The organism is Citromicrobium bathyomarinum, from assembly GCF_021021475.1.
Taxonomy (GTDB): Bacteria; Pseudomonadota; Alphaproteobacteria; order Sphingomonadales; family Sphingomonadaceae; genus Alteriqipengyuania; species Alteriqipengyuania bathyomarina.
Genome location: NZ_JAINWL010000002.1, coordinates 671,793 through 787,135, shown reverse-complemented (window position 1 = coordinate 787,135; position 115,343 = coordinate 671,793). Strand labels below are relative to the sequence as shown.

Annotated in this window: 103 protein-coding genes, 1 tRNA gene, 1 pseudogene and 2 riboswitches (2 of these 107 cut by a window edge); of the genes and pseudogenes, 32 read left to right on the top strand and 73 right to left on the bottom strand. The window is 63.1% G+C overall.

The genetic code is table 11. The annotated features are described in order from the left end of the window. The 3 genes from K7H93_RS11615 to K7H93_RS11605 all read left to right on the top strand — a co-directional run. Positions 1–325 carry the 3' end of a lipopolysaccharide biosynthesis protein gene (locus K7H93_RS11615; protein WP_230783746.1) on the top strand. Its footprint begins 1,133 nt before the window's first position, so the window shows 325 of its 1,458 coding nt (coding positions 1,134–1,458); its start codon lies beyond the left edge, outside the window; it ends in the stop codon at positions 323–325. A gap of 219 nt (positions 326–544) precedes the next feature. Continuing rightward, entirely contained in the window at positions 545–697 is a 153-nt protein-coding gene (locus tag K7H93_RS11610) for a hypothetical protein (RefSeq protein ID WP_230783745.1), read from the top strand. A 45-nt stretch (positions 698–742) separates the two neighbouring features. Further along, complete coding sequence (locus K7H93_RS11605; protein ID WP_230783744.1) at positions 743–2,557, top strand: ABCB family ABC transporter ATP-binding protein/permease; 1,815 nt, start codon at positions 743–745, stop codon at positions 2,555–2,557. Positions 2,558–2,575: 18 nt separating this feature from the next. On the opposite strand, the gene K7H93_RS11600 is transcribed toward K7H93_RS11605, so the two are convergent. Continuing rightward, the gene (locus K7H93_RS11600) at positions 2,576–5,413 is read right to left on the bottom strand and encodes a M16 family metallopeptidase (protein ID WP_230783743.1); all 2,838 of its coding nucleotides are present in this window, start codon (positions 5,411–5,413) and stop codon (positions 2,576–2,578) included. Between the two features lie 184 nt (positions 5,414–5,597). On the opposite strand from K7H93_RS11600, the gene K7H93_RS11595 reads away from it, so the two are divergent. After that, positions 5,598–7,145 (top strand): SulP family inorganic anion transporter, encoded by a 1,548-nt coding sequence (locus K7H93_RS11595; RefSeq protein WP_230783742.1) that lies wholly within the window; start codon positions 5,598–5,600, stop codon positions 7,143–7,145. A gap of 9 nt (positions 7,146–7,154) precedes the next feature. Here the strand turns inward: K7H93_RS11595 and K7H93_RS11590 are convergent, their stop codons facing one another. The 5 genes from K7H93_RS11590 to K7H93_RS11570 form a co-directional block, all read right to left on the bottom strand. Beyond that, the gene (locus K7H93_RS11590; protein WP_230783741.1) at positions 7,155–8,357 is read right to left on the bottom strand and encodes an MFS transporter; all 1,203 of its coding nucleotides are present in this window, start codon (positions 8,355–8,357) and stop codon (positions 7,155–7,157) included. Positions 8,358–8,436: 79 nt separating this feature from the next. Then, positions 8,437–8,910 (bottom strand): hypothetical protein, encoded by a 474-nt coding sequence (locus K7H93_RS11585; protein ID WP_230783740.1) that lies wholly within the window; start codon positions 8,908–8,910, stop codon positions 8,437–8,439. A gap of 29 nt (positions 8,911–8,939) precedes the next feature. Further along, complete coding sequence (hslU, locus tag K7H93_RS11580) at positions 8,940–10,241, bottom strand: ATP-dependent protease ATPase subunit HslU (RefSeq protein ID WP_230783739.1); 1,302 nt, start codon at positions 10,239–10,241, stop codon at positions 8,940–8,942. Between the two features lie 29 nt (positions 10,242–10,270). After that, positions 10,271–10,828 (bottom strand): ATP-dependent protease subunit HslV, encoded by a 558-nt coding sequence (hslV, locus tag K7H93_RS11575; protein WP_010236579.1) that lies wholly within the window; start codon positions 10,826–10,828, stop codon positions 10,271–10,273. Positions 10,829–10,900: 72 nt separating this feature from the next. After that, on the bottom strand, positions 10,901–11,380 hold the full coding sequence (locus K7H93_RS11570; protein ID WP_029140398.1) for an outer membrane protein assembly factor BamE: 480 nt from the start codon (positions 11,378–11,380) through the stop codon (positions 10,901–10,903). A 184-nt stretch (positions 11,381–11,564) separates the two neighbouring features. On the opposite strand from K7H93_RS11570, the gene K7H93_RS11565 reads away from it, so the two are divergent. From K7H93_RS11565 to K7H93_RS11555, 3 genes are all read left to right on the top strand, one after another. Continuing rightward, a complete protein-coding gene (locus K7H93_RS11565) occupies positions 11,565–12,098 on the top strand; it encodes a ubiquinol-cytochrome C chaperone family protein (protein ID WP_230783738.1) in 534 nt (177 codons plus the stop codon). Beyond that, the gene (locus K7H93_RS11560) at positions 12,095–12,637 is read left to right on the top strand and encodes a YceD family protein (protein ID WP_054526815.1); all 543 of its coding nucleotides are present in this window, start codon (positions 12,095–12,097) and stop codon (positions 12,635–12,637) included. The genes K7H93_RS11565 and K7H93_RS11560 overlap by 4 nt, the downstream gene beginning before the upstream one ends. A 326-nt stretch (positions 12,638–12,963) precedes the next feature. After that, positions 12,964–13,524, top strand: a complete 561-nt coding sequence (locus K7H93_RS11555; protein ID WP_230783737.1) for a PAS domain-containing protein — start codon at positions 12,964–12,966, stop codon at positions 13,522–13,524. Between the two features lie 24 nt (positions 13,525–13,548). On the opposite strand, the gene K7H93_RS11550 is transcribed toward K7H93_RS11555, so the two are convergent. From K7H93_RS11550 to K7H93_RS11505, 10 genes are all read right to left on the bottom strand, one after another. Next, positions 13,549–14,208: a potassium channel family protein gene (locus tag K7H93_RS11550; RefSeq protein WP_029140397.1), complete on the bottom strand. Its 660-nt coding sequence runs from the start codon at positions 14,206–14,208 to the stop codon at positions 13,549–13,551. Further along, positions 14,198–15,580 (bottom strand): TrkH family potassium uptake protein, encoded by a 1,383-nt coding sequence (locus K7H93_RS11545; protein WP_230783736.1) that lies wholly within the window; start codon positions 15,578–15,580, stop codon positions 14,198–14,200. The genes K7H93_RS11550 and K7H93_RS11545 overlap by 11 nt, the downstream gene beginning before the upstream one ends. A gap of 22 nt (positions 15,581–15,602) precedes the next feature. Then, a complete protein-coding gene (locus K7H93_RS11540; protein WP_230783735.1) occupies positions 15,603–16,604 on the bottom strand; it encodes a DMT family transporter in 1,002 nt (333 codons plus the stop codon). After that, positions 16,601–18,172, bottom strand: coding sequence for an ABC-F family ATP-binding cassette domain-containing protein (locus K7H93_RS11535; RefSeq protein WP_230783734.1), 1,572 nt, complete (start codon positions 18,170–18,172; stop codon positions 16,601–16,603). The genes K7H93_RS11540 and K7H93_RS11535 overlap by 4 nt, the downstream gene beginning before the upstream one ends. 291 nt (positions 18,173–18,463) lie before the next feature. Then, positions 18,464–18,934 carry a hypothetical protein gene (locus tag K7H93_RS11530; RefSeq protein WP_230783733.1) on the bottom strand — a complete coding sequence of 157 codons (471 nt, stop codon included), beginning with the start codon at positions 18,932–18,934 and terminating at the stop codon, positions 18,464–18,466. 54 nt (positions 18,935–18,988) lie between these two features. Beyond that, positions 18,989–19,522 carry a single-stranded DNA-binding protein gene (gene ssb / locus K7H93_RS11525; RefSeq protein WP_230783732.1) on the bottom strand — a complete coding sequence of 178 codons (534 nt, stop codon included), beginning with the start codon at positions 19,520–19,522 and terminating at the stop codon, positions 18,989–18,991. 100 nt (positions 19,523–19,622) lie between these two features. Continuing rightward, on the bottom strand, positions 19,623–21,467 hold the full coding sequence (feoB, locus tag K7H93_RS11520; protein WP_230783731.1) for a ferrous iron transporter B: 1,845 nt from the start codon (positions 21,465–21,467) through the stop codon (positions 19,623–19,625). Between the two features lie 9 nt (positions 21,468–21,476). Continuing rightward, positions 21,477–21,716, bottom strand: coding sequence for a FeoA family protein (locus K7H93_RS11515; protein WP_230783730.1), 240 nt, complete (start codon positions 21,714–21,716; stop codon positions 21,477–21,479). A 60-nt stretch (positions 21,717–21,776) separates the two neighbouring features. After that, positions 21,777–22,451: a COQ9 family protein gene (locus K7H93_RS11510; RefSeq protein WP_230783729.1), complete on the bottom strand. Its 675-nt coding sequence runs from the start codon at positions 22,449–22,451 to the stop codon at positions 21,777–21,779. A 3-nt stretch (positions 22,452–22,454) separates the two neighbouring features. Then, complete coding sequence (locus K7H93_RS11505) at positions 22,455–23,075, bottom strand: ankyrin repeat domain-containing protein (protein WP_029140395.1); 621 nt, start codon at positions 23,073–23,075, stop codon at positions 22,455–22,457. Between the two features lie 83 nt (positions 23,076–23,158). Between K7H93_RS11505 and K7H93_RS11500 the strand changes: the two genes are divergently transcribed. Genes K7H93_RS11500 through K7H93_RS11465 form a run of 8 tightly spaced genes read left to right on the top strand, consistent with a single transcriptional unit; the run spans position 23,159 to position 27,999 of the window. Next, the gene (locus K7H93_RS11500) at positions 23,159–23,758 is read left to right on the top strand and encodes an SCO family protein (protein ID WP_230783728.1); all 600 of its coding nucleotides are present in this window, start codon (positions 23,159–23,161) and stop codon (positions 23,756–23,758) included. Next, the gene (locus K7H93_RS11495) at positions 23,746–24,186 is read left to right on the top strand and encodes a YcgN family cysteine cluster protein (protein ID WP_230783727.1); all 441 of its coding nucleotides are present in this window, start codon (positions 23,746–23,748) and stop codon (positions 24,184–24,186) included. Before K7H93_RS11500 ends, K7H93_RS11495 begins: the two co-directional genes overlap by 13 nt. Further along, positions 24,174–24,908, top strand: a complete 735-nt coding sequence (locus K7H93_RS11490; RefSeq protein WP_230783726.1) for a M48 family metallopeptidase — start codon at positions 24,174–24,176, stop codon at positions 24,906–24,908. The genes K7H93_RS11495 and K7H93_RS11490 overlap by 13 nt, the downstream gene beginning before the upstream one ends. A 53-nt stretch (positions 24,909–24,961) precedes the next feature. Then, positions 24,962–25,414 (top strand): hypothetical protein, encoded by a 453-nt coding sequence (locus K7H93_RS11485; RefSeq protein WP_010236546.1) that lies wholly within the window; start codon positions 24,962–24,964, stop codon positions 25,412–25,414. Further along, positions 25,392–26,363, top strand: coding sequence for a bifunctional diaminohydroxyphosphoribosylaminopyrimidine deaminase/5-amino-6-(5-phosphoribosylamino)uracil reductase RibD (gene ribD / locus K7H93_RS11480; RefSeq protein ID WP_230783725.1), 972 nt, complete (start codon positions 25,392–25,394; stop codon positions 26,361–26,363). The genes K7H93_RS11485 and ribD overlap by 23 nt, the downstream gene beginning before the upstream one ends. 10 nt (positions 26,364–26,373) lie before the next feature. Then, positions 26,374–26,991: a riboflavin synthase gene (locus K7H93_RS11475; RefSeq protein WP_230783724.1), complete on the top strand. Its 618-nt coding sequence runs from the start codon at positions 26,374–26,376 to the stop codon at positions 26,989–26,991. Between the two features lie 13 nt (positions 26,992–27,004). Next, positions 27,005–27,490: a hypothetical protein gene (locus K7H93_RS11470; protein ID WP_230783723.1), complete on the top strand. Its 486-nt coding sequence runs from the start codon at positions 27,005–27,007 to the stop codon at positions 27,488–27,490. Further along, positions 27,487–27,999 carry a GNAT family N-acetyltransferase gene (locus K7H93_RS11465; protein ID WP_230783722.1) on the top strand — a complete coding sequence of 171 codons (513 nt, stop codon included), beginning with the start codon at positions 27,487–27,489 and terminating at the stop codon, positions 27,997–27,999. The genes K7H93_RS11470 and K7H93_RS11465 overlap by 4 nt, the downstream gene beginning before the upstream one ends. A gap of 176 nt (positions 28,000–28,175) precedes the next feature. Here the strand turns inward: K7H93_RS11465 and map are convergent, their stop codons facing one another. From map to K7H93_RS11450, 3 genes are all read right to left on the bottom strand, one after another. Beyond that, positions 28,176–28,937 (bottom strand): type I methionyl aminopeptidase, encoded by a 762-nt coding sequence (map, locus tag K7H93_RS11460; protein WP_230783773.1) that lies wholly within the window; start codon positions 28,935–28,937, stop codon positions 28,176–28,178. A gap of 97 nt (positions 28,938–29,034) precedes the next feature. Beyond that, positions 29,035–30,213 carry an amino acid aminotransferase gene (locus K7H93_RS11455; protein WP_230783721.1) on the bottom strand — a complete coding sequence of 393 codons (1,179 nt, stop codon included), beginning with the start codon at positions 30,211–30,213 and terminating at the stop codon, positions 29,035–29,037. 71 nt (positions 30,214–30,284) lie between these two features. Beyond that, positions 30,285–31,127 carry a DUF1134 domain-containing protein gene (locus K7H93_RS11450; RefSeq protein ID WP_230783720.1) on the bottom strand — a complete coding sequence of 281 codons (843 nt, stop codon included), beginning with the start codon at positions 31,125–31,127 and terminating at the stop codon, positions 30,285–30,287. A 238-nt stretch (positions 31,128–31,365) separates the two neighbouring features. Here K7H93_RS11450 and K7H93_RS11445 point away from each other — a divergent pair. After that, a tRNA-Ser gene (locus K7H93_RS11445) sits at positions 31,366–31,457 on the top strand. A gap of 158 nt (positions 31,458–31,615) precedes the next feature. Further along, positions 31,616–32,929, top strand: a complete 1,314-nt coding sequence (locus K7H93_RS11440) for a tyrosine-type recombinase/integrase (protein ID WP_230783719.1) — start codon at positions 31,616–31,618, stop codon at positions 32,927–32,929. Here K7H93_RS11440 and K7H93_RS11435 read toward each other — a convergent pair. The 7 genes from K7H93_RS11435 to K7H93_RS11405 all read right to left on the bottom strand — a co-directional run bounded on the left by K7H93_RS11435 (position 32,926) and on the right by K7H93_RS11405 (position 40,023). Further along, entirely contained in the window at positions 32,926–33,705 is a 780-nt protein-coding gene (locus K7H93_RS11435) for a helix-turn-helix transcriptional regulator (protein WP_230783718.1), read from the bottom strand. The genes K7H93_RS11440 and K7H93_RS11435 overlap by 4 nt on opposite strands. Positions 33,706–33,874: 169 nt before the next feature. After that, entirely contained in the window at positions 33,875–34,576 is a 702-nt protein-coding gene (locus K7H93_RS11430; RefSeq protein ID WP_338080320.1) for an E2 domain-containing protein, read from the bottom strand. 74 nt (positions 34,577–34,650) lie between these two features. After that, the gene (locus K7H93_RS11425; protein WP_230783716.1) at positions 34,651–36,243 is read right to left on the bottom strand and encodes a nucleotidyl cyclase domain-containing protein; all 1,593 of its coding nucleotides are present in this window, start codon (positions 36,241–36,243) and stop codon (positions 34,651–34,653) included. 144 nt (positions 36,244–36,387) lie between these two features. Further along, positions 36,388–37,311, bottom strand: coding sequence for a TIR domain-containing protein (locus K7H93_RS11420; protein ID WP_230783715.1), 924 nt, complete (start codon positions 37,309–37,311; stop codon positions 36,388–36,390). A gap of 66 nt (positions 37,312–37,377) precedes the next feature. Then, complete coding sequence (locus tag K7H93_RS11415) at positions 37,378–38,091, bottom strand: adenylate/guanylate cyclase domain-containing protein (protein WP_230783714.1); 714 nt, start codon at positions 38,089–38,091, stop codon at positions 37,378–37,380. Positions 38,092–38,382: 291 nt separating this feature from the next. Next, positions 38,383–39,129, bottom strand: a complete 747-nt coding sequence (locus K7H93_RS11410; protein WP_230783713.1) for an SDR family oxidoreductase — start codon at positions 39,127–39,129, stop codon at positions 38,383–38,385. 30 nt (positions 39,130–39,159) lie between these two features. After that, positions 39,160–40,023, bottom strand: a complete 864-nt coding sequence (locus K7H93_RS11405) for an SDR family oxidoreductase (RefSeq protein WP_230783712.1) — start codon at positions 40,021–40,023, stop codon at positions 39,160–39,162. A 107-nt stretch (positions 40,024–40,130) separates the two neighbouring features. Here K7H93_RS11405 and K7H93_RS11400 point away from each other — a divergent pair, with 107 nt between their 5' ends. Then, on the top strand, positions 40,131–41,045 hold the full coding sequence (locus K7H93_RS11400) for a LysR family transcriptional regulator (protein ID WP_230783711.1): 915 nt from the start codon (positions 40,131–40,133) through the stop codon (positions 41,043–41,045). A gap of 375 nt (positions 41,046–41,420) precedes the next feature. Next, a complete protein-coding gene (locus K7H93_RS11395; protein ID WP_230783710.1) occupies positions 41,421–42,074 on the top strand; it encodes an HPP family protein in 654 nt (217 codons plus the stop codon). Positions 42,075–42,269: 195 nt separating this feature from the next. Here K7H93_RS11395 and K7H93_RS11390 read toward each other — a convergent pair whose 3' ends face one another. The 5 genes from K7H93_RS11390 to K7H93_RS11370 are packed head-to-tail and all read right to left on the bottom strand — an operon-like array spanning position 42,270 to position 44,606. Beyond that, entirely contained in the window at positions 42,270–42,737 is a 468-nt protein-coding gene (locus K7H93_RS11390; RefSeq protein ID WP_230783709.1) for a hypothetical protein, read from the bottom strand. Then, positions 42,730–43,212: a group III truncated hemoglobin gene (locus K7H93_RS11385; protein WP_230783708.1), complete on the bottom strand. Its 483-nt coding sequence runs from the start codon at positions 43,210–43,212 to the stop codon at positions 42,730–42,732. Before K7H93_RS11385 ends, K7H93_RS11390 begins: the two co-directional genes overlap by 8 nt. Then, positions 43,209–43,532 carry a TehB family protein gene (locus tag K7H93_RS11380; protein WP_230783707.1) on the bottom strand — a complete coding sequence of 108 codons (324 nt, stop codon included), beginning with the start codon at positions 43,530–43,532 and terminating at the stop codon, positions 43,209–43,211. Before K7H93_RS11380 ends, K7H93_RS11385 begins: the two co-directional genes overlap by 4 nt. Positions 43,533–43,548: 16 nt before the next feature. Then, positions 43,549–43,884, bottom strand: a complete 336-nt coding sequence (locus K7H93_RS11375; RefSeq protein WP_230783706.1) for a DNA-binding transcriptional response regulator — start codon at positions 43,882–43,884, stop codon at positions 43,549–43,551. Positions 43,885–43,916: 32 nt separating this feature from the next. Then, positions 43,917–44,606, bottom strand: coding sequence for an alternative oxidase (locus tag K7H93_RS11370; RefSeq protein WP_230783705.1), 690 nt, complete (start codon positions 44,604–44,606; stop codon positions 43,917–43,919). Positions 44,607–44,781: 175 nt separating this feature from the next. Between K7H93_RS11370 and K7H93_RS11365 the strand changes: the two genes are divergently transcribed. Both K7H93_RS11365 and fixJ read left to right on the top strand, forming a co-directional pair. After that, positions 44,782–46,236 carry a two-component system sensor histidine kinase NtrB gene (locus K7H93_RS11365; protein WP_230783704.1) on the top strand — a complete coding sequence of 485 codons (1,455 nt, stop codon included), beginning with the start codon at positions 44,782–44,784 and terminating at the stop codon, positions 46,234–46,236. After that, the gene (fixJ, locus tag K7H93_RS11360) at positions 46,226–46,849 is read left to right on the top strand and encodes a response regulator FixJ (RefSeq protein WP_230783703.1); all 624 of its coding nucleotides are present in this window, start codon (positions 46,226–46,228) and stop codon (positions 46,847–46,849) included. The genes K7H93_RS11365 and fixJ overlap by 11 nt, the downstream gene beginning before the upstream one ends. Before the next feature lie 179 nt (positions 46,850–47,028). Here the strand turns inward: fixJ and K7H93_RS11355 are convergent, their stop codons facing one another. From K7H93_RS11355 to K7H93_RS11300, 12 genes are all read right to left on the bottom strand, one after another. Next, positions 47,029–47,814, bottom strand: a complete 786-nt coding sequence (locus K7H93_RS11355; RefSeq protein ID WP_230783772.1) for an alpha/beta fold hydrolase — start codon at positions 47,812–47,814, stop codon at positions 47,029–47,031. Between the two features lie 97 nt (positions 47,815–47,911). Beyond that, positions 47,912–48,937 (bottom strand): hypothetical protein, encoded by a 1,026-nt coding sequence (locus K7H93_RS11350; protein WP_230783702.1) that lies wholly within the window; start codon positions 48,935–48,937, stop codon positions 47,912–47,914. 58 nt (positions 48,938–48,995) lie between these two features. Beyond that, positions 48,996–49,493, bottom strand: a complete 498-nt coding sequence (locus tag K7H93_RS11345; RefSeq protein WP_230783701.1) for a hypothetical protein — start codon at positions 49,491–49,493, stop codon at positions 48,996–48,998. Between the two features lie 389 nt (positions 49,494–49,882). Further along, entirely contained in the window at positions 49,883–50,470 is a 588-nt protein-coding gene (locus K7H93_RS11340; RefSeq protein WP_230783700.1) for a hypothetical protein, read from the bottom strand. Between the two features lie 92 nt (positions 50,471–50,562). Next, positions 50,563–51,357 carry a hypothetical protein gene (locus tag K7H93_RS11335; RefSeq protein WP_230783699.1) on the bottom strand — a complete coding sequence of 265 codons (795 nt, stop codon included), beginning with the start codon at positions 51,355–51,357 and terminating at the stop codon, positions 50,563–50,565. Between the two features lie 11 nt (positions 51,358–51,368). Then, positions 51,369–52,055, bottom strand: coding sequence for a hypothetical protein (locus K7H93_RS11330; protein WP_230783698.1), 687 nt, complete (start codon positions 52,053–52,055; stop codon positions 51,369–51,371). A gap of 152 nt (positions 52,056–52,207) precedes the next feature. Next, positions 52,208–53,110 carry a 3'-5' exonuclease family protein gene (locus tag K7H93_RS11325; protein ID WP_230783697.1) on the bottom strand — a complete coding sequence of 301 codons (903 nt, stop codon included), beginning with the start codon at positions 53,108–53,110 and terminating at the stop codon, positions 52,208–52,210. Between the two features lie 87 nt (positions 53,111–53,197). Further along, on the bottom strand, positions 53,198–54,088 hold the full coding sequence (locus K7H93_RS11320) for a 3'-5' exonuclease (protein ID WP_230783696.1): 891 nt from the start codon (positions 54,086–54,088) through the stop codon (positions 53,198–53,200). A gap of 220 nt (positions 54,089–54,308) precedes the next feature. Further along, positions 54,309–54,968: a hypothetical protein gene (locus tag K7H93_RS11315; protein ID WP_230783695.1), complete on the bottom strand. Its 660-nt coding sequence runs from the start codon at positions 54,966–54,968 to the stop codon at positions 54,309–54,311. A 315-nt stretch (positions 54,969–55,283) separates the two neighbouring features. Then, the gene (locus tag K7H93_RS16105; protein WP_230783694.1) at positions 55,284–58,016 is read right to left on the bottom strand and encodes an LPD7 domain-containing protein; all 2,733 of its coding nucleotides are present in this window, start codon (positions 58,014–58,016) and stop codon (positions 55,284–55,286) included. Continuing rightward, positions 58,013–58,498 carry a hypothetical protein gene (locus tag K7H93_RS11305; RefSeq protein WP_230783693.1) on the bottom strand — a complete coding sequence of 162 codons (486 nt, stop codon included), beginning with the start codon at positions 58,496–58,498 and terminating at the stop codon, positions 58,013–58,015. Before K7H93_RS11305 ends, K7H93_RS16105 begins: the two co-directional genes overlap by 4 nt. A gap of 139 nt (positions 58,499–58,637) precedes the next feature. Beyond that, complete coding sequence (locus tag K7H93_RS11300; protein WP_230783692.1) at positions 58,638–59,483, bottom strand: hypothetical protein; 846 nt, start codon at positions 59,481–59,483, stop codon at positions 58,638–58,640. 512 nt (positions 59,484–59,995) lie between these two features. Between K7H93_RS11300 and K7H93_RS11295 the strand changes: the two genes are divergently transcribed. After that, positions 59,996–61,339: an MvaI/BcnI family restriction endonuclease gene (locus tag K7H93_RS11295; protein WP_230783691.1), complete on the top strand. Its 1,344-nt coding sequence runs from the start codon at positions 59,996–59,998 to the stop codon at positions 61,337–61,339. Here the strand turns inward: K7H93_RS11295 and K7H93_RS11290 are convergent. From K7H93_RS11290 to K7H93_RS11265, 6 genes are all read right to left on the bottom strand, one after another. Further along, positions 61,309–61,776: a very short patch repair endonuclease gene (locus tag K7H93_RS11290; RefSeq protein ID WP_338080314.1), complete on the bottom strand. Its 468-nt coding sequence runs from the start codon at positions 61,774–61,776 to the stop codon at positions 61,309–61,311. The two genes, K7H93_RS11295 and K7H93_RS11290, sit on opposite strands and share 31 nt — an antisense overlap. Positions 61,777–61,780: 4 nt before the next feature. Next, a complete protein-coding gene (dcm, locus tag K7H93_RS11285; RefSeq protein ID WP_230783690.1) occupies positions 61,781–63,019 on the bottom strand; it encodes a DNA (cytosine-5-)-methyltransferase in 1,239 nt (412 codons plus the stop codon). A 429-nt stretch (positions 63,020–63,448) separates the two neighbouring features. Next, positions 63,449–65,098 carry an NERD domain-containing protein gene (locus K7H93_RS11280; protein WP_230783689.1) on the bottom strand — a complete coding sequence of 550 codons (1,650 nt, stop codon included), beginning with the start codon at positions 65,096–65,098 and terminating at the stop codon, positions 63,449–63,451. Position 65,099: 1 nt separating this feature from the next. After that, a complete protein-coding gene (gene drmB / locus K7H93_RS11275) occupies positions 65,100–66,914 on the bottom strand; it encodes a DUF1998 domain-containing protein (protein WP_230783688.1) in 1,815 nt (604 codons plus the stop codon). Continuing rightward, positions 66,911–70,072 (bottom strand): helicase C-terminal domain-containing protein, encoded by a 3,162-nt coding sequence (locus K7H93_RS11270; RefSeq protein WP_230783687.1) that lies wholly within the window; start codon positions 70,070–70,072, stop codon positions 66,911–66,913. The genes drmB and K7H93_RS11270 overlap by 4 nt, the downstream gene beginning before the upstream one ends. Positions 70,073–70,098: 26 nt before the next feature. Then, a complete protein-coding gene (locus K7H93_RS11265; protein WP_230783686.1) occupies positions 70,099–72,471 on the bottom strand; it encodes a UvrD-helicase domain-containing protein in 2,373 nt (790 codons plus the stop codon). Between the two features lie 127 nt (positions 72,472–72,598). On the opposite strand from K7H93_RS11265, the gene K7H93_RS11260 reads away from it, so the two are divergent. Together K7H93_RS11260 and K7H93_RS11255 are read left to right on the top strand one after the other, a co-directional pair. After that, positions 72,599–75,550 (top strand): hypothetical protein, encoded by a 2,952-nt coding sequence (locus tag K7H93_RS11260; RefSeq protein WP_230783685.1) that lies wholly within the window; start codon positions 72,599–72,601, stop codon positions 75,548–75,550. Beyond that, complete coding sequence (locus K7H93_RS11255; RefSeq protein ID WP_230783684.1) at positions 75,547–78,483, top strand: DEAD/DEAH box helicase; 2,937 nt, start codon at positions 75,547–75,549, stop codon at positions 78,481–78,483. The genes K7H93_RS11260 and K7H93_RS11255 overlap by 4 nt, the downstream gene beginning before the upstream one ends. Positions 78,484–78,896: 413 nt before the next feature. Here K7H93_RS11255 and K7H93_RS16100 read toward each other — a convergent pair whose 3' ends face one another. From K7H93_RS16100 to K7H93_RS11230, 6 genes and pseudogenes are all read right to left on the bottom strand, one after another. Then, the gene (locus K7H93_RS16100) at positions 78,897–79,535 is read right to left on the bottom strand and encodes an AAA-type ATPase lid domain-containing protein (protein ID WP_230783770.1); all 639 of its coding nucleotides are present in this window, start codon (positions 79,533–79,535) and stop codon (positions 78,897–78,899) included. A gap of 3 nt (positions 79,536–79,538) precedes the next feature. Further along, positions 79,539–80,395, bottom strand: a pseudogene (locus K7H93_RS11245) (sigma-54-dependent transcriptional regulator); the annotation flags it as partial. Then, the gene (locus K7H93_RS15995) at positions 80,395–80,568 is read right to left on the bottom strand and encodes a heme NO-binding domain-containing protein (protein WP_269060239.1); all 174 of its coding nucleotides are present in this window, start codon (positions 80,566–80,568) and stop codon (positions 80,395–80,397) included. The pseudogene K7H93_RS11245 and the gene K7H93_RS15995, both read right to left, overlap by 1 nt. A 38-nt stretch (positions 80,569–80,606) precedes the next feature. Beyond that, complete coding sequence (locus K7H93_RS15990; RefSeq protein WP_269060195.1) at positions 80,607–81,143, bottom strand: heme NO-binding domain-containing protein; 537 nt, start codon at positions 81,141–81,143, stop codon at positions 80,607–80,609. 211 nt (positions 81,144–81,354) lie between these two features. Beyond that, positions 81,355–82,095: an MASE1 domain-containing protein gene (locus K7H93_RS11235; RefSeq protein WP_230783683.1), complete on the bottom strand. Its 741-nt coding sequence runs from the start codon at positions 82,093–82,095 to the stop codon at positions 81,355–81,357. A gap of 3 nt (positions 82,096–82,098) precedes the next feature. Further along, entirely contained in the window at positions 82,099–82,584 is a 486-nt protein-coding gene (locus K7H93_RS11230) for a GAF domain-containing protein (RefSeq protein WP_230783682.1), read from the bottom strand. Between the two features lie 544 nt (positions 82,585–83,128). On the opposite strand from K7H93_RS11230, the gene galE reads away from it, so the two are divergent. Continuing rightward, positions 83,129–84,142 (top strand): UDP-glucose 4-epimerase GalE, encoded by a 1,014-nt coding sequence (gene galE, locus K7H93_RS11225; RefSeq protein ID WP_230783681.1) that lies wholly within the window; start codon positions 83,129–83,131, stop codon positions 84,140–84,142. A gap of 228 nt (positions 84,143–84,370) precedes the next feature. Here galE and cobU read toward each other — a convergent pair whose 3' ends face one another. From cobU to K7H93_RS11180, 9 genes are read right to left on the bottom strand one after another with little or no spacing between them, the layout of a single operon-like run. Next, a complete protein-coding gene (cobU, locus tag K7H93_RS11220; protein WP_230783680.1) occupies positions 84,371–84,874 on the bottom strand; it encodes a bifunctional adenosylcobinamide kinase/adenosylcobinamide-phosphate guanylyltransferase in 504 nt (167 codons plus the stop codon). Beyond that, entirely contained in the window at positions 84,871–86,328 is a 1,458-nt protein-coding gene (locus tag K7H93_RS11215) for a cobyric acid synthase (protein WP_230783679.1), read from the bottom strand. The genes cobU and K7H93_RS11215 overlap by 4 nt, the downstream gene beginning before the upstream one ends. Further along, complete coding sequence (cbiB, locus tag K7H93_RS11210) at positions 86,316–87,251, bottom strand: adenosylcobinamide-phosphate synthase CbiB (RefSeq protein WP_230783678.1); 936 nt, start codon at positions 87,249–87,251, stop codon at positions 86,316–86,318. The genes K7H93_RS11215 and cbiB overlap by 13 nt, the downstream gene beginning before the upstream one ends. After that, a complete protein-coding gene (cobD, locus tag K7H93_RS11205) occupies positions 87,244–88,227 on the bottom strand; it encodes a threonine-phosphate decarboxylase CobD (RefSeq protein WP_230783677.1) in 984 nt (327 codons plus the stop codon). The genes cbiB and cobD overlap by 8 nt, the downstream gene beginning before the upstream one ends. Next, positions 88,224–88,934, bottom strand: coding sequence for an adenosylcobinamide-GDP ribazoletransferase (locus tag K7H93_RS11200; RefSeq protein ID WP_230783676.1), 711 nt, complete (start codon positions 88,932–88,934; stop codon positions 88,224–88,226). The genes cobD and K7H93_RS11200 overlap by 4 nt, the downstream gene beginning before the upstream one ends. Continuing rightward, entirely contained in the window at positions 88,931–89,506 is a 576-nt protein-coding gene (locus K7H93_RS11195) for a histidine phosphatase family protein (RefSeq protein ID WP_230783675.1), read from the bottom strand. Before K7H93_RS11195 ends, K7H93_RS11200 begins: the two co-directional genes overlap by 4 nt. After that, complete coding sequence (cobT, locus tag K7H93_RS11190) at positions 89,503–90,519, bottom strand: nicotinate-nucleotide--dimethylbenzimidazole phosphoribosyltransferase (RefSeq protein WP_230783674.1); 1,017 nt, start codon at positions 90,517–90,519, stop codon at positions 89,503–89,505. The genes K7H93_RS11195 and cobT overlap by 4 nt, the downstream gene beginning before the upstream one ends. Continuing rightward, positions 90,516–90,926: a DUF1636 domain-containing protein gene (locus tag K7H93_RS11185; RefSeq protein WP_230783673.1), complete on the bottom strand. Its 411-nt coding sequence runs from the start codon at positions 90,924–90,926 to the stop codon at positions 90,516–90,518. Before K7H93_RS11185 ends, cobT begins: the two co-directional genes overlap by 4 nt. Then, complete coding sequence (locus K7H93_RS11180; protein WP_230783672.1) at positions 90,923–92,842, bottom strand: TonB-dependent receptor plug domain-containing protein; 1,920 nt, start codon at positions 92,840–92,842, stop codon at positions 90,923–90,925. The genes K7H93_RS11185 and K7H93_RS11180 overlap by 4 nt, the downstream gene beginning before the upstream one ends. Positions 92,843–93,014: 172 nt before the next feature. Beyond that, positions 93,015–93,206, bottom strand: a riboswitch (cobalamin riboswitch). A gap of 72 nt (positions 93,207–93,278) precedes the next feature. Further along, positions 93,279–93,488: riboswitch (cobalamin riboswitch) on the top strand. Positions 93,489–93,697: 209 nt separating this feature from the next. On the opposite strand from K7H93_RS11180, the gene K7H93_RS11175 reads away from it, so the two are divergent. The 3 genes from K7H93_RS11175 to K7H93_RS11165 are packed head-to-tail and all read left to right on the top strand — an operon-like array spanning position 93,698 to position 96,203. Next, positions 93,698–94,300: a hypothetical protein gene (locus K7H93_RS11175; protein WP_230783671.1), complete on the top strand. Its 603-nt coding sequence runs from the start codon at positions 93,698–93,700 to the stop codon at positions 94,298–94,300. Then, positions 94,297–94,911 (top strand): cob(I)yrinic acid a,c-diamide adenosyltransferase, encoded by a 615-nt coding sequence (gene cobO, locus K7H93_RS11170; RefSeq protein ID WP_230783670.1) that lies wholly within the window; start codon positions 94,297–94,299, stop codon positions 94,909–94,911. Before K7H93_RS11175 ends, cobO begins: the two co-directional genes overlap by 4 nt. Next, entirely contained in the window at positions 94,908–96,203 is a 1,296-nt protein-coding gene (locus tag K7H93_RS11165; RefSeq protein ID WP_230783669.1) for a cobyrinic acid a,c-diamide synthase CobB, read from the top strand. The genes cobO and K7H93_RS11165 overlap by 4 nt, the downstream gene beginning before the upstream one ends. Before the next feature lie 7 nt (positions 96,204–96,210). On the opposite strand, the gene K7H93_RS11160 is transcribed toward K7H93_RS11165, so the two are convergent. The 8 genes from K7H93_RS11160 to K7H93_RS11125 all read right to left on the bottom strand — a co-directional run bounded on the left by K7H93_RS11160 (position 96,211) and on the right by K7H93_RS11125 (position 108,478). Further along, complete coding sequence (locus K7H93_RS11160) at positions 96,211–97,533, bottom strand: PepSY-associated TM helix domain-containing protein (protein WP_230783668.1); 1,323 nt, start codon at positions 97,531–97,533, stop codon at positions 96,211–96,213. Beyond that, positions 97,530–98,108, bottom strand: coding sequence for a hypothetical protein (locus K7H93_RS11155; protein ID WP_230783667.1), 579 nt, complete (start codon positions 98,106–98,108; stop codon positions 97,530–97,532). The genes K7H93_RS11160 and K7H93_RS11155 overlap by 4 nt, the downstream gene beginning before the upstream one ends. Then, on the bottom strand, positions 98,108–100,222 hold the full coding sequence (locus K7H93_RS11150; protein ID WP_230783666.1) for a TonB-dependent siderophore receptor: 2,115 nt from the start codon (positions 100,220–100,222) through the stop codon (positions 98,108–98,110). The genes K7H93_RS11155 and K7H93_RS11150 overlap by 1 nt, the downstream gene beginning before the upstream one ends. A gap of 197 nt (positions 100,223–100,419) precedes the next feature. Beyond that, on the bottom strand, positions 100,420–103,620 hold the full coding sequence (locus tag K7H93_RS11145) for an autotransporter outer membrane beta-barrel domain-containing protein (RefSeq protein WP_230783665.1): 3,201 nt from the start codon (positions 103,618–103,620) through the stop codon (positions 100,420–100,422). Between the two features lie 93 nt (positions 103,621–103,713). Beyond that, positions 103,714–106,092, bottom strand: a complete 2,379-nt coding sequence (locus K7H93_RS11140) for a TonB-dependent receptor (RefSeq protein WP_230783664.1) — start codon at positions 106,090–106,092, stop codon at positions 103,714–103,716. Between the two features lie 2 nt (positions 106,093–106,094). Further along, positions 106,095–107,027, bottom strand: a complete 933-nt coding sequence (locus K7H93_RS11135; protein WP_230783663.1) for a FecR family protein — start codon at positions 107,025–107,027, stop codon at positions 106,095–106,097. A gap of 38 nt (positions 107,028–107,065) precedes the next feature. Then, positions 107,066–107,596: an RNA polymerase sigma factor gene (locus K7H93_RS11130; RefSeq protein ID WP_230783662.1), complete on the bottom strand. Its 531-nt coding sequence runs from the start codon at positions 107,594–107,596 to the stop codon at positions 107,066–107,068. 207 nt (positions 107,597–107,803) lie between these two features. Further along, complete coding sequence (locus K7H93_RS11125; RefSeq protein WP_230783661.1) at positions 107,804–108,478, bottom strand: TetR family transcriptional regulator; 675 nt, start codon at positions 108,476–108,478, stop codon at positions 107,804–107,806. A 155-nt stretch (positions 108,479–108,633) separates the two neighbouring features. Here K7H93_RS11125 and K7H93_RS11120 point away from each other — a divergent pair, with 155 nt between their 5' ends. After that, a complete protein-coding gene (locus tag K7H93_RS11120; protein ID WP_230783660.1) occupies positions 108,634–109,662 on the top strand; it encodes an oxygenase MpaB family protein in 1,029 nt (342 codons plus the stop codon). A 204-nt stretch (positions 109,663–109,866) separates the two neighbouring features. Here the strand turns inward: K7H93_RS11120 and K7H93_RS11115 are convergent, their stop codons facing one another. Then, positions 109,867–111,102 carry a patatin-like phospholipase family protein gene (locus tag K7H93_RS11115; protein WP_230783659.1) on the bottom strand — a complete coding sequence of 412 codons (1,236 nt, stop codon included), beginning with the start codon at positions 111,100–111,102 and terminating at the stop codon, positions 109,867–109,869. 118 nt (positions 111,103–111,220) lie between these two features. Between K7H93_RS11115 and K7H93_RS11110 the strand changes: the two genes are divergently transcribed. The 3 genes in view from K7H93_RS11110 to K7H93_RS11100 are tightly spaced (at most 5 nt apart) and all read left to right on the top strand, a layout consistent with a single transcriptional unit that may run on beyond the window. Next, positions 111,221–112,621: a hypothetical protein gene (locus K7H93_RS11110; protein ID WP_230783658.1), complete on the top strand. Its 1,401-nt coding sequence runs from the start codon at positions 111,221–111,223 to the stop codon at positions 112,619–112,621. Positions 112,622–112,626: 5 nt separating this feature from the next. After that, positions 112,627–114,921 carry an AAA family ATPase gene (locus tag K7H93_RS11105; RefSeq protein WP_230783657.1) on the top strand — a complete coding sequence of 765 codons (2,295 nt, stop codon included), beginning with the start codon at positions 112,627–112,629 and terminating at the stop codon, positions 114,919–114,921. Then, positions 114,918–115,343, top strand: partial view of an HNH endonuclease family protein gene (locus K7H93_RS11100; RefSeq protein ID WP_230783656.1) — the 5' portion only. The gene runs 537 nt beyond the window's last position; only the first 426 of its 963 coding nucleotides appear in the window; its start codon is at positions 114,918–114,920; its stop codon lies beyond the right edge, outside the window. The genes K7H93_RS11105 and K7H93_RS11100 overlap by 4 nt, the downstream gene beginning before the upstream one ends.

The window sequence follows — 115,343 nt, the reverse complement described above, 5'->3', positions numbered from 1 at the left end:
CGGCCTGGCCCGGGCATGGGTCTTTGCAAGCCCACTGCTGCCGCTGGCCGCGCTGTTTATCGGCGGCCCAGCGCTGCGGATCGACGGACGCGGTCTGCTGGGTGCAGTGACCCCCGGTCTGGGCGCGGCCTGCGGCATGGCGCTGGTGGTCAAGCTGGTCGCGAGCCTGCTGCCCGCGATGCCTGCGCCGATGGAACTGGCCGTGCTGGTGAGCACCGGGGGCCTCGCCTATCTCGCACTGGTCTTCGTCCTGCGGCGCGACATGCTGTTCGAGATCATCGATCTGGTCATCCGCCGCCGCGCACCGCCCGTGCCCAGCGCCTGACAGCAATCGTCCAACGCCTTTGGCGCATCGCCGCCGCGGTGGTAGATCTGCCACGAGCGCGAGACGGTCAGCGGGACCGATGTTCTGGGCCTGAACTACGACGGGCGGATCGCCAGAGTTGCCGCGCTGCGGCTTGGCAGCCTGCAACTGGCAGACCTGCCGGTCGCCTTCGCGGACAGTCCCGCGCTCGACGAACTGGGCTTTGCCGACAGGCCTGCAATGCTGCTCGGGATCGGCAATCTGCGTCGGCTCGACAGGCTGGCGATCGATTTTCGCCACCGCCAGGTGCTGTTCGACCTGCCCGATGGTGTCGCCCCTCAAGGCCCTTCGGTTCGCCGCGCCCGGGCGACCCGGCTCGACAAGGAAACCTGATCGCGCTTGCCTCGGGCGCTTGCGGTAACCACATGCCGCCCAGCAATGGGGCCTACCGACACAACCAGATCCGACCAGCCAGCCCCCGAAGGATGGCAGACGCTGCGGCGCTTCCTGCCCTATCTGTGGCCGGCGGACCGTACCGACCTGCGCATCCGCATCGTGCTCGCGCTGCTGCTGGTACTGGTCGCCAAGGGCACCACGCTTGCCCTGCCCTACGCCTATCGCGCGGCGGTCGATGCGATGGAGACGCCCGCCAACACAGCGGCGATGGTCGCGATTTCCTTTGTGGTCGCCTACGCCGCCGGGCGGTTTGCCAGCGTCGCGTTCGACAATGTGCGCAACATGATCTTCGAACGGGTCGGGCAGGACGCGACCCGCCAGTTTGCCGAGGACGTTTTCCAGCGGCTCCACCAGCTCTCGCTGCGCTTCCACCTATCGCGCCGCACGGGCGAGGTGACCAAAACGGTCGAGCGCGGGACCAAGAGCATCGACACGATGCTCTATTTCCTGCTGTTCAATATCGCGCCCACAGTGATCGAGCTGATCGCCGTGGCGGTGATCTTCTACCTCAATTTCGGGATCGGGCTGGTCATCGCGACCGCAGTGACCGTGATCGCCTATATTGCGGTGACGCAGATCATTACCGAATGGCGGACCAAGCTGCGGCGCGAGATGAACGATCTCGACGGGCAGGCGCTGGCGCGCGCAGTGGATTCGCTGCTGAACTACGAGACCGTGAAGTACTTCGGGGCAGAGGCGCGCGAGCATGCCCGCTATGCCAAGGCCGCGCGGCAATATTCCGAAGCAGCGATCAAATCCGACGGTTCGCTCGGCCTGCTCAACATCGCGCAGGCCTTCATCATGAACCTGCTGATGGCGGGCGCAATGGGCTACACCGTGTGGGGCTGGAGCCGGGGCGACCTGACCACCGGCGATCTGGTGTTCGTGAACACCTACCTCACCCAGCTTTTCCGCCCGCTCGACATGCTCGGCTTCGTCTATCGCACGATCCGGCAGGGACTGATCGACATGGCGGCGATGTTCCGCCTGGTCGACGCCGATGTCGAGGTAGAGGACGTGCCCGGCGCGCCCGCGCTGCATATCGAGCGCCCGGGCATCGTGTTCGAGAATGTCCATTTCGGCTACGAGCCCGATCGCAGCATCCTCCACGGCCTCGATTTCGAGATTGCCGCAGGCGAGACGGTCGCGCTGGTCGGCCCTTCGGGCGCGGGCAAGAGCACGATCGCGCGGCTGCTGTTCCGCTTCTACGATCCGCAGGTCGGCCGCATCCTGATCGACGGGCAGGATATTTCGCATGTGACGCAGGAAAGCTTGCGCGCCGCGATCGGCATCGTCCCGCAGGACAGCGTGCTGTTCAACGACACGATCGGCTACAATATCGGCTATGGCCGCCCGCACGAGACCGGACCGGCGGAAGAGGCCGCCATTCGCGAGGCGGCGCGCGGGGCCGCGATCCTGCCCTTTATCGACGCGCTGCCCGATGGCTTCGACACCGAGGTCGGCGAACGCGGGCTGAAGCTTTCGGGCGGGGAGAAGCAGCGGGTCGCGATTGCGCGCACGCTGCTGAAAGACCCGCCGATCGTCATTCTAGACGAGGCGACCAGCGCGCTCGATTCACGGACCGAGCAGGAAATTCTCAAGACCCTGAAGAGCGTTGCGCGCGGGCGGACCACGCTCGCCATCGCGCACCGCCTGTCGACCATCGCGGATTCGGACCGCATCCTGGTGCTGGAGAACGGACGCCTGGCCGAACAGGGCCGCCACGCGGAGCTGCTCCGGCGTGACGGCCTCTATGCCGAAATGTGGGCGCGCCAGCAGGCCGACAGCGACGCTTAGCGGGCCCGGAACGCTAGCCTACTCCTCCAGCCCGAAATCCGCCGCCGACAGGTCCACCCCTTCGGCCGAGATCACCTCGACGTCGGGCCGGATCGCGCGCAAGTCGTCAATGAACTCGGCCGCATTGCCAACGATGACGATGGTCGCGTTCGCGGGATCGACCAGCTCGCGTGCCGCCGCACTCGCCTCTTCCGGCGTCACCTCTGCCAGCCGCGCGGCGTAGCGTGCCGCCTCGGCAGGCTCGATGCCCTGCTGCATCAGCCCGGCAACGATCGAGTTGAAGCCCGAGCTGCTTTCCAGCGAGCGAGCATAATTGCCGCCCAGATACAGCCGCCGCTTGTCCAGCAGTTCCTGCGCAAAGGGTTCGCTGCCCAGCCGGGCGAACTCGTCGAGGAAGATCTGTGCGACCTCGTCGGCGGATTCGTTCTTGGTCTGCGCGCTTGCCACCAGCACCGAGTCGTCCGCCCGGTCGCCGAAGCCCGAATAGGCCCCGTAGCTGAGCGAACGCTTGGTGCGGACCTCGTCGAACAGACGCCCGCTCGACCCGCCGCCGAGCACCGCGTTGGCCAGATCCAGCGCGTAATAGCGCTCGTCAGCGCGCGGGATCGCACGAACCGCCGCGACGACGGCGGCCTGACCTGCCTCGGGCATGTCGATTACCACCGTGCGGACCGGCTGCGCGGTGCCCGCCGGATCGGCGACCGGCGTGGGCGCAGGCGCATCGACCTGCCAGTCCCCGAACAGCGTGTTCGCAAGCGCGGTCGCCTGCGCGGGCGCGATGCCGCCGCTGACGATGATCTTGGTCTCGCTCGGGTGCCACCAGGTCTGCCTGTGGGCGAGCAGGTCTTCGCGGGTGATCGCGGCGAGGCTGTCCGCCGTGCCGCCGGGCTGCGATCCGTATGGCGCATCGCCATACATCACCAGAGTGGCGACCTTGCCCGCCAGCTCGCCGGGGTCCTTCATTTCAACCAGCAGACCGTCGATCGCACGCTTGCGCTCCCGGTCCAGCTCGGCCTGCGGATACTGGGCGGAGCGCACGATATCGGCCAGCACTTCGCCCGCCGCTTCGAAATTGACGACCGGCGCGGTCAGGCTGAAAAAAGTGCCATCGCGCCCGGCGGTTGCGCCGAAGCTGGCACCCAGGCTTTCCAGACGCGCGGCGATTTCCTGCGCGCTCATGTTCGCCGTGCCCTGATCGGCCAGTGAGGCGGCGAACTGGGCAACGCCTGCCTTGGCGCGCGTATCGGTCGACGCGCCGCCGGGCACCAGCACGGTCATCGTCGCGATCGGAACCTCGCCGGTCTGCGCGGCGACCACATCGATCCCGTTGGTCAGAGTCTGCTCGACGATCTCGGGCGCGACCACCGTCGGCCGCGCGCCTGCTGCGGGCGGCTGCTGCCGCTCGCCTTCGGGAAGCACGGAGAGCGGCTCTCCGATCGCGGCGGGCAGGCTGCGGAAGGTCGGCATCGGGACCGGGTTGGCATAGGCCTCCGGATTCTCCTCGCCCGCGACATAGCGCATGTCGACCCGCGCGTTGGAGGCGAGCCACTTGGCCGCCGCCCGCTGGACATCTTCGGGCGTCACCGCCGCGATCGCTGCCAGCCGGTCATCGGCGGCGCGGGGGTTGCCGGTGGACACCAGCGCCTCGCCCAGCTCGAACGCCCGGCCCCGCGCAGTCTCGCGCCGGCGCAGCGAGTCTGCGAACAGCTCGCTCTTGGCTTCGGCAAGTTCGGCCGCGCTCACCGGTTGGGTGCGGATCTTCTCCAGCTCCGCCTTGAGCAGCGCGTCGACCTCGTCCGCGTCGGCGGTGGGGTTGGTGACCGCGAAGCTGGCGACATAGCCGCCCTCCTCGCTTTCGGAATAGAACATCGCGCTGTCGACCGCCTTGCCGGTGCGCACCAGCGCATCATACAGGCGGCTGCTCTGGCCGCGCGCCATGATCGCGGTCAGCACGTCGAGCGCGGCACTATCCGCACTCCCCGAGCCGGGCGCTTTCCAGATCGACCCTGCAACCGGCAGCGGCACGTTGGGCGCGGTGGCGACGAAGCTGCGCGGCTCGGTCCGCTCGGGCTCGCGCGCGGTGATGGTCAGGTCGACCGGGTCCGCACGGCGCGGGATGTCGCCGAAATATTCGTCCACCAGCGCGCGCAGGTTGGCCATGTCGAAATTGCCCGCGACGATCAGCGTGGCGGTGTCCGGCCCGTAGAACGCCTGGTGGAAGGCGCGCGCATCGTCGAGCGTCGCGGAATCGAGTTCCTCGATCGAGCCGATACCCGGGCGGCGCTGCGGCAGGACATCATAGGCGTTCTCTGCGATCACGAAGCGCTGGAGGCGGCCATAGGGCGGTGCGAGTACGCGCTGGCGCAGTTCTTCCTTTACCACCCCGCGCTCGGAATCGAACACCTGCTGGTCGATCACCGGCTTGAACATGCGTTCGCGGTGGGTCCACAGCATGGTTTCGAGATATTCCGCCGGAACCGTCTCGTAGTAATTCGTGCGGTCGGACCCGGTCGATGCATTGCGCGTGCCGCCGACATCCGCCGTCAGCCCGTAGATCATGTTGTAGGGCATGTTCTCGGTCTTGCGGCTGAGAATATGCTCGAACAGGTGCGCGAAGCCGCTGCGCCCTTCGGGATCGTGCTTCGACCCGACTTCGTACCACAGCGATGTGGTGACCGTGGCGGTGCCATCGTCGGGAATCGCGATGACGCGCAATCCGTTATCGAGCGTCCATTCGGTAAACTCGATCTCGGGCGCGGACAGGCCCGGCTCCAGATCGGGCGCGGCATCCTGCGCGAACGCGGGCGTGGCAAAGGCAAGCGCGGCGGCGCCGACGGCAAGTGCGGATTTCAGCATGATAGTCCCCCAGAAAAGCTCTGCGCGCCAATGAACCAGAGCGCCCCGCCGCCCGCAAGGCCGCGCACCTGCCTATCGACCAACGCCTTGAGCAATCGGCGAAGCGCGCACGCACTCGGGGTTGTGTTGCAGCGCAGCATGGTGCACGGGTCATGCGTTCCAGACAAAAATTGACGGATTTCCCATGACGCCCAGCACCGGCGCGCACGCGCATGCCAGCACAGCAGCCCGATGGAAGAGCGAATGGTTCGGCAATGTCCGCGCCGATGTGCTGGCGGGCATCGTCGTCGCGCTGGCGCTGATCCCCGAGGCGATTGGCTTCTCGATCATCGCGGGCGTCGATCCGCGCGTGGGCCTCTATGCCTCGGTCGCGATCGCGATGGTGATCGCCTTCACCGGCGGACGCCCCGGCATGATCTCCGCCGCGACCGCTGCGGTGGCGGTGGTGGTGGTGCCGCTGGTGCGCGATCATGGCGTGGAGTACCTGTTCGCCGCCACCATCCTGATGGGCATCTTCCAGGGCATTGCCGCGCTGCTGAAGCTCAACCTGCTGATGCAGTTCGTATCCCGCAGCGTCATCACCGGATTCGTCAATGCGCTCGCGATCCTGATCTTCATGGCGCAGCTGCCCCAGCTCGATCCGACCAACGAAGGCGTCAACTGGATCACCTTTGCGATGGTCGCGGGTGGCCTCGCGATGATCTACCTCGTACCCAAGCTGACCACCGCGATCCCCAGCCCGCTGGTCGCGATCATTGTGCTGACCTGCCTGTCGCTATGGCTCGGCTCGCCGGTCAACACGGTGTCCGACATGGGCGAACTGCCGCAGGGCCTGCCCTTCTTCATGCTGCCCGACGTGCCGCTGACGTGGGAAACGCTGGCGATCATTGCGCCCTACTCGCTCACCATGGCGGCAGTCGGGCTGCTCGAGAGCCTGCTGACCGCGCAGATCGTCGACGACATGACGCACACCGGCAGCGACAAGCAGCGCGAATGCGGCGGACAGGGCGTGGCCAATATCGTCGCCGCGCTGTTCGGCGGCATGGGCGGCTGCGCGATGATCGGGCAGTCGGTCATCAACGTGACGTCCGGGGGCCGCGGACGCCTTTCCACCTTCACCGCGGGCCTTGCGCTGCTCATCATGCTCGTCCTGCTCGGCGGGATCGTTGGCCAGGTGCCGATGCCCGCGCTGGTCGCGATCATGATCATGGTCTCCATCGGCACGTTCAGCTGGAACTCGATCCCCAACCTGCGCGTGCACCCATGGCAAAGCTCGATGGTGATGTTCGTCACCGTCGCGGTGGTGGTGTTCACCCACAACCTCGCGATCGGCGTGCTGGTCGGCGTACTGCTGTCGGGCATCTTCTTCGTCCAGAAGGTGATGCACATGTTCGAGGTGGAGCGCACCCGCACGGTGACCGATGAAGGCGAGACCGCCACCTATACCGCGCATGGCGAGATCTTCTTCGGCAGCGTCGCCCGGTTCGAGGCGGCGCTGGGCCCCGAAAGCCTCCAGCCCGACCCTGCGGACCACGTGATCATCGACGTTACCCGCGCGCACTTCTGGGACATCTCCGCGATCGGCGCGCTCGACAAGGTGGTCGAGCGGATGCGGATGCATGGCCGCAGTGTGCAGGTCGTCGGCCTCAACGAAGCCAGCGCCGATCTGGTCGACCGCCACGGTGCGACCGATCGCACGGGCGTGGAAATCGGCCTCGCCCCGCATCCGTAGGGCGCTGGATCAGCCGGTCGGCTGGTCCCTGTCGCCGTACAGCCGGTACGCCACGTAGGAGAGCATCGCGAGGCAGGCGCAACTGGCGAGGATCGCCAGCGAAGTGCCTGCCCAGCCGAACGCGTCGAACAGCGATGTTCCGGCGATGCTGCCGATGCTGCCGCCGATGAACATCATCACGATATAGATCGTGGTCAGCCGGGTACGCAGCGCAGGCTCCTGCGAAAGAAACGTCATCCGGCTGGTCACATCGATTGCCGGGCCGACGATATTGCCGATCAGGATCGGGATCATCAGCAACCACAGGCTCCCCCCGAAGGGCCACAGCAGCGAAATGCCGAGCATCTGCACGATGGCGAAGCGCACGCGTGCCTTGCGCGGACCGATCCGGTCTGCCAGCCGGCCCCAATAGGGGGTGGAGAACACACTGATCGCCGCAAACCCGGCAAGGTAGCCGACCACATCGGTGCCATAGCCCATCTCGGGCCCCGTCAGGTGCAGCGCCAGCCCCAGCCACAGCGCGATGAACTGGCCGAAGCCGATCCCCTGGATCGCCCCCGACAACAGGATCTCGCGCCGCTCGCGCGCCAGTGCGAGGAGCGAGGCGATCAGGCCGAGATAGGGCAGTCGGCTGGCATCCTTGTCGCGGACGCCCTTTTCCATGATCGTGGGCAGAGCGAGCGTGATCGCGATCATCAGCCCGCTCGCGATCCAGTAGACCGCGCGCCATCCCCAGTACTCGGCGACCACGCCTGCCCCGACCCGCGCGACCAGGATGCCAAAGATCACGCCCGCGGTCAGGATCGCGGTGACATGGCCCAGCCGCTCGGGCGCGACGCGCTTCGATGCGTAGGCGGGCAGCAGGTACGGCGCGATGGTGAAGAAGCCGAGCAGGGTCGACCCGGCGGTAAAGGTGACGAAGCTTTGCGCCAGCGTCATTCCGATCAGCCCGACGCACTGGCCGATGGTGAACAGGATGGTCAGCGTGCGGTTGGAAAAGCGGTCGCCCAGCGGCAGCAGCAGCAGGATGCCCAGCGCCAACGCCAACTGGTTGAGCGCGGGCACCAGCCCGATCTCGGCATGCCCGACCCCGAAATGATCCGCCACATCGCCGATGATCGGATGGATGTAATAGGCATTGGCAGTCACCACCGCCGCCGCAACGGCGAGCCAGTATTCCTGCGCTGTAGTGAGGCGGGTGGGTTCGGGCATGCGCCCGCCTTCGGGGGCGGAAGGAGCGCGGTCAAGCCGAGCTTTGAAGCCTGAGACCCGTCCTCCTGTTCACAATCGTTTATTCTACCCAAAGGATCGCCTGCAGCTCCTCATCCAAGCATTGAAGCGTCTCGACTACCTGATTGAAATCGCCGGGCAGCGGCATGTTGGCCGGCCTTGCATAGCGAAACCAGTGAAGCTTGAACGGCTCGTTCATGACCTCCACCAGATCACGAAGACGGGGTGCGTTCGAGTGGAAACCCGCCGTCTCCGCGCGATCGAGTGCGATCACTAGGTCGTGCCCGATTTCCCGCATAGACCGCTCATCCGAAGGACCATCGTGTGCCACGATCGCCGCTTTCAACATCAACTCGAGGCCAAGGCCCAGAAGGTAAAAAGTCGAGAGGGAATAGGAACCATTGAATGCATAGTCGGCTGGATCTTTGACACCGTTGGCAACCCCCTCCGCTAATGCAGACCGATATAAGAGATCCGCGGCTAATGCATGGCTCCTACCCGATTCAAATAAATGTGAGGCGCGGGCTTTGTCCATAGCCCAGCTCCCTTAGCCGATTTCGAAGATCACAAGATATACTTGCTCAGATCCGTATCCCGCGCGAGGTCGTCGAGCCGTTCGTGCACGTAGGCAGCATCGATGGTGACGGTCTCGCCTGCGTGCTCTTCCGCCTCGAAACTGATGTCTTCCACCAGCCGCTCCATCACCGTCTGCAGGCGGCGGGCGCCGATATTTTCGACCGCCTCGTTCACCTGCGCGGCGATCTTGGCGACTTCGCGCACCGCCTCGTCCTTGATGTCGAGCGTGACCTTCTCGGTCCCGATCAGCGCGGTGTATTGCTGGACGAGGTTGGCGCGGGTTTCGCTGAGAATCCGTACGAAATCCTCTTCGGTCAGCGCGCGCAGCTCGACCCGGATCGGCAGGCGGCCCTGCAATTCGGGCAGCATGTCGGAAGGCTTGGAGACGTGGAACGCGCCGCTAGCGATGAACAGCACGTGGTCGGTCTTCATCGGGCCGTGCTTGGTCGCAACGGTAGTGCCTTCGATCAGCGGCAACAGATCGCGCTGAACGCCTTCGCGTGACACCGACCCACCGCGCACATCGGACACCGCGATCTTGTCGATCTCGTCGAGGAAGACGATCCCGTTGGTCTCCGCGTTCTGCAGCGCGACGCGGGCGACATCGTCCTGGTCCATGCGCTTTTCGGCTTCTTCGTCGACCAGCCGGTCCCACGCCTCGGGCACGCGCAGCTTGCGCCGGCTGGTGGGCTTCTTGCCCATCGCCTTGCCGAACATGTCGGACAGGTCGATCATGCCGACATTGCCGCCCATGCCGGGGATATCCATCGTGGTCGCGGGCTGATCCTGAACCTCGATCTCGACCTCGACGTCGTTCATCGCGTTCTGCGTGATCCGTTCGCGGAAGCTCTGGCGGGTCGCTTCGGAGGCGCTGTCGCCCACCAGCGCGTCGAGCAGGCGCTCCATCGCCGCCTCACTCGCGGACTCGCGCACCGCCTCGCGGCGGCGGTCCTTCTCCAGCCGGATTGCTTCTTCAACCAGATCTCGCGCGATCTGTTCGACGTCGCGGCCGACATAGCCGACTTCGGTGAACTTGGTCGCTTCCACCTTCACGAAGGGCGCTTCGGCCAGCTTGGCGAGGCGGCGGCTGATTTCGGTCTTCCCGCAGCCGGTCGGGCCGATCATCAGGATGTTCTTGGGCGTCACCTCGTCGCGCAGGTCCGGCCCCAGCCTTTGCCTGCGCCAGCGATTGCGCAGCGCCACGGCAACCGCGCGCTTGGCATCCTTCTGGCCGATGATGTGTTCGTCGAGAGCGGCGACAATCGCCTTGGGGGTGAGGGTATCAGCCATTTCTATCCGTGATTTCGAGAGGGGTGCGCTCAAACGGTTTCGAGCGTGACCTGGTCGTTGGTGAAGACGCAGACTTCTGCGGCCACGGCCATCGCGCGGCGGGCGATCTTTTCGGGATCGGTCTCGTAGTCGGAGAGAGCGCGCGCGGCGGCGAGTGCGTAGTTGCCGCCAGAGCCGATCGCGGCGATGCCGCCTTCGGGCTCCAGCACGTCGCCATTGCCGGTCAGCACCAGCATCGTGTCCTTGTCGGCCACGATCATCAGCGCTTCGAGATTGCGCAGGTACTTGTCGGTCCGCCAGTCCTTCGCCAGTTCGACCGCCGCGCGCATCAGCTGCCCGGAATACTGGTCGAGCTTGCGCTCCAGCCGTTCGAACAGCGTGAAAGCATCGGCGGTGGCGCCTGCGAAACCGGCGACGACCTTGCCATCCCCGATCCGGCGAACCTTCTTCGCATTGGGCTTCATCACCGTGTTGCCCATGGAGACCTGACCATCCCCGGCCAGCACGGTCTTATCCCCGCGCTTGACGCCGATGATGGTGGTGCCGTGCCACTGTTGGAGGCCGTGGCTGGCCGCGGAATTGCTCATGAGGCGCGATATGGGGCCCACCCGCACGCTATCAAGCGCTGCGGGCACACAATCGCTCCACCCGGTGGAACGTCAGCCGCCAGGGCCGCGCCCGCCCCCGGCTGGGCCGGCACCCGGTGCGCCGACCGTGCCGATATTGCCGAACAGGTCTTCGAAGAAGGTCCGCTCGCGGCCCAGCGTCGGGGTCTCGTCGCCATCGGGGCTCAGATAGACCACCTGGTCGATACCCGATCGGTCGGCGGCAACCACCTTGCCGTCGCTGTCGAATCGCACGGCGAGCACCGAATGGGTCTGGATCTTGGGCCGCACGAAGGGCTTGCGACCGGTGACGCTGGAAACATAGTACCAGGTTTCGGGGCCGAACTGGCTGGTGAATGTCGGCCGACCCAGCGTGCTCTGGACCGATTGTTCGTTGTCGATGCCGGGCTGGATCAGCCCGGTCATCCGCTCGTCCTCGATATAGCCGCGCGCTTCGCGGATCGACGTGCATCCGCCCGCCGTCACCGCAAGCCCGATCAGCATTACCGGTGCGATTGCCCTCACGATCCGCATAGTACTCGCAATCCTCTTCGCAAAATCCGCGCGCCCTTTCGTGAGCGGGAACACGCGCTATATCGGGGCGGAGCCTTACGGCCTCGCCCCCGAACGTGCAATGGCAGCCGCAAGGACGTTGCACGAGCCAGTTATCTCCCGGTGTGGCGATGCCGATTGAATTGGTGCTGAATGAAGGATTCCAATGTCGTTCCTGTCCCGCCTCTTTGCCCGTGAGCCCGACCCTCGCGAGGCGTGGCGCCCGCTGTGGCACACGCTGGTCGGCACCGCCCGCGAAGAACACTGGTATGCGGATCGCGGCGCGGCGGACACGCTGGACGGGCGCTTCGACATGATCTCGATGCTCACCGCGCTGTTCATGCTGCGGCTGGAGAGTGAGCAGAATGCCGAGGCGCAAGGCGTTTCCGCTGCCGCCTGGCTGACCGAATTGTTCGTCGAGGATATGGAAGGCCAGATGCGCGAGGCGGGAATCGGCGATCCCACCGTGGGCAAGATGATGGGACGGATGATGGCCACCCTTGGAGGGCGCGCAGGCGCGCTGCGCGACGCGCTCGCGCAGGGCGACGATGCCGCGCTGGCCGCGTTGGTCGTACGCAACATGCACCTGTCGGACGAAGAGCATGGGCCGGCACTTATGGCGGAAGGTCTGCGCGCCCTGCATGCGCGGCTCGCGCAGACCGATTTCGCCATGCTGCAACAGGGCGAGATCGCGGCATGACTGATGTGGCGCCCCCTGAATTCTCGCGCCCGATCGCCCTGCGTCAGATCACCGGACAGCCGCTGGTGCTGGAAGCGAACGAGCAGGAGCGCACCGGCCTGGCGCGACGTCTGGCGATCACCTCGGTCGACCGGCTGGTCGCACGGGTCGCGCTCGATCGCCAAGGGGAGCGGGTCGGCGTTACCGGCACGCTGAAGGCGGACATCACCCAGCCCTGCGCGGTCTCTGGCGAGGATTTCCCGGTCCATATCGCAGAGGACATCGCGCTGCGTTTTGTGCCCGAGGGATCCATCCACCCTTCCTTGCAGGAAGACGAGGAGATCGAGATCGAGCTAGAGGCCGAAGATCTCGACGAGATCGAGTATGCAGGTGAAAAGTTCGATCTCGGCGAAGCCATCGCACAGTCGCTGGCGTTGGCGATCGATCCTTATGCAGAAGGACCGAATGCCGAAGAGGCGCGCAAGAAGGCTGGGATCGAGCTGGACGATGCGCCGCGCGGGCCGCTGGCCGAAGCGCTCAAAGGGCTCGGTTCGAAGTAATCGCCACGGGGCTTCGTCCCATCTGTCACGAATGCCCCCTGCAAGCTCAAGATCGCGATCTCAAGGTCTCCAGAGCGCCTCGGATTGCCAACCCGATCCGCAGATCTTCCCTGATTTTTCCTCAAGAAGATCAGATACATCGCCCTGACCACTTCAAGTCCCCAAGAAATCTGCTAGCATCGTCGTGCAAAGGGGAAAGGCTTGCCGATCATGGCCATGTATCTCGCGGCGCGATGGACGCGCCCGGGGGCATACACGCCTGACACGGACACCTTCCTTCAAGCTGCGATCGGCTCCAGGCCGTCGGAACTAGTGGAGGTCGTATCTTGGAGACTGACACCATATCGCCCCTGCTCTGGTTCGCGCTGGGGTTCGTTTTTTCGACGATCGTCTGTGTAATTTTTCTGCTGGTGGAACGCAGCAGGATGCATACGCGGCTGGCACAGGCGGAGCGTGATCGCGCCTGCCTGGCTCTGGCCGAAAACGTTGGTTCGGTCGCCACCTGGATGGTCGATTTGCGGACCAGAACGGTTTTCTGGTCGGATCGCGTTTTTGCGGTCCACGGTCGCGACAAGGCTGCCGGCACACCTCCGCTCGACGCAGCACTCGACTATTATCATCCCGACGACCGGGAGCGGGTCAGAAAGACCTTCGACAAGGCGGCCGTTTCCGGCGGTCCGTTCTACGTAGATGCGCGGATTATCGACGAGCAGGGTGTCGAAAGACACATCATGTGCCGCGGCATTTGCAACCTCGGCGCGGACGGCAAACCCACCGAGTTGTTCGGCGTCCTGTTCGAAGCTCCCGAAGCACGCTCTTTCGGCACCTTCGGCAGTGAGGACCTGAATACGCTCGCGCTCGAAGAGGATTACCCCGCCGACGCCTGATCCGAGGCACCGCGCGCCCTCGCGTCACATCGCGGAGAACGCTTCGAGATCGTGGATCCGGCCCGAGACGACCAGTTCGTCACCCGGGAAGATGAGCGTATCGGGCACGGCGTGGATGAAATCCTCCCCCTCGCGCTTCACCCCCACCACCGTCACATCGTATTTCTTGCGGCACTGGCTGGTGACCAGCGGCAGGCCCAGCAGCGGCTCTGGCGCAACCAGCCGCGCAATCGCGAATTCGTCGCCAAAGGAAATGAAGTCCAGCAGCCGCTCGTTGATCAGGTGAGCGACGCGTTCGCCCATCCGCTGCTCGGGGAAGACCACATGCGTCGCCCCGGTCCGCTCCAGAATGCGCGCGTGCTTCTCATTCGTCGCCTTGGCCCAGATATTGGTCAGGCCGAGGTCCGCGAGCGCCAGCACGGTCAGCACGCTCGCCTCGATATCGGTGCCGATGGCGACCACGGCGGCATCGAAATCCTTTGCGCCCAGCCGCTCCAGCGTGGTCGTCTCGGTTGCATCCGCCTCGACCACCTTGGTCAGGTCGCCGGCGAAATGCTGGACCAGCGCCGGGTCGGTATCGACCGCCAGCACCTCGTGCCCCATCCGCTCCAGCGTGCGCGACACTGCGCCTCCGAACCGGCCGAGACCGATGACCATTATGGGCTTGCGTATGTTAGCCGACAATCGGGTTCTCCTGCGGATAGCGGAAAGGCAGTTCGCGCCCGCCCAGCGCAAGCGCGGTGGCCACGGTGATGGTTCCCACCCGGCCGACGAACATCAGCACGATCAGCGCCAGCAGGCCGCCCGGGGGCAGCGCGGCGGTGATTCCGGTCGACAGGCCGACGGTGGAGAAGGCGGAGATGCATTCGAACAGGATATCGTCCAGCGGCAGGCTGCTGATCGAGGCGATATAGGTCGTCGCGACGAAGATCAGCGTTGCGGACAGCACCGTCACCGCCAGCGCCTGTCGCTCTATTTCGCGCCCGAACCGCCGCTGGAACAGCCCGGCGTCCTGCCGCCCGAGGATCTCAGACAGCACGATCGCGAACAACACGAAGAAGGTCGTCACCTTGATCCCCCCGGCGGTGCCCGCGCTGCCGCCGCCGACGAACATCAGGAAGAAGTTGGTCATCAGCGTCTCGTCGTGGAAGGCGCCGACATTCAGGCTGTTGAACCCGGCGGTGCGCGGCATCACCGAATGGAACGCGGCGTTGAGGATCTTCGCGCCCCACCCCATCGGCCCCAGCGTATCGGGATTGTCCCACTCCATCGCGAGGATCGCGAGGAAGCCCAGCACCAGCAGCGCGGCGGTCCCGCCAACGGTGATCTTGGTATGAAGCGACCAGCGCCGCCACACGATGCCATTGGTCCGCAGGTCCTGCATCACCGGAAAGCCCAGGGCGGTGATGATGATCGACACCATGATCGGCCCAAGGAACAGCGGATCGTTCTGGAAGCCCATCAGGCTGTCCGAATAGCTGGAAAAACCCGCATTGTTGAACGCGCTGACCGAGTGGAACACGCCATGCCACAGCGCCAGCCCCGGCGCTTCGCCATAGCTGGCGATCAGCCGCACGGTGAGGATGAGCGCCACGATCCCTTCCACCGCAACGGTGATGAAGAGGATCAGCCTGAGCGCGGTGAGCGCATCATGCGTCTCCAGCCGGCTGCGTTCCACCTGCGTCGCCATCCGGTCGCGCAGGCCAAAACCGCGCCCGGCCATCAGACCCAGCAGCGTGGCCGAGGTCATGATGCCGAACCCGCCGACCTGAAACAGCAGCAGGATCACCCCCTGCCCGAAGCCGGACCAGTAGGTCGGCGTATCGACCACGATCAGACCGGTCACCGCGACGGCGGAGGTGGAGGTAAACAGCGCGGTCAGCAGCGGCGCACGCACCCCGTCCACGGTTGCAAAGGGCAAGCTGAGCAGCACGGTGCCGATCGCAATCGCCGCCAGAAACAGCAGAGGAATCAGACGAATCGGGTCGCGCAGCGCTTTCACGCTGCGCCAATGCGCCCAAGCCGCGCCGGAATAAAGCACCTTTACGAGCCCCACCCGACCGCACGGCGATCGCGGTTCAGGCCTGCTTCGCCCCGCGCACATTCTCCACGATCATCAGCACCAGCCCGGCGAAGACCAGCCCGAACCCGGCGAGGTGGATCCAGCGAAATGCCTCGCCCAGCAACAGATAGGACAGCGCCAGTGCGCTCAGCGGCATGATCGCCATCGCGCCCGCGGTCAGTGCGCCGGGTGCCTTGCGCACGCCATTATACCAGATCACCGGGGCCAGCCCCCCGGTCGCCGCACCCCAGAAGGCGAGCGCGCCGAGCCCGAACCCGGTGGCCTCGCTGAAATCGAACGGGCGGCTGTCGAACACCAGCGCCAGCACCACGAACAGGATCGCCGCCATGATCGACGCGGCAAGCGTGGTTTCGAGCGAGCTGATTCCGTCGGAAAGCTTGCGCGAGAGCAGCGTATAGGCCGCCTCCATGCAGATCGCCGCGCCAACCAGCGCCGCGCCAAGCAGCAGGGCATCGCCGCCCTGTCCGTCTCCGCTCCCGCGAAACAGGTTGATGACCGCGATACCGCCCACGCCCAGCGCCAGCGCGCCCGCCTTGCGCCAGTTCATCGCCGCGCCGAAGAACACAACCGCCCCGATCGCCGTCACTGCCGGCGTCGCGCTCATGATGGTCGATCCGATCACGCCAGTGGTCAGCCGCATCCCGTAGAGCATTGTCGCGGTGAACCCGACCATGCCGAAGGCGGAGATTGCCGCGATCACGCCCCAGTCCGCCTGCCGGACCTTCGCGAAGCGATCGGTCGCGAACCAGACGAAGGGGGCGAGCACGATGCTCGCAATCGCCATCCTGAGGCACGAGGCGGTGAAGATCGAGAAATGCTCGCCAACGATCTTGCTCAGCGGGGTGGCCGTGCCGAACAGCGCCATGCCGCACAGCAGCTGGGCGATGGTCGTGGGCGAAGAGGATGTGTTTTGGTTGGCCATGGTCGATAGGGAATCGACCATCGAGGCGCGCTGGAGTTCCGGACCGGTGGCAAGCGCCATGCCTTTGCGGCTCACACGGCAACCGATCTTTCGATTCCGATCCGCTCGAGGAAGGACGGATCGTGGCTGACCACCAGCAGCGCGCCGTCGAATTGTCGCAAGGCGTCCTCCAGCACTTCGAGCGACTCGATGTCGAGATGGTTGGTCGGCTCGTCGAGGATCAGCAGCCACGGCGGCGTCTCCCCGGCCAGCGTCACCGCCAGCCCCGCGCGCAGCCGCTCGCCACCCGACAGCGTGCGCACGATGCGGTGCGCATCGCGGTTGCGGAAGGCGAAGCGGGCGCATTGCGCATGGGCGCTCTCGGCATCCAGCTCGCGATGGCGGACGCGCAGGTTGTCGAGGATGCTCAGCTGCGGGTCGAGCAGGGCGATATGCTGGTCGAGCATTGCGATCCGCCCATGCGCCCGATGCACATCGCCCGCGACCGGATCGAGCTGCCCCGCCGCGATCCGCAGCAGCGTCGTCTTGCCCGCCCCGTTGGCACCGCTCAGTGCGACCCGCTCCGGCCCGTCGATCCGCAGCGACCACGGCCCCAGCCGCCGGTTGCCGAGCGCCACCTCCACCCGGTCCAGGGCGAGCACGCTTGCCGCTGACGGCATTCCGCTTTCGGGCATGTCGATCCGCAGCGGGGTGACGATTTCGACTCTGGCGCGCGCTTCCTCGGTGCGCTTCGCAGCCTCCGCGATCTGCCGGTCGCTGGTCGACTGTTCGCGCCCGCCGGTGTTCTCGGCCCGCTCGGCCCGGGCGTCGAGCACGATCTTCGGCTCAGCCCCCTTCGCGGCCACCACCCGCCCCGCGCGGTCGCGGCGCGCCTTGGCCTCACGCCGTTCCTGCGCAGACCGCCGCGCCGATCGCAGCGCCGCGTCGGCGCGCGCGCTTTCCTGGGCAATCCGCTCGCGCTCCGCATCGCGTGCGGCAGCGAAGGCCGACCATCCGCCGCCGAAGCTGGTCACGCCGACGGGTGTCAGCTCCACGATCCGGTCCATGCGTTCGAGCAGCTGACGATCATGGCTGGCGACCAGCATGCCGCCGCGCCAGCCCTCGACCAGCGCCGCGATTGCCGCGCGGCCGGCGGCGTCGAGATTGTTGGTCGGCTCATCCAGCAGCAAAAGGTCCGGCGCTTCCAGCCGCAAACGGGCGATCCCGATCCGGGTCCGCTCCCCGCCTGAGAGTGTACCGATCCTCCGGTCGAGCGGAATTTCGGGCAGGCCGGCAGCGGATAGAGCGGCACCGATCCGCTCTTCCAGTGACCAGTCAGCCTGCGCGAAATCTTCTTGAGTGCCCTCCCCCGCCAGCACGCGGGTAAGCGTGGCCAGCCGATCCTCCACGCCGAGCGCGCGGGCAATCGTGTCTCCGGGCGGCAGATCCTGCTGCAGCACGCCGAGCGTGCCGGACATGGTTATAGTGCCCGCTGCGGGCGTCGCCGCCCCGGCGATCATCGCGAGCAGGGTCGATTTGCCCGAGCCATTGCGACCAACCAGACCGAGGCGCTCCGCGCCGATCGAGAGGGTCAGATCATGGAAGAGCGGACGACCGTCAGGCGTGCGTGCGGAGAGGGAATCGAGCGTGAGAAAGGAAGACATGGGGCACCGTGGCAGGGGTCGAAACAAGGCGGCTGGCGTTGTTCGTCCTGATGTTCACGATGGAGTTCCTTCTCTGGCTCTGTCTCGGATGTATGCGCAGCGCGAAGCGGGCGCAACCGGGCAGCGTGCTTCTGTGGCCTGATTGCGCTGTCCTACACGGCCTGCGCACGGCATGATCGGTGCGTTCTTTGAGATCGTCGATTGCCTGCGGGAAACACCCTTTGGGAAGAGAGAGTTTTTCCTCCCCTGGACAGTGTGTCAGGTGTGCCAGAAACCCAACGGGAACCGCGCTCAGGAGGGTGCAGGAGGGCCGTAGAACATGTCGACTGCGATGATGCGGGCCACGTCCCGGGGCCAGGTCATCGTGACGTCGAGCGTCCAGATCGGCGCATTGTGGCCGTCTGGAATGAGGGTGAGCTGGTAGGTCGGGAAGACCGCACCCTCGCGCGATGTGCGCGCGATCTGCCAGACATGCTCGAGGTCGAGCGCTACGAAGGCGTCGCGCGGGCCGATGCGGTTCTGGTCGTAGGATGCAGGCGCGCCGCTGGAGAGGTGGAAGAAGGCCTTGCCACCATCTCTCAGCTTCGCCTGTTCGGCACGCAGGGCGTCGAGCATACGGATCGCCTCCGCCGCGTCGAGAGAGCGCAGGTGCTGTGCTGGCGGCTCGGCCTGTGGCTGCGCCTGCGCGCACAGCATGCCGGGGGCACACAGCGCTCCGGCGAGCGCTGCTACGATTGCAAAGCGAAGGGGGCGAATGGGCATCGTGCCACATTGCCCCCTCGCCACTTTCTGCAAAGTGAACCCTGCCCCTGCGAGCTAGAACGGAATGTCGTCTTCCAGATCGTCGTAATTGGCACCACCGCCCGAACCGCCGCCGCCCTGGTTCCAGCCGCCACCCTGATCGCCGCCGCCCGAACCACCGCCGTAGCCGCCACCCGAACCGCCGCCACGCTGGCCGCCGCCGAAGCCGCCGCCACCACCGCCGCCGCCACCGCCTTGCGCGCCGTCGAGCATGGTCAGCGTGCCGTCGAAGCCGCGCAGCACGACTTCGGTGCTATAGCGGTCCTGCCCGTTCTGGTCCTGCCACTTGCGGGTCTGCAGCTTGCCCTCGATGTAGACCTTGCTGCCCTTCTTGAGGAACCGCTCGACCACGTTGACGAGGCCTTCGGAGAAGATCGCGACGGTGTGCCACTCGGTCCGCTCCTGACGTTCGCCGGTGTTGCGGTCCTTCCACGTCTCGCTGGTCGCGATGCGCAGATTGGCGACCTTGCCGCCGTTCTGGAAGCTGCGGATTTCGGGGTCCGCGCCCAGATTGCCGATCAGCATGACCTTGTTGAGGCTGCCCGCCATGATTCGTATCCCTTCGTGTCTGTTGCGATGGGCCTAACTGACGGTGCGAGTCGCATCCAGAGCCGCTTGCGACTTTCCACCGGAGCGGACGCGGTTGGCGCTACAACCCCAGCGCCACCGCGCTCCAGTAGGTGATGCCCGCGAAGATATAGGCCAGCGCAAACAGGTAGCCGACCATGAACGCAGGCCACTTCCATCCATTGGTCTCTCGCCGGGTGACCGCGATGGTCGACAGGCACTGCGGTGCGAACACGAACCACGCGAGGAAGGCGAGCGCGGTCGGCAGGCTCCAGCGGGTGGAGAGCGTGCTGGCGAGGCCTTCGGCCTCGGCCTCCTCGTCGCTCGCATCAATCGCGTAGGTCGTTGCGAGGGCGGACACGGCAACCTCGCGCGCGGCCATCGCGGGGACGAGCGCCAGGCTGATCTCGCGGTTGAAGCCGATCGGTTCGAGCACGACGTTGAGCCCGTCCGCGATCTGCCCTGCGATCGAGACGTCGACCTGACTCTCGCCCGGCTCGGCCTGTGGGAAGCTGAGCAGGACCCACAGGATCACCGTGGCGGAAAAGATGATCGTACCCGCACGGCGCAGGAAGACCCATGCACGCTGCCACAGACCGATCGCGATGTCTGCGATGCTGGGCAGCTGGTAGCGCGGCAGTTCCATGATGAAGCCCGTCGCCTCACCCTTGGTCAGCGTACCGCGCAGCACCAGCGCGACGACCAGCGCCGCGACAATCCCTGCGAGATAGAGGCAGAACATCACCAGCCCCTGCAATCCGATGCCCATCCCGACATCGCGCGCCGGAATGAAGGCGGCGATCAGAACGCCATAGACCGGCAGCCGCGCCGAACATGTCATCAGGGGCGCGATCAGAATCGTGGTCAGCCGGTCCTTGGGATCGGCGATGGAGCGGGTCGCCATGATCCCGGGGATGGCGCAGGCGAAGCTGGACAGCAGCGGGATGAAGCTGCGGCCAGACAGGCCCACGCCCGCCATCAGGCGGTCCATCAGGAAGGCGGCGCGGGCCATGTAGCCGGTCGCCTCCATGATCAGGATGAACAGGAACAGGATGATGATCTGTGGCAGGAACACGATGACCGAGCCGACGCCCGCGATTACCCCCTCGGTCAGGAAATCGCGCAGGATGCTCGCCGGCATCTCGGCCTTGACCCACTCGCCCAGCGCACCGGCCCCCGCATCGAGCGCATCGGACAGCGGCGCGGCCCAGGCAAACACGGCCTGGAAGATGACGAACAGCAGCACCAGCAGGATCAGCGGGCCGATCCATGGGTTGAGGAGCACGTTGTCGAGCCGGTCGCCGATCCGGCGCGCCCTTGAGGTCTGGAACACCGTCGCCTTGGCAATCGTGCGCGCCTCCAGCCGACGCTCGGTCGCATCCATCTTCGGACGATCGGCGAGTGTGCCGACCTGTCCGCGCGCTTCGGCGATTGCGGCCTTCAGCGCCTCGATCCCGCGACGACGGACTGCCACCGTCTCGATCACCGGCACGCCCAGCGCCTGCGACAGCACGGTGGCGTCGAGCTTAAGCCCGTCACGCTCCGCCATGTCGACCATATTGAGCGCGACAATCGTAGGCTTGCCCAGCGCCAGCACTTCCTGCGCAAACACGAGGTGCTGTTCCAGATTGCCCGCGTCGAGCACCAACACCAGAATGTCGGGCTCCGCCTCGCCGGGAAACTCGCCCTGTACCACCTTGCGGGTGACGTCTTCGTCAGGGCTGGAGGCGTCGAAGGCATAGGCCCCGGGAAGGTCGATCGCTTCCATCTGCGTGCCGTCGGGCAGCGTCAGCATCCCCGCTACGCGCTCCACGGTCACGCCGGGGTAGTTGGCGATCTTCTGCCGCGCACCGGTCAGCTTGTTGAATAGCGCGCTCTTGCCGGCATTTGGGTTGCCGAGCAGCGCGACCCGGATCGTATCGCTCATGATTCTATCTCAGGCTTGTTCGAGCGAAATGGCAGCGGCCTGGACCTTGCGCAGCGCAATGGTCATTCGGCCGATCGAGACCGCAACCGGATCGCGCCCGCCGAACACGCCGTGGTGCGCCATCGACACCTCGACCCCGGCCTCGAAACCCAGCGCGCGCATCCGCTTGCCATCGGCGGGCGGCAGGGCGTCCCAGTCTATCGAAGCGATACGGGCGCGGTGGCCAGGTTGCAGGCTTTCGAGCGTCATGCGGGCGCTTCTGACAAAGCGCACCGCGTAATGCAACTGATTATCAATACCGCGCCAGGTCTATCTTGCGGGATAGCGCAAACGTCCCAGCAGCCGCACGGGGCTGAACCGCTCGCGCTCGCTGCCCCCGGCCCCGCCCAGCAATTGCGCCTTGGTCTTTTCGAACTGCATGACGTTCTCGATCCTGCGGTCGAGGAAGGCGTGGGTCTCGGCCTTGTCGTCGCTTTCGTCGTCGAGCCACACCAGCAGGGTCGCGCTGTAAAGCGAAGCGAGGATCGTGCGCTTGGTATAATGGTTGTAGTCGGTCGCGGTATCGCCAGCCAGGCGCCACATCAGGTCCGCACTCCGCCAAGCACCACGCATCGACGCGACGACATTCTGCGGCATGGAGCCGATCGACAGCGCCCGGCGCATCGCCTCTTCCTGCCCGGCCACCGCGTCGAGCCGGTAGAGCACCAGATCGCGGATCTTTTCGCGAATCTTGCGGCTCGCCAGCACCCCCTGCGGCAGATCGCGCGCCATCGCGGCATCGATCGAGTCGATCCACGCCGTCACCATCGCCATGGCGCCGCCTTTAAACGCGAGCCGGGCAAGCGCCGGATCGACGCCCTCCATCTCGGCGGCAGCAAGCAGCGCGGTTTCGGTCCATCCGTCGAAGATCGCCGAGTCGGCGACCGCCGGAGCGAGCGCGAGGCGCAGTTCGTCGAGAGTGAGGTCGGCGGCGTTGTCGATCATGGCTTAAAAGCTCGGTCCATATTGCTTCTTCCCGCCCTGCTTTGCTTCGGCGTCCGCATTTGCAAACGCCTCTGCGAGCCGACGGTCGCCGATCTGCGCGACATAGTCCCGCGCGGAGCGCCCCGAATTGTCCGTCCGCTCAGGGTCCGCGCCATTGGCCAGCAGCACGCGAACGACCGGCACATCGCGGCCATGGACCGCGACGATCAAGGGTGTCTCGCCGTTCGATACCGGGTCGACATGCGCGCCTGCCTCCAGCAGTTCGGTCACACCTTCGACATGGCCGAGCCGGGTCGAGATCATCAACGGCGTCTCGCCCTTCTTGTCCGCAAGATTGGGGTCCGCACCATAGGCCGTCAGGAAGCGGATCCACGGCGTGTCGCGACGTGCGGCAACGATATGCAGCACGGTTTCGCCCGACGAGAGATCCCGCGTGTTGATCAGCGTGCCGATGTTCGGCTTCTGCACGATCTCGTTGACCACGGCCCCGTCACGGTCGCGCACGGCTTTGAGCAGCTTGTAGCCGTCGGACTGCAGCCCGACCTGCGCCACCGCCACGCCGCTTAGCGCGACGAGCGAGAGCACCACGATCCGGGCCCAATTGCGGAAAAACGCAGGCGACACCTTAAACACTCCTGTTATTGCCCCTATCCTTGATGCAACAGACCTCGACCACCCGCCGTTAGCAGAGGCTGAACTTGATTGCCATGAGCGCACGCGTCCTTCCCTTGTCCATTTTTGCCGCGTTCGCGCTGGCGCTGTCTGCGTGTTCGCAAAGCACCCAGCCGGCCGGACCGCCGCCGCTTGAAGGGGCGGATATCGGCGGCGATTTCACCCTCACCGGCGAAGATGGCAAACCCGTCTCGTGGGGCGATTTCGACGGGCAGTATCGTACGATCTATTTCGGTTACACCTTCTGTCCGGATGTGTGCCCGGTCGACGTCCAACGCGCGATGGCGGGGCTCAAGCGGTTCGAGGCAAATGATCCGGAACGTGCCGCGAAGGTCCAGCCGCTGTTCGTCAGCGTCGATCCCGCGCGCGACACGCCCGAGGTGCTGACCGAGTTCACCGACGCGTTCCACCCGCGGCTGATCGGAATGACCGGCAGCAAGGAGCAGCTCGACAAGCTGACCAAGGATTACGCCGCCTACTACAGCATCGGCGAGCCGAACGAGGCAGGCGGCTATCTGGTCGACCACACCAGCATCACCTACCTGTTCGGCCCCGACGGAAAGCCCATCGCGATCCTGCCGACCGATGCCGGGCCCGAAGCGGTGGCACAGGAACTCGACAAATGGGTGCGCTGAGGGATCGCTTCTGGGAACGGCCCCTTGCCGACCTCAACCGCGCGGAGTGGGAGGCACTGTGCGATGGCTGCGGACGCTGCTGCCTGCACAAGCTCGAAGATGAAGATACGGGCGAGATCGAGGAGACCAACGTCGCCTGCCGCCTGCTCGATTGTTCGACTGCGCGGTGCAGCGATTACCCCAACCGCAAGGCCTTCGTGCCCGACTGCCTTCAGCTGACGCCCTCGCTCGCGGGCAAGCTGCCGTGGCTGCCCGAAACCTGCGCCTATCGCCGCCGTGCCGAAGGCCAACCGCTGCCGCGCTGGCACTATCTGCTGACCGGATCGCGCGAGGATGTGCATCTCGCGGGTGCAGGCGCGGCCGGGCGGGTGATTTCGGAGACCAAAGCCGGCCCGCTCGAGCATCATATCGTCGAGTGGAGCGACTGACCGTGATCGACTGGCTGCGCGAGCCGCGCGATCCGATGGTCGCGCTGGCGGGAGGTGACCTCCCGCTGATCGTGCGCCGCCATCCGCGCGCCAGACGGATGACTTTGCGGCTGGCCGATGATGGCGAGGGCGTGCAGGTCACGCTGCCGCGCTGGGGCACCACGCGCGAGGCGCTGGCCTTCGCGCAAGGCCGCGCGGACTGGCTGGACGCACAGCGGGCAAAGCGCCCGGTTCGCATCGAGCCCGCGCCGGGCGGCACGCTGACCTATCGGGGGCAGGACTTGGTGATCGACTGGCACGCCAACCGTCCGCGCAAGGTCGTGCTGGGCAATGACGCGATCTCGCTTGGCGGCCCACGCGATACGCTTGCCCCCCGGCTCAAGCGCTGGATGCAGAACGAAGCGCGTGCGCTGCTGGCGCAGGACCTTGCCTTCTATGCGGCGCGCGCGGGTCTCGCCGTGCCGGATTTCGCGCTTAGCAGTGCGCGGCGGCGGTGGGGCAGCTGCTCTTCTGACGGCACGGTCCGGCTCAACTGGCGGCTGGTGCAGGCCCCCGATGATGTGCGCCGCTCGGTGGTGGCGCATGAGACTGCGCACCGCGTCCATTTCGACCATTCGCCGCGCTTCCACGCCCTGCTCGGCGAACTGTTCGAGGGCGACCTTCCGGCCGCCGAGAGCTGGCTCAAGGCCCACGGTCGCGCGCTTTTCAGCGCCTTCGGCTGATCCCGGCGACATCCCCTCTGGCGGGGCGTGCGTCCAGGCCTTATGTTGGGCCCATGCGCATCAGCCCCAAATACGACGTTGCCGGAGGCGTCGGCGACCTGTGGAACGAACTCAGGCGGCCCCAGCCCTATCGCTGGCCGATCCTGCTGGCGTCCTGCGCGTTCCCCGCGTTCTTCCTCTATTTCTTCGCGCAGGAGAGGGTGTACGCGCCCCCCGCGACGCCCGACATCGTCTACATCACCAGCTTCGCCCCGGACCGGAGCGAGGACGAGATCATCGCCTCCAACATCGCCAACCAGGAACGCAAGGAGGCGCGCCAGCGGCTGCTGGATGCCCAACTCGAGACCCGGCGCGACATGTACCGCGCGCTGGGCAAGGCGACCGGGCTGGATACCGACAAGATGGAGGCCGAGATCGCCGCCGAGCGTGCGCGCGAAGAGGCCGCCAAGCAGGCGCAGTTGGACAGGGCACTGGGCCGGACGGTTGACGATCAAGACGCCGAGTGATGCGCGCTGGCTCGCCGCCGCTGCGCGCCTCGCGCTGCGCGGTCGCCCGGCGAGCAGTCCCAACCCCGCGGTCGGCTGTCTGATCCTGCGCAATGACCGCGTCGTCGGGCGCGGCTGGACGCAGCCCGGCGGACGCCCGCATGCAGAGGCGATGGCGCTGGAGATGGCGGGCGATGCCGCTACCGGCGCGGACGTCTACGCCACGCTGGAGCCGTGCGCGCACCAGTCGCCGCGCGGCCCCGCCTGTACCGACCGCCTGATCGAGGCACGCCCCGCCCGCGTCGTCATCGGCCAGGTCGACCCGGACCCCCGCACCGCCGAACAGGGCATCGAACGGCTGCGCGCAGCCGGGATCGACGCCGTACTGCTGGACTGCCCGCACAGCGCGGCGAGCCTTGCCGGATACCTCACCCGCGCGGCGCTTGGCCGACCGCACGTGACGCTCAAGCTCGCCATGTCGCTCGACGGGTGTATCGCGATGGCCGATGGCGCCAGCCAGTGGATCACCGGCGAGGCGGCGCGCGCGCACGTCCATTCGCGCCGCGCGCTGGCCGAGGCCATTCTGGTTGGCGGCGGCACATGGCGCGCCGACAGCCCGCGCCTCGATGTCCGCCTCCCGGGCCTTCAGGATCGCAGCCCGGCACGCTGGGTGCTGACCTCGCAGCCGATCGAGGGCGCGCAGACCATTGCCGCGCCTGCCGATATCGCTGCCATCCCCGCGCAGTACCTCTACGTCGAGGGCGGCGCGAAGACCGCGGCGAGCTTCCTCGAGACCGATCTGGTCGACCGGCTGGAGATCTACCGCGCACCGATCCTGATCGGGGACGGCCTGCGCGCGCTGGGCGGTCTGAACCTCGCCGAGCTTGCACATGCGCACGGACGCTGGCAGCCGGTCGAGACCCGCCAGTTCGGCGCAGACACCTTCGAGGCTTTTGCCCGCATCCGCTAGAGGACCCGCCATGTTCACCGGTATCGTCACAGCCATCGGCACCGTCGCCGCGATCGAGCAGCGGGGCGACCTGCATGTGCGGATCGCCTGCCCTTTCGACCCCGAGCGGATCGCGATCGGTGCCTCCATCGCCTGCTCGGGCGTGTGCCTGACCGTGACCGAGCGCGGCGGCAGCCCGGGCGATGCCTGGTTCGCGGTCGATGTCTCGCAGGAGACCGTCAGCCGCACCGTGCCCGGCCAGTGGGAGGAGGGCCGCAAGCTCAACCTCGAACCCTCGCTCCGGCTCGGCGACGAGCTGGGCGGGCACTTGGTCACCGGACATGTGGACGCGGTCGGCGAAGTGGCCGAGCGGCGGAGCGTGGACGGTTCGATCCACTTCGAGATCCGCGCGCCCAAATCGCTCGCCCCGTTCATCGCGGCCAAGGGTTCGATCACCGTCGATGGCGTCTCGCTGACGGTCAACGCGGTGGAGGACGAGGCGGACGGCTCGGCCCGCTTCGCGCTCAACATCATCCCGCATACCGGCGAGGTGACGACGCTGGGTGCCTTGAGCGAAGGCGACAAGGTGAACCTCGAAATCGACGTCCTCGCGCGGTATCTCAAGCGGATGCAGGCGCTGGCGGGCTAGAGGGAGCCTGACGATGATCACTTACGGGCTTTTGCTGGCGCTGGCGCTGTTCATGCGGTTTGGGCCGGACATCCCGTTTCGGCGGATGCTGAACCGGCATCTGGTCGAGCGGCCGGTCGCGCTTCTGCTGGCGCACAAGCGCTATCAGTATCTCACCGTGATCATCGCGGCGACGATGCTGCTCCTCGGCGGTGAGCTGGTCCTGCTGTTCGGGCCGGAGCTCATGCTGGCCTACGCCGCCGATATCGCGCTCTATATCGACCTGGTGGTGGTCGCGGCGGCCAGTACTTCGTGGACGCGGACGCGGGGGATGCTCACGCGCTGGACGCCGCGCTTCGGGCGCAATCTGGCCGATAAGCGCAAGGGCAGCGCCGCGACGCCGCGTGCCAAGCGGACACAGCGCGCACCGGCGGCGCTCTCCAAGGCAAACGACGACGATAACGACCGACCGTACCCCGCGTTCATCGCAGCTCCCCGGAGCTACGCGGCGGCGGCATGACCCAGATCAGGACCGAGCGGCTGCTGCTGCGGCCCGCCAAGCCCGACGACCTTGAAGCGTTTCACACGATCCTGAGCGATGCGCGCGCGACCGCATACTGGTCCACGCCGCCGCACACGGACATTGCCGAAACGGAAAGCTGGCTCGCCGCGATGCTCGCCATCGATCCGGCCAAGGGCGAGGACTTCACGATAGAGCTGGACGGGCGCGTGATCGGGAAGGTCGGCCTGTTCGAGTTTCCCGAGATCGGCTTCATCCTGCACCCCGATGCCTGGGGCAAGGGCTACGCGGGCGAGGCGCTGCGTCCCGTGCTGGACCGCGCTTTCGCTGTTCACGACCTGCCTTTCGTGGAGGCCGACGTCGATCCGCGCAACGCGGCCTCGCTGCGGCTGCTGCAACGCATGGGTTTCATGGAAACCGGTCGCGCGCAGCGCACCTGGAAGGTGGGCGACGAGTGGTGCGACAGCGTTTTCCTGCGCCTGACGAACCCGAATCGCGATCCGCAATAGCCACCGCACTACCGCCAATCCGGTGGCAGCCTGACACACCTGACACACAGTCCAGGGGAGAGAAATCTCCGCAGTCCTTGCGCGGTCGATCCGGGCCTTATTCGACACTGTGAAAGAGCAGACCGCAGGCTAGCCGCGCCGGTCGATGTAGGACAGCGCATAGGCCCCGCATCGCGCTAGACGCGTACCGTCTCGCCCTGCCTCAGCGTCAGCACTTCGACGCCATCCGCCGTCACCGCCACGGTATGTTCGAACTGGGCGGAGAGTTTTCCGTCGCAGGTGACGACCGTCCAGCCGTCGTCGCGTGTCACGGTCGCCGCGCGGCCAAGATTGACCATCGGTTCGATGGTGAAGGTCATCCCTTCGCGCAGGAGCAGGCCCCTGCCCGGTCGACCGTGATTGAGCACCTGCGGGTCCTCGTGCATCTCGCGCCCGATGCCGTGGCCGCAATATTCCCGCACCACGGTGCAGTTGTTCTTCTTGGCGTGCTTCTCGATCGCGTAGCCCACATCGCCCAGATGCGCGCCGGGCCGCACCGCGCGGATGCCCGCCCACATCGCATCCTGCGCGACGCGGGCGATCCGTCTGCCCTGCGGCGAGACATTGCCGACGAGGTAAGTCTTGCTCGAATCGGCGATGAACCCGTTCTTCTCCAGCGTGATGTCGAGATTGATGATATCGCCATCGCGCACGATCACGTGGTCGGACGGCACGCCGTGACACACGACCTCGTTGATCGAGCAGTTGAGCACGTATTCGTAGCCGTACTGGCCCTTGCTCGCCGGGCGCGCGGCGCAATCCTCGCGGATGAAGCGCTCCACCAGGTCGTTGATCTGCATCGTCGAGAGCCCTGCGAGATCGACCGTATCGAGCATCTCGAACACCGAGGCGAGCAGCCGCCGCCAGCGATCGGTCATCGGGTGCTGTTCCCACACCATCGGGTCCGACGCGACGGCATAAAGCGCGTCCCAGTCGTCGGCCCGCAGTGGCCTCAGCGCAAACCGCTCCCCTTCGAGGACCGGCTGCCGGTCCAGCTCAGCCGGCGACATCCGCCAGCGCGGCAATGAACTTGTCGATATTGCCCTTGGTCAGCCCGGCGATGTTGATCCGGCCCGAACCCGCCATGTAGACCGCGTGATCCTCGCGCAGCTTGGCGATCTGGTCCTTGTTCAGCGGGAGCATCGCGAACAGGCCGTTCTGCTCTTCCAGATGGGCGAGCGGCACGCCCTCCACCTTCTTCTGCGCCGCGGCCAGAGTGGCGCGAACCCAGCGCAGGCGCTGGCGCATGCCGTCGAGCTCATCGAGCCATTGCTGGCGCAGATCTTCGTCGCGCAGCACGATCCGCACTGCCGCACCGCCGTGATCGGGCGGCATGGACCAGTTTGCGCGGGCGAGCGCGGCGGCGTTGGACATGGCGGCAGCCATCTGCGCAGGCTCCGCAACCTTGGCGTAGAACGCGCCCACACGGTCGCGGTAGAGGCCGAAGTTCTTGTCGCAGCTATAGGCGATCAGCGCATAGGGCACCTTGGCCAGCACCTTGCGCAGGCTGGCCGCGTCTTCCTCAAGCCCCGTGCCAAGGCCCTGATAGGCGCTGTCGATGATCGGCAGCACCGGGCTGTCGGCCAGCGCGTCGGCAATCGCATCCCACTGCTCGTCGGTATAATCGATGCCCGAGGGGTTGTGGCAGCACGCGTGGACCAGCACCGCATCGCCTTCGCGGCCCTGCCGGATGATCTCCAGCAGCGCATCGAGATCCGCGCTGCCATCGGCGTTCGAATGCTGGAAAGTGACGGCTTCCAGCCCGACATCCTCGATGATCGGAATGTGGTTGGGCCAGCTGGGCGTGCCGACATGCACGCGGGTCACCCCCGCCCGCTCGGCCAGCGCGATCGCGAGGCGCACCGCACCGGTGCCGCCCGGGGTCTGCACCCCTTCGATCCGCCCGCCCATGGTGGCATCGGAGCCGAAAATGATCGGCATCAGCGCATGGACGAAACCGCGGTCGCCTTCCGGGCCGAGGTAGCTTTTCGAGTCCTGCTCTTCCCAGAGGCGCTGTTCGGCGGCCTTGATCGCGCCGAAAACCGGCGTCGCGCCGTCATCCGTCCGATAGACGCCGACGCCGAGGTCGATCTTGTCCTCCCGCTCGTCGGCGGCGAACTGGGCGATCAGCGCGAGCAGCGCATCGGGCGGAGTGTCTTGCAGGCGGTCGAGCATGCGCGTCCCATGCTATCGCACGGGCGCGAGAGCAACCGCTAATATCGGCAGGTTTGCTGGTTCTCGGCCCGTCAAAAGGGGAACCACTCATGTTTCTTGGAGAACTTCATGTAGCCCGCGTTGATTCCCAGCCGCAGGCCGGCACCCATCCGGATCGGAATCAGCACCGTATCGCCCTTGCGCAGGTAGCTGGCGGTCAGCCCGCCGACGAAATAGGCCTGCCCCTCGCCCGCCGGGAAACGCTCGTACAATTCCTCGGTGTCGAACAGGTTGTAGACCAGCACGAAGGTCTTGCCGCCATTGGCGCCGACGTCGAACCCGATCGACGGGCCGGTCCAGTACACCGGACGCTGCCCCTCGACCTTGTGGTACAACGTGCCCGAGCCGTAGCGCGCGCCGACGAAGAACGCGCCCGACGCCTCGCGCCCGACGATATAGCCGTTGGGCGTGCCCTGATCGGCGAGGATCTTCTCGATCATGCGCGCGATGCCTTCCGCATTCTCTCCGAAGAAGCCCTGCGCCGCGCCGATCAGATCGTCGTCCTGCCAGGTGCCCGGAGGGGCGGTTTCGGTGGGGATCGCCGTATATGCAGGCGCGCCGCCCTGCTCGTAGCCGGACTCGCCCTGATCGACAGAGGTGCCGGTGGTCGCGCTATCGCTCTCGGGCGAAAGGTCGCTCCATGCGGACACCCCACCCTGATCCTGCGGGGGCGGCGCTGTCTCTTGGCCTGTCGCTGGCTGAGTCGAAGGGTCGCCATAGACCGGCGGTTCGCCCGGGTTTTCCTGCAGATCGCCATCGATCGCCTGGTTCGGGTCGACCCGTTCGATCGGCTGCGCCGCGAGCGGAGTGGCCGCCATCGCGATGGCCGCGGCCACGAGGGCGATCATACGCCGGATGCTGGCAGTGCGGGTCATGCGCCTCGCTCCTTGTAGACAGTAGGGCAAATGAAACTCTGGTTTCCCCGTGCGTAGCGTGAATCGCCTGAACCTGCGGCATCAAGGGGAGAGGCGGTGAGGCGAATCGAAAACGCGCCGAAACGAGTCCGGTGCGCGCGATTATCATTCCGGTGTCACGCAGCCCTTGTGCCGCCCCGCCCTGCTGGTTATAGCGCGCGGCTCGCGACCCCGGACCAATGGGTTCGGACGCGTGTGCGGAGACGTGGGTGAGTGGCTGAAACCAGCTCCCTGCTAAGGAGCCATACCTCTATCGGGGTATCGAGGGTTCGAATCCCTCCGTCTCCGCCACCGGCCTTTTCAAGGCCGTCCAGCCATCTCCAGAAGCCCGCAAAAACCTTTACAATTCGGTCATTTCCGATTCCAGTGCTGTCCATGCCAATCTACCCCTAGCCAAAGGCATGTGGGGGTAAATTGGGGGTAGCGAAAATTCGGATTGGGGGTATCGGATGCTGACGGACAAGGCCGTGCGCGCAGCCGCGGCGAAGGACAAGGCCTACAAGCTCACCGACAGCCGGGGTCTCTACCTTCACGTATCCGAGAAGGGGCACAAGAGCTGGCGCTACAAATATCGCTTCGAAAAGAAGGAGCGTTTGCTCACCTTGGGCACATATGCCGAGATTTCTCTCGCCGAAGCCCGCGAAAAGCGTGACGAGGCGAAGAAGATTCTGCGTGAAGGCCGGGATCCTCGGCATGCTGTCAAACGCGGGCGTCTCGTCGGTGAGGAAGGGGCATCGAAGACCTTCGAGGTGGTAGCCCGCGAATGGCACGCGCTTCAGATGGGCCGCTGGAAGCCCGTGCATGCCAACGACGTCATTACCAGCTTGGAACGGGACATCTTCCCAGATCTCGGCTCCATGCCGTTGGCTGATATCGACAAGCCACTGCTCCTGGCTGTCCTGCGCAAGGTCGAGAACCGGGGTGCCATCGAGACGGCGCGACGACTCAAGCAGCGTGTTGCCGCGGTCTATCGCTATGCCAATGCCGAGGGCGCGAAACTCGAGAACCCCGCCACTGAGATCGATGATGCGTTGAAACCATTGCCTCCAGCAAAGCGCTATCCGGCGTTGCTGTCTGTCGAAGCAATAAGAGACCTCATGGGAGATATCGATCGCGCCGGGGCTTCACCGGTTAATCGCCTGGCAGCCAGGCTTCTCGCACTCACGGCGCAGCGCCCCGGCATGGTGCGGTTCATGGAATGGGATGACATCACTGGTATCGACTGGGCCAATCCCGAGGCCGATAGCAGCGATGCGTTGTGGACGGTCCCTGCGGAAAAGATCAAGCAGGAGCTCCACCTGCGCAGCGATGAGGCCTTCAGCCATCCAATCCCGCTTTCCAGGCAGGCCGTCCACGCCCTTCGCGCAGTGCGCTGGCTGACGGGACGATCGCCGTTCGTCTTTCCCGGCGCGCGGTCGGGCCTCAAGCCCATCAGCGAGAATGCCATCGGATATCTCTACAACCGCGAGGGCTACAAGGGGCAGCACGTACCGCATGGCTGGCGCTCAAGCTTCTCGACCATCATGAACGAACAGGCGGAGCGGGAACTCGGCAACGATGTCCGGCTCTTGGCCGACCGCATGATCATCGACCTGATGCTTGCACACACTCCGAAGGGAATGTCTGCGAGCGAACTGCGGTACAACCGGGCTGCCTACATGGCTCGCCGCCGTGAACTCGCCCAATGCTGGGCAGACATGATCATGGATGGAGCGATACCATCAGAGGAGATCGTCGATAGCCCCAGACGAAAGCGACGCTAGCTTTTGCCGCGCTTGGCTGCCTGTTCGGCGATCCAGGCAAGAACTTCGGTCTTCAGCCAGCGTGAACTCGCACCGATCTTCACGCGCTCGGGGAACTGCCCCTTATTCTCGTAGTCGTAGATTGAAGAAACGCTACGACTAATCAGCGTGCTGACTTCCTCTACCGTAAGAAGTTCGGGACCGACACCGGGCGGGCTGGTTACCTCTCGCGGATGTCCATCCACGGCGCTGTCACCTTGGCCGATCTCACGCTCGACGCTCCGCTTCGCGACAGATCTGGCCGCGCGTAGTTGCGGGTCGACGATTTCGGCGACCTGTCGGTTGGACAGCGGTCCGAGCGGCTTGAGGCTTGCGAGCCAGCCATCGAACTGCTGACCATCGACGAAAATGCGATGCGTCGGTTCCGCACTCTCGTCTGCCCAGTGCTCCAGATTTAGCGCACCAGTAGCGAACCGGAGCAACGGATCGTCGATCTCCCACAACTCCGGTGTGATCGCGGTGATCTCACCGCCGCCCAGAGGGCGCGCAAAGCTGGTGAGGCGGCCGTTGGCAAACAAGCGAGACATGCGCTCTGTCTCGAGCCGAACGAGATCGCGCGCAGCGTCGTTCTCACCATCATCCACGGTAGCAGAGAAGATCTCGGGCAACTCGTAGGACTGGAAGCCCTGACGAGAAACGATAAGGTCGGAAAACGCAGAAGTAAGTGTCTTTCGTCCCCCTGACACTATTGAAGTACGACCCTCGTAGGGAGACCAAGGGGAGATCGTTGTGGTCATCACGGAACGGATAGCAGGCTTTGCTCCAAGAGCAACGGAATGGCCGCTTTGCGCCCCAATTCCGGACATTCGAGTAGCTGCGAGTTTGCCTCGAAAGCCGACATTCGTTCAGACTGGCCAAGAAACACAGGAATATTTTCGATTATGTAGCCAACGACCTTTCGAAACCTCAAAATACGTCATCGCCTTCTTTGGCATTCCGCGCTGCTTCGTCCTCGCGTTCGGCTAGTCGACAATCGCGCATAGTCCTACAGCATGGCACACCTTCTGCGATCACGTGCTGCCAGTATTCTTCCAATGCCACACGTCGTTTGCTCTCGGCATGAGACAATTGCACGACGAGAGCACGCTTGTCGCAATCCGTGCGTAGCGTGCGCACCATGCGCCCTCTTGCACGCCGCAGACATCCACGAGGGCATGGTGCCCTTCCGTTGATAGGATCACCTTTCCGGTCGTAGAGGTGCAGCTTCGGGTCCGTGATCCAGCTGGGTTCGCCCAGCCTGGCCGCTGCGTATTCGCCTTCGAGTCCCGCCTCGCTCGCCAGCTTGAGTGCGCGTTCGTGATGTTCACCGGCATCCCCGTGGTCGAGGGCGTGGTTGGGAGGCCAAACGCGCGTCCTCTCCGCGACTATCTGGCAGAGGATGAACTGATGGAGCTGCGTCCACCAGTTCTCGGCATCGGAAACAGATCGAACCGTCAGATAGCGAAGGCCGAGGCAGAACGTCTTGTCGAACTGGACGTGTCTTTCGGGACACCGTGCTGGCAGGTCCGTGCCCGGAACCATCTCACACACCTTCGGCTTCGTGTCGCCGAAGATACGTAGATGGAGACCGTCCCCCCAGGGGGCCTTGGGCAGGCGTGCGCGCCCCACGAGCACCTGTCCACCGAGTTCTTCGATGGAGAACCAGGCAGGGACCGCGTCGCCCAGCCAACCGAGTGCCGACCTCACCTTCGATCGTGCGCTCGCATGGGCGTGGCGGCCTCCGGTTCGTGCGCACGCATGGGATCGAATTCCGCGCCGGTGTTCAGATATGGGGACGGCATGGTACCGAAAAGCACCTCGGCCGTCTCCACGTCGAGATTGTCGAGGATCCGGGCGGCTGAGAAGGCCTCGCGGACCGTCACGGGCGATTCCCGCAGCGCTCTTTCGCCAAGAGCGGTCTGGTGACCCTCGCAGCGCCTCTGCTCGGCTTCGGAAACACAGGTGGCCTTGCTGGCGGCCGCACGGACGCTGGCCTCTCCTCTCAGTCCCAGTCGGCATATGGGCGTGCTCCCGAACTCGATACCGATCGCCAGCCCCAGGTTTTCGGTACCCGGAAGCATCTCTCGGCATAGCTCAAAGGAAGATCGCAGCCCGGCGGCAGCCGACACCGACGACTTCATAGTCGCCATCGCGTCGGTTTGGGCCTTGTCGCCTTCAGCCAAAAGCCCATGGATGCAGTCGCCGATGTAGCGCACCTTCCGCCCCCCGAAGTCGTCGCGCAGCACCGCACCCATCTCGGCGCGGATGACGTGGAGATTGGCGACCGCCTCGGCGATCCGTCCCGATGCTATTGCGCCGTCGATATAGGCGGTGAAGTTGTCCACGTCCGCGAAGATCGACGCCAGGTCCATACGGATCGCGTTGCTCGGCGGATGGTCGGCGTAGTCGACGTCCTTCAGCGGCGGCTCCTTGTGGTGGAAGTGGAAGACGGCTTCACCACCATCCTCGCTCTTCCGCATCTCGAAGTTCGCCGTGACCGCCGCATAGGCCTTCTCCAAGCGTTCGTTGACGCTGCGCTGGACGTTCGCGGTTACGACCTCCTGACCGAGGTAGCCACGTTCGGCATCCTCGGTCAGCACCACCCTGCCATTGAAGGGATCGGCGTTCTGTCCCAGCGCCGCGGCAGCCCTGTCGCTGAGGTTCACCCCTTCAGCGTCGTCGTCTGCCAGCTTCGCGGCATGGTTTGCCGGGCTTCCGATGAACAATGGTTCGCGCTCGTCGCTTCGTCCCGAATCGATCGCGACTGCCGGGCCGCTGTCGATGCCGATGCAGACACCCGTCTTGAAGTTGGGATGGTTGTCACCCAGCCGCGCCACCATCTCGCGGAATGCCGCCGCAAAGGCCACGGCGACGCGGACACGCTCACCTTCCGCGTCAGCTCCGTCCGGGGTGAGTACCACCGCGTGCAGTCGCGATCCGTGGAAGTCCACCCGTTGCATGTCGAACTCGTCGATCAGCTCGTCGCAGGCTCTGTAGTGGGCATGGAGGAATTCGAGCGCACGTTGGTGGCTCGCCGGCGTCTCCCTACCCGCGTCGGTGAGGACATCGTTGAAGTCGATGAGGTTGGCGTAGACATGGACTCCGTTCGTCGTGACGGCTCGGTTCCGCGGGATGTCCAGCAACGCGGCTCGCATGGCGGTGTCGACAGCGAAGCCTTTCTGCATTCTCGCCTCGGTCAGATAGGTCAGGAAGTCCTCGACCTTGATGTCGCCTTCGGGGACGCTTTCCCTGAACTTTGCGATGCGTTGCCGCGCACGGTCTTCGTTCCAAGCCATTTCTTATCTTCTCCACTCACGCCACCGTTATCGGGCGGCGCGTCGATTCGACAATAACTGGAACGTTAGCAGAACATTGCATTGTAGGAAAACGCGGGGATCGAAATTCCGGACAGCGTTGTGGATGATCGTCACAGTAGGGCGTCACCCGTTGAAGGGGCCCAGTTCCTTGATGTGGTCACGCAAGGCGTTGCACGCCGGAGCCATGAGCGCCGATGCGTCCTTTCCGGGTTCATAGGCATAAGGAATCGTGGTGACACCCGCGAGATCGCTGGGAAGTTTCACCTTTTCTTCCCGAGGTTCCATGAGGATAGCACGCTTACGTCCCAAGCGTCCCATGAACATGCCGAGCTCGAAGACGACGTTGTCCCGGGGTGCGGGCCAATCATGGCCACGGAAGAGCGTCATGTCGTCGCTGTGTGCGACGGCTACGGCGAAGTCGGAATCGTCGAGTTCCGTCTCCAGCGACTCGATAGCATAGCTTGCGACCCTGAAGACGTCGTCTGTCCACAGACGCACGACGAAGCCGTCATGAGCCAAGGCGTCCTGTATTTTGCGCGCCACGTCGAGCGCCTCGGCCGAAGAGATGATGAATACCCTGATCTTCTCGCGGTGCTGACTTACAAGCCTGTTGCGTTCGAGCAGCCGCCGAGCGAGCGTTCTGGCTATCACGCGGTAGATGTCGGAATGCTTTGAGGCGAGATCGGTTGTGTCGGCGTAGGTAAGCTTCGCCACCAACGCCGGTTCCGACGCGACGACGTCTGCAGACCGCCGTTGCGAGGGCTCGACGACTACCATCTCACCGATGTGGTCACCTCGCCCACGCGTCGCGACATCGCGACCGTTGACGACGATCCGGAAGCTGCCTCCTATGACCAGATACAGGTCGTTGTCGTCGCCACCCTGTTGGATGATTGCCTCGCCTTCCGCGACTTCGATGAGCTCGGCGCGGTCCGCGAGTTCTTCAGCGAGAGCTCGATTGCCGCTCACGATCTGCTGCTGCTGCATGGCGTCGATCAGGTTGCCACGTCCGGCGTCACCTTGAAAACGGTCGATCAATCCACTCAACTGAACTCTCTCCAAAATATCATAGAAGATTCCTCGCAGTCATCTGCGCCGACGTTGACAACGAAGCTATGGTTTCTTCCAGTGATTGGATTTGTACACAGTCTCCGTCTTGCCGGCGAAGCTGAATTGCGTAGATGACCAAGCATTATTGCCATCACCATCCTGCTTCGCCTTTTCATTCAATTTGTTGTAAACGCGGCTTGAAATATACGTATGGTAGCCTGTGTCTCGCACGTCCGAAAGCTTGGCCGAGAAGCTGGCGGCTTTTCCCACCCAAATGAGATCGTTGTTGTCTCTAATCCCTGAGCGGACGGCCCTCACTTCACCGGTGTCTATTCCAGAGCAATTACGAATCTCAATGTCGTTGTTCTTAATTGAATTAAATTTAGCGCGAGCCTTCGGACTAATAACCTTACGCACTGTCCAGTGAATTTCGCGTCCACAGATCGCGGCATTGCTGTTCTTTGCGTCGCCGATGAAGACCCCCATCACACGATCGCCGTCAAAGCTCCTGATAGCACCCCCGTGCTTTACAATCAGCCTAGTCGAGCAGTCCAAGAACGCTCGAATGATCTTCGCAGTCGTCGACCATGGACACACGGATGACAACTTCGCTGAACCCGCCAAATCCGTATACAGAAACGTCGCGTCGATTTTGACAGCGCCATCTTTCAACGCGACATCCGCAGTGGTGGGTACGACCCGTCCATCCCGTTCGTTAAAGGTGGTGCCGAACAACGTATCGACACGATCCTTGAGAAATTCTTCGTTCACAGACACGGCGCTTGTACTAGCACCGTGTCGTCGATGCTCAAGGTATGCGACACGATATTCGAGAGCTGGTCACGTTCGCGCTCCGCCTTGGGCAACCGTTGCTCTCTCTTGAATGACCGCGTTGCAGTATATTCACTTTCAAAGCTGCCAGTCAGGAAACGGCCCAATATTGCGCAGAACGATAAAAGCGTCTGCAATCCTACGGAAGTGTCCACGAACAGGCAGACGAACTGGTCCGTTCCAAAGTGATGGGCGCAGAGAAATCACTGGCGGCTGCGTTAGCCGCCAGCAATAACGTCAATGGGCTTGCGCTAGCAATTTAGCATCCGCACCCGCAGGTATATAAGATGACGCACGATCATCGGTGACGGCTAGCCACACCGCTTCCGCGACATCATCGGCTGACGTAACGGGACCGGTGTCCGACTGCCAATCTGCGAAGACGCGCTCTGCAAGCGGCGCATAGGGCTCAGGGATGGCCCCTTCCATTCGGCCACTCGCATTGGCGGCGAAGCTAGTGCCGGGCGCACGGCCGGGCAGAACGGTACGAACGCAAATCCCGAAGGGTTCCAGCTCGATCGCGACGCTGTCGCTCCACGCGTTCACCGCCGCCTTGCTCGCAGTGTAGATCGAAAGCAGTGGTAGCGGGGCGTAGGTCACCGAGGAGGTGACGTTCACGATCGCACCGCTTCCGCGCTCTCGCATCTGGGGCAGGACGGCCTGCGTCATCGCGATTGTGCCCAAGGTGTTCGTTTCGAACAGCTCGCGCGCGACCGGGATTGGCGTGCCTTCTACAGCACCGAGCAATCCGATCCCGGCATTGTTGACCAGTGCATCGATCGGTCCCGCCGCGTCGACCGCCTGCGCAATGCTCTGCGGGTCGGTGACGTCGAGCGCGATCACCCGGATGCGGTCGGATGGCGGCAGAACCTCTTCGCGCGGCTTGCGCATGGTCGCGACGACATTCCAGCCCCGCTCGGCGAAAAGTCTGGCAGTCGCCAGGCCGAAGCCTGACGAGCACCCTGTGATGAGTATGGCGGACATGAAATTATCCTTTCGTTTCGTCTGGGGAGTTCAGGCGGCGAGAGCTTCGGCCGTCTCACGGTAATCATGCAGGGGGCGGCCGAGCATTGCGGTCAGGCGGTCGGTATCGCCGTGGTCAGGGATCATCCCGTGGCTCACATAACGCTCGGCCATCAGGCGCATTTCGTAAGCCTGCCAGGCCGGCATGAACCCGGCCATATTCTGTTCGAACTCGCTGGGATCGTCGCCGCCATAGGCGATCGGGCGGCCTAGGACGTCGGACCAGATGGCGGCAATGTGTTCGCCGGTCAGGGTTTCCGGGCCGACCACGTTGATCGTCTCGATCGGCAACAGGCCATCCGCTTCGTAGCGGCGAACCAGTTCGATCGCGGCGATTTCGGCAATGTCGCGAGCATCGACCATGGCGACGCCCTTGCTACCGATCGGCATCGGATAGACGCCGTGGTTTGCGATCACGTCCTTCACCATAACCTCATTGTCGATGAAATAGGTCGGTCGCAGGATCGTCGCGCCGAAGTCCATCTGCTCCAGCATGCACTCGGCCCCGCGCTTCACCGCGAAATGCGGCACGTTCACTGCCCCCTCGGCATCGAAAACCGAGAGATAGACGATGCGATCGATCCCCATCTCCCGGGCGACGTTCAGCGTGACGAGCGCTTGCGTAAACTCGTCGCCGGTGACGGCGTTGAGCAGAAACAGCGTCGATACACCCGACATGGCCGAACGCAGTGCAGCGAGATCGAGCAGGTCGCCCCCGGCCACCTCTACGCGCTCGGGGAAGTTGGCCTTCGCGGGATCGCGGGTCAGCACGCGAACGGGCGCGCCTCGCTGCACCAAATGATCGACGACATGGCGGCCGACGCGGCCGGTGGCTCCGGTAACAAGAATGGTCATGATAGTTTCTCCTCGGATTTGCGTTGTTGACGAGGAGAAGATGGTCGATCCATATGCGGTCCACTAGTCGCACAATCTAGACTCACCGTCTCACAGATGGAACAATTATGGATTTGATGGCACTTGCCGATTTTACATTGGTCGCGCGACATGGGGGCTTCGGCAAAGCCGCCCGTGCTGCGAACCGCCCGAAGGCGACGCTGTCGCGGCGCGTGGCCGAACTGGAGGCGAGCCTCGACCTACGCTTGTTCGAACGCGGACCGCGCGACCTGAAGCTGACCGAGGAAGGGCGGGCCCTCTCCGAACGGGCGGGCGCATTGCTGGCCGAGCTGGAGGAGACGACCCGGTCGATCGCATCGGGTGGCGACCAGCCCCGTGGAACGCTGCGGATCAGCGCGCCGCTGCTGTTTTCGCAGACCGCGATGGGGCGTCTGGCGGCGGAGTTTGGGTTGCAATATCCCGAAGTGCGCCTCGAGGTGACTAGCGAGGACCGGCCAGTTGATATGATCGAGGAGGGATATGACCTTGCCATCCGCGTCAATCCCGATCCGGACGCATCGCTGGTTGGCCGCGCTTTCCTGCATGATAGGTTGGTGGTGGTAGCCGCGCCCCATTTTTCACGGCCCGGTAGCGGACCAGTGCGCGCCGTCGTCCGCGCCAACGACAGGTCGGACACGTGGCTGATGGGCACGCCTGAAGGCGAGGCGAGCGTCTCGGTCGAACCGGTCCTGCAGCTGTCTTCGCTCATCACAATTCGCGATGCCGTCCGCTCAGGCGCCGGTCTCGCTCGACTGCCCTTCTCATTGGTTGTGAGCGATTTGAAGTCAGGCAGGCTCGTCCACTGGGGAGATGTGGTCAAATCGGACATCGGGCTGTGGGCACTCTATCCATCCCGTCGCCTCCTAAGCGCCCGAGTGTCGGCGTTTCTCGATTTGCTGAAATCCGCCTTCCCGACTGGTGCCCCCGAGGACCTGGCGGCATTTCTGATAGAGGACTGGCTTCGCGATGACGACGCGGAGTAGCAGCTACGCCAAACGCGAGCGCTTATTTCGAACATTGGCTCGCTTGGCCATACTGAACCGAATGGCAACTTTGCTGAGAAAGTGACCAAAAGCGGACCGACAGTTAACGGCCCAGTTTCTGCCAGTTTATGAACCCCCTAGTGGGCGCATTTTGGCCGGTAGATGGCTTATCCAATAGCAGACCTCACAAACACCGATACGATTGCCGAGGAGCTTGGGTAGGAACACTAGGAAAACTTTAAACTTGAGGATGAATTCCTTGATGAAGAAACGGGCCAGGTCCGGCATGGGGCTACCGCACGTTTCAAGTCGGGATTAATTCAGGTTTTGCTCAAGGCTCTCGTTTCTCATTCGTCGGCACTCTTGCCACAAGACATGCGGGGTCATCTCGGGTGGCTGCGCGGCGCGCTTGGGGCTGCGCTGGCGATCATTCTCTCGGCGGTTGTGACATGGCTGCTGCTCGGATCGAAGAGTGCCGCTCTGCCCTGGGTCGTGGCTCCGCTGGGGGCGTCGGCGGTGCTCGTCTTTGCGGTACCGGCAAGTCCGTTGGCTCAGCCCTGGTCGGTAGTTGGCGGAAACCTCATTTCGGCTGCCATCGGCATTGGCATCGGAATGTATACAGGGTCCGCGATGCTTGCTCCCGGTCTCGCCGTTGGCGTGGCGATCGCTGTGATGACCTTCACGCGCTGTCTCCATCCCCCCGGAGGTGCCTGCGCTCTCCTGTGCGCGCTCGGCGCTGCCGGAGGAGAAGCCTGGACCTGGGCCTACCTCTTGCCGATTACCGCAAACGTGCTGACTCTTGCTCTTGTCGGAATGATCTACAACAACCTCACCGGCCATTCCTGGCCTCACCGTGCGCCGCCTCCCGCCAGCAATCCGGCTTTGGTCCGTTGTTCTCATACACGCAGTGATATCGAGGACGTGCTTGCCGACTGGGACGAGGTCCTCGATGTCGATATCGACGATCTCGACGCATTCTTGAGGGAAGTGAACCGGCACGTGGCGCGGCGCGAGATCGTGGAGCGCTAAAGCTTTCGTCTCCGCTGTTCGTCAGCATAGCCTCGTCAGCCTGCGCAGCATCTGCGTGAAACGTGCCGCCAAGCCGGTAGGCCGCGCAGAGGGCCGCAGGGCGCAGGAGCGGGTGTCGAACGGGCCCGGTGGAGCCGGTTCGCCGCATTCCGGGCAAAGCATAGTCGTCTCCTCGTTTCTGCTGCCTGGCAATGATCAGAAGACCAGCGCGGCGATGACACTGATGGCAATCCCAAAGGCCGCTACCGCGAAGGGAACGACCAGCACCTGTGTATAGACTTCCAGTCGGCCGAGCGGCCCGTAAAGGCTCTGGAGCTTGCCGCCCGATCGATCCAGCGGACTTGTCGGCTGCGGGTTCGACTGACCGAGCATGACGCGCGCCACGCCGAAAAACATGGCGATATAGACCACCGATATCACGATGGCGAATGCCGCCCTGTTTCCGCCTGTCGCGCCCAGCAGAGCCGCCAAGAAAACCGCATAGCTTCCGATCATCGAGATCCAAATGGCCCTCGGCAGTTCGAACATCCGTGCCTCGGACTGCTGACGGAGGGCAAGATTTTCGTTGTCGTTCGCCTCATTCGGAACGGAAAGGACCGAGACATCCTTCCGGAATTCAGGCTGCGCTTCGAGGGCAGGCGTGCGGAGAGCGGCATCAGACATAGGGTAGATCCTTTCCTGCGCGCCCTCCGGACAAGCCTTCGCGGCGCATGGTGATGGCAGTAAGCAAGCTGTCGGCGATCATCCGCGCGCGGGTCCCGACCAGCTCGGTGGCGGCGGGATGACTTTCGGCCTCCCGCAGCGTCTCGTAGAAGAGGTTCAGCCAGCGCTCGAAGTGCTCGAGCTGTAGTCCGGGTATCGCCAGATGCTTCAGCATGGGATTGCCAGAGAACTCTCCGCTGTTGTGAAGTACTGATCGCCAGAACGCTTTCATCCGGGCGAGATGTGGCGGCCAGTCGCTGATCCGCTCTGCAAAGATTGGCCCCAGTAGATCGTCATCGCGGATCTTCGCGTAGAAAGCCTCGACGATGTGGTCGATGAACGATGCGTCGATGCCGATGCGGTGGGCTTCAGCGCGCTTTTCCTCGCGCTTGCGTCGGACATGAGTCCTGGACTCGGCGGCTGAATCGACTGTCATGCCTCGCCTCCCTTCTCCGGGGTCCGGGCTATGCCGAGGTCGTCCGGTGCGCGCAGGAATTCGACGTGAAATTCGACGGGGCCAAGTGGTTCGACCCGGTGAACGATCGTGGGCTCGACCACTCCTGCCGTGCTGCCAGGTTCGAGAATACGCTCCTCATTTTCGCGCCGCGGATCGGTTACGCAGTAGCGCAGCTTCCCCCGCGATACGTGGATCAGGCCCCAGACGCCTTCCTTGGTCGAATGGTCGGCCAGCAGGCCGGCGGGCACGCTGTCCTGCGTGAAGGTCGGCGTGGTCTTGTAGCTTTTGAGGGCGGGCAATTGATCGGGTTTCATGTCATGCGACTTTCAGGGGATTGCGGAGGGCTGTGAGCGTTCGGCTGATCTCGTCCCCCATCAGAGGCTTCTCGATCAGGACGGCATCGCAGCCTGCAATGCGGTTACGCAGCAGGCGGCTGGGATGGGTGGCGATGACGATCGCCAGCGCTTTGTTTCCTTGCGCGCGCATCTCCTCGAGGACCTTCACACCGTCGCTGCCGTATCCCTCGTCGATGACGAAAGCTTCCTGCGCGCTCTCGCCGATCTGAAACCCGTCGATCGAAAGCGAGAAACTGAGCGCGGCGAGGACGGACGGGTCATCGACCAGCAACTGTATCGTGCAGGTTTCGGCCACGATCCGTCCTCCTCCTCGCCAAGCGCCCGAGATCAGGCAGCCTGTTTCCAGTTCGGCTCGAGCGTGACGTGCGGCGGGCATTGCGCAATGGTCCCCACCGGCAGACCGGCGAGCTCGTTCGCGAAGCCGTGGTTTACGTCGCGGTGATGGGCTTCGTCCGCGCGGACAACGAGCACCACGTCGCGCAGCGTCGCGGCATCGGGAAGACCCCAGTATCGCTTGGCGATCTCAGGGGCAGGCACGTTTTCGCTGCGACCCTCGTCGATCTCGGCGAGGTAATGCGTGTAGCTGATGACCGCTTCTTCCTCGAAGTAGCCCACCACGCGGTGCGCGGTCTTGGAGCTGACGAGATAGAGTGCGAAGAAGAAGAGGTAGAAGACCCATTGCACGCCTATGATCACGGCGCGCTCGAAAACCGTCGGCTTGGACACCTCGATGAAGGTCATCAGGTGCATACGCTCGTTTTCAGCTTCGTCCATGAGCGTCTTGATCCAGCCCTTGTCGTCGCACATGCGGCGCAGACAGGCGAGGTGGTTGATCGTGGCCCCGACCATTCCCGGCACGGCGGCGACGGTTTCGAGCACGACGGCGCGGTGGCCGTAACGTTCGGCAAAGAACGTGTCGGCGGTCCAGCGCAGGGCTTTCGTAAAGCCGAATGCGATCTTGTCCGAAATACCACGCGGATGGTGGTGGATGCCGAGGTCGATGAGGGGTGCATTCATTGAAACTTCTCCATCCGGCGGCCATTGATCAGGAAGCGCCGCCGATGCCCCCCATCTATGCTGATGAACGGAAACGCGAAATTTGGATAATCACCCTACGACCACTCCCCTAAGGGCCTTACCGGAGGTGCCCGGTCAGAGCTTTGCCAGTCGCTTCCTCCCGCGGCTGTCCTTCATGCAGGCGACGCTGGTGGCTCTGCTGGCCATCGGCTTTGCCGTCGCCGTCCGGCTGATCTTCGCCGAAGAACTCGGCCAGCGTGCCACTTTCATCTTCTTCGTCCCCGGCGTGGTTGTCGCCAGCGCGCTGTCGGGATTTCGCGCCGGAACCTTTGCCGCTCTAGCCGGCGCACTGGCGGGGCTCGCCTGCGATCGGGTCAGCGGCCCCGTCGAGAGCGGAAGCATGATTGCGGCCGCGACATTCGTGGTGATCGGGATTGCTGTGGCAATCGGAGGCGAGTGGTTCCAGCGCGCGCGGATCGAGACTGAGGCGGCGGCCCTAGGCATCGCGAGCCGAGAAGCCCACCTGCGCTCGATCCTGGATACAGTTCCCGATGCCATGGTTGTGATCGATGAAGCGGGTCTTATCCGCGAGTTCAGTCCGACTGCGGAAAGGATGTTCGCATGGACGGCGCGCGAGGTGATAGGACAGAACGTCAGCGTGCTGATGCCCGAACCCTATCGCGCGGCGCATGATGGGTACTTGGAACGCTATTACCGAACTGGCGAACGGCGGATCATCGGCAAGGGACGCATCGTGGTGGGCCAGAGAAAGGACGGCTCAACCCTTCCCATCGAATTGGCGGTGGGCGAAATGCAGGCCGAAGGGCAGCGCTATTTCACGGGCTTCATCCGCGACCTGACGGAGCGGCAGGAGGCGGAGGCGCGGCTTCAGGAGCTCCAGAGCGAACTCGTCCACATTTCTCGCCTCACGGCCCTTGGCGAAATGGCATCGGCACTCGCGCACGAGATCAACCAGCCGCTCTCCGCCATTGCCAATTACCTGCGGGGCAGCCGCATGCTGCTGGAGCGCGAGGATGCCCCGCTGGACCGGGTATCGGATGCGATCGGTAAGGCTTCGGAGCAGGCGCTGCGCGCAGGCGAAATCATCCGAAGGCTTCGCGACTTCGTTTCCCGGGGAGAGACCGAAAGGACGATCGAGAACCTGCCACAACTGGTAGAGGAAGCCTCCGCATTGGCCTTGGTCGGAGCGAAGGAACACGGAATCCGTGTGACATATGACCTCGATCCCGCCATCGACCTGGTGCTCGTCGACAGGATCCAGGTTCAGCAGGTCGTTCTCAATCTAGTGCGCAACGCTGTCGATGCGATGGCAGAGTCCCCCTCGACGGACCGTGCCCTGACGATCACGATAGGCCCTGACGAAGCCGGCCTTGCAAAGGTCGTGGTGAGCGACACGGGGCCGGGCATCGACCCCGAAGTGGCCGATCGCCTTTTCCAGCCGTTCATCACCACGAAGCGGACTGGCATGGGCGTGGGTCTTTCCATATCGCGCACGATCATCGAGGCTCACGGCGGGAAGATCTTTGCAGCCCCCTTTCCCGCAGGAGGGGCCACGTTCGGCTTCACGGTGCAGGCAGTGACGAAGGAGGACCTCCACGATGGACAGTAAGGCGCTGGAAAATTCTATCGTCTATGTGATCGACGACGACGAGAGCGCGCGCAGATCGCTGGAATTCCTCCTGGACGTTGCCGGCGTCCGGGTCCGTTCATTCGCCTCGGGCGACGAATTCCTCGATTCCTCTCCGCCGCTGAAAAGTGCCTGTATCATCACCGATGTTCGTATGCCCGGCATGGGCGGCGTAGACCTGACCCGGCACGTGAAGCAGACTGACCCTTCGGTTCCTGTAATCGTGATTACCGGACACGCTGACGTTCCCATGGCGATCGAAGCCATGAAGGCGGGTGCCTCGGATTTCATCGAAAAGCCGTTCGAGGACGACACCATCATCTCGGCAATCCACCGGGCTTTGTCGGAAAAGGCGGAAGGCGATGCTGCAGCCGAGGAACGCCGCGAGATCGAGGCGCGCCTTTCGCTTTTGTCCGGGCGAGAGCGCGACGTTGTCGAGGGCCTGGTGGAAGGCAAGGCCAACAAGATGATTGCGTTCGACCACGACATCAGTCCGCGAACTGTCGAGGTTTACAGGGCCAACGCCATGATGAAACTGCAGGCGAAGACCCTGTCAGACCTGGTGCGGATGGTCACGATCGCGCGTCTTTCCTGAACTGCAGGCGGACCACGCACTTACATACCGGAGACTAGCGCCTTAACCTGACAGCCTTTCCTGAGTATGCCGATTGTCGGCTTCGCTTCAACTACTACTAGAAGCGGAAATGCTGCTAACGGCCCAATAGACGACCTTACAGTGGGATTAGCCCCTTTGCTAACCGCTCAGTTGCAGTATTATTTCGATTGCGAGATGCTCGTTGCATCCAGAACCACGCGGACCGTTTCCTCTGGCTGATCCCACATCGGGAAGTGTCCGCTACGCTCGAACCAGTGCAGCGTCGCTTCGGGGAAGGCTTTCATCGCGCGATCCGCCTGCCGCGGTAGGCACAGCCGATCCTTGCGTCCCCAGCCGATGACGACCGGCGCAGCCGTGTTTGCGGGGCCCTTTTGCATTGCGCCGTTGGCGAGGTCCTTCACAAGCGAATTGACGGTGCGCGTATCAGCCAATGATTTCAGCTCGCGCGCGACGAATGCCGGGTTGAGCGCCCAAGGCCTCGCTGAGAGCTGGGCCATCAGCGCTGTTCGCCCTGCGACATTTCCGGTGATGGCAGAAAGCGCCGGTCGCAGCGCGCGAACCAGGGCAATCGATGGCGTTATGGTGGCTTTGAAGAACGTCCGCTCCCACCCATGCCAGAATCCGCCCGGGTCCAGTGCGACGACCGCACCCGATTGGCCGCGCCGCGCCATCTCAAGCACCAGTCGAGCGCCCAACGAGCTACCCACCATATCGACCCCGATGAGATTTTCGGTGCGGAGCCAGCTGTCCAGACTGCGCGCAAGTCCGTCGAACGTGCCGCTATCGGTCTCTTCGGGTGTCTGCCCGTGGCCGGGCAGGTCCACGGCGATTACCTCCCTGGCTTGGGAAAGCGCAGGCGAGATCGTGTCCCACGAGCCGCAGGTTGCCCCCAGTCCGTGGACAAGGAGAAGGGGTTTTCCGCGCCCCGTGCGCGTGTGGTGCATGGTCATGTAATGGTAACGCCTCGCACCGACTTATGGGCCCGTGGATGTCTATATTGCCGAATGTGAGGCCAAGAGCGGACGGTCCGCTATCGGCCCATTAGCTGTCCTCGGCCCAAACGCGACCGGTGGATCGGTTAAATAGAAACCGGGGTTGCTTGAACTCAATCATCAGGTTTTGCCAATCGTACTCCCGCTCAACCCAAGCCCGCGTAATGGTCAATTCTGGAGTGAGAATAGGGTGTTCGATAACATCCGTGATCGGCTGCCCGCGAAGCGAATGCAAAATCGCTTCGGGCAGCGACTTTTCCATGACCTTCACGGTGTCATATCGCCACGAAAAATTTCGGCTGCCCTCATCCCAGCCACTTGCGCGAACGTGACCGTCGAAAACAATCAACTGCGGAGGCGCGAAATGATGGGCCCGGTATAGCTTTCCAGATTTTAGGAAGTCCGCTACATCGTGCTCAAGTCGTATGGCGTTGATGGCAAGCTTGTCGATCCAACCATGCGCACCAAGGCCGGCGAGAGTTCTCGCGGCTTCGGCCCTTTCCGGCGATAATGCGTCGAAAGCATAGGTGTCGAGAATTTCGTTCAACGAATCCGCTTGGACTTCACGAATTGCCATGTTCAAATGATCGTCCAGTGCCCGATATCTCGCGATCACCGGGATGAATTGATGGCAGAGAAAGCTTCGCGCACGCACAATTTTGAGATCCACGAATTCGACGGGGTTCCCCTGCGAAGACCACCGCTCGGAGAGTATCTGCAACCGACGCTGGGTGGTGACCATGCGGTCCGCCAACTTGGCGAGACTCATTTCAGTATAGTAGTCGACCCAACCCGCAACGAGACCGGCGGCACCGACGACATCTAGGGTCTCGGTATCATGGTCCCAACCGTCATCCCAGTCATCGTGGTCCGGGCCATAGTAAACCAGAAGCACCACATATGGCGCCAGTTCAAGTTCAACTTCGCAGCTGTGATCTGCGTCATCGATGAAAATAGAGAGAACCTTGGTTCTCCGCCATTGGTCGCGGGAGAGCTCACCCTCAATTGCGTCCAAGAGGTCCAAAACCCTCCTTGGTGCGTTTTCCTTGCCGTCATCTGCGTTCCAGTTCTTCATGACTCCTGCCTCCGCAATGAAGGCAGGCGGTTATTGGGTGTACACATGTTCGCGCTCCTCACCGCCGCAGGAAGGGGTTGGAAACGAGATCCTTCGCGATCTTCGCGGCACGGTGAAGCTCTGCTTCGCCTTGCTTGAGGCGAAGCTCGAAGTCTTTGCGAGGAACAGGGCCGATGCGGACTAGACGCGCATCGCTGTAACCGTATCCGATCTCATCCTCGTGCGAGGCGACCATGAAGAGCCGGGGATGCGGGGAATACCAGGGCGAACAGCGCGGGTTGACCCTGACCTTGTTGTTGAGGCGCTCGTAGATTGCGATGTTTGTTGGGCCTTCGCTTTCCTTTCCGGGACGAAATGCGATCGCAATCACGTCCCTTTCGCGCGTGTAGCCTTCCTTATGAAGTTCGAGCTCCCTGCCTTCAGGGACTGCAATGAGAGCTGCCTCCCTGGGGTTCGAAAGTTCACGAGGGGCTGAGTTGGCGATCATCGCGCCAAGCGCTGTCACGTATTTGTGAGCCGCTTCGAGGTTCAGCGGGGAGTTCTTGTATGCAACCATTTCTCGATCCTTTTTGTGGTCCCCACGCGCTTCCTCTCTCTGGAAGGCCAGTGCGCGAGGGCAAATGCGTCGCAGACGCATCTCTCCTGTGGTTCAAATTTCGGGTTGCCGAATCCGTGGCTCATCCACTCTCGGCCGGAGCGCCCACAAAAAGGCTTCGTAATATCCTGCATACTGGCAGGACATATGGACACGCTCGCTACCGATATCGGCACAAGTGGCCGAATATTAAAGGCATATTTTTCAAGAACCGCATTTTGATGGTTAACGCCGATAAATACATGCATCATCCCAATGGGCTGTTTTGGGTCTGATCATCGCGCGTGACCCGATTTTGGTGAGGCGAATGTGGATGCAAAAAAGGGGGGGCGCGTGATGCGCTACCCAAGTTAGCGTTGAACTCTTGCAGTCGACTTTCTTGCGCGCTCGATTGCTTGCCAAGCCGCGTGACCGGCGAGCAAGCTGCGCCGCAGGTGCGGCGAGCACGACTTGAACATCCAGTAGACCCACGCGGCTTGTGCTTCGCTGCCGAGCTGACTGACCCTTTGCAGGGGCGATGGATCGGCACTTGAAAGAGCCAGTCTCCCAATGGCCGCCGAATGCGCAAGGATATCCCGCGGCACAACTGCAAACACATTCGATAAAAGCCCGGCGCGCGGTACGAGATCGAAGAACGACGATGGGAACTGCGCTTTGGCGATCCGGTGATCTCGGGCGTGAGGCTGACCGGGCGTGCAGATTAGGGCTTGGGTCTCGGGCGTAAAGAGAGCGTGGATGTCGCAGCGTATGCGTTGTGAATCGTAGCCCGCGCCATAGCCTTGCACATACAACGTAAACTTTGCTTCGGAATGGCCATATCGGGCGCAGACGAATGCACCGAACCCGAACGGACGCAAGGGCTCGAATGCGTGTGGAGGTGGTAGGATCGAAAGGACGACCATGCGCTCTGGGATGGTTTTGATGATGCGATTGCGCATGTTGGTGGTTCCTGAATGCGTCAACGGGCGGCATCCCGTTCGAATGCCGTCCGCAAAGATGGGTGGTAAGGTGCTGAGATGAATCGACTCTCTTAGGGATCGGTGAGTGCCGGCCGATCCGCAAAGGCCAGCTGCAGCAGGTGATCGCTCAAGGCCTGCGCATTCTTATGAGCAGCGAGCTCTCCCCAATCCCCCCAGCGATCGAGACGGTGAGCGAGCCAGGCGAACATCCGGTCCCGCGCGTGCTCGTCAGGGAATGACATCGACCACAAGACCCGTGTGAGCGGAATGTTGTTGCCGAGCTGGGCGCCCATCAACTTGATGCCGGGCCGATCCGCAATTGCTTCACGGACAAAGCGGTAGGGCAGTTCGCGGGCGAACGCTTCCTGCACCGCAAGCACGCGCTCGCGTTCCTCCCTGTTCTCACCTTGGTCGAGGCCGATGCGCGGCGTGAGGGTGGGCAGACCGATCGGCAGGGGCGCCGATCCTGCACTGCGGGTCGATGCGAGCATGACGAGCACGGCTCGACCCTCGTGGGTCAAATCCTCGACGCGATTGTTGGACGTAAGCCCAACGCCTTCCAGCCAATAAGCGTAGAACGCCTGCAGGTGCCAAAGGCCGTCGAAAAGGTCGCGAACCCGCTCTTCCGTCTTCACCACCCTGCGATCGATCGCAACGAGGACTGCCAACAGGAATTCCAGCTGGGCTTCGATAGCATTGGCAGGGTGAGGTCCCATGCGAAGCCGGTCGGTCCACAGATAGTCGCGCACGCTATCCCAAGCGTTGCCGTGCTCGTCGCGAAGCTCCTCGCCATCTTCGGATGCAACGAGCCAATAACCCCAAGGCAGGCGGGGGTTTCGCTTTTCGGCGTAAGGGATGTTGTCCATGACTGCCTCCCTCATGCCTTGTCCGGTGTGGTATCGGTTGCACGGGGCGCGAGTGGCACTCCGCTAGAGGGTGCGCAGCCATCGTCCAACGCATTGAGCGCGCGCGCCAGTGCGCAGGTCTCCTCGTAGACGTAATCGATCGTGCGATAGACCTCGCCATCCTCGCGGTGGCGCGGCGGCTTGTAGCCATGGGGAACGAGATCGCCGGGCTTGTCGCAACCAAAACCGAACCACCAAGTGTTGTCACCCGACTTGTTCCACTCGCCGCCCCCCGGATGTGTGCGACCGCTGCGCCGCCGTTCGCTCACATGACAGATCGCGATCGATTCACGTTCATATTCACGGCAGGACTCGGAATAGTCGAGACCGCGATGCGCCGAAATGTCGAGCTCGGCAGGGATCGCATCGTAAGCGAAGCCCCAAAGCGGGTGGTTTGGTGCGACAGCTACATAACCGCCCAGCGTCCCGTTGGCTTGTCGCAGGATGATGCAGGACATACCCGTCCTGGCATCCACCCAAGCGAGCTTATCAGGTTCCCCCGTCCACGGGCCCGCCCCGCGCGGATGGCGTTCGAGGTTGCGATACAACTGTAGGGGGTGGATTTCGGTATCGCCAACGGCAAAGCGCTGGGACGGTTTGGCGAGGTTGGTGTTCGACTTAAACGGCGCGACGGCGCGACCAGGTTTCTGCTTGGGCATTAATAATTCCTTTCGGTATAAAAATGGCCGCTGTCCGGGGTGGACGAGCGGCCGATGGGTACCTTTGTTGGAGAGGAAATGAGGGAGGTGGAGGACACGGTGAGGCGCTGCTGCGCCCGATATCCAAGGTGCTGTAGAGCAATATTGTCAGGTCATGCGGGTTCTCCTTCGACTTTCGTGCGCAGCCGTTTCGAAGAGACGAAGCCGGTGGCAAGCGGCGCGCGGTAGATCGCCCCCCGCAATCCTGCCTCCGCGTGCCGGGCACGAGCCCAGGGTGCGAATGTCCTTGTGCAGAATTGCGACTGCGGAACGCTTCGTTGCAAACGCTCCGAAAGTGCCTGCACGGTCATCGCGCGGTTGATCGTGACCTGCCCCAGGCTGGACAGTTGCAAAAGTGCAATGACCGTGGTGGTGACGACGTCGGCGAGGACCTGCTCGCTCACCTTCTCCCATTCTTCGTTCTCGACCATCGGTCCGATGTCTTCGGAAGGGCTGGGCTTGTTCGGGATAGCCAGAGCGGCTGCAAACTCGGGCAGGTGCACGCTTGGAGCGGCCGCCGAACTCGTCTGGCATAGATCGATGCGCTGGCGGCTGTGGGGGTGAAGGTCCACCAATTGTACGGGCACGACGAGCGAATGCATCATGGCTGCCGCTCGCAGAGCGGCAAAGTCCTTGGCTTCGCCGCCCCAGCTGGTGACGAGCCCCTCGGGCTGCGCCCGGCACGCATCGAAGAATGCTTCGACCATTTGCTTCTCGCTTCTGGTCTCTGCCGTCAATACGACCGGCTCTTCGATCTCCGGCACAGTCTTGCCGGGAACGAACCGCAGAACTATCCAGCTAACCGCGGCGACGCGGTGAAAGCACCAGCGAATTTTCGGCTCGGCCGCCTTGCCTTCGGCAATCTTGTAGCCGGTGTGCCGGTCGCGATCATATCTGTATTCGAAGTCGACAACGATAAGTGTCAGTGCAGTATCGTTATCCTCGCCCGGACGCGATGCGAACAAGCGAGCATCCTCAGCCCATTGGCCAAGGCAGGTCTGGGTGGAAGGGCTCATTGCGAAAATACCTTTCGAGGGGAGAACGCGAAAGGCCCGCACGCTGGCGGGCCTTTCGCAAAATTGGATTGTTGTTGAAGTTTGGAGTCAGCGATGACGCTCGACTGCCGTAACCGTCTGCGAGGTCGGCTGCGGCAGGGCCTTTTCCCAGAACCAGGCTTTCTCTTGTGCGACATCGGAGAGGTCGAAGAGTTTGCTCCATACCCGCTCGCGCGCGTTCCATCTGTAGCCGCGGGCTTTGAGCTCGTCCTTGGCGGCATAGGGCGCACCATTTGCTGAGAGCTTTACGCTTGGCTGCGCGGCGCGCTCGATCAGCCGAGCAAAATGCGAACGCACCTGTCCGCTGTGCGGATCCGGTCGACGCTGCTGCAATAGCTGGAGCAAGCTCCAAACGTCATCGCCGGCCCGGTGGGCTCTTCCGAACAGGCCATGTTGGGCGAGCAGGAAGGATTGGCTGCGGCCTTCGAAGCCAAGGTCCGCCCAGGCAATTTCCGAGCAGCTGCAAGCCCACTTGCTGTCGGCAAATTCGGGATAGCGCCGGTCGATCCACTGAACGTCGAAGCGCGCATTGTGCGCGCACAGCCAGTCCGCCCTTCCGATGAGCGCGCGCACCTTTCGGTCGTCGATCGCCTGACCGAGCAGGTCGTCATCGCACAAGCCGGTGATCGAGCAGATCTCCGGTGTCAGGGGTTCTCCCGGATCATTTAGCCAGGACCATGGCCCGAGCTGCGCTTCGACTTCGCCCTCTTGCGAGACAAAGACGAGCTCGATGGCCAGTTCGATGATTTCGCCGCTTGCAGGATCGAGCGAGGTCGTCTCGACATCGACGAGCGCCACGCACACGGTATCGTCGGGCGGTCGGTTTCCTTCCATGTGCGGAAACGGCGCAGGAACGCGCCTTATAACCTGATAGTCGGCGTGACTGTCGAGCAGTCGTGCGGCGCGCTCAAGGCGGCAGCTGTGATAACGGGATTTCATAACTCGGTTTCTCCGTATTCGTGAAACCGGCGAGGCGCAGGCTGCGCTCTTCGCAACCTTTTCCTTTCCACCTGCCGGTTCCAATCCGGCAGCTCTTCCCTTCAGTATTTCAACCTTCCCCTGACAGCCTTGGCGAGCACGGCTGGGGGCTCTTTTCCCGGTGCGGTCATAAAAAAGGGGCGGCCTTCCGGCCGCCCCGAAATCCTTTCGGACCGCCATGTCAGTCCTGGTAGTCATATCTTGACATATCGACCGCAGGTGCAGGGATTTCACAAGCTCGCTTGCGGTCCGCCTCAATCGGCAGGGGCCTGCCGCCTGCTTGCGCAAGCCTCAGGGAGGCCAGCAGTCTGTCATACTGGCAGCGCAGTTCTTCCAGCTTCGCCTCGGCCCGCTCGGCCCGCAACGCTGAGGCAGCAGCCTGCGCTCGCTCCTGATCGAGTTCATCAATAGTGGCGGCATGCTTGAGTTCGCCAATCTCCACGGCTTCCTTCATCTCGGCGATCTCGGCTTCCAGCTTGGAAATCCGATCACGCAAGAGCGCTTCAGTCTTGGCCGCTTTCGCCCGGTCCTGAGCCACGGCCATGCCGGCAAGACCCGTGACGAGATCGAGTACATCATCGCCGACCACCTTCAGGCGTTCTGCCACAGCGTTCCTAAGGTCCGCCGGCGCGTCGCCCATATGTTGCCGGCCTTCTTCGCGCTTGCGGTTCTTCCAGTCGTCGAGCTTGGTGTAGATTGACTGGTTGGCGCGAGCCATACCAAGGTTCGTGGCGATACGATTTCCATTGACGAGTGCTAGGTCGCCGCCTGCCTCCTTCAGCAGCTGGTCCGCCACCCGGTCGACGGCTGCCTGCGTATTCCATTCATCGCTTGTTTTCATGTGACAATTCCTTTCATTCGCTGGTCAGCGAATAGAGCGAAACTCGCTGCATTCGCTGGCGATAGCTTTCGTGGAGCCGACCGCCTCTTTGGCGGCCGGCAAACAATCACGCTTCGAAAGGATGCGGGTCGCTCGGTTCTGCCTTCGTCATGGAGCGAATCCAGCGAATGGGAGGTCTGCTGCTCGTTGTCGGCCATCGTCGCGCATCGAACCTCGAGCGATACTGCACGTGGCGAGATGCCGCATCCGCTGCATGGCGGGTATCGGGTTTGGAGATCACGCGCTCTATGCCAAGGATCAGCAGTATGAGATGGCTCATCTCTCCACGCCTTGTCCGCCGTGGTCCACTGGATATGGGCTGCGACTTCGCTCTGCGCCAGTCTTGTCCGGTACGGCTCCGCGTTCCTGATGCGAAGACGGACGTTCGCTATCCAACATTTGACCTTTGCCGGGCGAAGTCGGCTCTGGCAAACCTGACGGGCCCTCATGTTTCTTTTCGGGCGTGGGTCCGAACGTTCCCTGTCTTTGACGGGTCAGCTCGCGTTCGATGCTTTTGACGAGGAGATGGTCGCCTTCAAGCATCGCGCGTTTTCGTGTTGCCTCACCAGGCTGCAGCCCGGGATCATATATGAAGCGATCGGGTCTGACGTAGGCTACGTGGATCAACCGATGAAAGGTAGGATCGCTGCGCTGAGCTCTCCAGAAATCCCTGGCCCATGGATACTGTCGGTCTTCCATGTCAAGTTCGCCATCGACGATTGTTGCACGCCCGCAAGCGAGTGCGGCAGCAATCATCCGGCGTTTGTCGAGCTGGATCGCCTCAATCGCTCTCAGCCTGTTCTGGACCTCCCGATCGACCAGGACTTCTGGAGCGGAACCGAACGCCCGGACCAAATTTGTGTCATCGAGGAAACGAAATTCCTGACCGACAAACTCGCGATGGTATCGTGATGAAGCGAGGAAGAGCTTATCGTGATCGATGTCCTCGTCGAGCTTGCGCCGCGCCTCGAGCAATATCGGATCGTCGCCTTTTACGATCGAACGCGTCGGGTCGCGCTGCAGATATCCCGCGACCAAATCCTCCAGGCCGATGCCAAGCGCAGGGCGTGCGAGCCCCGTTTGCAGATCGACACCCTTTTCGCGATACTGCCTGGCAGCCTGTCTAGACCGGCGCCGGTCATCTTGTGTCGCATGAAAACGCAGTGAGGTATCGTGGATGGAGACAGTCGACCCACTTGCGATCGCATCGAGATGTGCCTTGCCCTTGTCAGCCTGGTCGTCTTCCAAAACGATGCCGAGCTCTGCTGCTATCCTGATTGTGTCGAGGATGGCGCGCTGCGTGCCGGCAATGCGCACCCGTGTGTATTTGTCCTGTGCGATCCGGAGCGCGTCGATATTCGCCCGCCGGCTTGTCTGCCTAACTGTAACGAGATTGTCGGTCTCGACGAACGCGATGGTCAGTTCGCCCGAGGTTCTCCGGAGCCAGTACTGGACTTCATTGTCGACGCGCCTGATTTCGTAACGCTTCTCCAGATCGCGTGGTGCCTTATTCCGGTCCTTGCCAAGCCGAAGGTGGCCCCAGATGATAAGGCGCACAGCTTGCCAGCCCCTGACCTTCTTGCTCCTTGCCTCCGCTTTGTCGGACCGCTTCCTCGCCCGCTTTGCTCCCTTGGCAATCGCGAACTCGCGGACCATGGCTTCTTCCGAACGCCTTCGCAATGCCTGCTCGGTGACCGCCGCATTGTGCCTGTGGCCGAGCTTGGCATCCTTGATCCTCTGGCGCCTCCGCTTGTCGTCCTTCGATAGGAGGTCCTCGATCCTCGCGATCTCAGGCTTGAGATCCGCGGCTTCCTGTTTAGCGCGTGCATCACGGTCGATCTTTGCGGCTGCAGTCTCCTCCGGTGGACGGTTAAACACCGGCATTGTCAGGGGGCGAAAATCGAGCTTCTCCTTCGGCGCTTCGAATTTGGCCTTGAAGCGATTTGCAAGCTTGCCGAGCGCGGCATTCGCATAGGCATCGCCTGCGCCCACCCATTCGCCGGTCGGCTGTAAGTCCGGACCGATCGCCTCCAAGCGGCCCGTATTGCCCACCTTCACATAGCGGATGCCAAGGGGCGCAAGCGAGCGATGGGTTTCCTGCCAGTCGTCCGATTGTTTGATCCGCGGTGCCACCACGACCTGAACATAGCGCTGAAGCGACCAGGGTGTGCCGGGCTCGATCCCTTGCGGGGCTTCGTTCGATGCAAGTATCGCGTCGTGCTCTTTGCGCACACGTTTCATCAGCCCGCCATCGGGCCTCGGATTGCCTTTGCGATCCACGCGGCTTTTGTCCTTGGAGCGGAGGATGCTACCCGTGCGATCAGCAACCTGCGTTCCGGTCAGAAATGCGAATACGCCTTCCTCGGTGGCGATATAGCGTCGCAGCGGCTCCGGGCGCAGCTCGTCATCGCGCTCCACCACAGCGATCGCCACCTGTGCAGCTTCCTTGAACCAGCCATCGGCAAGCGGCTGGCCTTTGCCCTTGGCATCGACCGACAGCAGGTTGCCATGACCATGGACTTGGGTCTCGTTCTGTTGGGCGCCACGCTTCTCGCGGTGATAGGCTTCCAGAGAAGGGCAGCCCGATACCTCGAGCACATGACGGATCGTTCGGTTCTGCCGGGCGAGCCTGTGCGGCTCGAAGACCTCGCCGTTCCGGTGCGACCAAGTATAGTGGTAAAAATGATCGAGGCCGGCTGCAGCTGCGGCGACCGCCAGCCGCTGGATCTTTGCCAGCGTATCTCCATCGCCAAGCCCATGGCTCGCGGAACCGATCACATCGTGGTCGTCTTCACGCACGATATAGGAGGCCGCCCGCGTCGCATCGGACACGAAGTCGGACTCGATCATAGCCTCCTCGTAGGCATCCCTATGCACGCGCTTGATCTCGAGCCCGTTGATATAGCTGCCGCAACCATAGACTATATCGAACGCGCTCTTCTGGGACGTGCGTGGGCGGCTCCCCTTGCCGTCCTGCGCGATGGCATAGCGCCAGATCTTGATGATCACCCGCTTGCCCTCCCGCGCTTCTGGCGGGTGGCGGCACGGTTCTGCCGGACCTCCCAGTCCGCGCAGGCCTCGCTGTAGCTGGCGATCGCTGCGATCAGCTCCTGCGACAGGTCGACGCGGTGCTGGTGGCTTTCCAGTAGCCGCGAGATGAGCGCTTCTACCTCACGCTCGACCCTCTCGATGGCAGGGTTGTGTGCATGCGCCGGCAATGCATGACGATCCTGTCGCAAAGCCGTGAGCGCCCGCACGAGATCTCCTGCGGCATGCAGTTCGCCGGACAATTCGTCGGCCAGCCGCATAAGCCGCGCCGCGACATCATGGCGCGGATCTGCATACCCCTCGTCGAACAGCACACGTTCGCGCACATATTGAGATACATTCCCGCGCGCGGCGTTCTCTACCCGCTGCCTCTGCTCCTCGCTTTCCCAATAGACCGTAGTCGCGAATTTCTGACCGCTACCGCCGGTTTTAGGCTCTTTCATCGCGCACGGTCCCTGTTCGGCGCACGACGTGCGACGGCCCAAAAACCCAACGTCACGAAGCGCAGCGACACGATGTTGGCAGGGGCGGACATTCCGCCCCCATCCTGCTTAACGGCTATACCCCTTTCGCCAGAGCTTCTCATGACATGGGGATCCCGAGCTTCGCCATCGTCTGAACGAAAAAGGTCTCGGCCTCTTCGCCGAGCCTCTCCATTTCGCCTCTGGCCCATGGGTCCGAGGCGAGTACATGACCAGCCTCTCGGATGGCTTCGATATCATTGGACTTCCAATAAGCGCGCCAGAAAGTCTTCGCGGTCGAAGAGCTTAGCTCGGTGAACGTGAAGGGCATCTCGCGAGGGCTAGTCGGCAGATCGTTGATGGACGGCTGTGCAAACTCGGTGGACGAGACCTCATGGTTCTCGCCGTCATCTGAAACGCTATCGAAGCTGTCGATATGATCGAAGACGTCGAGCTCGGCATTCAGCGCCACGAGAAAGTCGGTGCCGGGGCCATAGGTCCCGCCGGACCGCAATTTGGTCCTGAACTGTCCGAGGTAGCTGATCCATCCTTCGAGCCAGCTGACCTCGTCGGCGTGCAGGTTGAGAAGAGGGTAGGCAGCGCGCAATTTCTTGACCACGAGCTTGGGATAGAACTGCGCGCCGTTTCGGGCCTTGCGGTGCAAGTCGGCGGCCAACCAGCTGAACGCCTCCGACCAGAGTTCATACTTGCCGCCACGACGGATCCTATCACGCAGGCTGGCGGGCATGGGTTTCTCCATGCTGGCCAACTCCCTGGCTTCCGGTCCGTTTGGAAACTGATTGGCGAGCCGCACTTTTTGGCGACGCTCGCGCTCGGCCTTGGACAGGACTTTGCGTGACCGTTGACCATTCTTGGGAGGTTCGGGCTTACCCTCGGCCCCACCTTTCTCGTTTGCCTGATGCTCGGATTCTTCTGAGCAATCGAGACCGTTGTCTACTCCGTCCATTTCTCTTGCCTCCGTTGATATACGAAGGGTTTTAGAAATTTTTTCCCGCATAGCCAAAGCGGTCGGTTTCGTGGAAGCTAAATCGGAATGCTACGACTGTCTTCCTCGAACAGAATTTATGCCCAATCAGCTTCCTTGTTCTTGAGGGAAATTCAATCATCGATCATGGCCGCATAGCATACACAAGGCCGTGACCGATATTGGGTCTATGGAAGATTGTCTGCTTTAGGGGCAACCTTCAAGAAGCCAGCCTTCGGAACCCTCGTCACTCGACGTCCTAGGGGCATACCAAAATCTAGCGCGCCGATCGCATCGACAACCTCGTCGACAAGCAGGCAGTGTAGCAACTCGCGCGCCGGGACCGGCTGAATTAGGGATGGCGGAAGTTCATGATCTTGGGCCAGCGCTGCAAGCGCCGCCAGCTCCTTTTCTAGCAACAATCCGACTGCCATCGTGTTGCACTCAAGATTAGCCCCCTATCCCTGCCGCTTATCACGCGATACCAGCAAAAAATGGCCGGTTTCATAGATATCAGTCAATTGCGTGCGTTTCTCGAGCGCGAAGGAGTACGCACAGCTTATATCAAGAAGCTGAGCGAGAAGCAGGACAACGAGAAGAACCAGATCTATTTCGGCAGCCAGCTGCCAGGTCTCATCAACCTATTCCCCGCAAGACTGTCATTCCGCGAAGGCAGTACCAGCACTCAGAAGCGCAGGTCAAAAGCCGGACAGCCGATCATCGAGGCGAAGCTGAATTTCGCTTGGCTGAGCAGGTCGGGCGAGCGTTTTAAGGCGCCGCACACAAAGATCATCGACTATTTCCAGTACCCAGAGGTCCGGATGTCGGGCTTCCTGAGGGACTGCACCAACCCTCCTGATGCGCTGCGCCGCGAAAACCAGAGGGCATACGGCCAGCGTGTCCTCGTTTTGGGAACAGGGCGTGACGGGACGGTTCTGGGTCTCATTTTGACAGAGCGCGAGGACTCGCTTGTCCGCGCATTCCCCGAACTTCCCTTCGTATCCTCGAGCGGCGTGCTGCAGATCCTGCTCGTCGACCAGACTGGCTTCGAGGATCCGGCTACCATTCTGCACCGTGAGATTTCAGCGATCGTGAGGCAGGGCTGGCATTGGTCACGAATTATGAAACCGAGCGGGGTCAAGCCTTTCACCGGTAATCAGGGCGGCGGTTACACGCTCGAGGCGTTACTCGGTGTGGTCGCCAATGCGGACAAGAAGCCCGATGCCCACGGCTTTGAAATCAAATCATATTCGGGCAGCCGGATTAGTTTGATGACCCCAGTTGCAGACTACGGCTTTGAAGGCGAGCACAGCTTCCGTGAGTTTATGGAGCGATTTGGCCGGCCAAGCCTGAAAGGCGATGGAACGCACCGGTTTGTCGGGCTGCACCGCGCCGGCGAGACCTGCACGGGCACGGGCCTCGCTATGCGCGTAACAGGGTACGATCCCACCACCGGCACATTCGATGCCGAGAACCGCATTGGCGTCGAACTGTTCGATGCGGACGATGGAACAATCGCGGCAGGGTGGTCGATCGACAAGCTTGCCAACTGCTGGAATGCGAAACACGCGAACGCGCTCTACATTCCAGCTAAATGCAGAATCGGCGAACGCGGAGGAAACGAATACGCCTATGGTCCGACTTGGGTCACTGGTGCCGGGACAGATGTATTTAGACTGCTGCGCGGGATCGCCTCGGGCCTAGTTTTCTACGATCCCGCACACACGATATATGCTGATGGCAAGACCAAACCGCGCCCACAGTGGCGGATTAACTCCTCGCGACTTCCAGAGGCAATGCAGCAGCTCTATGCATCTTCGCAAACTGCAACAGTCTGATCCTTTCCGATGACGCTGTGCCTGTCCTCCCCGTCCAGAAACTCTGCAAGGCGTTCTAGTACGTCTTGAACGGGAAGCTTTTCACGCCCTTTCAGCTGGCATTCCCATACCTCTGCCAAGCGCCAGTCCGCTTTCAGCAGCGCTTCCCTGTTGCGGACATCGCGCGCGATATTGTCGGCAATCTTTTCCTGCCAGAATTTCCGTCGCGTAGCGGGCCAACGGAACAGGTGGCAGTCATGCCCGTGCCAGAAACAGCCGCGTACCTCGATTGCCGCATTCCGGGAAGGAAAAACGAGATCCGGTTTTCCCGGTAGTCGCTTCTCGTGCAGGCGAAAGCGATAGCCCATGCGGTGAAGACCAGAGCGGATAAGCATCTCCGGTTTTGTGTCGCGCGCTCTTATGGCGGACATCATCCGGCTGCGGGTCATGGCATCCACGACGTCAGGCAACTTCGGCCAACTGCCTTCCGTGCAGGCTCGCCTTCTCCAGCTCGAGCGCGCGATCAAGCGAAGGTTTCATGTACCGTGCGATCGCCTCGATGACCGGTACGACGACCGCATTGCCGAACTGGCGATAGGCTTGGGTATCGGACACTGGGATGATCCAGTCCCGCCCGTCGCGCTCGAAGCCCATCAGCCGGGCGCATTCGGTCGGGGTGAGTCGTCGCGGGCGCGTGCCTTTCTGCTCAATCAGGATTTCCGAACCGTCCTTATGATAGCGGGCCGAAAGCGTGCGGGCGACATCATCAGGCGTATGGCTCGTGAATCCGAAACCGTTGCCCGCTTTCTCGTGCTTTTTTCGGTAAGCTTGGAGATAGTCCCACAATTTTGGCGTCAGCGTGTATTTCGCATCGATCTCGTTATGCGACTGGAGGATCGAGCCGAGCGTCGGCCATTCCTCTTCGGGGGGGAGCATTTTCGCGAAGTCGGCAAAGCTGAACTTCACGTCCTCGCGGAAACCCACGATGAAGATGCGCTGCCGTTTCTGCGGAACGAAGGGCGCCGAACTGATCACCCTGAAATCGATATTGTAGCCAAGGTCCTTCGTCAGCGTCTCGCGGATCACCTCGAATGTCCGCCCGCCATCATGCGACTGCAGGTTCTTCACGTTCTCGAGCAGGAAGGCGGCCGGACGGTGATGATCGATGATGCGGGCGATCTCGAAGAATAGGTTACCCTGAGCCTCACAGGCAAACCCATGGGCTCTACCTAGGGAATTCTTCTTTGAGACCCCAGCGAGAGAGAAGGGCTGGCAGGGAAAGCCTGCAAGCAGCACATCGAATTCCGGAATGAGCGAGGGGCTCTCTCCGAAAGGACGGATGTCTCCTGCAAACACGTGATCATCGCCATCGGGAAAATTGTGCAGATAGGTCTTCTGCGAGAAGCGATCCCATTCACTGGTGAAGACACACTGTCCGCCGATGGCTTCGAAACCGAGGCGCATTCCGCCAATCCCGGCGAACAGATCGATGAAGCGGAATGCCGCCTTGGCCTGCGGCTTCCTGCGCCGGGCCACAGCAAGGTCGCGCACGCGCTCGCGCACCAGCTTCGGTACATCGCAGTCGCCGGCAATATACCGCTTCACTTGTCGCGGCGAAACGCCAAGCTCTCCAGCAGCGGTATCGGGATCAAGCCCCGCCTTGTGGAGATCGGATGCAAACAGGAAGGGCGCTTCGGCCATAGGGCTCTCCATTGCTGGGTCAGGGAATGACATCGTGGCACACAGAGTCCCGCCAAGCAAGGTTTTGTTCCTGTTTTGTATCTCCGCCGTCCACAGTCGTGGCGGGCATGCCGTTTAGCTACGTGTTGTGTCACATGATCTTGGACCAGGCTTCACCGCCATGCCTTGATGTCATTAAAGGCTTACCCCTTCTTGCAATCCCGAAGGCTCACTGGCGCGGTGGAAAAATGTCTTCGGTCCTCGTCCGCAACCGGCCTTGCCGGCAATACGCCAAGTCATCCTCGAGCGACTATCCCACTCACTACCGAGGTATTGTCCTAAAAGCGGGGGACGCCTTGAAAGGTCCTCCGGAAAACCTTTGGCAAAGAAATGCTTGGAACTTCCCGGTAAGCAGACCCTTGAGGGGCCGCCTTCTCAGCTCTTTATAGCCTAACTCGAACACATTATCCGAGCGATGTCGTCGGGGTGTCCGGCAACCTCCAGTAGAACGTTGGCGCGGCTTGTCGCGACATAGATGTTCTCCGGATCTCTCAATCCTTCGATGCCGATCAGGAACACACAGGGGCGGGATAGGCCCTTGAAGCGAAGTACGGTATCGAAAATCACGGAATTCGAGGCGACCTTGTCTGCGCGGCAGGCGCTTACCCCGGCAATCCTCTCAGTTAGTGCCACCTTCCCAGATGCATCCAGAACCGCGATATCGTCCGGCTTAAGCTGGTCCGAACTTGTCAGCATCCTGATTCTGTCCATGACCACCTTCAGTGCCTGCTCTCCAGTCCTGCATTCGTGTATCGCAACAGGCTCGCCTTCAGGTCCTGCGGGCGTGGACCTGCTTCCCTCGTACCATTTCGCCATGACAGCATGGATCCGTCGGGTGTTGCGAAGATTTCGGGAAAGGGGAATCACTGACTGCGGTAATGCTGACAGGAAACTGCCCTCATGAGAGTAGAGGCGCTGATTGTCATCGTAGAACACATAGAAGCGACCTGTATCCATGTCGCTCAATGTCAGGCGGAGAGCATCGAGCCACGAATCCGCGAAATCCTGTCCCTCGTCGACGATCACCGTATCAAAACGTAGGGCGGTCATCCGATCGACGGCCTCTACCAAGGCGTTCGGCAGGACTTCCTGAAAGAAGTCTGCATCCTGCCGGCCTGGGATGTCTAGGCCGGCCTGTGCCGACAGGCTGCCGCACAACGAGTGGAACCCCGCGATGACGAGATTGGGGTTCTCTGGACAGATCTTCTTTAGATGGTTCGCAAGTGGCACATTGAAGCATGTCAGCAGGGTTCGGCGCCCGCTGGCGGCCGAACGTACGGCAGCCTCGATTGCAAGGACAGTCTTCCCCGCCCCCGCGCCACCCGTGATCGCGAGCTGCCGGTTGTGGTCGAGTGAGTCGAGAATCCAAGCCTGCTCACTGGTGAGTCGCTCAATTTCGACCGCGTCATCGGCAAGACTGCAACCGATGTGAGCCTGCAGTTCGAAATGACCCGCCAAGATTTCTTGGAGTGCCCGCTCACCATCCATGCCCAATGGCACTTCGCGATCATCGCTAATGCCGGACATGCGGCGCACGATCCATCGATCAAGTTCCGCCATATCGTTGCCGAATGCCACGATCTCGTGCGGTGCATCTGCTGCAAGAGCACGCACGGGACGCGTACTGCCGGGGAGTATCACTCCGTGGCGAGCACGGATGTAGCGATTGCCGATGCGGTCCTTGAGGCGCTTGAGGAAATGATGCTTGCTCCTCATCGCCTGAGTAACAGGGCTTGTGATCTTGAACGTGAAATCGTCCCTGTCGGTGGTGAGCCACTGATTATCCGACTCTCGACAACTTACCCTCCCTCCCTTCACCTCGAGGAAAAGAAGGCCGTTCTCTCGATGCGACACGATGAAGTCGGCTTCACCGTCGAATTCACCGCCATCTCCGTCAGCAGCATGCCACGAGCGGGAATAGTAGCATCGATAGCCCGCAGGCAGCCGATCGCGGATGGTATTGTAGACCCGAATTTCCGATGAGAGCTTTGGGTTCTTGAGGACGTGCTCGGGCAGCGTTCCGGGGTACATTCGGGCCATTCTAGACCTTCTTTTTCAGGAGTGCGTTGAAGTAGCCGATCTCGGGTGCTTGCGGTGTTCCCACCAGCATCGCCCTGTCGAGATGGCGATTGAAGTGTTCGCAGGATGTTTCCGGAAGAAAGCAGCACGAATGGCATGCGGCGGAGCCCGAACCCTCTGAAAGAGTCAGGATTCCGCTACCGCAAAGCGGATCGGCGGAGCACCACTCCAGACCGTGCAGTGCTCCAGAGAGGATGGAAACCAACTCCCGCGATCGACCCTTGCGCGAAAGTCCGCCGAGGGTCCCGTCGGCGTCCGGTGCAGATGTGTAGAGCAGAAATCCGCACATGCCATCGAGTCCCTCGGACACGTAGAGCCGCTCACGTATGGAAGCTGTCGAGTATCCGCTATCCAGCGAAAGTTGCTCAACGAGAGCATGTGCCGTTGTATGGGCCAGAAGAAACCTCGGCGAGATCGTCATCGGGAACGGACGCTCGTCGCCGTTGTGCTCACGCCAGCTGCGCTCGGCAGCCTCGTGAGCAGTGCGGGCTCGAGCGACCACGGAAGGTATCTGTTCCCATTCCATGACCCGTTGCCCGTTAAACTCGAGGAATATTCCTTCGCCACGCACCTCGATTGCCGGCAGCCAGTTCAAGGCAGTCTCTGACAACTGAGCGATCAAGGCACTTCCTGCACTTTCAGCGGGGCTGAGCCGCGTGAAACCTCTCAGAGCCCGCACCTCCCGGAGACGTTCGACCGACACCACATGATCGAACAGGCCTAGGAATTGTGTAGGTGGATCCTGCGGCACGATCCGGAATTCCGGGAAGTGTTCGTCCTTGCTGCCACCAGAGCAGAGCATGAGGTGCTCATTGACGCGAAGATCGCTGCCGTCGTCGTCAAGTATGTGGAGGAGAGTGAGAATCTTCGACGACAGCTGCTCGGCGCTAACCGTCTGGTCTGGCCAGTAGGGGTGGATCTTTTTTCTGACGTAATCAGGAACCTGTGCCCGATCGGCGAGGCTTGTCAGGTCGGCCCAGAATTCGTCGAGCCAATCCCGGAACGTTCCTCCGAACGGCGGAACATCGAGAGCTGACGCTACCACAGGGAAATAGGCGTTGGATGCACCGCGCTGGATCGCGACAGGTTCGTTTGCACATCCGGTCGGCTCTGTTTGCAGCCAGGGAGAACGGCCTTCGCACGAAATCTTGCCAAGAGCTCCGGGAGAGAGAGCCCCATCCAGATCTCTCTCCTCCAGGCATTCCGTGCAATGGACCCGAAGTCCCTTCAGACCGGCCCCTTTCCCGATGAGCTTGAGCGGCCGCTTACGGGTGCAGGCAGAATTGTGGCGAGGCCACGACGCCCATGGAAAGTCCTGAAGATGTCCCGAGGCACAGGTGACCACGAAGCGGACCGGAACCACGAACGATTTCCTGGCGCGCCGTCCGCGACCAGTTGAACACTCGGCACAGTAAAGTTCTGGCCGGTCGAGTTCGGAACTCCAAAACCGGCTCCGCTGCAGCCGATAGCATTTCGGGCAGACGTGCCAGTCCGGGAAACGGTATGCAGGCACGAAGCGCGGTCTGCTCGAGTTACCGACCTTCTCGTCTCCGACCGGTGGGAGACGGAATCCTCGGACATTCAGCCGCGCCTGCAGCGGCTCGTGACTGATGCGCTGCTCATTGAGGAGGCCGGGCTTGGCAGACATCCTGTCCCAGGTTTCAAGTCCTGCAGCAACGACTGACAGCGGGGCTCCGCTGTCTCCGCGGAAATCAATGATCGCACCCGGACCGTTCGAAAGGACCTGGCTGCGGCGGATCTTGCCAATCAACTTCATCGTCTGTTGCCTTCCTGGCGCACGCCTTCGAGCAATACGAAGGCGGTCGAGGCTTCAACCGAGCGCATCGAGTTGGGCGTCGGACGCTGCCCCGCAAACCGAGCCCGATTGCCCCTCTCCGCAGCCGCTTCTGCCGAGGTGAGAAGTGCGTCGCCATAGTCCAGCCAGTAGTCCTTCAGACCATCCCGGTCGAACCAGTCGTCCAAGAATGAATTCAACTGTTCTCGAGCTGCCGCCGCTTCCTGCGCATCGATGCGCTGGATGCGCTCCACTATCCGTTCGAGCAGCGCTTCGGCCTCGTGCTGGTGATCGACGATCTTCGAGGGATCTTCCATGCCCTCGATGAGGTGCCTTACCAGCGCGACGTAGGGCGCATGAAGAGCCCGATCACGAGCGCGCGGTGCGAACGGCGTCACGCTGGTCGCCTCGACATCCCGATAGAGACTGCGATGCCATGTTGAGAAGGTCTCGTATCGACTTCGGTCTCTGGACTTGGCTGCGTTGAATAGTGTCACGACGAGACCTGGGAAGCTGCGACTGCGCCCGACACGGCTCGTGGCTTGAATGTACTCCGCGATCGTCTTGGGCTGACCATTCACCAGCATCAGGCCAAGACGCGACACGTCCATCCCGACAGAGATCATGTTGCTGGCGAGGACTACATCGATGTGGTCGGGGTCATCCCAGCCACGTTCCAGATCCTTCAGGAAGCCGGGTATTTCGCTGGACCGTACTCGACTGGTCAGTTCGATCTGGGTGCCCGCCTCCCGTTCAATTTCACCGGGTCGCCGCGAACAATAGTCGCTTATTGTCCGATCGACGTCATCTCGCATGAGCGAGAGCGCCCCTCCGAGCTCACGTAGCGAATTGAAATAGTTGACCAGTGTCCAGTATCCGTTTCGCACAACATCCGAGATTCCGGGATCTCCGGCAGACTGCAGCAGGGAAGCAGCGACGGCTTGCTGCGCAAATTTTGCGGACCGACCTACAGTCGTAACCCCGACGTAGTGTCGGCCAGGTGCTTCCCGGTCCTCGACGGCGAAACCCGAGTTCCTGTGTGAAAGGCCGGGTGGAGGAAACTGGAAGGAACGCCTATCGAAGAGCGCGCTGATCTGATCCTCGGCGCGTCTTATTGTTGCTGTAGAGCCCAGGATCTTGGCGCGACGACCTGACTTGTTGCGACACATCTCATCGACAGCGGCTTCGTAGAGCCCTGTGAGACTGCCAAGCGGCCCCGAAATGAGATGCAATTCGTCCTGGATCACCATCGATGGCGGATCAGCCTCGGTGCCGATTCCGAAAAGACGCCCGCTCGCCTGGTTGCGAACCAGTTGGGCAAACTTGTCGACCGTTCCGATCAGAAGAGTCGGCTGTGCACGGTAGACGTCCTCATCCACGGTCCAGACCGGCAGTGTGGGCAGGCAATCGGCAAGCCTGCAACTCGCCGACTTGCAGGACACTTCCACGCGCTTTCTGTCGGAAGACAGGTCCCATGTCAGCTCCTGATGGCAGCAGGGGCAGTTCTTTAGCTGCGCCGGAGAATTGTCGCTTTCCGTCTCGAGCGCCATTTCTGCGGCCTTGACCGAGTTGGGCGTTGCACCCTCGCCGACCCAAAGGCCGAGCGATATCGGCATATCGGAGCGGAAATGATCTGGCACCTCGGCCGAGCCTGCAGGTTCCTCCCCCAGCCTGACCAGTTCACAGGCACTTATCAGCGCAGCCGCGCGCTCGAACTGCTGAATGGTCAGAAGGCGCAAGGTGTAACGCATGAAAACCGTTACACCTGCTCCAGACATTGCCCCTTCCGCGCGCAGACGGCGAAGGAAGGCGGTGAACGCCGTAAGCAGCAGATAGGCTTCGGTCTTGCCGCCGCCTGTCGGGAACCACAAGAGGTCCATTGTCTCGCGATCCGGAGACTCGTCGTCGGCGATTGACTCGAGGCAGAGCAGCGCAAAGCCGAGCTGGAAAGGGCGCCATGAAAGCTTCGGCGGGTCCGGTTCCTCCCTCCAGGAATACTGAAGAGCCATCGCCGCATTGGCCATCCGAAAAGCAGCGAGAACCTGAGCGTCTTCCCGCAACAGCGACACGCCACGGCGCATGCGCTGCTCGGCCTCACGACAGCGGGTCAGGTGGATCTTCGCCTGCTCGACAGATTCTTTCGGCAAGGTGTCGAAAGTCGCTTCATTCTTTTCGATCCATTGAGAGTACGCATCGATGAAGGCCAGCAGTCCAGCCGCTAATCCTTCTTCGGATTCATTCGCGAGCCATCCGGCGTCTAGTGCCTTCCTGCTCTCAGTTTCGCCGAATTCGACGTCGCCGGCAGCGCTAACTAAATGTACGGTTGTTTCCGGTAACCAACTCGAGGAAAGCTTCCCGACCGTCGCATCTTCGGCCTCATCCCACACTGCGGAGCAGGTGTGGCCCACAGCCCACTGTCGGACATCGCGATAAAGGAGCGCTGAGGCTCTCGCATCGTCATCAGCTTCCGCATGGCCCGATCGGTCCGGTTTGGGTGTGAAACGGCAGCCCTCCTGACAGGTCACGGAGAGGCTAACCTGAAAGAGTGCAGCCTCCTCGTTTGCCTGCCGGCTATGTGTCTTCGCTGGTTTGGCATCGTTCGTCAGGGCGACAGTCACAAGGAGGATTTCGGCCCAGCGTGCAATGCGGACATGCAGGCTGGCGTCAGCAATTCCCTTTTCGGCGAGGCTGATCGGTTCGTGGCCGACTGCCTCAGGATTCGAAAGGTTTAGGGTTATCCCTGCTCTTAGAGGCATACGCTGCCAGAGCTTGGCGCGTCGGTTCTGCGCCCGTGGTTCCTCTGAGCCTTCCGTGTCCACCGCCCGATAACGTGCGGCCTCAATGACGATGTCTAGTGACGCTTCAGAAACGGTAGGCCGAACGGCAAAGGAGAGGCCGGCCGAACTTGGCCGAAACGTCGATGCAGCCTTTACACTATCTAGAGAAGTGCCCGAGAATTCAGCATCGTCAGCATCGGCTGCTTCATCGTCTTCTTCAGGCGAGGCCCCAGTCCTTGGCGGGAACAGAATTCCCGTCAGGTACCGATCGGTGGGTCGGTCGCTTATGATTTCGGAAGTTTCACTTGGCCCGATCAGGTCCGTCCGCATTCTTGCGACCAGGATATCACGTGCTTCTACCATTTCATATTTCCCGATCCATGCGGTCCTCAGCGATCGATCCTGCAGAAGCCACTAAGCAAGGGCATAAGCCCGATAGGAGGTAAATTCCCAGCTAGCCCGCTGGAGACAACGGTCGTGGCGCCAGAGACCATGATGCCGTCAACCGCCTCAGGGCCGGCGTCATCTCCGGTTGCCTGAATGATTGTGCCCATGGCCTCTATGAAGGCCCCGGAAAGGCAGCCCAGCGCGGGAGGTTCCCCGTCATTAGCGAACAGCAGGTAATTTCCATCCCGGTCGCGGACGGCCCGGATTGGAGCCGATGCGCCTGCCGCAGACCAGATCCCAGCAATGGTAGCTCGAGGATTGTCGAGCAGTCCTTTCTTCGAAAGTTCGCTCCACGTTAATAGGTCGCCATCGAGGCCGATCTCAAGCATTCTGTAATTCGCTCGCGGTGCCCAGTATCGTTCCGGCTGACCGGTTCGATAGTACTTGGAAGGGGAAATCCATGCCGTACGCAGCTCGGCGGACGCACGCGTCGCCCCGACATACAGCGCCCTCGCTTCCTCGTCCCAGTCGACGTCTTCCGCAGACGGAGCCCGTGTCAGAAGCAGAAGTACGCGGTCGCTTTCCCGCCCCTTGATTGCGTGGATCGTGGACAGCAGGGGTCCTGCACTACCTTCATGCTCGCGCACAATTCCAAGAGGCGGGTCCTCTAGAGCTTCCGCTATGTTCGAGACGACGACATGTTCGCCAATCGATCCGTCAAGATCTTGAAGAATTTGCCAGCATTCGAGGGCATCCCGCCCGCAGGAAGGCGTGAGGTCTTCAAACAGGGCGAGAAAGCCATCGCGGGAAATTCTCTCTTTGCCGGGCAGGCCGCCTAGCGTCGCACCGATCCAAGCCTCGACATGCAGAGGCCGGTCCGGCACACGCATGCGGAATGCACGGCCCTGAGACCGCAAGGTCTCGGCCACGGTGAGTAGAGAGCGACGCGTTCGGGTCAGGATTAGGCCACGGGTTGTCGATGCGTGGCCGGAAAAGCTGGTTAATCCGCTTTCGACGGCAGCTGCCTGAATACGCTCTCGGATGTCGAAATATCGTGCTTTCGGATCGGGCTCCGGTACCAGCAGTCTTTCGCGACAGCCTGCGAACATTTCACGCAAGGGAGCCGACCGTGTCCGGTGGTCGCGGTCAAGGCGCAAGATCGCGAAATCCGGCCTATCACGAATAACCTCGATGAATGAGGCCGCGTCAGGGTCGTTAGCCTGGTACCCGTAGATCGCCTGAGCCGGATCACCCAGAACGGTGACTCCGCAACTTGGGTGAAGGGCATTTACGAGCGCCTCGCAGAAAGAATGGCGATCGCCGACGAGATCCTGTGCCTCATCGATGACAACATGCTCGAAGCGATCAACGACATCGAGAACCAGCGGATCGCGACTCTGGAGAATGCGGGTGGCCGCACGGATGCTCGCGTCATGTTCGCCCTTGGCCGGTATTCCGGCAATCGCGAGCAGGCGCGAGGCGAAAGCATCGAAGGTACGGATGTGGACCGACGCCGTTCTTCCTGATCCATGAGAAAATGTCGATATCCGGTCGCGCAATTCCGCGACGGCAACGCGCGTGAAACTCAGGACGAGAATCCGCGACGGGATGGCCTCTTCGCGTTCGACAAGCGATGCAACCCGCGTGCATGCGACAAAGGTCTTTCCCGATCCGGGGCCCGCCTCGATTATCATCCTTCCAGAGGCCGGAACCCCGACTGCCTCTTCCTGCTTGTCATCAAATCCCGCCGGGTCTGCTCGTGGCTCAGTATCGTGAAGTGCGCCGAACCATTCGCTGAGAAAATCGGCGTTTGCCTTGCTCGTGGACCATTCGAGAGTGACCGGGTCGAATTTGCCGCAAAGTGCAAGGGCCCGGGAGAGTTCCCTTGGAATTGCCTTTTGTTCCGACCACTTGCCCGCCGGCGATAGCGGCCTGCCGATCCGAGGAGGTGGCGCGTCATCGAGCTCCTGAAGATATTCAAGCAGACTGTGCGTAGGGGGAGCACCGGCTTCCGGGAAAAGCGCATCCTGGTTCGCTTCCATAGGCATCCCGTGATCGCCCAAAGCAATCGATCTGCCGTCGGGGAGCTTTATGATCCGCTCTGCCAAGGAAAACAGCACACGTTCGTTCCGTATGCTGCCGAAGCCGACATCACCCGTCGTGCACAGTAGATTGATCGTCGCATCCAGTCGTGCATCGAGGCCGGTATTCGGCCCCCGCTCCAGAAATTGCCTCGCCCATTCGCTGATTTCTGCGACGCTGGCTGACTTGCGCGCATGCACGAAACTTCGCACAAGATCTGCCATGCGACGCAGTTCCGAATAATCATGCAAGCCTGTTGCCACCCGACACCAAAAAGTTAACAATTTTAACATTATGCGGCAACAGATCGATGTTGACCTGCCTCATATCTGTGGGTCAGTATGTTGCCGATAGGGCGATTAGGGGCAACCGCCTTTTTGGAATACCCCCGAAAAAGCCGCGTTTGAATTGAAAGCAACAATGCCGGCGTTTGCATCCCTGAAAGAAGAACATCGCGAAATCGGCGATCACATTGCAGAACTTTCGGCTTATCGCGGCGAATTTCCCGTATTCATGATCGAACACGGCCGGAATGCCGAACAATTATCGAACCTGAGAAACCTGCTGCGACGGCAGCTCGAACTCGATCCTGGTCTCTCCAGTCCGCAGTGGAACTGGTGCTATCTGCCGCTGCTCGCGGCAACCGCAGAGGTAGGATATCGCTATCGGGGAACGGGCACCGATTTCTGGCCCGTCATCGAACAGGATCTCCATGTTGCCGCCGGAAGCGGTTTCCGCTCGGGGCTCGTCCGCCTTTTCGAGGTTGCCCATCGCGAGAATGCAATAGCGAGACCGGGAAAGAGTCCATGGGAGCTCCATTTCCCGCTGATCGCTTGGCCAATTGCCAATGCACTGGTCCCGCTCGAGCTGCAGCCTCAGCTAGCCCGAGCTTTGCAACAGGCGCTCCGTGCGGGTTTCTCTGGGAAAGACCCTGACGCGCTCTATCGATACCTCGTCCAGGTTGCTGCAGGCCAGGCTGGCCGCAGGTTCGAGAACTGGCTTCATGAGGCCGATACCGCGACTGAGGTGACCAGACGGCTCCTTTATCCGGGGTCGGCAGGCTGGCTTTCAGACGAGATACTGGCTCGCATCGATCACGATCTGCGAAAGGACGCCGCCTCTTCCATTGCAATCCGGGAGGCCCGACGCATCACGGAACGCAGGGCGAAAGCCGTAACCGATATACCACCGGCGCGTTTCGTTCTTTCCCTGATGGAGCAGACACCGACAACGGTGCTCATCCGAGGGCCGGTTCTCTCGACCGAGGTGAGAGAAGAAGTGACGATCCTATTGCGATGCGCTGGAGACAGGATCAGGGCGATTGGCTCCGATAGAGCGGTCGACCTCCACTTTTTTCTCTTTGGTGGTTCAATGGCGATCGGTGCCCCGACCAGCTTGCCCCAAAGCCCGCTCCGCCGGGAAGGCACGAGAGCACAGGAAGATGATGCCAGTGAAAGGTTGCTTTCCGCTCTGCAGCCGAAGGTCGCGTCCTACTTTCTCGTTGGTGCCGGGGGCGTAGAGGCTTTTGCTGTCTTCCCGGGTGAACGAATCCCCACCGGATCGCAGGTTATAAGATGGGGAGCTTCCGTCGACGACGAGACACCCGAGTTCCACTGGCTTTCGACCGATGACAAAGCCGATGCGGAACTGTTGAGGAATGCTGGTTTTCACGTTTCTTCAGCCCGTTCGGGCTTAAGGGTTCTGGGTCTTCCACTACCCGGTGAAATTGCGAAGTTCGCTGCAGGTTTCGGCGTAATGGCTTCGACAGAGGTTCCTAACGCTCCTCTGAGGCTTGACGCGGAACGCGCCCCTTCGAAGTTCGATCGGTTTGGCGAGCGGACCTGGTGGGTCTTCGAGCCGCAACCGGGCGAACATTCGATCGAAGACATCGGCGGGGACGCAGGCACGATCGAGTTCGAGGTGGTCGAGGCTCCAGAGACAGAGCGGGCAGAAATATTCGTCGACCCGTTATCACCCACCATAGCCGATCTCGAGAGTGGTAATCTTTCGGTTCGCATCACTGCCCCCGTCGCGTTGGAGAATGTGCCTGTTCGTATGCGACTATCCGCATCAGGCCGCCCCCCGGTTGACGCCCACGGAGTTCTGGAACGTGTGCCCTGTCTCATCCGTGGAAGCTCCGGAATCCTGCACGAAATCAGATCGCATCTGATATCGGAGCAGGTCGGGCTAGCCACCGCTAGGTTGCGGGTGGAAGTGGATGGGTTCCGCGCAATGCTCGTCGACCTGCCGCCGCCGATCAACCGTCGGCTCTTCGACCCTGTCACCGAATTGTGGTCGACCGAAGACGGGTCATCCACACCAGTGGGGTCTTTGTGTGCGACAGCTGATTCTCCCCTGCCGCGAGGCCAGTGGAACGGGATGTCAGACCTGCGTCTTGTCATGCCGGATGCAAGCGACCACGAAGCTCTCAGCTCAGGTCTTGTGCTGATCGGAAATCGGAACTCGATTGCCCCCGAGCAGTGCAGGGTCCCGCCAGTCATTCGTGAGGCATCCGGTAGTTCTGAGATGCCCGGAATAGGGGACCTTGCGCGCGCGTCAGTCGCCTGGCGTCTGGCAAGCTGCAGCAACGCGGTCGGTGACTGGAAGCGAAAGCTGATAGCCGAGGAACTTGATGCTGCATTGATACAAATTCTGTGCGGCGATCCATGGTTTGAACAGGAGGCCAAACTAGATCTCTCCATTCTCACGTCTCACGGAGCGCTGCTCAATTGCGCGGGGAGACGATGGTTGACGAGAGGGAACGAGCTGCCACCGATTACGAACCGATCCGATCAGACCCGGCTGAACACTTTTCTCCTAGAGCGACTACGGCTTGAACTCCCTGATCTGGACCAAGCCATTGCCGAATGGAGCGACGAGACTGCAGCTGATCTCGATATGGCTGTTATCGATGCGTATGACGACCTGCGCAGATATCATGAAGATCATGGCCTCGAGACCTTTGAGGAACCCGATATGAGCAGGCTGCCCCATGTCTGGCTTTCCGCTCTCAAGGAAGCAAGCGAGATCACAACTCTACCAATGTTCCGATCACAGATACTTCCGGCACGGCGCTGGGACACGCTGGTCGGCGCATCATATGGTGATCTCACGCAGGACGATCTGGTTGATCTGCTCGACAGTTGTCATGTCGACAGCTTCAGGAGGCCCGGCTTCAGATGGATGGGCAGGACCGAAATTCGCGCTCTGCTCCAGTTCTGGCTATCGCCAGCGCAAGTGGTTGCAGACGAGAACTGGGCTGACGCTCTCGCTCGTGCTGTGTCAGATCCTCAGACAGCCCGTGCCGTGCGCTATGTCACATTGAGATGGCGGCTTACCGCCAGAGATCTGCCTGAAACGGTCATGTCATGAACGATCCATACTTGAGATTCGTGAATTGCGTGGGTGCATGGCGCATGCACGCCTTTGCGCTAAGCGAGGGACTGTGCGGCGCGCTTGGCGTTGCCGCGGATCCACTTCCGCATCAGCTCGCCACCGTTCGCAAGCTACTCGGCGAGTTTCGCATACGTCACCTGATCAGTGATGAAGTCGGCCTCGGGAAGACGGTTCAGGCCCTCATGGTCATCAACGCCCTCAGGTTCCAAGACCCCAGTCACAAGACCTTGGTGGTGCTTCCCGGCCACCTTCTTTCACAGTGGCAGGATGAGTGCTGGACAAAAGGGCACGTTATGCCCGCCTTGGTCGGAGAGTCGGATTTCGATAAGGCAAATCTGCCGCCGATCACTCTCGTCCGGGCCGGTGATCTCACTGTCAGGGATGAAGAAGGCACATTGCTCTTCCAGGCTGACAGCCAGATCTTCGATCTTATCATTATCGACGAACCCCAGACGATGCCGCGCGAGACCGTACAGACGATCTCCCAGCTTACGGAAGGATTTCGGCAGGTGCTGGTACTTTCGGCGACACCTCGTCTTGCTGACGTGACTTGGCGAAATCCGCTCATGCACATTTTGGAGCCAGAGCTTGCAAAGCTCGCGAGATTTGAGGAGAGGACAATCGACGAGCTCCTCGCGGATCGCGAGGCCAGCGGCATGGCGGCACTGGAGGATGACGATCAACCCCTGCCGGTCGTACAAGCGCAGTACGCTGCTGGAAGGCGTATCATCCGGAACAGCAGGAGAGACTGGAGCGATCGGCTCCCGCGAAGACGGAATCATGTGGTTCGTGTCCAACCACTGCAGCATGAGCGGCTCAGGTCCGAGATCGCACTTGAACTGGTAGGCAACACGGATCCGAGGTCTGGTTTCGAGGGCCCTCACTGGACTGCGGCGAAGTCATTGCAGCGAAGTGCACGGGCTGCACGTTCCGTACTTGGTGATGTCGCCGAGCGCGGCGACCAGCTTGGAATGGTCGCCTCTGCAGCCCGCCAGCTTACCCTAGATGACCCGGGAGATTCACGACTTTCCGCGCTTCTCGACATCCTAGCCGACCAATGGGCTAGGAAACCGGATCGGAAGTTCGTTATCGTCTGCGGCGACAACCCGACGATCGAGATGCTGGTTGCGGCCCTTCCTCGATATTTTCCTGAACTTGATGATGCAATCTCCATACTGCGCCGGCCATCTGCGGGCCAAGAGGACAGAGTGGCGAATCTTCGAGAGATGCAGGCGACACTGGCACCGCTCAACTCGGGGGAAAGCCGCCTGTTGCTGGTCGGTGACTGGGTGCAGGCGGGTCTCAACCTGCATCAGGTCTCGAGCAGTATCATTTTTTACGCTCTTCCTTGGGAAATTGACAGCATAGACCAGCTGATCGGGCGCATTGATCGACTGAATGGGGGGAGTGCTGACCGAGATGGGCAGCGTTGGGTAGATATCTGGAGAATCTTGGTCGAAGGGTCGCAGGAAGCCGCGGTTGCAGACTGCATGGACGCCATGGGTGTCTTTGGATCGCCATTACCACCCTTGTCACCGGGACAGCTTGAGGACGTGCAGGAACTTCTGGCTCGAGCGGCTATTGCTGGCCGGATACCGGCCGACATCCCAAAGCTCGCCGAGACCGAACAAAGTCTGCCCAGCACTTTCAGGCAGGAAGTTTCCGAGATGGCAGATGAAGCTCGGAATCTGTCCGATATCTGGGTTCAGAACGTAGGCGAGAACAGGCCTCTCGCGCTCGATGTGCAGGGCCGAGATCCTGTCGCGAAGAAAGAGCGGGCAATCGGATCTTGGCTCAAACTCATGAGCAAGGCCTCTGATTTCGATGTCGACGTGAGGAAAGACAAGTCTGACAGCTACGTGTTCCGGACGCTCTGGTATCCGCGAACTGAGAAAAACCGGGCAGCTGAAAGCCCTTTTCTTTTGCCTGGGGTCGGTACTGACCGATGGATGGCGGATCACGTGCCCTGCATCTTGCGTCGTGCTGACATGGCTTCTCCCCCTCGCCGATCGGTATTGACCGACCAAGGTGAAGATACTGGGCGACCGCTTCATTTCATCGATAACGGGAACGACATTTTCGATGCCCTAGTCGCCGGATACCGGGCAATTGCGGAAACGAGCTTCGGCAGAGAACAACACACGGTGCAGATGATCGTCATGCTCCCCGAGGGTCACTCTGCTCTTGCTGTGGGTGGCAATGTCTTCCTGACAGCGACCCTTTTTGATCCGTTTCCGGACTCTTTTATTCCTGAGCTCTGGTCAGTCTCAGCACAAAAGCTGCTCAAAACTACACCGACCGAAGCTCAACGCACACAACTGCTAGAGGATCGGAAGGCTCTGAGAAGCCATTGGCAGGCAATCCAACGGGCCGTCCGGCTTTCGACACCGGCGCAGCTGGTTCTGTCCGGCGCTGCGCAATCGAGCGATGGCTATCGGAGTCTGACTCGGGAAGAAGTCGAGGCATGCCTTCAGCCGTTTGCTGAAGACGGCAAAGCAGCGGCCCGAGGAAAGGCCGCAACCCAGCCAGTTGTCAGCAGGGATCTGGCAGAGAGATGGGAAGCAGAGAATGGGATGCACGTGGCCAAGGTCAGCAAGGATTTCCACAAAACGGCACGCCAGCAGGCTGCAAGCCGACTGGAAATCATCGCAGCGCAAACTGCTGCCAGCTATTCTGCAGAACTTCGAAACCGCGAATTAGCCGCAGAGCGTCGCAGAGCAGGCCGACCAGAGGGCGTACCGGAAGAACTATGGCTGGGGCAGGTGGCTGCTCTTGAGCGACAGTGCATGTCGCTCGAGATGTGCATGGAAGAAGCGTTAGCGTTGATCAATGCTTACAGGGGCGGCGCACTACAGGTTGATGAACCTCCGGCCATCTCCATTCTAGCAGGCCTTCGAACCATGGGCTGACTCGTAGGATCGCACGCGACGCGGAGTTTTCCGAAAGCGCTTCCAAAACCTCGAACGGGAGAATACTGGGCGTAAGGGGTATTAGCGAAGGCAAACGCGTATACGGTCCGTAGACCGCTCTGATTTAAAGATCTCCTCAAAAGAGCGGGGTAGCGCACGGGGTATTATGGAGATCGCAGGCCATATCCAACTTGTAAAATCATAGGCTTGACGCCTTAGGTCGAATCCCTCCGTCTCCGCCATTTTGGCTTTATCGGCCTAGAACCTTCCAAAGCCGCGAAAATGCTGGACCCTTGCGGGGTTCGCCCCCCCCCCCTCGTCCCGTGGACAGACCGGATGGGGGAAAACAGTGGTCGCCGTGCCCTATTATGCGCCTGCATACCCTCTGATTTCCAGCGTTCGATATTCTCGCATCAAAATGGCGAACAAGCAGGCGCGCGCGCGAGCGATCCGCGCACGCGGTTGCCCGCCAGCTGAAGCAATATCGCGAACCCGCGACCGCTCAATCGATCGCTGCCCCCCCATTTTTCCAGCTTGCGGTAGACGGTCGAGGGGCTGACATCGAGCGTCTTCGCCGCCTTGGTGATATTTCCATCGCAACGCTTGATCGCTGCGTGAATCGCCATCCGCTCGATCTGATCTAGCGTCATCCCTTCCCACACGTCGTGCCGCGCAGGTTGCCTGTCAGCGTCGAGCGGGCTCGGCATGGTGACATCAGGACCGGCATGACCGGCAAGCGCTACCTGCTGGACGGATGCGCCGGGATTCCGCTGCAATGCAAGATCCAGGGTCGGGCCGGACCCGACGACCACGGCGCGGCGGACGGTGTTCTGCAACTCGCGGACGTTACCCGGCCACGGATGTTCGTACAGCGCGGCGCGGCTTTCTTCGCTCAATGCCGTCAGCTCGCGCCCTTCTTCCTTGCCGAAGCGGGCCATGAATTGCTCGGCAATCAACTGCACGTCCTTTCCGCGCGCGCGCAGCGGCGGCAGTTCGAGCGGGATGACATTCAGGCGATAGAAAAGGTCTTCGCGGAACCGGCCCGCCGCCACTTCGGCAATCGGGTCGCGATTGGTCGCGCACACGATCCGCACGTCGACCGGCTCGACCCGACCGGCTGGACGGTCGCGGTTTGCAGGAAACGCAGCAGTTTGACCTGCAGCTTCAGCTCCATTTCACAGATTTCGTCGAGAAACAATGTGCCGCCATCGGCCGCCTTGGCAGCGCCGATCCGGTTTTCGACCGCGCCGGTAAAGGCACCTTTCACATGGCCGAACAGCTCGGACTCCAGCAGACTCTCGGGAATAGCGCCGCAATTGATCGCCACGAAGGGGCCATTGCTGCGCGCGCCTGCGGCGTGGATCGCTTCGGCAGTCACCTCCTTGCCCGTGCCGCTCTCTCCGGTAACGAAGACTGTCGCCTTGGAACTCGCGATATTCTCGATCGCGTCGTACACCTGCAGCATGGCAGGCGATTTGCCGATGAAGCCGTGATAGCCGTTTGCGGTGTCCGCGCGCTTGGGCGCCTGTGCCTTTCGCGCGGGTCGCCCCCGTTCGGCGGCGTTGCGCACCGTGGTCAGCAGCCGTTCGCCGGCCACGGGTTTGACCAGGAAATCGTAAGCACCCAACCGCATCGCATCGATTGCGCGGGCAAGAGAGCCGTCCGCCGTGACGATGATGAAGGCAGGGAGCGGCTTATCGTCGGACGAATTGCCGCCCATAAGGTCCATGCCATTGCCGTCGGGCAATTGCAGGTCGAGCAGCACGACATCGAAATCCCCGCGACGCAGAGCGACCTTCGTGTCGGCCAGAGTCTCGGCGACATCCACCTTGTGCCCGGCGCTTTGCAACTGCGCCGCATAACCGAGCGCGATGGAGGCGCTGTCTTCGACGATCAGAACAGAGTTTGCCATTATGCCGCAATCCTGAATGTGGCGGCGTCGCCGCTCTCGCTACAGTTGACCCATTCGATCTTTCGCTCGTCACCGAAGTGGTCGAGACACCCCCGGATCAGACCGCATGCAATATGCGCCAGAGGACGGTGCGACCGATATTCGACGATGCACTGGTCGTCCTGCGTCCTCATGGTCACTTCGGGAGGAGTGGCGTCGGGATAGAGCACCTTCACATCCTCGTGGATGTGCCCGCGACATGTTCGAGCAGGCTTTCGGCGGTGGAATAGGACGACATGATCTCAGGGTAGAGAATATTGAAGCGCCCGAACAGGTATGTGCCGAATTCCTCGCACAGAGCGGCAACCGGAATACCCGATAATTGCGACGCAGCCCCCACGAGAAGCAATGCATGCGCTGTGGGATACACGCCAATGCGGGAAAATGCAGCATCGTTAGGCAGGTCCGCCGCGGCGATTACCTGCTCCACGAATAGTGGGTTCTGCTTTTCTTCCATAAAGCGAATGAGTTCGGAAAATATAAGGCCTTTCAACGGAAGCTCCTGTCTCAGCGGAGAGCGCTTTCGCGCGAACGCATTTACAGGAGCAAGATGCGTGCCGGTTTTGAGCGACGGAAAAGCGTGCATCCTGGCCATTGGCCGATGCATAATGCGAAACGCCTTTGCAAATTGCGAAGATGCACCCTCGCAAAATGCGAAAGGCGCAACTGAAGCCCCCTCCGATCGCCCAAAACCGGGGATGCGCGCCATCTGGCACGCTCCTTGAAACATCTGGCCCAAATGCAATCCAGAGGGTCAGGTTCGATGTCTTTCAATTTCAATCGCCGCATTTCCGTGCTTGCAATGGCGGCTTCGCTGGGTGCCTGCGTGTCGGGCCCTGCCCCGGCCAACATTTCCGGTTCCGCGTGGCTGCCTGGCCAGGACCTGGGGCGCACCAGCGGCCACCCCGAAGGCGACTGGGTCATGGCCGCGCCGGACGCGCGCGGTGCCCCGACCTGCGACTGGCGCGCGCCGCGCGAGCTCGACACGCTGCGCCGGGCGCGGCCCGAGGAATTCCTCGCGCGCACATCTCCCCTGTCTCCGGGCGACAGGCTGACGCTGAGCCTGCTGGGCGACGAAGAAGCGGGACGACAATCAGAACGCCGCCCATGTCGCCGCCCCACCAGCGCAGCCAGAAGTTGATCAGGTTGCTCTGCGCCACGACGCCGCTCGCGAAGAGCGTCGCCGTTCCGACGGTGGCGCCGACAAGACAGGTGAACGGGCCGACCAACAGGAGAAGCCGCACGAGTTCTCGCGGCCCCTCCAGCTTGAGCGGGAAACCCGCGCGGCTCCTTATCCAGTAAGCCCCCAGAAGGGCCTGCAGGGTCGACCCGGTCGCGATCAAAGTGGCATCGAGCGCCACGGTCACATCGGCTTGAAGCTCGCCCGAACCAGCCGCGAGCGCATTGACGCACCACGCGCCCAAAAACACGCCCGGCCAGACACGGTAGCCCAGAGCAGTGATAGCCGCGATGGAGAGCCCCGCTGCCGGCCAGATGAGCGAAGCAAAGCCGGGCGGCGGTGCCAGCTGCTGGCCGATCCAGCCGAGCAGGGCATATCCCAGCGCAAGGCCGAGGATTTGCACCGGGAGCCTGGCCAGCAGCCCGCCCCAAATCAACGGACCCGATGCTCTGCCTGCGCGGATGGATGCGCTACCGCTCATGTCCTAGCCGGAGCGGGCCATTTCTTTGGCCGATCCCAGCATCCGGCTGACTTCAGCCGCCAGTTTGGTCAGGGCTTCCCTGTCCGCCTCGCTGAAATCATGCCTCGGCTTGCGATCGATGATGCAGATCGTGCCCAGCTTGTCTCCACCTTCTGCGGTCACCGGAGCGCCCGCGTAGAAGCGGATCGATGGATCATCGAGGACCAGAGGATTGCGGCTGAAACGCTCGTCGTCCCTGGCATCTTCCACCACCATCACGTCATCGCCCTGAATGGCATAGGCACAGAATGCGACCGAGCGCGGCGTCTCGTCGACATCGAGGCCGACCTTCGCCTTGAACCACCGCCTGTCGGCGTCGACCAGCGACATGAGCGCAATCGGGGTGCCGAAGCGCTCTGCGGCCCGCCTTACGACATCATCGAATTCCGGCTCGGGCGGGGTGTCGAGCAAACGGTAGCCGTGGAGCGTCTGCAGGCGCTTTTTTTTCACGATCTTCCATGGTATTTCCAAACTTTAGGTCTTCTAGATTGGTACAGGGCAGCGGTTTCCGAACCATTAGGCGAGGACCTTCAGCAAGCCCGCCGATGCTAAGGTCTACGAACGCGCGCGGTCCTCTTCTTCCAATAGCCGCCTCACGCCGATTTTTCCAAATAGTGGCATTCAAGAAATCGCTCTGTCCCGAGCGCGTAAGAGCCCCAGGCAGCACAGTAATTGAGATTCAATTCGCAAGTCAGAAGATATCTGGCCTCGCTTGGAAAGACCCGCTGCGTAGCGCTCCGGTTTCGAGGAAAGATGGTAAACCATCCCTTAAAAACAATCAATTGCAAGCCCTCGAGGCACCATCGACCCCCGGGATTGAAGCCCGAACCCGCATCGTGCCCGAAATCGGCATTGCGGAGTGCAACGGTCGAGAAAGACGAGAATGGTTGAAACAAACCGACCGCGATGAATTAACGAATCTGCATAGGTATTGTGAATAGAGGCTTCGCTTGATCTGATCCCAAGTGGACGTATTTGAGAACCCATGGAGAGAATGGATAAAAGCCCCACCCTCGTAACCGGCGGTGCAGGCTATATCGGTAGCCACGCCGTTCACGCGCTGCGCGACGCCGGCCGCCCGGTGGCGGTGATCGACAACCTTTCGACCGGCTTCCGCTTCGCGGTACCTGAGGACGTCCCTTTCTACGAAGGCGATATCGCCGACCGCGATCTGCTCGCACGTGTCTTTGCCGAACAGGGCATGGGCGATGGCAAAGGGGCTGTGATGCACTTTGCAGGCTCGATCATCGTGCCTGAATCTGTTGCCAAGCCATTGTGGTATTACGAAAACAATACGGTGAAGAGCCGTGGCCTGATCGAGGCTGCGGTGGCGGCTGGCGTGCCGCATATCCTGTTCAGCTCCACTGCCGCCACGTACGGCGTGCCCGATGTCTCGCCGGTGACGGAGCAGACGCCGACCGTGCCGATCAACCCCTATGGCTGGTCCAAGCTGATGACCGAGCAGATGCTTGCGGATACCGCCCATGCCCATCCGATCAACTTCTGCGCGCTGCGCTATTTCAACGTGGCCGGGGCCGATCCGCAAGCGCGCACCGGGCAGTCGACCGCGGGAGCGACACACCTGATCAAGGTCGCGGTCGAAGCCGCGCTGGGCAAGCGCGATGCGGTGAGCGTGTTCGGGACCGATTACGACACGCCCGACGGCACCGGCGTGCGCGACTATATCCATGTCAGCGATCTGGCGGCCGCGCATGTGCTGGCGCTCGATGCGCTGATCGCCGAGCCGGAACGATCGCTGACGATGAATTGCGGCTACGGACGCGGGTTCTCCGTGCTCGAAGTGCTCGACGCGGTCGACCGGGTGACGGGAGGCCAGATCGAACGCGTCTTTGGCGAGCGCCGCGCGGGCGACCCGGCAATGCTCGTGGCCGACAGTTCGCTGCTGCGCGCGACCGTTCCGTGGACGCCGCGTTACGACAATCTCGACAAGATCATCGAACATGCGCTGATGTGGGAAAAGAAACTCACCGAATTGCGCACCTCCTAGCGGCTTCAAGACCTGACACCGCGCAACACGTCGACCCGCAGTGCCGTCGACCGAAGCGACCAAAGTGAAATATCGAGCGCATCGGCTTGAGTGACCCTGCGTAGAAAATACTTGGACGAGAAGGCAGAACCGCTCCGTCTCCGCCATTTTCCGGCTCCTATGCCCGCTGGTTATACAACACGGCCTGTGAGGTAGCCTTTCCCCGGCCGGAAATACGCCATTGGCGACTCATGCTTTCAGAGATAGCGGCAGCCCCGCCGCCACCAGGACGACTTCGTCCACGACGCCGGCAATCCGCTGGTGGAGCCTCCCCGCTTCGTCCCGGAAGCGGCGGGCAAGGGCATTGTGGGGCACGATGCCGAAGCCAACCTCGTTCGCGACCAGCGCGATCGGATGACGGCATTCGCTCATTGCACGCTCGAGCGCGTCGACCGGTACCGGCAGATCGGCGAGAATGAGGTTGGACAGCCACAGCGTCAGGCAATCGACGAGGATTGCATCGGCCTTCACATCCGCCTCCGCGATCGCAGCCGGCAGGTCGAGCGGCGCCTCGATGGTGAACCACCGTTCGCCGCGATCTGCGCGGTGACGGTCGATCCGCTGGTGCATCTCTTCGTCGCGCGCTTCCGCCGTCGCGATGTAAGCGAGGCGTCCGTCGATCGTTTCGCTGCGGTGCTGCGCATAGCGGCTCTTGCCCGAGCGCGCGCCTCCCAGGACCAGCAGGCTCGTCATATGGCGTTCTCCTCTGCGAGCGCGATGAGACCGTCGATGTCGAGCGCCTCTTCCAGCGTGGCCGCGATATCCTCAAGCGCGGCGTCGACGCGGTCCGCGTGAGGCTGCGCGTGCGAGGGAGCGCCGATCTTCGCCAGCAGTGCGCGGCGCAAGGGGCCCGATTCCAACAGGCCGTGGCAATAGGTCCCCATGACCGTGCCGTCGGCGCTCCGCGCTCCGTCCGCATGGCCTTCGCCCAGCATGGCAAAGGGGCGCGTCGTATCGGGGCCGGTGGTCTGGCCGATGTGGATTTCGTAGCCCTCGAACCCGGCGTCGAGCGCCCTGCCCTGCACCTGGCTCACCCGCTTGTCGCCGGTCAGCACGGTTTCCACAGCGAGCAGTCCCAGACCTTCCGCTCGCCCCGCCGCACCTTCGATGCCGAGCGGATCGTCGATCGAGCGGCCCAGCATCTGGTAGCCGCCGCAAACCCCCAGCACCGCGCCGCCGCGCCGGTGGTGGGCGACGATGTCGATGTGCCAGCCCTGCTCGCGGATGAACGCGAGATCGGCGATGGTCGCCTTGGAGCCGGGCAGCACGATCATGTCGACCACCGGGATCGGCGTATCGGGCGGAACCATCACGAGTTCGACCGAGGGTTCGGATTTCAGCGCATCGAGATCGTCGAAATTGGCGATGCGCGGCAGGATCGGGCAGGCGATGCGTTTGGGGCCGGAGCTGGCGGCCCCTGCGCGTTCGAGGACGACCGCATCCTCGCTCGGCAGATGATGCGCCCTGGGCAGCCACGGCACCACGCCATAGCCACGCCAGTGCGTCAGCTGCTCTATGGCGGCGTAGCCATCGGTGAACAGCGCGGGATCGCCGCGGAACTTGTTGACGATGAAGCCGTGGATCATCGCCGCATCGGCGGGGCCGATCACGGCGCGCGTGCCCGCCAGCGCCGCGATCACGCCGCCGCGGTCGATATCGCCGACCAGCACGACCGGCACCCCGGCTGCACGTGCAAAGCCCATATTGGCGATGTCGCCCGCGCGCAGGTTGATCTCCGCCGGGGAGCCTGCGCCTTCGACGACCACGATATCGCACCGCGCCGAAAGCCGACGATAGCTCTCCATCACTTCGCCCAGCAGGGCACCCCGCGCTTGCCTGAACGATCCCGAACCCAGCGTGCCGCGCATCCTGCCATGGACCACGACCTGCGAGGTATGGTCCGCTTGCGGCTTGAGCAGCACGGGGTTCATGTCGACATGCAGCTCCGCCCGCGCGGCCACCGCCTGCAACGCCTGCGCACGGCCGATCTCGCCCCCGTCGGGCGTGACGGCGGCATTGTTGGACATGTTCTGCGGCTTGAACGGCAGCACCGCGATCCCGCGATTGGCGAGCGCGCGGCACAGGCCCGCCACCAGCACCGACTTGCCCACGTCGGAGCCTGTCCCCTGCAGCATCAGGCCAGCCATGCAAATGCTCCCGCAATCATGAGGGTGATGAGCCACGCAAGCGATACGATCCGGATCGCCCTGCGAAGGTCGCCGGGCGTCGCCTCGCCGCCACTGCCGATGAAGGGCTTGTCATGCCCGACCCCGTCGTAGCTGATCGGCCCGGCAAGGCGAACGCCGAGAGCGCCTGCCATCGCCGCTTCGGGCCAACCGGCATTGGGCGAGACGTGGCGGGCATGGTAGCACCACATGATGCGCCAGCCGCCAAGCCCAGCGAGGCAGATCAGGATCGCGGCGAGGCGCGCGGGCACGAAATTCGCGAGATCGTCGATCCGTGCGGCCGCCCAGCCGAAATCGCGCCACGGCTCTTCGATATGGCCGATCATGCTGTCGGCGGTGTTGATCGCCTTGAACATCCAGATGCCGGGCAGGCCCAGCACCGCGAACCAGAAGATGGGCGCGATGACACCATCGCAAAAGCTTTCCGCCAAGCTCTCGATCGCGGCGCGCGCCACGCCAGCTTCGTCCAGAGCGGCCGTATCGCGGCCCACGATCATCGCCACCGCCTGCCGCGCGGTGGGGAGATCGCCTGCGGCGAGCGCGCTCGACACCGCACGCACATGGTCGATCAGGCTGCGCTGGGCGATGGCGGGAAAGGCGAGGAGCGCGACGACTGGCCAGCCGTTGTCACCCAGCATCTGTCGGACGAAGGCTTGTGCGGCCCACGCGAGCAGACCGGCAGTCGCTATCACCGCAAGCATGGTCGCGATGCCGCCGAGCCGCCGTTGCCAAGCGCTGTATTGGGACCGGTTGAGCATGTCCGCGCCTGCCGAGATGATCCGCGCAACCCCGCCGACGGGGTGGCCCACGCGTCGGTAGAGCCAGGCGGGCCAGCCGAAAGCCGCATCCAGCGCCATCGCGGTGGCGAGCACCGGATCAGCCATCGCCCAGCGCCCTCGCAACGCGCTGCATCTGCGCTTCGTCCGCCGGGACGCCGAAGCGCAACCAGTCGGGCCGATCGGCGTAGGGCCGGGTGAGGATGCGATGCCGGGCGAGGCGATCGAACAGCGCGCCCGCGTTTTCCGCACGGACGAGCCGGAACAGCGGCGACGCGCCCTGCGGCTCCATGCCATGATGCGACAGAATGCGGTCGAACTGCACGGCGCGAGCGGTAAGCGCCGTGCGCGCCGCGTCGATCCATGCGCTATCGGCATAGGCGCGCTCGCCGATCGCGAGTGCCGCGCCAGAAAAGGGCCAGTCCCCCAGCAGGTTGCGCAGTGCGGAGATGACGTCCGGCGGCGCGATCGCGAAGCCCAGCCGCACGCCCGCAAGCCCGAAGAACTTGCCGAAGGATCGCAGCACGATCAGCTGTCGCGCAGGGTCGACTTGCGCCGCGATGCTGAGGTGCGGCATGGTGTCGACGAAAGCCTCGTCCACGATCAGCCAGCCACCAGCCCCCTCCTCCAGCGCGAGCCATTCGCGCAGCATCGCGGGCGGTGTGACGCGGCCATCGGGGTTGTTGGGATTGGCTATGACCAGCGCATTCGCCGGGTCGTCGGCGCGGGGCGCTTCCACCGAATGCGCCTCCGCAAACATCGCGGCATGCGTGCGATAGGTCGGCTCGATATAGCGCCCCGGCAGGCCGAGGATCGCGGCAATCAGCCGCAGCCCGATCTCGCTGCCCGGCACCGCGCAGCAGAGCGAAGGATCGACGCCGAAATACTGCGCGGCCACGCCCTCCAGCCGGACCAGCGCGGAAGGATCGGGCAGGGCGTGCCAGTCGGGTGCCAGATCGCCCGGCACCGGCCAGGGGCACGGATTGATCCCGGTCGACAGGTCGAGCCACTCCTCCCTCGTCCCGCCGAACTGCGCGCAGGCGTCGTCGAGCCTGCCGCCATGCCAGTCGAACGCGCCGCTCATGATGCGGCGAGCCAGGCGAGCAGCAGCAGGGTCTCGACGATCTCGATCCCCGCGCCGTGGCTGTCGCCCGATATGCCGCCCAGGCGTGAACGGACCCAGAGCGCCCACAGCCCGATGGCTGGGATCGCCACCAGAAACGCGGGCGCAAGCCAGCACAGGACCGCGGCGATCATGATCCAGCCCGTCAGATCGAACCAGCGCAGCGCGCTCGCGAACTGCGTCCCCATGCCCTCGTGCAGCGGCGGCAGGATCTTGGCCCACAGCAGAGGGCCCATCCGGGCGATGCAGCAGATCGCGGGCAACACCCAGAGAGCGTCGCCCCTCGACAGCGCCGAAAGCAGCGCAAGCTTGGCGCATAGCTGCAAGCCGATGGCGACCACTCCGAAACTGCCGATATGCGGATCGGCGAGAATCTCCGAGATCCGGCTGGCGTCCTTGTGCGCCCCGCCCGATGCATCGGCCACGTCGCCCAGGCCATCGAGGTGAAGCGCGCCGGTGATCACCGCCCAGACGATAAGCCCCGCCGCGCCCGCGACCAGCGGGTCGACCAATCCGCCCGCCCACACCGCGCCCCACACCGCCAGCCCCACGATCACGCCTGTCAGCGGAAACCAGCGCATCGCACCCGCCATATCGCGCATGTTCGCGGCGACCACGGGGAGCGGCACGCGGGTCATGAACTGGATGGCGAGGATGAGCGATTTCATGTCCGCAGGCCCACGATCTGTCCGCTTGCCGGTTCGCTCCCCTCGCCGCGCCAGACGCGGATCGAGAGCAACGCGCCATAGGGCAGGTTGAACGCCCAGACACCGCGATGGTCGAGCCCGGTGAGAACCGAAACCGCCGCGCGCATCGCCCCGGCATGCGAGACCACGATGGCGGTGCTTTCAAGCTCGGCGATGGCATCGCGGATCCTGCTGCGAAGGTCGCTCCACCGCTCGCCGTCGGGCGGCGGGTTGGCATCGGGATCGGACCAGAAATCCCTGAGCTGGCAGGGGGCCAGCGCAGCCGATGGCTTGCCGTCCCACACGCCGAAATCGAGCTCCCTCCAGCGCGGATCGATCCGAAGCGGGAGCGCGCGGGCATCGGCAATCGCGCGTGCGCCATCGCTTGCACGGCTGAGGTCCGATGAGACCACTTCTGCCGCGCCCAGACCCTGCGCATGATCGATCAGCGCACTATGCGCGCCCGGGGCCGCCGGTTCGTCATGATGGCCCAGCATCAGCCCGGTGCGCAGCGGTGGGCCGTGGCGCAGCAGGTGGAGGTCGAATGGCTTCATGTCGCCCCTGCCACCGCAGCCTCGGCAAAAGTCGCCATCCGCTCATGCGCGGCCAGCGCGGAGCGGACGATCTGCACCGCCACCGCCGCGCCGGAGCCTTCGCCGAGCCGCATATCGAGCGCGAGCAGCGGCTCAAGACGAAGAGCGCCAAGCAGGCGACCATGCGCATTCTCGGCAGAGCAATGCCCCGCGAGGCAGTGATCGACGATGCCTGGTGCCTCTGCCGCGAGCGGTGCAATGGCCGCGCAGCCGATGAACCCGTCGAGCATGACCGGAATACGCCTGTGCCGCGCGGCGAGCACCGCCCCCGCCATCGCCGCAATCTCGCGCCCGCCGAGCCGGCGCAGCGTTTCAAAGGCATTTGTGCATGCAGTGCCATGCAGGGCCAGCGCAGCCTCCACCAGCGCGCGCTTGCGGGCGAGGATCGCATCGCCGACGCCCGTGCCCCTGCCCACCCATGCCTCAGCCTCGCCGCCCAGCGCGGCGGCGCACAACGCAGCGGCAGGGGTAGTGTTGCCGATCCCCATCTCGCCGGGAACGAACAGCTGGCATCCCTCCGGCACCGCAGCCGCCCCCCGGTTGAGCGCGTCGAGGCATTCCGCCTCGCTCATCGCGGGTGCGCGGGAAATATCGGCGGTCGGCACATTGAGGTCGAGCGGGATCGCCGCGAGGCTCGCCCCGCAGGCATGGCTAAGCGCGTTGATCGCTGCCCCGCCATGGTCAAAGTTCGCGACCATCTGTGCGGTCACTTCGATGGGAAAGGCGCTGACGCCTTGCGCTGCGCAGCCGTGATTGCCCGCGAAGACCACGACATCGATCCGATCCGCCGTAGGTCGGGGCGTGCCCTGCCAGCCCGCCATGAAGACCGCGATCTCCTCCAGCCTGCCGAGCGAACCCGCCGGTTTGGTCAGCTCCGCCTGCCGCTCAGCCGCAGCGGCGCGCGCCTGCGGATCGGCCGAGGGCAACGTGGCGAGCGCGTGGGAGAACGCGGCGGGATCGGCGAAAGCGATCATGTCGCGACGTTCCCTTCGGGCGGGACGCGCACGATGAAGTGGCCCTTCACCCCTGCAGGCCAGTTCGCATAGGCGACCTTGCCGTGCTCGCTTTCAGCGTGATGCACGGTGTATTCGAGGATCGCCTCGGCGCTCTCGCTGTCGGGCGCGAAGTCGCCCAGGACATAGCCGATCTTGCCCGGCCCGCGCACATGCACGGTACAGTGCCGCTGGCACGCGAACAGGCAGGGCATCTCCTCGATCGCGATGTCGGCATAGCGCTCGCTCGCGCCCTGTGCCTCGCGCAGCGCCTGCGCAAGGCGCGCGCCGCCGCGCTGACCGTCGTCGTCTTCGCGACGATCGGCGGACAGGCGGCAGGTGCTGCACACGACGACAGAAGCGCCGCTGCTGGCAGGCGCCAGCGTCACAACCGTGTCCTCAGGCCGATGTAAACGCTGCGGCCCAGCGTGCCGTATCCCTTGGCGGTGGCGTAGTCGGTGTCGAACAGGTTCTCGACCCGGCCATAAAGTATCAGCGGCCCGCTCACGTGCAACTCGCCGCGCAGATCGGTCAGCAGGTATTCGTCAAGCACATCGCCGCCCGCCCGGTCCGTGCTTTCGCCCGAATAGCGCAGCGCGATGCTCAGCGAATGGCCCTGCCGCGCCTGATAGCCGATCGCGGCATTGGCGAGGTATTGCGGCACGCGCGGCAATTGCTGGCCGAAGGTGGAACCCTCCGTGCGATCTTCGGCCTCGACCCAGCTGAAATTGGCGCGCGCGAAGATCGGTCCGAACAGTGCGTCGCCCGCGACTTCGACACCGCGTGCATGGCTTTGGTCGATATTGGCGTAATAGCCGAAGCGCTCCACATCGCTGCCGGGAATGAAGCATTCCGGCGGCAGCGGGGCCGAGGTCGGGCAGTAGGCGAAATCGATCAGATTGTCGGTGTCGCGCTCGAAATAGACCGCCGAGAACGTCACACGCTCATCCAGCAGATCCTGCTCGATCCCCGCTTCCCAGCCCTTGGCATGCTCGGGCTCGAGGTCCGCGAAGCCATACTGGCTGAACAGCTGGTAGAGCGATGGCGCCTTGAAGCCTTCGGAATAGTTCGCCCGCAGCCGCGTGCCGCCATTCCATGGCTCGAAGCTCGCGCCTGCGCTGAACACCGTGTTGTCGCCAAAGCGCGTGTGATCGTCGTAGCGCACCCCGCCGTCGATCGTCAGCCCGGCCACCGGCGTGATGCGCGCCAGCGCATACAGGCTATTCGTGTCCGCCCACGCGCGGGTCACATCGACCGGCGCGTTATTGTCGCGCGGGGAGGCGGTGCGCATGCGCTGTTCCTCGCGCTCTGCCCCGAAGGAGACCTGCACCATGTCGGACAGCGTCAGGTCGCCCTGATATTCGTAGCGCCGCGTGCGCCCCTGCGCGTCGAAGGTCTTGGTGCGGACCGATCTTGCGGGATCGAAATTGTCGCGGTCGGTCCGGGTCTCGATGAAGGCGACCCGGTTGGCGAGCCGTCCATCCAGCACGGTCGCATTGATCCCGGCATAAGTCGCCCAGGTCTGCGTCACGCCAAAAGCGCGGCTGTCACCTGAAAACCCGTCGAAATCATTGCTGCCATGCGAGTAATAGCCGCGCAGGTCGGCCGAGAGCGTAGGGGCGATCCTGGCGGTCAGCGTGCCGCTGGCCGACTGGCGCTCGAACCCGTCGCGCTCGGTGCCGCTGGTGCGCGCGGAGATTCCGTCGGTGGTGAAGGTGCTGCCCGCAATCCGCCAGTCGAGCAGCTTGCCGCTGCCGCCGACACCCGCACGCGCATTCAGCGTGTTGCGCGATCCGCCCTCGATCGAGACGCGGCCTTCCAGTGGCGCGGTTGGGCGGTTCGTGAGCACGTTGACCACGCCGCCGATGGCATTGCTGCCCCACAGGATCGACTGCGGCCCGCGCAGGATCTCGATCCGCTCGATATCGTCGGCGAACAGGTTGCCGAAATCGGCCCCGCCATCGGTGGTGGAGGCGTCGGCCAGCCGCATCCCGTCGACAACGAGGACGGTCTGCCCCGGATCGGACCCGCGCACACGCAGCGAGGTGGCAGTACCGTAGCCACCATTGCGGCTCAGGCTGATACCGGGCGTACGCAGCAGCACGTCGGACACCGCGATCGCCTGTTCCTGCTCGATCCGCTCGAGGTCGAGCACGGTAACGGAAGATGAGACGCGATCGGTCTCGACCGGCGTCCTGAGTGCAGACACGACGATGGTATCGTCGGCATCTTCCGCGTGGGCGGCGGTGGACAGCGACAGAACGGAGGCAAGCGCCAGGATGGAAATACGATAGTTTTCGGGCATGAATATTCCCCAGAAGTGACACGACGCTCCGCGCGGATCGTGTCGAGGGGAATGACGGGAACAGACACCGCGAGGCGCACGCACCAGCCATCCCGTCCGGCACGCGCCGCACGAGGCAATGGCTGTCGTTTCTCGAGGAAGACCCCGTTCGGCCGGCACACCCTGTCCGGACGAAGAACGACGGCGTCAGGCAGGTCTCCTGGCTCGCGGGTCGATGCCGGTCGGGCCGCCTTCTCGGGCCGCTTGCGCGCCCCAATGGCATAATGGCCGATGGCTCTCCGCTCACAGTTGCAGGGGCAGCCACGGTCTTGAACCGCGTTCCCTTTCAATCCCCTCTCGGGGAACCTGAAGCTTGGCCGCCGGATATGCGGGGGCGGCGCGCGTGGCAAGCCCGTTGTGCACCCGCGAAGCCTTGCCTGCGCTGCCGATCCTCCATATCAGGGGCGGCGTAACGGGTGCCCGCAAGGGCTTAATCGGGAAGTCCGGCAGGCTGGCGACGCCAGCCCAATCCGGCACTGCTCCCGCAACTGTAACCGGTGAGCGGACCGCCATCGCGCCATTGCAAGGGCACCCTGCCCTTTCGAGAAGGCGGCGGTATCGCGTCGAACCGGCAAGTCAGGAAACCGGCCCGTTGCCGTCGTTCTTCGCCCGGGCGGGATGTACCGGTCGAAAGAGGGTCCGATCCCTTGGTGGACGACACCTGTGTGTGCGTTGAAGAGGGAGGGCCGTCATCCGGCACTCGCGATCCTGTTTGTGCGCCATGGCCCCCGGTCATGGCCTTCTGTCCCGTGGCCCTCGCCTTTCCGGCTGGCCGCTCCGGGCAACGCATCGTTGCAACTTCAAGGGAGTCCAATGATGTCCGATCTATCCACCACCGTCCCGTCCGATCACACAATCCGGCGGTTCGACATTCTCGTCTTCGCTGCGCTTGGGGTGGTCATGCTGGCGACCCGCCCGCATTCGCTCAGCGAATTCGTGCACCTGCCCGAAACCAGCCTCGCCAGCTTCCTCGTCGCCGGGTTCTACATTCGCCCGCGCCTCGCCTTCCCCGCGCTGTTCGCGCTGGCCTTCGCGATCGATCTCGCGGTGATCGGTGTCGAGGGTGGGGAGAGCTTCTGCTTCACCCCTGCCTACTGGATGCTGCTGCCCGCCTATGGCGTGATGTGGCTGGCGGGCCGCTTCGCCGCCGCCAAGCTCGAGGTGAAGCTGGCGCATCTGCCCGCGCTGATCGCCATCGTCGCGGGTGCGGCCTTCGTTTCCAACGCCTTTTCCAGCGGTGGGTTCTATGCGCTGAGCGGACATTTCCCCGATGCGAGCCTGGCCGGCTGGCTGCCCCGCCTCGAACGCTATTTCCCCGGCACGCTGATCGCGACGCTGAGCTGGACCGGCATCGCCGTGGTCGCGCATGTCGCCGCGCGCAGCCTGACGGGCCAGCGCGTGCCGGACAGCACCCGGTGAGCGAGACCGACAAGGAAGAGATCGACCGCCGTCACCGTGCCCGCACAGCGAAGCACAAGGCGGTGGTCGACAAGCGCATCGCCGCTGCGCAGGAGGACAAGGGCCTGTTGCTGGTCCTGACCGGGAACGGCAAGGGCAAGTCCTCCTCCGCCTTCGGGATGGTCGCGCGCACGCTGGGCTATGGTAACAAGGCGGCGGTGTTCCAGTTCATCAAGGGCAAGGAGGAAGTGGGCGAGCGCGCCTATTTCGCTCGCGACCCCAACATGCGCTGGGAACGCTGCGGCGAGGGTTTCACCTGGGAAACGCAGAACCGCGACCGCGATATCGCCGCCGCCCGCGCGGGATGGGAGAAGGCGAAGGAGGCGCTCGCCGATCCGTCAATCCACCTCGTGGTGCTCGACGAGCTGACCTATCTGGTCACCTATCGCTATCTCTCGCTGGAAGAGATCATGCCCGCGATCGAGGCCCGGCCGCCGATGCAGCATGTGGTGATCACGGGCCGCGCGGCGCATGATGACTTCATCGAGGCCGCCGACACGGTCAGCTCGATCCGCGACGTGAAGCATGCCTTTCGCGCAGGGGTTCGCGCGCAGAAAGGCATCGATCTTTGACCGGCAGCGCGCGCTGCCCCGCGCTGCTGGTCGCCGCGCCCGCGTCGGGACAGGGCAAGACCACAATCACTGCCGCCATCGCGCGCCGCTACCGCGATCGTGGCCTGCGGGTGCGCGTGTTCAAGTGCGGGCCCGACTTCCTCGACCCGATGATCCTCGAGCGGGCGGGCGGGCATCCGGTCCTCTCGCTCGACCTGTTCATGGTGGGCGCGGATGATTGCCGCCGCCTGCTCTACGAGGCGGCGTGCGAGGCGGATGTCATCCTGGTCGAAGGCGTTATGGGCCTGTTCGACGGCGATCCGTCGGCTGCCGATATCGCCGCGCGCTTCGGCCTGCCGGTGCTGGCGGTGATCGACGGTTCGGCCATGGCGCAAAGCTTCGGCGCGATCGTGCACGGGCTGGCAACCTATCGCAGCGATATTGCGCTGCACGGCGCGATCGCCAACCGCGTGGGAAGCGCGCGCCATGCCGCCATGCTGGAAGACAGCGTGCGCCCGCCGGTGCGATGGCTGGGCGCGGTGGAGCGCAGCGCCGAATTCGCCCTGCCCGAACGCCATCTCGGCCTGCTGATGGCGGACGAGATCGCCGGTCTGGACGAACGGATCGCGGCCTGCGCGCGAGGCCTTCCTGACGAGGTGGACCAGCTGCCGCCGCCGGTCACCTTCAGCCCCGGTGCCGATTACGCCGCGCTTCCGGCGGACCTCGAAGGACAACGCATCGCGATCGCCCGCGATGCCTGTTTCGCCTTCATTTATCCCGACAATCTGGTGGTGCTTCGCGAAATAGGGGCGGACCTCCATTTCTTCTCTCCGCTTGCCGGAGACCCCCTGCCCGATTGCGATGCGCTCTGGCTGCCCGGCGGCTATCCCGAACTCCATGCCGAAGCGCTGGCGAATAACCGCGCGTTTCTGGATGCGCTGCGGGCCCATCACGAACGGGGCAAGCCGATTCTGGCCGAATGCGGGGGCATGATGGTCTGTGCGCAGGAGCTGGAGACGATCGACGGACAGTCCCACGCGATGGCGGGGCTTATGCCCGGCCGCACTATCATGCAGTCGCGCCTTGGCGGTCTCGGCCTGCAGGAATGCCCGTGGCCCGGCGGCACGCTGCGCGGACACGGCTTTCACTATTCGCGGATCGAGACCGATCTCGCGCCCTTCGCCCAGACCCGCAATCCCAACGGCGGACGCACCGAAGCGCTATTCGTGCACGGATCGCTGTGCGCGAGCTATGTCCATTCCTATTTCAGATCGAACATTGCCTCAGCGGCATCGCTCTTCCGGAACAGTTAGGCCCACTTCAGCCTTCGGCGACCCTCACTCTGCCGGCACGGGCTCCGGCGGGCGCGCCGGTCCGCCGGGCAAGCAGCAGCGGCCCAGCGATCGCGATCAGGCAGACCACCCAGAAGATCGCCACGAAGGGCGCGCCGTTGCCCAGCGCAAAACGTGCCAGAAGCGTAGCCACCAGGCCGAGCGGAACACCCGCCACAAGCCCCCACCACGCGGCCCGCAGGTAGGTGGAGCGCTGGCCCCGCCGCTCCCGCTTGTCGAACCAGATGAAGGTGCCGGTTGCCACCACCACGGTCAGCGCCAGCCCGAAGAGGATATAGGCGATCTTGACCGGCAGCCCGCCGAAATTGCCGAAGTGCAGGTTGTACATCGAAGCGGCAACCTGCTGCCCCACCGTGCCGTCGGCCAGGCCCACCGTGCCGCGAAATTCGCCGTCTGCGGAGAATGCGTAGTACTCGCCGAAAATCAGCCGGCGCGGATGTTCCGCGATCACCTGCACGTGCTGACCGGCAGTCCCCGGATCATGCAGGATGACGTAATAGGGATTCACCTCGGGATATTCGCGCTCCATGTAGGCAAGCGCGGGCGCGACGTCGGGCACCGGCGCCGGGGTCGCATCGCCTTCCGGCTCGCCGCCGAACACCGGGGCAAGCGCCGCTTCGCTGTCGCCGCCATAGGCCGCAGCCGCCACCGCGCCACCCGACACGTAGAAAAGCCCGATCATCGCCCCGGTGAGCGCGATCGCCAGCGCGAAGGGCAGCGTCCAGACCGCCAGCCGGTTGTGCCAGTCGAGCGTCGCCACATCGTCCCCCCGGCGCGCGCGCAGGCGGAAGGCATCGCGGAAAATGCGCGGATGGGCGACAATGCCGGAGACCGAGAGCGCCACGATCATCGCGCCGAACAGGCCGACCAGCGTCATGCCGTAGAGCGCCGGCAGGTTGAGCCGATAATGCAGCGCCAGCAGGAATTCGGCCCACGCATTCTCTTCCGGGACCAAGATTTCACCCTGGCGATCGATATGCACGGCCTGCGTATCGGTGGTGATCGTCGTGCGCGGCAGGGCCTCGCTCGGCAGGTGGACATAGAGGTGCGTCGTTGCCGGCTTGCCTTTCTCGCTCGCCAGCACGTTTTCGATCCCGCGCTGGACGCTGGCGGGGGCGATGGCGATCATCTCGGGCGCGTCGAGCTGTTCGAGACGCTGAAACTCTTCGTACAGCACGATGGCGGTGCCGGTGGCGCAAATGAGGTAGAGCAACGCGCAGCACACCAGACCCAGCGCGGAGTGGGCCGAGATCGCCTTGCGGACGGTGTCCTTTGAGAATGCGAAGGTCATGCCGGGCCTCCCTGCAACATGAGAAACGGCGCGGAAAGCGCGGCGATGCCAAGCACCCAGCCCAATTGGGCCCGGCGGCGCGACATCATCAGCAGCGCGAAGGCAAGGATGGGCCAGGCGAGCGGGACCACGGCGAGCACGGCGACATTGCCGTCCGCCTCGGCCCCACCCGATGCCACGATCAGCGCGCGCACCGCGAGCGCCAGCAACAGGCTGGCCGCGAGAGCCAGCGGGCCGGTGATGAGAAAGGTCAGCCAGCCGGACCGGCGGGGCCCGGCCGCTTCGTCGCTCCCGCGATGCACCGTGCGGACCGCTTTCGCCCGGCCCTTCCGCACCTTCCCGGTGGCCGCGAATGCGAGCGCGACGAAGGCCGCGCCGGTCGCGACGAGGATGGCGACCGTGATGCCCCACTCGCCTGCCGCGCGATCCGCGACGGCCAGCGCCGCAATCAGCGCCGCCCAACCTGCAAGGTTGAGGGGGAGCGAGCGCTTCGCCCGCCCCCACGACACCCGCAGCACAGCCACGCCCGCAATTGCGAGCGCGCTGGCAAGCCACATCGACGCATCGCCCGCCATCAGAACGCGACGGTCAGCGAGCCGTTGATGCTGCGCTTCTCGCCCGGATAACAGTCGCCGCGCACCAGGCAGACCGAGTAGTATTCCTCGTTCGTCACGTTGCGCGCGGTGATCCGCAGGCTGAACCGGTCGAAGTCGTAGCCGAGCGACAGATCGCCTACCGTGTGGCCGTCCACACGGTAGGTCAGCAGGCTATTGGTGATCGCCGAGATGCCGTTGCTCTCGTTCCCGCCGACATAGCGGATGCCGCCGCCGAAGCTCAGCCCCTCCAGCGCGCCGGTGAAATTGTAGAGCGCGAAGAGCGAGGCCTGCCAGTCGGAGATCGAGGTCAGCGGCAGCCCGTTGGGATCTTCCGCATCCAGATAGGTGACGTTGCCGTCGATCCGCAGGCCGCCGATCAGCGCGTTGGCTTCCAGCTCCGCACCGCGGATCTTCGAGATGCCTTCCTGCTGGCTGTCGGCCCCCGCCAGCGCGGCGGGATTGGGCAGGTTGGAAACCTCGATATCGAAGACCGACGCTGTGACCAGCGCGTTGATGCCAGTCGGCTGCCACTTGATCCCGGCCTCGTACTGGCGGCCTTCCTGCGGCTTGAGTTGCTTGCTGGTGATCCTGTCGACCCCGACGACCGGCTCGAAGCTTTCCGCGTAGCTGACATAGGGAGAGATACCCGCCGGACCGCGCCACAGCAGGCCGAAGCTCAGGCTGGTCGCATCGTCCTTCTGCGTCGTTCCGTTCTCGACCCGGTTGGTCACATCGTCGAACCGGACTCCCGCGTTGGCGACTAGCGCGCCCCAGCTCATCTGGTCGGAAATGTAGTAGCCGGTCGAATCGACGTAGTTGCGCGGGCCGTTGACCTGCAAGTCGCGGATTTGCTCGACCGTCGGGGCGTTCGTGTACTGCGGATTGAAGACGTTGAGCGTGCCCGCGTTGAACACGTAGGCGGTATCGGAATCGGTGAAGACGTCCTGCGTCTGCACGCCCACCAGCAGTTCGTGCCGGATCGGCCCGGTGTTGAACTCGCCGCGCACGCGTGCGTCGAGCGCCAGCTGTTCGCTCCGGTTATCCGCCAGGTAGAAGGTCCATGCGCCGTCGCCATTGGCGTCGATGCGCGGCACGCCATTGCCCTGAAACGCGATCCACGCCTGGCGATAATCGGCCTTGGAATCGACGTAGCGCCCGACCGCCTCGAAGGAGAACGCATCGCTCAGCTGTTGTTCGAGGATCAGGGTCAGCGCGAAGCTTTCGGTGTCGTAAGCGTTGAAGCCCGGCGCGCCCATGTATTCGTAAGGATCGATTTCCTCGCCGCTGGCCGACGGCAGCAGGGTGCCGGTGACAGGGAGGAACTGGTGCGCCGTGTCCGAATCCTGGTCCGAATAATTGGCCAGGATCGTGATCTCGGTGCCCGAGGCCGGGTGCAAGGTCAGCGCCGGGGCGATGACGAACTTGTTGTCGTCGACCTCGTCGATCTGGGTGCCGGAATCGCGCAGCAGGCCGACGAAGCGGAACTGTGCCTCGTCTTCGGCACCGGGGATGGCGATGTTGATGTCGGTCGCGATCTGCTTGCGATCGAAGCTGCCGTAGTCGAGCCGCACCTCACCCTCGGTCACGCCCTTGGGGCGCTTGGTGACCACATTGATGATGCCGCCGGGCGAACCCGCACCGTAGAGCACCGATGCCGGGCCTTTGAGCACTTCCACCTGCTCCAGCGTGTAGATGTCCTGCCGGGTCGTGTTGTAATATCCAAACAGGTACTGGAGGTTGTCGCGATATTCGGGCGCGGCGAGCCCGCGGACCTTGGCGAAGTCGCCGCGGGTCGAGAAACCGAAGGGCTCGGCGGTGACGCCAGCCGAATAGGTCAGCGCATCGTCGAGCGACTGCGCGCCTTTTTCATCGAAATCCTGCGCGGTCTCGATCGAGATCGAGCGCGCGGTCTCGACGATCGGCGTGTCGGACTTGGTCGCTCCGAAATCGGTCAGCGCGCCGGTGACGACGATCGTACGCTCATCGTTCCCATTCCCCGGATCGCCGGTCTCGGCGGAATCATCCTGAGCGAACGCGGGCGACGCGGCAATCAGTGCAAGCGTTGCGGTCGTGGCGGCGAAAATTGGCTTCACATTTGGCTCCCTGAACACAATCTGACCGCCCGCTAATGAAACCTATTCTCAATTGCAATGGGTGGTTGAGGAAGCTCGCGAAAAAGAAGAACCCGGGCGTCCGGTGAGACGCCCGGGTTCAGGGTCCGATCGGTCCATCAGGGGACTTGCGGTTTTAGACCGGTTGCCGAACCCATCCCAGACACCTTGGGGCCCGGCTACATTGCGAAGCTGACCGATGCTCGCAGCGCATAGCCGATCTGGTCGTTGTGCTCCTCCGCTGAAAGTTCGCCCGAGATGGTGTAGAAAGCATCGCCTCCCACTCCGCGCAGTCGCGCGAACCAGCCGCTGGTTCGCTCCTCGGGCGTCAGAGTAAAGCTGTCGCCGTCGCCGAACCGGGCGGTTGTCGCGCCAAGTTCGCCGGAGAGGATTTCACGCCATCCTCCTTCCGCCTCGATCCGCAGCCAGTTCTTGTCGCGCCTGCGCATGCCGAGCAGATCGACACCGACGGCACTGCCGACATTGACCGCGAGTTCATCGCTGGTCCGATCTTCAACCGTGAGATTCAGTGCCTCGCCGCCGGTCTCGACATAGCCGTCCTCGCTTAGGCGGATATAGTCGAGCGTTACCGACGGCCGGAAGAAGAAGAACTGCGATCCGGCTTCGAGCGAGACACCCGCGATGAAGCTGGTCGCGTTGCCCGACCACTCGCCGTCCATCGTCCGAGTGACGGTCTGATCGCCGTCCTTGCCGTTGAAATAGCGCGCCCCATCGAAGTTCGCGAAACTGTAGGAACCTCGGGCGAAGCCGGACAGCGCGCCCCATTTCCCGCGCCAGTACAGCGCGCCTTCGTAGGTGTTGGAGATGAGGCTGTTGTCGGCCAGCGTATCGTGCCGGTTCCACAGCCAGGTGGCCGTGGCACCGACGGTGCCGAGCCCCGTCTGCAATTCGGCACCGCCAGAGAAACCCAGACCGTCGAGGTCGTATTGCGCGGTGTCTCCTTCATCCTTTGACGAGTCCCACCCCGCCGCATCGAACACGATGCTCAGCTTCTCCTTGCGTTCGAACGGACCCTGCGGCTCCGCGAGCCTCCGCGCGAAGGTCCGGATGCCGAGGCTCAGGCCGTCGAACGCGCCGCCCGCGTGATCGGGCAGGGTCTGCGCGACGGCGGCGCGAAACGGGTCTTTCTCGGTGATGCCTAGGAAGACGCCCGCAACGTCGTCATCCTCGGCCAGAGCTGCGTAAAGCGCATCATAGGCGGTCGTCTGCGCACGGTTGAGGCCGAGTTCGTCGGTCGCCTTGCGGTCGATATCCACCTTCACCAGACCGGCAGCCTGATCCACGGCAAGCTGCGCCTTGTACATGAAGGGGACCAGCGCGACGTCCGGCTTCAGGGATCCAGCGCCTGTCAGCGTACCCGCGTCGATGACGGTGTAGATGCCTTCGGCCTCGGCAATATCGGTCAGCCGCAGCTTGAGTTTTGCACCGTCTGCAAAGCTGGCATTGCCGGTCACGGTGATCCCGCTGCCTGCAGCCGGATCCTTGCTGAGCGTGGTGACGACCACGCCGTTCGCGCCGACGGCAAGTGTCGAAAGAGTGGTGGGCCCAGTCAGATCGAGCGCGCCGCCGTTGACCATGACCGACAGGTTTTCGCTGCCGACCAGACGCCCTTTGAACAGGGCCTTGTCGGCCAGCGTGAGCTTGCCTGCTCCGCCGGAGAAATCGGCCGTGCCCGCGAAGCCCGACGTGCCAGAAAGGGTCAGCTCGTCGGCCTGACCACCGAAGCTCGCTTTCCCGGCAAAGCTCGCATCGCCCGACAGCACGAACCGATCTAGCCCTGCGCCGAACGACACATCGCCCGCGACCGTTCCGTCGAGCAGTTCGAGCCTGTCTTCCCCGCTGCCGAACAGGATGTCGCCCTTGATACCCGGCGCGTCTGCGCCAGAGCCGACCACCGTCTGGCGCACGGTCGCACCGGCGACCACGGCGGTCAGATCGATCGCGATGTTGCGGCCCGTATCGGCCTTCGCGCCGCTGGCAATAATCTGGCCGCTGTTCTCGACCAGACGCAGCGTACCGCTGCGATCGACGATTGCGATTGCCGTACTCGTATCCTTGAGAGCGGTCGCCTTGATCGTCCCGCTATTGCGGACATAGGGGAGGTTCGCCCCGACATCGACCGAAACTGCGGTCGCGCGCGTCGCATCTCTGCCTCCGCCCGAGGCGGAGATGGTGCCAGCGTTACGCAATTCGGCCGTCGAAGCTCCCGCCCCCAGACGCAGTGCGGTGGCATTGCTGTCTATCGAGCTCGCGGCGATCGAACCATTAACGGCAATCCCGCCGGCAATCGTGACATTGCCGCCGCGCCCGCCAACGACCATTCCGTTTCCGTCGATCCCGCTATATACGCCCTGACCCGCGATCGATCCGTCGACAATGATCCCGAACCCGGTCCCGGTCGCAGGCAGAGCGCCGATCGCGATGTCCCTGTCGGTAGCGCCGATCACCACTGCCGGCGCGGCACCATAGGAGACGACCTTGGCGCTGCCTTCCTTCGCGTCGTCGATCCCGTCCTTGTCCTCGTCGGGGTCGTCCTTGTCGGTATCGGCAGGCGGTACTGCGAAGCGGATGCCCTTGGCCACGTCGCCTTCGATAACGATCGCGCTGCCTCCCTGGAGGACATCGTCATCGTCGAGCTTGCTCAGATCGGCGGGCGCGGTCACCGCGCGGTAGCCGGTCGACACGATCGTGCCCTGCACTACCAAAGTGCCATCCAGATCGCCTGCGAAGCGCGCTGCGATCGCATCCTCGCCCTTCGCCGACACCGTTCCGGCTAGCCGCACGTCGCCGGTTACGTCCTGCACGTCGATACTCACGCTGCGATCGCCGAGAACCACGGTCTCGCCATCGTGAACCAGCTTGCCGTCCACCACACCGGCGACCCAGATGCCGGCAGAATCATTGCCTTCGACGGTGATCTTGCCCGAGTTGACGATGTTACCGGTCAGATTGCCGCGGATACGGATGCCCACCCGGTCGGTGCCGACCGCGAAGGGGCCATCGAGATCCTTGTCGTTGTCGATATCGGTCGGCTCGTAGGTTTCATCAACCGTGATCGTCCCGGTGTTGACGATGTCGGACTGCCGGTCGCCGGTCGTCTCGATACCGCTCCCGCCATCGACATTCGTGACGACGATCTTGCCTTCATTGGTCGCATCGTGATCGCTGTCGACGACGATGCCCGAGCCGCTGGTCAGCTCGATCGAACCGTTCTTGGTCACCTTTACATCGTCGCCCGCCCCATCCTTGAGCTGCGAGGTACGAACCGGCTGCGTCCGCTTCGCGTCGACCGTGGTCTGAGCCGCCGCAGGCGCCGCCAAAGCTGCAAGTGCGGTTCCGGCCAGAAGATAACGATACATGCATTCCTCCGTCTTGAGTCAGACGGGAGGACGGAGCCGACGGGAACTTGCCTTGGTCCTGTCGATAAAAATCTCGCGCGCCCGGCCAAGCCGCTAGAACGCGAAGTCGACGCCGATCCGGATGGTACGCGGGCGCAGCGGGGTTTCCTGCGCGCGGACGACCGCAAACGGCGTGCCCAAGGCGAACCGGTTGCCCTTCGCGTCGGCCAGATTGGTGATCGAAAGCGTGCCGCCGATCCGATCATTGCCGATCCGCAGCGTCAGCCCGCTGTCGAGATAGTCCCCCTGCAGATCGCCAAGTTCGGGGCCGATGCCCAGCCGTGATTTGCCGACATAGCTCGCCCACGCGCGTGCATCGAGATCGAGGCTTGCGCCGATCGGACGGGAATATTCGAGCCCCAGCCGCCCGGAAAACTCCGCGATATTGGGCACGTGGGACGTGCGCCCCGTGAGAAGAATAAGGTTGAAGGGTGGCTCGTCGATGGAACTGCGATTGATGCTGGCACCGCCCGTCAGCCGCAGTTCGGGCGTAAGGTACACGCCTGCGCTCGCGCTGATCGTCCACACCCTGCCATCGCCGATATTGGCCGTGCTGGGCAGCCCCGCCACATCGATGAAATCGGCCTGGATGTCGTTCCACCTCGTGTACGAGAGGTTGAGCGCCAGATCGAAGGGATCGCGGCCCGCTCGCCCGTGGCGGATGCCGACCTCGAAGGTCTGCGCGTCGTCGCGATCGAACCGGCGGACGAATTCGCCCTCGATCGCAAGGCCGCCCGGACGGAAGCCCTCCTGATAGCGAAGATAGAGGCTGGTTTCGGGCGCAAGCCGGGCCATCAGCGATGCCGATGGAAGAAAGGCCGACTGGTCCCGCTTCGCCGTCACCGCCGCGCGCTCGATCGCGAGCGCAGCAGAGACATCTTCCGCACTGCCGCCCAGTCGCACCAGCGAATAGCGAGCGCCGAGAGTCGCGATCAGATTGTCGTGCAGGCGGTAGGACCCTTCCGCATAGATCGTCGCTTCCGTCACCGTGTTGAGCACGCCGGTGGTGGCCGCGCGCAGCGTCATCTGCTGCAGGCTGCGGTTGAGCTGGGTACGGTTGTCGACCAGGCTCAGCCCCGCGACCCACCCGAACCGGTCATCGATCGGCTGCCACAGGCGCGTTTCGTGCGCGATCATCCGCGTTTCGTTGCGCTGGACGAACAACCGCTCCTGTTCCTGCTCGGTCGACGCATCGTAGCGTTCTTCCAGGGTCTGATCGGCAATTGCGGTAGAGGACCGCAGACGCACCGCACCGATGCGACCATCGACCACTATCTGGCCGTGCAGGTACTCCGCATCGGACCCTTCACGCACGCGCGCCGCGCTGTCGTAGCCGGGCTGGTTGCGGGTGACGTACTGGCTGTCCTGCGCGCGGGTGGTCTGGCCCAGGCCGATGAGGTCGATCGTCCAGGCCGGTGCCAGCTGCGCGCGCAGGATGGCCCGCCCCGAGAGGATCGAGGTCCGGTTGACGTCGGTCCGGTTGAGGAAGGGCTTGTCGATATAGCCCCCTTCCGTCACCCCATCGAGTGTCACGCGAAGCGCAGCCTTGTCGCTCGCGAGCGGGAGGTTGGCGATCAGGCCGAGATCGGCGCTGCCGTCGCCATGTTCGGTCAGCGCCCCGCCCAGCGTTCCGCTCGCGAAGGACCGGCCGAGTTCGGGGCTGTTGGGTACCAGCCGGATGATCCCGCCGAGCGAGCCCGCGCCGTACAGGGTGCCCTGCGGTCCCTCCAGCACCTCCACCCGTTCGAGGTCGGAAAGCCTGAGATCGGGATCGGGCGCGTTGTAGCTCAGCCGGATATCGCCGAGATACTGCCCGACCGTCGCCTGCGTGGGACCGGTAAAGCTGGAGTCCGCGATGCCGCGGATGAACAGCTTGTTGCGCCCGCTGCCAAGATAGGTCGAGGAAACGGTGGCGACGCGCTGGGTAATCTTCTCGGTCCCGCCGACCCCACCGAGCGCCAGTTCCTCGCCATCGACCATCGAGACCTGCGCGGGCATTTCCTTCAGCGGCAGGTCACGCTTGCTGGCGGTCACCACGATCTCGGTGGGAGGAGCGACAGGCGGCGGCGCGGGGCTCGGGCGTGGCCTGCGCTCGACCTTCGCACCGCGTGTCTCGCTGCGCTGGCGGGAGGTTCGTGCAGGGAGCGGATCGAGCCGCCAGGCCATTGCGCTGATGCGGACCGCGCGGGCGTTCGCCTGCCGCGCCAGCCGCTGCACTGCGGCCTCGGCGGACATGGTCCCGCGAATGCGCGCGACCCGCCGCGACGACAGGCTGGAACCGTTGACCACGATGCTGGACCCGGTCTGACGGGCCAGCGCGATCGCGGAATCCGCGACCGTTCCGGCAGGCACATCAACGCGGCGCTCCTGCGCGCTGGCCGGATATGCCGCGCTCGCCACCAGGGCCGCAACAAGAACCGGGTACACGCGCATCGTCAGCGTCCGCCGAGTATCCAGACATCACCGTCCTGCCGCACGTCGATCCCGAGCAGGGGGCCCAGCGCACCCGGATCGCGCCGTAGCGGATCGATCGCAACGCTCCCCGAAATCGAGCGCGCCTCTCCCGCTTCGGCAAGGCGGTAGGCAATACCGGTCGCTCGCGACAGGTCGCTCGCCACATCGGCCAGCGGGGCGTTGCGGAAGGTCAGCCGCCCTTCCCGCCATTCGCCCACCTGATCGACCGGCACGCTCTCCATCCGGTAGCTGCCCTTTGCCCGATCGAAACTCAGCACCTGGCCCGGATCGATCCGCGCAGCCGGGCCATCCGGCTCGTAGATCACCGCGCCTTCTGCCACGCCCACCGCGACTGTGGTGTCACGGATGGTCACCTCGAACACGGTCCCTGCATCGACAAGAGTCGCATCGCCCACCGCGAGGCGGAAGGGATCGGCATCGTCATGGCGAATCTCGAACACGGCACGCCCGCTGTTCAGGCGTGCCTCCCGCTCGCCATCGACGACCAGTTCGGTGCCACCCGCCAGCACGACCGCGCTGCCATCGCCGAGCTCGATAGTGCGCGTCTCGCCCGCCGCCGTGCGGTAGGTCGTATCGGCATCACCGGCGGGCCACAGCCACAATGCGGCAACAAGGGCGAGACAGGCGGCAAGCGCGGGCGCGAACCAGCGACGAGGCGACCTGTGCCCGCCCTCATCGATATCCTCATCCGACCAGTCGGGATCGTTCGCGGGGAGCGAGGAAAGTGCCCCGGCCCCCTCCTCCACCGCGATCATCGCCCGGTCGTAAGCCTCGGCATGGGCAGGCGAGGCTTCGAGCCAGGCGGTAAACGAAGCCCAGTCGTCGAAGTCCGGCTCCGACGTGCGCACCGCCCACATCGCGGCTTCATCCAGGATTTGCTGATCAACCGCCATTCACGAATGCTCCTGGCCACATGACGGAGTCGTTGCGCTCATACCTCATCCAGCCGCTCCCTGAGTTCGATCAGGACACGATAGACCTGCCGCAAATCGCTCTCGACCGTACTGATACTCACGCCGAATTCCTGGGCGATCACACGCTGGGCGATGCCGTCGATCCGGCTGCGGCGAAAGATTGCCACCGCGCGCGGCGGCAGTGGCGCCAGCGCTTCCTCGACCCGTGCCGCAAGCTGCCTGCCTGCAACCACCCGTTCGGCCGAGGGACTGTCGGACACGCCGTTCGCTACCCCGCTATGCCCTTCCACCCAGGCCGCATCACGCTGTTCGGCCTGCCTGGCGGAGCGGTAGCGGTCGATCATCGCGGCGTTGGCCGCGCGATAGAGATAGGCGAGCGGTGCGGCGATCGGCCCTGCCTCCACCCGCGAAATTCTCAGCCAGACTTCCTGCAGAATGTCCTCGGCATCCTCCCCCGCCCCGCGCGCGACGAGAAAGCGCAGAAGCTTGTCCCGGTTCGCGAGGAAAACGGCCTCTAGGCCGTCAGGGGAATCGCCGGAGTCTGGCAAAGTCAGTTTACTCGCTTGCGTGGGCGGATGACCGATAAACATACCCCAGGGCAGACGCCCCAGCGGGACTTATCGGTCGCGTCGATGCCGCAATTCGCGAGGTGAGGTATGGGCATCCCGAGTGTCTGGCAATAGCTTTGGCAAGCTATCGCGTGGCGTTGGCACAAGCGAACTTGGTCGATGGGCCTGGGTGCCGAGCGGACTTTCCTAGCGGCGGAGGTCGCGTTTCAGCACTGCCTCCGCACCGATGAGAAAAACGTCGATACTGAAGTCGATCTGTTCATCGCCATACGTCTCGTACCCATGATCGAGAATGCGCAGAAGATTGGCGAATTTTTCCGGATTCAGACGCTCCAGCGCAGCGCGCAGCGCCTTTGGGCGGGGTTTCTCCATCGAACCCGTCGCCTGTATCACATCGCGGGCATGGCCGAGACACAGGGTGGAAAGCATGGTCACCAGTCGCGTGGCCGCCTCGTCCGTAAATCCGGCTTCGAAAAAACGCGCGAAGAGACTCTCGTTCGCTTCGAGCGACCACGTGGTCAGCGGTTCGTCGAACCACAGGTGCTCGGACAGCTTCCCCAGCGACAGGGCTCGCTCCAGGAAGCTACTGGCATAGATGCGAGAGGCATCGCGCCAGTCTTCGGCAGCCCGAATCGCGTCGGGTGAGAATTCGTCCGCAAAAGCCTTGTGAGCCAGGATGGTGAGCAGGGCCTCACGATCTTTCACGTAATAGTTCAAAGCTTTACGATCGACCTGCATCGCTTTGGCGAGCGATTGCATCGTCAAATCTTCCACCTCGAAGCTCTGCGCAGTCTCGACGATCTGATCGAGATCGAGTCCCGCCCGTTGCCCGCGTGACCGGACAGTCTGTGGACGCTTCATCGGATGCTTCGGTGCCTGCTGTTCATGCCCCGATCCTGTCGCAAAGCATCGCCGAAGCCAAGCCCGGACACTTTGGCTGCCCGCGCATCTTGCAGACTTGACACGACACGCCTCCTTAAGCTTATTCCCGCACGGGAATATAAAGGATGCCACTCATGACCGATCAAGCCCATGCCAATCTGCGTAGAAACCCCAATGTCGTGAGCCGCGAACGGCTTCGCGGCCCCGCGTCACGATGGCGCAGGCACGGGGAGCCGACGCTCGCCGGTTCCGGCCCGGATATCGACGATGGGGTGTTAGGGCCGGGGTCGCTCGCCTGGGATGTCTTGCTGCACCCCGCCACGATCGTCTTTCAGTCGGCGGCGCAGTTCATCCTGCAGCTGACCTACAAGCCGGTTTCCGCAGGTGTTCGGGACAATGACCCCATTTCTAAGAAGGCACGTGCCGGCACGCTCTCGCTGTTCGACATCTTCGATCGGGGCCAGCGCAATTCGGGCATCCACGCGCCGATGTGGCTGGGCGACATGGACACGGCAAAGCGCGTGTCGGGCCACCTCATCCGCATCCACGAAAAGGTCAAAGGCGACCTGATCGATGTCGGGGAGCCCGAACTGGGCGGCTATGCGGCCAACTCGCCGCGCGACTCCATGTGGGCAGCGCTGACCGAAATGCACACGATGTTGTGGGTCTATGAGCGGCTGGCGTTCCGCAATGGCCTGCCGAAGCGCCTGTCCGACGAACAGCGGGACGAATATATCCGCGAAGTGAAGGAATATTGCCGCCTGTTCCCGCATAACGAGGAAGGCCTGCCCAACTCCATGGCCGAGCTGCGCGCGCTGTACGAACGCGATGCAAATCTGTTTGGCGGCTCGGAGCTGATGGCGATCATCCCCGCAACCGGGCAGCAGTTCCCGAAACTCGTCGCGGAATCGATCAAGAAGAATTACCATCCCTCGCAGTTTCTGGTGCAGATCCAGCTGTTCCTTCAGGACAAGCTGCTCAAGCTTCCCGCCATGGCCGCAGTTTCGGGCAAGACCCGGCGTAACGCCGGGATCTCTCCCGCGACGGAAAAGCGCATCCTGTGCGCGCGCAAGCTGATGATGCCGATTATCTGGCTGGTCCAGCAGGGCCCGGTAGAGCGCTATTTCATGCGGATGATGTCGGGCCGGACTCGGTCAAGCTGATCAAGGAGGCCCGCAAGCTTCACGCCGCGGCCAAGGCTCGGATGCGACAGACGGAGCTCGCCTGACGAAAGATCGACTACCGACTTCGGTTTTTCGGTTGGCGCACGCCAACAAGCATGAGCAGCCAATCGTCGGTAACGTGATCGCCCTGCTCGGGCCGAGCTCCAGTCGCGTCCGCAACACGGTTAGCGATAGTGTCCCCGGCTATTGGCGGTTGCCGGCTGTGTCGGTGTCGCCTGGCTCGGCCCCGCTCTCCACCTCGGGCTTGGGCGAAGGCGGACGTTCCTCCCACGCGGCCTTTCGCCCGCGCTCCAGGCCGTAGTCGTACAGATCTTGCATGAAGTCCTGCGCGAACAGATCGTGGTTTTCGATCTTATAGTCTTGGGCGATGTAGGTCAGATGGTAGGCAGCCCCGTTTCCTTGCGACCACGTATAGGCCGAATTCACACGATCCTGCAGGCTGGCGAAGAGTATCACATCGATCGTGCGCGCGGCGATATCCGGCACCGAGCCGTCGATCATCTCGAATTCGCCGGCCATCTTGCCATTCACCAGCAGATAAAGCTCTGTCTGCGGGCCCGCTCGCCCGGTCTGCCCCTCCGCGACCGATGGAGAGGCCAGCAGCGTGGCGATCGCGCCGCCGTCCACATGCAATTCGCTGATCTGTCGGCCCTCGACCTGCGTCTCGATCAGGACGGGAGGGAAGAGGACCGGAACAGAACTGCTCGCCAGCAGGATACGGCGAAACAGAGCATAGCGGTCTGGCGCATCGCTTGCCGCAATCGCACCCATGTCCCAGACCGCATTGCCGGGACGATCGAGATTGACCGTGCCGACGAACAGCCTGCGTCCAGCGCGATGCTCCTCCGCCACCGCATCGATCACGGCGTTGGTCGCGAATCGGGCGATCAGCTGTTCGAGCGGGCCGGTGGTCGCGGCGCTCGATGAAAACGGAATCGCAAGCGGAAAGCGCATTTCGAACACGTCGTCGGGCGTGATCTGAGTATAGGCCGCCTTCATCTCGTCGTCGTAGTCGGACCCGAGCAGGGCAAACGGCGCGATCAGAGCCCCGGTGCTGACCCCCGTCACGATCGAGAAGCGCGGGCGCTTGCCAGACTGGCTCCAGCCGTTGAGAAAACCTGCGCCATAGGCCCCCTTGTCGCCGCCGCCCGACAGGGCGAGCAAGCGCAGCGGCTCTCCGTCTGCCGGTGCGGGCAGCGACATCTGCTGGATAAGATCGGGCGCGTCGGCCCAATACCGCACGCGCGGCATGTCGCGCGGCTGCGCGGCATCGACCTGCGTTGCTTCGAACGGCTCGCGCTCGATGGTTGCGCACCCGGCCAGCGGCAATGCCGCGGCGAGTACGAACAGCGCGAAAAAACGCACCGCCCGGCGCGTCTGGATAGGTGCGTCGTTTATCGGCCTATGGTTCATTGCCATTTGCGCTCCTCCTGGCCTGATCATCGGCAAGAGCCCAGCCTCGGCCCTGCACGGCGAATTGAATGGCCATCGACAACCAGTCGATACTCGATAGTCTGCCTTTACCAAGGGGGCAGATGTGGCAAAGCCGAAGACAGCAGTCGTCCTGATCCATGGAATTGGCGAACAGCGGCCGATGGATACGCTGTGGGGCTTTGTCCGCGCAGCATGGACCCACGACGCCGAGCTTGTGCATGCGACCCGGAACGAGGTCTGGTCGAAGCCGGAACTGGTGACGGGTTCGTTCGAGCTGCGCCGGATTACCACCCGGGAAGCAAGTTACGGCGATAAGCGCCGCTTCGATTTCTTCGAGTTCTACTGGGCGCACCACATGCAAGGGCATACCCTCGGCGGCCTGCTGCGCTGGACCCTGAAACTCTTCTTGCGCGCGCCTTCCCAAGTGCCAAAGGGCCTCTTTCTCGCCTGGTGTATCGGGGTCGGGTTGCTGGTCGCAGCCGCTGTGCTGGCGATCCTCGCCTGGCAGGGCGATTTGATGGCCAGCCTCGGCATTCCGCGCTGGATTGTCATCAGCGCGCCTCTGCTTCTCGCAGCGGGCAGCTTCATCCTTCATGCGATCATCCTGCCACAGGCGGGCGATGCCGCGCGATATCTCAGCCCGGAGCCGAACAATGTCGCCATTCGCCAGCAGATACGCGAGGACGGCGTCTCGCTGATCGAAAAGCTGACCGCCAGTGGCGAGTACGACCGCATCGTCGTCGCCGGGCACAGCCTGGGGTCGGTCATCGCTCACGACCTTCTGAACTTCGCGTGGAACCGCCTCGACCGGTCGAAAATGTCCGCGATCCATGCGGCCGACAGCGCGGCGATGGAAGCTCTCTCAGCATTGGAAGCTGCCGCACGCGACCTTGTGGATGCATCACCAGCCGATCGACCTGCAAGGCGAACAGCATATCGCAATGCGCAGCGCCTCTATCACAAAACGCTTGCCAAGGGCGAGGCGCCGCTCTGGATCGTGAGCGACCTTGTGACCATCGGCAGTCCCCTGAGCAAGGCCGCCCTGCTGATCGGCCACGATGCCGAGGATCTGGAGGCCCGTGTCGCGCGCCGGGAGATACCGTCGTCGCCGCCGGTGCTTGAAGGAAAGAAGGGCAACCGTCGTTTTTCCTATCCACCCGCGAACAAGGTCCGGCGTCCGCACCATGGGGCCGTTTTCGGCCCAACCGTGTGGACCAACCTGTACCATCCACATCATCTCATCTGGTTTGGCGACATCGTGTCCGGCCCGCTGCGGCAGCTCTTCGGGCCGGCAGTGCTCGATGTCCGGCTTCCGATTGGCAAGCCGCCGGGTTTCCGCCATCTCGATTACTGGAAAAACCCCGACGCCGAGCCCGTGCACCCAACTATCGCGGCGCTTCGTCGCGCGCTCAATCTGAGGGCGCGGGACACGGACGAAGCATTGTGGGGCGAGGCGGCCGGCAAGGACGAGATCGTCGCCGACACCGAAATGCAAGGAGACTGACCGCCATGCGATATGTCGAACGCGACCGGATAGAGCCGCCCGCCGTGTTCGGGAGCGATGATGCGCGGATCAGCCGCCAACGTGTGCTCGATCTTTTCATGAGCGGCCCGGAAACCCTGCTGCAAACCCGTTCCGACCGTAGCCGATCAATCGCCGATCACCCCGAGGTGCGCCGCGCGCTCGCAGAACTGTTCAACCATTCCTGCGCCTTTTGCGAGACCCTCATCGATGATCCCAAGGTGTTCCGGTTTCGGCCTGCAGAGGGTGCGCACCCCGTCACCGACCGCGACTTCGCACACCTCTATTATGCCTGGCTCGCCGATGCCTGGCAGAACCTGTATCCGATTTGCTGGGAGTGCATGCCAGAGGATCCGTTCTATTTCCCGGTCGCCGACCGTCGACGAAGCCCGATCCCAAACCCCGGGCAGCTTAGCGAATATATCGACCGCGGCGATGGTCGCTGGCCGTTCTATCCTCTCGACGAGAAAACGATCTTCCTGGACCCCTGCAACGACCGGGATCTCTGGCGACATCTCCGTTTCTGGAGCGATGGAAGCATCGGCGCGTACAGCAACAGTCGCCGAGGACGCGCCACAATCAGACAGTTTCGGCTCGATCGTCGATCTCTGAGAGAAGAGCGGGTCGTCATGTTCGAGCGGTATTTCGCTCAGTTGTGGGAAGGTCTGGAAACCGAGGACTATGACGATGGCCGCTCTCTGTTTCCCCACAGGGGCCCGTTTAGCGGCGGTTGGCGCATATACCTTCGCGATCTCCTCGCGCGCGCGCTCAATCGACGCGCGAGCGAGGATGTCGAACGGCAACTGCTCGTTCTGCGCGAACATCGCGATTGGAGGGATCGTTTGGAGCGTGCCCGTGAAGCCCTCTTTGCACCGCCGGAGCCAGAAGAGGCGTGGAACAGCGAGCGGCTCTACTACGAAGCTTCTGCTCCCCGAGAGCCTCGGCGGATCGTCATCCGCAATTTCAAATCGCTGGAGAATATCGAGGTCCGTCTTCCAGCTCCCTCGACCAGCGGCGAACCTAATGCTGCCGCGCTTCTGATCCTGGGGGAGAATGCGGCCGGCAAGAGCACGATACTCGAAGCCATCGCGATCGCGCTGATGGATACGGAAACACGTCACATGCTGGACCTGAAAGCCGGGCAGCTCGTGCTCAATCCCCGGTATCTCGGCGCGCGCGGAGCGCCCAGCCCCGAGCAGGCCGAGGTTGAACTACACTATGCGGAAGGCGAAAAGCAGCATCTGTCGATCGCGCCCAGCACGTTAGCGAGCAGTGATCATTTCACCGAACACGACTTTCGCACCCAAGGCGAGCCGAACTCCATCCCGCTGTTCGCCTATGGCGCCTTCCGGCAATATCTGGACGCCCAACGGCGCTACACCAAGCACAAGCATGTCCGCAGCATGTTCCAGACCGATCAGCTGCTCTCCAATCCGGAGCGCTGGCTGCTCGGTTTGAAGAGAGCCGAGTTCAACATGGCCGTTCGCGCAATGCGGGATGTGTTCAGCATCGATGGCGAGTTCGATGTGCTCGAGCGCCGGGACGACCGCGTATTCGTGGTCCAGAAGCTCGGCGAAGGTGAAGCCGGACCGCTCCAGCACACGCCGCTGACGATCGTTTCTTCGGGATTTCGGGCCGTGCTCGCCATGTTGTGCGACATCATGCAGGGGTTGATGGACAGGCGTGTGAACCCGGAGTTCAGCACGCTGGAGACCGCGAGGGGCATCGTCCTGATCGACGAGATCGAGGCGCATCTGCACCCCCGTTGGAAAATGGCGATCATGACCGGCCTGCGGCGCGCGCTACCACAGGTCACCTTCATCGCCACATCGCACGATCCCTTGTGCCTGCGCGGCATGAAGCCTGGAGAAGTGCTGGTCCTCGAACGGATTCCGGGTGCTCAGGCCGACACCGAGCTTCCGGTGTTCACCCAATCGCTGGTCGATCTTCCCGACAATAGTCACTGGACCATCGAACAACTGCTCACCGCCGACTTCTTCCAGCTGCGAAGCACCGAAAACGCCGATGCCGAACGCCGTCTCGCGCGCATGCAGGACAAGCTTGCCCTCGGAGTGACACCGGCTGAAGATCCGGAATTGCAGGCCTACCTCAATGAGATCAGCGGCGCGCTCCCGATCGGCGACAGCGAGGTCCACCGGCTGGTGCAGGAAGCCGTCGCCATATTCCTCGCCGAGCAGCGCACCGCAACGCGCGAGCGATTGAAGGGCCTGAAAGAAGAGACCCGCCAAGCCATCGTCGAAGCGCTGCGGAGCGCCACATGAGGCCGGTGCCGCGACCCGCCGATGTGCCCGAAATTCTCACTACCAAGGGTGCCGAGGAACGGAAGAAGGCCGTGCGATACTTCGGGCCGCCGAGGGCGTCCGCAAAGGCCTTCCCGTTTGCGATCTACAAGCACAAGGAAGTAAAAAACGAGCTGGAACGGCTGTTTCGCGGAAAGTGCGCCTACTGCGAAACTTTCTATGCGAGCGCCCAGTCGATGGACGTCGAGCATTACCGGCCAAAGGGTGCGGTGGAGGGCGACGCCGCGCATCCAGGTTACTGGTGGATCGCGATGGCATGGGACAATCTCCTGCCGAGCTGCATCGACTGCAATCGCAAGCGCTATCAGATCACGCCAAGGGGAGATGTCAGCCAGGTCCGGCTGCACGAAAACACGCTCGGTTTCTCCAGATCATCGACGGTC

What these genes read in the sequence shown, in the direction of transcription:
- K7H93_RS11610 (WP_230783745.1), top strand. Translation starts at nt 545, where the DNA reads ATGCTGCTCGGGATCGGCAATCTGCGTCGGCTCGACAGGCTGGCGATC.
- K7H93_RS11605 (WP_230783744.1), top strand. Translation starts at nt 743, where the DNA reads ATGGGGCCTACCGACACAACCAGATCCGACCAGCCAGCCCCCGAAGGA.
- K7H93_RS11600 (WP_230783743.1), bottom strand. Translation starts at nt 5,413, where the DNA reads ATGCTGAAATCCGCACTTGCCGTCGGCGCCGCCGCGCTTGCCTTTGCC.
- K7H93_RS11595 (WP_230783742.1), top strand. Translation starts at nt 5,598, where the DNA reads ATGACGCCCAGCACCGGCGCGCACGCGCATGCCAGCACAGCAGCCCGA.
- K7H93_RS11590 (WP_230783741.1), bottom strand. Translation starts at nt 8,357, where the DNA reads ATGCCCGAACCCACCCGCCTCACTACAGCGCAGGAATACTGGCTCGCC.
- K7H93_RS11585 (WP_230783740.1), bottom strand. Translation starts at nt 8,910, where the DNA reads ATGGACAAAGCCCGCGCCTCACATTTATTTGAATCGGGTAGGAGCCAT.
- hslU (WP_230783739.1), bottom strand. Translation starts at nt 10,241, where the DNA reads ATGGCTGATACCCTCACCCCCAAGGCGATTGTCGCCGCTCTCGACGAA.
- hslV (WP_010236579.1), bottom strand. Translation starts at nt 10,828, where the DNA reads ATGAGCAATTCCGCGGCCAGCCACGGCCTCCAACAGTGGCACGGCACC.
- K7H93_RS11570 (WP_029140398.1), bottom strand. Translation starts at nt 11,380, where the DNA reads ATGCGGATCGTGAGGGCAATCGCACCGGTAATGCTGATCGGGCTTGCG.
- K7H93_RS11565 (WP_230783738.1), top strand. Translation starts at nt 11,565, where the DNA reads ATGTCGTTCCTGTCCCGCCTCTTTGCCCGTGAGCCCGACCCTCGCGAG.
- K7H93_RS11560 (WP_054526815.1), top strand. Translation starts at nt 12,095, where the DNA reads ATGACTGATGTGGCGCCCCCTGAATTCTCGCGCCCGATCGCCCTGCGT.
- K7H93_RS11535 (WP_230783734.1), bottom strand. Translation starts at nt 18,172, where the DNA reads ATGTCTTCCTTTCTCACGCTCGATTCCCTCTCCGCACGCACGCCTGAC.
- K7H93_RS11530 (WP_230783733.1), bottom strand. Translation starts at nt 18,934, where the DNA reads ATGCCCATTCGCCCCCTTCGCTTTGCAATCGTAGCAGCGCTCGCCGGA.
- ssb (WP_230783732.1), bottom strand. Translation starts at nt 19,522, where the DNA reads ATGGCGGGCAGCCTCAACAAGGTCATGCTGATCGGCAATCTGGGCGCG.
- feoB (WP_230783731.1), bottom strand. Translation starts at nt 21,467, where the DNA reads ATGAGCGATACGATCCGGGTCGCGCTGCTCGGCAACCCAAATGCCGGC.
- K7H93_RS11515 (WP_230783730.1), bottom strand. Translation starts at nt 21,716, where the DNA reads ATGACGCTCGAAAGCCTGCAACCTGGCCACCGCGCCCGTATCGCTTCG.
- K7H93_RS11510 (WP_230783729.1), bottom strand. Translation starts at nt 22,451, where the DNA reads ATGATCGACAACGCCGCCGACCTCACTCTCGACGAACTGCGCCTCGCG.
- K7H93_RS11500 (WP_230783728.1), top strand. Translation starts at nt 23,159, where the DNA reads ATGAGCGCACGCGTCCTTCCCTTGTCCATTTTTGCCGCGTTCGCGCTG.
- K7H93_RS11495 (WP_230783727.1), top strand. Translation starts at nt 23,746, where the DNA reads ATGGGTGCGCTGAGGGATCGCTTCTGGGAACGGCCCCTTGCCGACCTC.
- K7H93_RS11485 (WP_010236546.1), top strand. Translation starts at nt 24,962, where the DNA reads ATGCGCATCAGCCCCAAATACGACGTTGCCGGAGGCGTCGGCGACCTG.
- K7H93_RS11475 (WP_230783724.1), top strand. Translation starts at nt 26,374, where the DNA reads ATGTTCACCGGTATCGTCACAGCCATCGGCACCGTCGCCGCGATCGAG.
- K7H93_RS11470 (WP_230783723.1), top strand. Translation starts at nt 27,005, where the DNA reads ATGATCACTTACGGGCTTTTGCTGGCGCTGGCGCTGTTCATGCGGTTT.
- K7H93_RS11465 (WP_230783722.1), top strand. Translation starts at nt 27,487, where the DNA reads ATGACCCAGATCAGGACCGAGCGGCTGCTGCTGCGGCCCGCCAAGCCC.
- map (WP_230783773.1), bottom strand. Translation starts at nt 28,937, where the DNA reads ATGGTGTGGGAACAGCACCCGATGACCGATCGCTGGCGGCGGCTGCTC.
- K7H93_RS11455 (WP_230783721.1), bottom strand. Translation starts at nt 30,213, where the DNA reads ATGCTCGACCGCCTGCAAGACACTCCGCCCGATGCGCTGCTCGCGCTG.
- K7H93_RS11450 (WP_230783720.1), bottom strand. Translation starts at nt 31,127, where the DNA reads ATGACCCGCACTGCCAGCATCCGGCGTATGATCGCCCTCGTGGCCGCG.
- K7H93_RS11440 (WP_230783719.1), top strand. Translation starts at nt 31,616, where the DNA reads ATGCTGACGGACAAGGCCGTGCGCGCAGCCGCGGCGAAGGACAAGGCC.
- K7H93_RS11435 (WP_230783718.1), bottom strand. Translation starts at nt 33,705, where the DNA reads ATGACCACAACGATCTCCCCTTGGTCTCCCTACGAGGGTCGTACTTCA.
- K7H93_RS11425 (WP_230783716.1), bottom strand. Translation starts at nt 36,243, where the DNA reads ATGGCTTGGAACGAAGACCGTGCGCGGCAACGCATCGCAAAGTTCAGG.
- K7H93_RS11410 (WP_230783713.1), bottom strand. Translation starts at nt 39,129, where the DNA reads ATGTCCGCCATACTCATCACAGGGTGCTCGTCAGGCTTCGGCCTGGCG.
- K7H93_RS11405 (WP_230783712.1), bottom strand. Translation starts at nt 40,023, where the DNA reads ATGACCATTCTTGTTACCGGAGCCACCGGCCGCGTCGGCCGCCATGTC.
- K7H93_RS11400 (WP_230783711.1), top strand. Translation starts at nt 40,131, where the DNA reads ATGGATTTGATGGCACTTGCCGATTTTACATTGGTCGCGCGACATGGG.
- K7H93_RS11395 (WP_230783710.1), top strand. Translation starts at nt 41,421, where the DNA reads ATGCGGGGTCATCTCGGGTGGCTGCGCGGCGCGCTTGGGGCTGCGCTG.
- K7H93_RS11390 (WP_230783709.1), bottom strand. Translation starts at nt 42,737, where the DNA reads ATGTCTGATGCCGCTCTCCGCACGCCTGCCCTCGAAGCGCAGCCTGAA.
- K7H93_RS11385 (WP_230783708.1), bottom strand. Translation starts at nt 43,212, where the DNA reads ATGACAGTCGATTCAGCCGCCGAGTCCAGGACTCATGTCCGACGCAAG.
- K7H93_RS11370 (WP_230783705.1), bottom strand. Translation starts at nt 44,606, where the DNA reads ATGAATGCACCCCTCATCGACCTCGGCATCCACCACCATCCGCGTGGT.
- K7H93_RS11365 (WP_230783704.1), top strand. Translation starts at nt 44,782, where the DNA reads ATGCAGGCGACGCTGGTGGCTCTGCTGGCCATCGGCTTTGCCGTCGCC.
- fixJ (WP_230783703.1), top strand. Translation starts at nt 46,226, where the DNA reads ATGGACAGTAAGGCGCTGGAAAATTCTATCGTCTATGTGATCGACGAC.
- K7H93_RS11355 (WP_230783772.1), bottom strand. Translation starts at nt 47,814, where the DNA reads ATGCACCACACGCGCACGGGGCGCGGAAAACCCCTTCTCCTTGTCCAC.
- K7H93_RS11350 (WP_230783702.1), bottom strand. Translation starts at nt 48,937, where the DNA reads ATGAAGAACTGGAACGCAGATGACGGCAAGGAAAACGCACCAAGGAGG.
- K7H93_RS11345 (WP_230783701.1), bottom strand. Translation starts at nt 49,493, where the DNA reads ATGGTTGCATACAAGAACTCCCCGCTGAACCTCGAAGCGGCTCACAAA.
- K7H93_RS11340 (WP_230783700.1), bottom strand. Translation starts at nt 50,470, where the DNA reads ATGCGCAATCGCATCATCAAAACCATCCCAGAGCGCATGGTCGTCCTT.
- K7H93_RS11335 (WP_230783699.1), bottom strand. Translation starts at nt 51,357, where the DNA reads ATGGACAACATCCCTTACGCCGAAAAGCGAAACCCCCGCCTGCCTTGG.
- K7H93_RS11330 (WP_230783698.1), bottom strand. Translation starts at nt 52,055, where the DNA reads ATGCCCAAGCAGAAACCTGGTCGCGCCGTCGCGCCGTTTAAGTCGAAC.
- K7H93_RS11325 (WP_230783697.1), bottom strand. Translation starts at nt 53,110, where the DNA reads ATGAGCCCTTCCACCCAGACCTGCCTTGGCCAATGGGCTGAGGATGCT.
- K7H93_RS11320 (WP_230783696.1), bottom strand. Translation starts at nt 54,088, where the DNA reads ATGAAATCCCGTTATCACAGCTGCCGCCTTGAGCGCGCCGCACGACTG.
- K7H93_RS11315 (WP_230783695.1), bottom strand. Translation starts at nt 54,968, where the DNA reads ATGAAAACAAGCGATGAATGGAATACGCAGGCAGCCGTCGACCGGGTG.
- K7H93_RS11305 (WP_230783693.1), bottom strand. Translation starts at nt 58,498, where the DNA reads ATGAAAGAGCCTAAAACCGGCGGTAGCGGTCAGAAATTCGCGACTACG.
- K7H93_RS11300 (WP_230783692.1), bottom strand. Translation starts at nt 59,483, where the DNA reads ATGGACGGAGTAGACAACGGTCTCGATTGCTCAGAAGAATCCGAGCAT.
- K7H93_RS11295 (WP_230783691.1), top strand. Translation starts at nt 59,996, where the DNA reads ATGGCCGGTTTCATAGATATCAGTCAATTGCGTGCGTTTCTCGAGCGC.
- dcm (WP_230783690.1), bottom strand. Translation starts at nt 63,019, where the DNA reads ATGGCCGAAGCGCCCTTCCTGTTTGCATCCGATCTCCACAAGGCGGGG.
- K7H93_RS11280 (WP_230783689.1), bottom strand. Translation starts at nt 65,098, where the DNA reads ATGGCCCGAATGTACCCCGGAACGCTGCCCGAGCACGTCCTCAAGAAC.
- drmB (WP_230783688.1), bottom strand. Translation starts at nt 66,914, where the DNA reads ATGAAGTTGATTGGCAAGATCCGCCGCAGCCAGGTCCTTTCGAACGGT.
- K7H93_RS11270 (WP_230783687.1), bottom strand. Translation starts at nt 70,072, where the DNA reads ATGGTAGAAGCACGTGATATCCTGGTCGCAAGAATGCGGACGGACCTG.
- K7H93_RS11265 (WP_230783686.1), bottom strand. Translation starts at nt 72,471, where the DNA reads ATGTTAAAATTGTTAACTTTTTGGTGTCGGGTGGCAACAGGCTTGCAT.
- K7H93_RS11260 (WP_230783685.1), top strand. Translation starts at nt 72,599, where the DNA reads ATGCCGGCGTTTGCATCCCTGAAAGAAGAACATCGCGAAATCGGCGAT.
- K7H93_RS11255 (WP_230783684.1), top strand. Translation starts at nt 75,547, where the DNA reads ATGAACGATCCATACTTGAGATTCGTGAATTGCGTGGGTGCATGGCGC.
- K7H93_RS15995 (WP_269060239.1), bottom strand. Translation starts at nt 80,568, where the DNA reads ATGAGGACGCAGGACGACCAGTGCATCGTCGAATATCGGTCGCACCGT.
- K7H93_RS15990 (WP_269060195.1), bottom strand. Translation starts at nt 81,143, where the DNA reads ATGGCGCGCATCCCCGGTTTTGGGCGATCGGAGGGGGCTTCAGTTGCG.
- K7H93_RS11235 (WP_230783683.1), bottom strand. Translation starts at nt 82,095, where the DNA reads ATGAGCGGTAGCGCATCCATCCGCGCAGGCAGAGCATCGGGTCCGTTG.
- galE (WP_230783681.1), top strand. Translation starts at nt 83,129, where the DNA reads ATGGATAAAAGCCCCACCCTCGTAACCGGCGGTGCAGGCTATATCGGT.
- cobU (WP_230783680.1), bottom strand. Translation starts at nt 84,874, where the DNA reads ATGACGAGCCTGCTGGTCCTGGGAGGCGCGCGCTCGGGCAAGAGCCGC.
- K7H93_RS11215 (WP_230783679.1), bottom strand. Translation starts at nt 86,328, where the DNA reads ATGGCTGGCCTGATGCTGCAGGGGACAGGCTCCGACGTGGGCAAGTCG.
- cbiB (WP_230783678.1), bottom strand. Translation starts at nt 87,251, where the DNA reads ATGGCTGATCCGGTGCTCGCCACCGCGATGGCGCTGGATGCGGCTTTC.
- cobD (WP_230783677.1), bottom strand. Translation starts at nt 88,227, where the DNA reads ATGAGCGGCGCGTTCGACTGGCATGGCGGCAGGCTCGACGACGCCTGC.
- K7H93_RS11200 (WP_230783676.1), bottom strand. Translation starts at nt 88,934, where the DNA reads ATGAAATCGCTCATCCTCGCCATCCAGTTCATGACCCGCGTGCCGCTC.
- K7H93_RS11195 (WP_230783675.1), bottom strand. Translation starts at nt 89,506, where the DNA reads ATGAAGCCATTCGACCTCCACCTGCTGCGCCACGGCCCACCGCTGCGC.
- cobT (WP_230783674.1), bottom strand. Translation starts at nt 90,519, where the DNA reads ATGATCGCTTTCGCCGATCCCGCCGCGTTCTCCCACGCGCTCGCCACG.
- K7H93_RS11180 (WP_230783672.1), bottom strand. Translation starts at nt 92,842, where the DNA reads ATGCCCGAAAACTATCGTATTTCCATCCTGGCGCTTGCCTCCGTTCTG.
- K7H93_RS11175 (WP_230783671.1), top strand. Translation starts at nt 93,698, where the DNA reads ATGTCCGATCTATCCACCACCGTCCCGTCCGATCACACAATCCGGCGG.
- K7H93_RS11160 (WP_230783668.1), bottom strand. Translation starts at nt 97,533, where the DNA reads ATGACCTTCGCATTCTCAAAGGACACCGTCCGCAAGGCGATCTCGGCC.
- K7H93_RS11155 (WP_230783667.1), bottom strand. Translation starts at nt 98,108, where the DNA reads ATGGCGGGCGATGCGTCGATGTGGCTTGCCAGCGCGCTCGCAATTGCG.
- K7H93_RS11145 (WP_230783665.1), bottom strand. Translation starts at nt 103,620, where the DNA reads ATGTATCGTTATCTTCTGGCCGGAACCGCACTTGCAGCTTTGGCGGCG.
- K7H93_RS11140 (WP_230783664.1), bottom strand. Translation starts at nt 106,092, where the DNA reads ATGCGCGTGTACCCGGTTCTTGTTGCGGCCCTGGTGGCGAGCGCGGCA.
- K7H93_RS11135 (WP_230783663.1), bottom strand. Translation starts at nt 107,027, where the DNA reads ATGGCGGTTGATCAGCAAATCCTGGATGAAGCCGCGATGTGGGCGGTG.
- K7H93_RS11125 (WP_230783661.1), bottom strand. Translation starts at nt 108,478, where the DNA reads ATGAAGCGTCCACAGACTGTCCGGTCACGCGGGCAACGGGCGGGACTC.
- K7H93_RS11120 (WP_230783660.1), top strand. Translation starts at nt 108,634, where the DNA reads ATGACCGATCAAGCCCATGCCAATCTGCGTAGAAACCCCAATGTCGTG.
- K7H93_RS11115 (WP_230783659.1), bottom strand. Translation starts at nt 111,102, where the DNA reads ATGGCAATGAACCATAGGCCGATAAACGACGCACCTATCCAGACGCGC.
- K7H93_RS11105 (WP_230783657.1), top strand. Translation starts at nt 112,627, where the DNA reads ATGCGATATGTCGAACGCGACCGGATAGAGCCGCCCGCCGTGTTCGGG.